This is a genomic window from Vibrio sp. Hal054, assembly GCF_037162405.1.
GTDB classification, from domain to species: Bacteria; Pseudomonadota; Gammaproteobacteria; order Enterobacterales; family Vibrionaceae; genus Vibrio; species Vibrio diazotrophicus.
Window position 1 is genome coordinate 1,211,101 of the sequence record NZ_JARLUT010000002.1, and the last position, 115,343, is coordinate 1,326,443.

Sequence of the window (115,343 nt, forward strand, 5' to 3'; positions counted from 1 at the left end):
GTAGCTAACTTAGACGGTCAGTATTCTTTTCTCAATGAAGTTCAGCGACGGAATGACCTACAAAAACTCAAGCAGCAATCAGAAACTGCTCAAAGACTTAGCCATATAGTGCCAACGATCTACGCTAACTACCGTCTGGGAATTATTTTGTCGCCGTGGATTGAAGGGAACCATATTCAGCAACTCACGCCTGATTTGATTCAACAGTTATTCACCACACTGCAGGCGTGTGAAGAACACGGTTTGATGGAATGGGATCTATGCAGCGGCAACTTGCTGGTGGATCATCATCAACAGCTTTGGCTGTTCGACTTCGGCTATATGTACTCGTTTGATCCGATAACCGACTTCAACAGCAACGGAACTGCCGATCCTTTATTTCATATGGTTGAACGTTTCGAAACGCGCTTCTTTTTTGGCTGGCTGCTGAAAAAGAAGAGCTCTTTGGCTGAGCAACTGGATCTGTATCGGACGCTGAAACAAATTGCTGTGGAGGTTTATCAGCAAAAAATTACGTGGCTTAAAGCGCAACAAGCAAAAGTTATGGTGATCAATCACTTTGAAAGTCTTATTGAATCTTGGCAGAGAGCGTTAGCCAGTGATGATGAACTTTTACATCTGTTTCAACTAGAGTCTTTCCGTTCCCATGTGCTTGATATTGATGATGACATCGACGGCCAATCCTGTACCGAATTAACTTTAAAACGCATATCTCTGGTGCTTGATGTTCTGGCGAGCGACTTTGATTATTTGAATAAAAGCGGTGGTTTGTTTTATGGCAACAAAGGCAAATCACAACAAGCGATCATTGAGCAATATGAGCAGAAACGAGAGTTGGCAGAGGAATATCAGTTGCGATAGCGGAAGGATAGAAAGAGCATTGAATTTTTGCCGAGAGTTGCTAGTCAATCGCTAACACTTGCGGCGAGCAATGACGAAAAAATTAAGCCTCCAAATTCCATAGGAGGAACTGGAGGCTTAAGAAACTCAATCTGCGTGCAGTTGGGTTGAAATCTTATTTAGTATAAGACTGAGCGATGTTGTCGATACGCTCATTTGCGCGTGCAGCTTCTTCTTGTGCTGCCATTGCAGAATCAGATGCTGCATTCACTTTTGAAGCTAGAGCAGAGTGCTCGCTCTTAAGTGCTGCAACTTCGTCGTTAAGCTGGCTAACTTGGCTGTTTAGCTCGTCCAATTTTGCTGTTGTTGCTTCGTCAGGACCTGATGCACAACCTGCTAGTAATAGTACAGATGACGCTGCTGCCGCGATTAACATCTTGTTCATATGAACTCCTTGATTTTATGTAAATATCAAAACGTCCTATACATTCTTTTCCATATAGTGACGAGTTATAGTGTAGACACTATTTTACGCTTCGCCTAATCAGTAAAAGTCAAAATAACCCAAAATAATGTCAATGAATCAAATGATTGTGTGAATTCTTACTGATAAGAATTACTTTAGCACCAAATTTGACTGTAGTGCATATACTATTTAAGTGTTATGAAGAGAATATTTTCTGTGATCTCTATCTATTAGCGCACTATTCGCGGTATCATACTGCGCTTTGATTTTGACCATTTAGCCACACGTGTTCGGCTACCCCACTGATTTGGAGAATCCTTTGCAGTTTAAAGATTTAGGCTTAGACAATCGCTTATTGAAAAACTTAGCACACTACGATTTCAAACAAGCGACCGAAATCCAGAAGATCGCTATTCCTGTTGCTATTGCAGGAAAAGATGTATTGGCGTCTTCGAAAACTGGTTCCGGTAAAACATTAGCCTTCTTACTTCCTACTCTGCATAAAGCTTTAAAAACAAAGGCTTTTTCAGCAAAAGATCCGCGCGCAGTGATTTTATTGCCAACGCGCGAATTGGCGAAGCAAGTGTATGGTGAATTACGCGTTATGTTGGGTGGTTTGAGCTACACAGGTACGCTTATCACTGGTGGTGAGAACTTTAACGACCAAGTGAAAGCGCTGAGCCGTTACCCTCGTTTTATCGTTGCGACTCCCGGCCGTCTTGCGGATCACCTTGAACACCGTTCGTTGTTTTTAGATGGTGTGGATACTCTGATTCTTGATGAAGCAGACCGCATGTTGGATCTGGGTTTCGCCCCTCAACTACGTCACATTCATAAAGCGGCGAAACATCGTCGTCGTCAGACGCTGATGTTCTCTGCAACATTGGATCACGCTGAAGTCAACGATATCGCAGCTGAGATGTTAAATGACCCGCGTCGTATTTCAGTGGGTGTCTCAAACGAGCAGCACAAAGACATTCGTCAACGCTTCTACCTGTGTGATCACCTAGACCACAAAGAAGCGTTACTAGACCGAGTTCTGCACGACGCAGAATATCGTCAGGTTATTATCTTCACGGCAACGCGCGCAGATACCGAACGTTTAACCGATAAGCTTAATGAGATGAAGCTGAAAGCGGTGGCGCTAAGTGGAAGTTTGAACCAAGCGCAACGTAATACCATTATGAGTCAGTTTGAGCGTGCAGTGTTTAAGATTCTGGTGACCACTGATGTTGCATCTCGCGGTCTGGATATTGCCAATGTGACTCACGTTATCAACTTTGATATGCCAAAACACACCGAAGAATACGTTCACCGTGTGGGTCGTACAGGTCGTGCTGGCAACAAAGGGGATGCGGTCTCTTTCGTTGGTCCTAAAGACTGGGATAGCTTCAAACGCGTAGAAGCGTTTTTGCAGCAAGATATTCAATTTGAAGAGTTGGAAGGGTTAACTGGCAAGTTTAAGGGCCTTAAACCTAGACAGCCAGTGCGCAAAGTAAGTGACCAAGCAAACAAGAATGTGAAGTCGCAAGCGAAGAAGGTAGCGAAGAAACCTGTTAAACGCGATAAGAGCTTCTATAAAAACGTCGCTGTGGGTGACAATGTCTTCATTCCGAAGAAGAAAGTTGCCCCTAAAGTAGATGAAGAATAATCCGAAAGATTATCTGCTAGATAAAACAATGCCGCTTAAACAGCGGCATTTTTGTCTGTGTCATATGGTGCCGTTACTACTTTCTATACCTACAAAATCTGCACCTAATAGATTGCGTTTAAATCTGGTGAGATAAAAAACTCCTATTCTTAATTTTCCTTAAGCTTTCCTTAAGTTTACTTATTTAAGCTCTCTCTATAGCTAGCAGAGAGGGCTTCTTGTATGGCAGATTTCTTTCCATCTCACCCATTTAAGCTTGAGATTATCGACCGCATTCATCCGCAACGTAGTGAGATTGAAAACTACATTGCCCAGCGTTATTCCTTAGCATTTGATGCACATTTAAGTTCCTTTATGCCCACATTTATGGCTTTGATGGAGGGTGAGGAAATTCGTTCGCTATGCGGTTTCCGTGTCGCCAGCAACGAATCACTATTTCTTGAACAGTATCTAGATGAACCGGCAGATCAGCTTTTGAACAAAGTTTTTCATCGCTCTTTATCTGATCAATCCGTCAATCATCCAGCAGAAAACAGTACTCAACCGCGTATCGAGCGCAGCAAGCTTATCGAATTCGGACAACTTGCTTCATTTTCGAAAGGCTTTTCTACGCTTCATTTTCTGCTAATGACGCAAAAGCTGGTGGAGAGTGGTTATGAATGGTGCATTTTTACCGCCACTGATCCGCTGTACGCCATGATGTCGCGACTCGGTTTGGAAACCACAGTGTTAGCTGAGGCTGACCCTTCAAGAATTCCCGATGCGACCTACACATGGGGCAACTACTACCAACATCAACCGCGTATTGTTGCGGGTAACCTGAAACAGGGGCTCGCGCATCTTGAGGCTTTGTTTGCTGAAAAGGTGTGTCGTGCGCGTGGAGGTGCACTGTGAATATGATTATTGAATCTCTCATCCGACACTCCATTGATACGCCAAACAAAATTGCATTTATTGGCGCTGATGAAGAGATTTCTTATCAAAACTTACTTATCAGAGTGCGTGATGTCGCTGAGTATTTGGTTGAGTATTCACCCAAGTGTATCGCTTTGCGTGCCGAAAATAGCCTCGACTGGGTTATCGCCGATCTTGCTGCGCTGTATGCCGAAATTCCTAATGTTCCTGTCCCGCTATTTTTTACGCCTGAACAAGTCGACCATATCTTGGCTGAGTCTGGCGCGGATTTATTGGTTGGCGATTGGGATGCCTGGGTGGAGAACACTGCCGATAATGCACATTCGCTTGATGCAATAATGGTGGGGCACGCTGGAAATCTGAGTATCTGGAAACGTTCAGTTAAGGACGTAAAACCGCTGCTATCACATACCGGAAAAATCACTTTTACCTCTGGTTCTACTGGTCACCCGAAAGGTGTCTGTTTGAGCCAGAATCAACTGTCAAAGGTCAGTCGTGCACTGGCTGATACCATTGCTACCGAAGTGAAATGTGAAAAACACTTGGTGCTTTTACCGCTATCTACGCTGCTGGAAAATATCACTGGTATCTATGTCCCAATCATTATTGGGGCGACGTCTGTCGTGTTGAACGGTGAGGAAGTGGGGTTGAGTGGTTCCAGCAACTTCAATCCTTCTCAGTTTGCTTTGGCGCTGGCGAAGTATCTGCCTAACAGCTTAGTGCTCACTCCAGCTCTGTTAATGGCTTTGATAGAAGTCGTAAAAGCAATGCCGGTGTTAGCGAAAAATCTAGAGTTCGTTGCAGTGGGTGGTGCTCGCGTTTCACCACAGCTTTTAGAAATGGCGCACAGCTTAGGTATTCCTGCCTTTGAAGGATACGGTCTTTCTGAAAATGCATCGGTCGTCAGTCTTAATACTCCATCCGCGTATAAAGCTGGCACCAGTGGAAAACCACTGCCACATATCGATGTAAAAGTTTCCAATGACGGTGAAATTTACGTTTCTGGTTGCGTTGCGTTGGGGTATATCGGCCAACCTTTTGAACAGGGTTGGTATGCCACGGGCGACTTAGGACATCTCGATGAAGACGGTTTCCTTGTAATCGATGGCCGTAAAAAGAACCAAATCATTACTGCATTCGGTCGCAATATTTCACCCGAGTGGGTGGAATCTGAGGCTCAGGCATTTAGGGCGCTGTACGGAATGGTTCTGGTTGGTGACGGCGAAAAATCACTGAGTGCCATCCTAGAAAATCCAAATGTTGAACAAGTGACAGCGGCGCTAAAACAGCTCAATCAACGTCTGCCAGATTACGCTCGTATCCGGACGTTAATCACAGCTCAAGGACTGAATTCGATGGCGGGATTTTATACCAGCAATGGTCGCCCGATTCGCTCCAAGTTTGAACAGTGGATGCTGAGTAAAACCGATGAAGATGATGGGCGAATCATTACGCCAATTAACGAATGAACGAAAGTCGCCAAATATTTTTGAAGAGAAGAATTACGGAGTAACTACCATGACTGCATTTTTTGAAACCCTGAAAAAAGAAACCCAAGTGGCTCAACAACAGATGTTACAAGCGCCGATTTTCGCGGCTTGCGCCCGTGGTGAAATTGAACTGGATACTTACGTGAACTTTCTTACTCAGGCGTTCCACCATGTAAAACACACCGTACCTCTATTGATGGCATGTGGTGGCCGCTTACCTGAAAAGTACGAGTGGCTACGTCAGGCTATTGGTGAATATATCGAGGAAGAAAAAGGCCATCACGAATGGATCTTAAATGACATCAAGGCTTGTGGTGCGGATGCCGAAGCAGTGCGAGCGAACTCGGGTAATGGTCGAGTGGGTTCTGCGATTGAGCTGATGGTGGCGTATCTGTATCACCAAATCGACCGTGGCAACCCTATCGCTTTCTTCGGCATGGTGTGGGTATTAGAAGGCACCAGTGTGGGTGTCGGTGGTCAAGTCGCAGCTCTGGTCAAACAGACCCTAAACCTGCCAGACAACGCAATGAGCTACTTAACGTCACACAGCGTACTGGACCAAGAGCATATCCAATTGTTTGAGAACTTGATGAACCAAATCACTGATGAGAAAGATCAACAAGCGATTATTGATTCATCCAATATGGTGTTCCAGCTATACGGTCAAATGCTGCAAGAGCTGACTCCAGCTGCAATGCAAAATGCGGCTTAAGGAACAGTTATGGAATTGCAAGACAAACGTGTATTACTAACAGGTGCTTCTGGCGGCATTGGCAAAGAGGTCGCGAAAGCGCTGGAAGCAAAAGGAGCAAAACTGCTTTTGGTTGCGCGTAATGGCAATAAGCTTGAAGCGCTGAAAAACAGCTTAGAGTTTCCCCATCATCATGAAGTTGTGGCGGCGGACTTGTCCACAGATGCAGGTTTCGAAAAGGTGAAACAAACCTGTTTGAACCTATCACAGAAAGGACAACGTATCGACGTATTGATTAATAATGCTGGCAGCAATCAGTTCAGCTTTCTTGCGCAGAGAAGCAGCCCATCGATTGAACTTGAGATGCGTCTGAACCTATTAGTGCCAATGTTGTTGAGTCAATCTGCGCTCTCTTGGATTAGTCGTCCGGGCATTATTCTGAATGTCGGGTCAACCTTTGGTTCCATCGGTTTTCCAGGCTATACCACTTATTGTGCGGCGAAGTCAGGGTTGCAGCGCTTTAGTGAGGCGTTGGACAGAGAGTTAGATGGTTCAGGCATTCGGGCGCTGTATCTTGCGCCACGAGCAACGGATACGACGTTAAACGACCGCTTTGTTAATCAAATGAACCAACAGCTAGGCAATAAGAGTGATTCGCCAGAAGTGGTCGCAGGGCATGTGGTCGACATCTTGGAAAAAGAGCAAGCGGCTCGTTGGATTGGCTGGCCGGAAAAACTGTTTGCTCGTATTAATCAGATCCTTCCAGGCGTTGTTTCTAAATCCATTCGCAAACAACAAGACATCATTCATCACTTTATTAACCAAGTCCATGGCAAGTAACTGAGGGACGAAATATGAAATTTTTACTATCAACTTTAGCTGCTACTATTTGTTTTGCTACTGCCACATCAGCTTTTGCTTCGGGAGCGGATCCGTTAGTCACGATTCAAAAAAAGTGGGCGGTCTGTCAGTATGATTCGAAAGATACGGATAATCAGGTTTACTGCTTAGAAAACTTAATCAAGCGCAACGAAGAAGCTTTGAAACAAGAACCAAACCGCCAAGAGTTGAAAGTATGGTTGGCAATCAACAAGTCGTCGCTTGCGGGGGCTGATGGAGGTTTAGGTGCTCTTTCGTTGGTGAAAGAAGCAAAAGCACTTTTAGAACAAGTGATTGATAAAGCGCCAGAAACGTTAAATGGTTCAGCGTTTACCAGTTTAGGCTCGTTATACTACAAGGTGCCGGGGTGGCCAATTGGATTCGGTGATGATGATATGGCTGAGAAAATGCTCCGTAAAGCATTAGAAATTAATCCGGATGGCATCGATCCAAACTATTTTTACGCGGACTTTTTAGCGCAGGACGGACGAAAAAAGAAGCCATCCAGTACCTAACCAAAGCACAGAAAGCGCCGCCACGTGCTGATCGACCTTTAGCCGATCAGGGGCGTAAGCAAGAAATAGCAAAATTATTAGGAGAACTTCAATAACCATGCGGTTACTTTTAGTTGAAGATGACACGTTACTCGGGCAATCCATGGTGACTTCACTCAGTCGCCATGGATATACCGTGGATTGGGTAGACAGAGGCGGTGGTGTTGAAGTTGCTATGAGAACCGAGCAATTCGCTGCCGTCATTTTGGATCTTACCTTGCCAGATATCGATGGGCTGGTTGTTTTGCGAAACCTGCGCCGAGCTGGCTATACCTTACCTGTGTTAATCCTTACTGCGCGTGATGATATTGAAGACAGAGTAAAAGGCTTAGATGGCGGAGCTGATGATTACTTAGTCAAGCCATTTGCCCTTGAAGAGTTGATGGCGCGGCTGCGGGTGCTCATTCGTCGTCAATCAGGATATTGTGATGAACGCATCGTTGTTGGACAACTTTCTCTCTCTTTAGCTGAACAAGCCGTTGATTATGATGGAAATAGGCTAAAGTTAACCAATAACGAATTCAAATTGCTCACCGCATTAATGACTCATGCGGGGAGAGTGCTCAGTAAAGACCAGCTACAACAGTCGTTGCACGGTTGGGATGAAGGGGCGAGTGACAATGCCATCGAAGTGCATATTCACAATTTGCGTAAAAAAGTTCCAAATAACCTGATTAAGAATATCCGTGGCGTGGGGTACATCATTGAAAAATAACGTAGAAGAAACTTTTTCTATTAAAAAGCGATTGACGATATCAGTGATCGCGCTTTCATCAGTTTTAATTCTGATTTGTTTGTATTTCAGCTTCTCTTATTCAAAACATGAAATTGAAGAGGTGTACGACGCTCGCCTTGGTCAGTCAGCCAAGATGCTGCTATTGAGTATGCCGATTTCAGAACAACCTATGCAGTCAGGTCAAACGCGTGATTTATTTGATAACTGGATGAAACGCATTGCTCTGCAAGCAAAAGGGGATGACAACCCGACACCATTTGGCCACCCTTATGAGCAACATATTTTAGTTCAGTTTTATATCGCAAATGAGCTCATTTGGAGCTCGATTCCTGAAATAGACAACCTCGACCATGACCCTAAGTACGCAGGGTTTGGTTATATGGATATTGAGAATGAACCTTGGAGATATTTCCAACTTCCATTGCCTAAAGCGATGAATACTAAGCATGAGTACATCTTTGTCGCTGAGAAAGAGTCGATTCGTGATGAAATGATGTATGAATTGGCGTTGTCTGCTGCTTTACCACAATTTGTTTTAATTCCGAGTCTGGCACTGCTGATGGTGCTTTTGATTGATAAACATTTTAAGCCTATCTCTGAACTTAAGCGGGCGATTGCTCAGCGCAGTGCGAATAAGCTAGACAGCATTTATGTCGCAAACCCCACGCAGGAATTGTCTCCCCTAGTTGCAGCTCTTAATACTTTGTTGAATGAGTTGGATCAAGCTTGGCAAAGGGAAAAACGTTTTACCCGCATGGCAGCACATGAGTTGAAAACACCGCTGACCATACTGCGCCTGAATGCAGAAAACGCTTTGATGAGCCAAAACGAGCAACAACTGAAATCAGATTTAAGCAATATTCTGCAAGGCATCGACAGAACAGACCGCATGATTCAGCAACTTTTGACACTGGCTAAAGTGGAAAGCATCCATGAAATGAAGTTCTTGGTTACGGATCTTTCTAAGCTTTGTCAGTCAGTTATCGCAGAACGCGTACCGCTTGCTCTTAAGCGTCAGCAAGAAGTCTCGTTTGAAGGTGATGGTATTCAAGTGTTAGGCGACGAAGCATTACTGAGAATGCTGCTAACAAACCTGCTCGATAACGCGATGCGCTATTCGGGGGATGGTTCTCAGATCAACATCAGACTGGAAGACAAAGAAGAGTCTGTGAACGTCTACGTCAGTGATACTGGGAAAAACATCACTACTGAAACGCGAGAGAAAATGTTCGATAACTTCTATCGAGCCAACACAGAAAAAGGCGACGGTGCAGGGCTTGGCATGTCGATTACCCGCGATATTGCCAGATTGCATCGAGGAAGCGTTGAGCTGCTTCCTCGCGCGGACAGCCGTAACACGTTTTTGGTTGTGCTACCTAAATAAATAGGTTGATGTTGCGGCCGTTAAGATTTAAGGCCGTAACATCGCATACCGCCATTGCTGGTCACTTCTGCGCGGCTACCTTGATGCCATGCTCCATCTTCACTGTTCCAAAATGCAAGATGATACTGTTCGCCATCATCATGCCAGAACCCGATAGGTTGATTGGGAAAACTATTTCTGCAAATTAATTCACCTTCAGCAAGAGAGACAGGCTTTCCGCTTTGGTCAATGACATCGATATCTAAGCCCAAAGCCACACCTTGGCATTCTCCGTTGTAGACAGGTGAGATAGGGTTGCCAATCACAAAGCTGCCAAGAATATCTGAGTCTGCGGACATAACTGACAAGTGCAAATCGGGTTTGACTTGGTCGTATATATAATCAAATTGTTTGGCTTTGAGCATTTGCCCCGTTGAACAGAGTGTCTTGAGAGAAGTTAAAGCGTAAAAATTGCCGGGTGAAAACTCTTTTTGCTCAAGAGCCTGTAAATAATCTGCCGGAGTCGCAAACAGAGTCACTTCCGCTTCCTGAATGAACTCCCATAATGCACTTGGTTGAGGATAGAGCGGATAGCCATCATAAATGACTAAGGTTGCCCCGCTTGCTAGTGCAGAAACATGCCAGTTCCACATCATCGAGTCACATTCTGTATTGATCAGGACGCGATCATCGGGCTGTATATCGCACTGAAGCTGATGCTCTTTTAAGTGATTAAGTACGGTTCCCCCAACACTGTGAGCGGTGCATCTAGGTGGAGCATTATCTATTTCTGAAAACAGCACAAACAGAGGGTCGTTAAAACCAATACGCTCGTAAGTTAAACCGCGAGGAAGATAGCTGGAAAGCAGTGATTGCCAGTCGGAAAACGTATCATTGAAATTCACGCTGTATTCGCGTTGCTGCAAATATTCTATCTGGCAGGTATTTTCTATACTTTCAATCGCTTGAACAATTTTAGAATTACTTTCTTCCATCAGATGATTGCTGCCGTTAAAGCTATAACCATTACAGCAGAACAAAATTTTGGGTTGAATTTGCTCAAAGCGAGCTATGGTGTCATCAATATCATCTGAAGGGGAAGTTGATGCCCAGATAGCTCCCAAGCTTGTGGTCGCCAGCATCGCTACAACGGTTTCAGGCATATGGGGCAAGCAAGCCGCAACCACATCACCTTTTATCACCCCATTCTGTATCAGCCATTGCTGAACAATCGATACCTGATCACAGAGCTGCTGCCATGTCAGTTTTTTGCTTTGTCCGTTCTCGTTTTTAAACCAGATAGCAACGCCTTCAGGTTTTTGGAAAGCGTAGGAAAGTAGGTTCTCTGCGTAATTGAGTTGCGCCTGAGGAAACCAAATCGTATCACGAGCAGGGAGGAATTTTTGCCAACGAGCGATGCCTTCACCGTAGATACAGTTACCGCAGAATCCAATCACATCACAGAATTGCCAGATCTCCAGCCAGAACTTTTTCTTATCCGCTACTGACCATTGGTGGAGCTGCTGATAGGTTTCAACCGCTTCACCCTGCATATTAATGTGTTGAATAAACTGCTGAAGATTCGATGCTTGAACTCGCTCTTCGCTGGGTATCCACAATGGGTTTTCGTTAGACATAACTCGCTCAGCCATTCAATTTACTCTGAATAGAGTTTTGACGCAGATCTAGACAAAGTCAAACAACAGCTCACTGATATTTAAGAAAAAAAGAGAATAACTATCGTGATGATTTGGCTTGAGTTGGCTAAGGAATAAAGTTGTTGGCGGATTTTAGTAGGAGACAGGTAAAAAAATAGCCAACTGTAACTAATACAATTGGCTGATATAACATGTGAACAAAATGTATTCACTAACAACGTCAGTTGGCTAGGTGACCCTCGGCTTAATAAGGGTCAACTAATATAAAGCATATTGCATGCCAACTTTTTTAGTGTGATTTTTGGTTATTAATTAATCTATATTGGCGATTTGTAAACGTTTCGTGGAAAAACTTTGCATAATGCAAATGCATAATGCAAAAGTTTGGTCAATTTGCTAGTGATAATCTTAATATTAAAACGCCATTTCATTAAAACCTTGTTAATTTAATTATAGTTAGAATACTAATTAATATTTATATGTCTTATAAATTTAATTAATCTCAATAACTCCTTTAAAAACAATATTATATGTTTATTTCTCCATCTCCTTTCAATATTTAGGGTTGAAATAATCTTTAGTCTTGTTAGTTTATATAAGGAATTTGTTTAGAGTTCTAAATGATTATGTGGCGAACAATGATTACAGCAGCACCTTGGGTCGCATACCCAGAAATTATGCAAAATCTTCAGGAAGATTGGGTTTTTAGAGTACCTACCGCAAGTGATGGCGCAAAAATACATGAGCTTATCTCTCAGTGTGCGCCGCTTGATGAAAACTCAGCTTATTGCAACTTTCTGCAATCAACGCACTTTCAAAGTACTTGTGTTGTCGCTGAGTGTGACGGTGAGATCGTTGGTTTCGTTTCAGCCTATCGCAAGCCGGATAACCCTAGTGAGTTATTCATTTGGCAAGTCGCTGTGCATGAAAGTGCGCGCGGTAAAGGTCTTGCTTTCCATATGCTGAAAGAGATTCTGACCAGAGATGATCTGCAAGACATCCAAGTATTGGAAACCACGATTACTAAAGACAACCTCGGGTCATGGAGCCTGTTTAAGAAATTAGACAGAGTGCATGGAGAGCGTGGTGAAGTATCCACTTTTCTCGATGAAACCCGTCATTTTGAAGGTAAACACGATACGGAATATTTGTATCGAATTCCTCTAAAGCAGCAGTAGCCAAAGGCTATCACTGTTATTCATTCAAGAATCAATAAAGAAGGTTAAAACGCTACGTTATGGATATCTTTAAGAAAAAAGAATCAAACGTTCAATCTTACGCAAAAAATTTCCCCGTTGTTTTCTCTACTGCTAAGGGTAGTTGGCTCTACACCAAAGATGGTGACGCTTACCTTGATTTCTTAGCGGGTGCCGGTTCACTGAACTATGGGCACAACAACGCCATTTTTAAGATGGCACTGCTTGAGTACATCGATAAAGATGGTATTACGCATGGTTTAGACATGCACTCAGAAGCGAAAGCTGAATTCTTAAGTGCATTGCAAACTTATATTTTTGAGCCTCGCTCTTTGAACTACAAAGTACAGTTTACTGGCCCTACAGGTACCAATGCCGTAGAAGCAGCCATGAAGCTTGCGCGTAAAGTGACGGGGCGTAGCAATATTATTGCGTTCACCAATGGCTTCCACGGTTGTTCGTATGGCGCACTTGCCGCAACAGGTAACCAACACCATCGTGGTGGCGCTGGCATGGGGCTATCGGGTGTGACTCGTCTACCTTATGAAGGTTATGCGGATATCGATGGCTTGGCCTTGTTCGAAACCATGTTGTGTGACAACTCATCTGGCTTAGATAAACCTGCGGCTGTTCTGGTTGAAACGGTTCAGGGTGAAGGTGGCTTGAACGCTGCGTCAAATGAGTGGTTACAACGTTTGGCGAAGATTTGTAAAGCACACGATGTGCTGTTGATCGTCGATGACATTCAGGCGGGTTGTGGTCGTACAGGCACGTTCTTTAGTTTTGAGCCTTCGGGCATCCAGCCAGATATTGTTACTTTATCGAAATCTATCGGTGGTTACGGTTTACCTATGGCGGTTGTGCTGTTTAAACCAGAACTAGACCAATGGAAACCGGGCGAACACAACGGCACATTCCGTGGTAATAACCATGCGTTTGTCACCGCTGCAAAAGCGTTAGAAACCTATTGGGCAGATGATGAATTTTCACAGCACATTCAGCAACGTGCTGAGCAGGTAACGCAAGCTATTCAAAAAGCGCTTCGTATGTATCCGACACTGTTTACCCGCTTGAAAGGTCGCGGTCTGATGCAAGGTATTGAGTGTCAGAGCGGTGAGATTTCAGACAAGATTGCCCGCGAATGTTTCCGCTTAGGTATGGTGATTGAAACCGCAGGTCCGGATGATGAAGTAGTGAAATTCTTCTGTCCTCTGACTATCAGTGAGTCTGAGCTTGAGCAAGGTTTAACTATTTTTGCTCAATCGGTTGAAAACATCGCATCTCAATACATTAAAAAAGCGTCATAAGGAAAAGTCATGATTGTAAGAACACTAGATGAATGTCGTCAGAGTGAACGTCGAGTCGTTGCGGAAACTTGGGAAAGTGTACGCATGCTGCTGAAAGATGATCAGATGGGCTTTTCGTTCCACATCACCAACATTTACAAGGGCACTGAAACCCATATTCACTACAAGAATCACCTTGAGTCTGTGTACTGCATGTCGGGTGAAGGTGAAATTGAAGTAGTCGGTGGCGAAACTTATCCGATCAAGCCAGGTACCTTATACATTCTCGATAAGCATGATGAACACTTCTTACGTGCTTATGAAGGCGCAGATATGGTGATGGCATGTGTGTTTAATCCGCCGTTAACTGGTGCGGAAACCCATGACAAAGACGGTGTTTACCCGATTGTTGAATAACGGAACGCACCTATTCTCCTTCCTCAATGCAGGAAGGAGAGAACTCGCAAAATAAGAAGTGACTTTTAACCCAACGAGAAGAGGAGACATCATGTATTACACCGTAGAGAAAATCGGTGGTACTTCTATGTCTGCGTTTGACGCAGTTCTTGATAATATTCTGCTAAAACCGAGCAATCCATACGGTCGAGTATTTGTTGTATCGGCTTATTCAGGGATGACTGACGCTTTACTGGAGTGCAAACGCACAGGTAAGTCAGGTATCTACAAAATGATCGCCAAACGAGACGACGCTTGGCGCGAGGCAATATACGAACTTGAGCAACGTATGTTGATGATCAATGAGAACTTGTTCGCCGACCCTATGAGTCGATTGCGCGCAGATAAGTTCATCCGCTCTCGAATTTCTGAAGCAGTAAACTGCATCAATAATATTTTGGAAACCTGCCAGTATGGTCAGTTTTCGTTGCGTCATTATTTGCCACAGGTAAGAGAGTTTCTTTCCTCGATTGGTGAGGCGCACAGTGCTTATAACACGGCGTTAAAGCTCAAAACATTAGGCGTGAATGCACGTTTTGTGGATTTGTCGGGTTGGAGCAACGGTGCTCAGGGATCGCTTGATGAGGTTATTCAGAAAGCGTTTGAAGAGATCGATGTGGAAACCGAGCTACCGATTGTGACTGGTTATGCTTACTGTGATGAAGGCTTAATGAAAACTTATGATCGCGGTTATAGCGAAATGACCTTCAGCCGTATTGCTGCACTAACAAATGCAGACCAAGCGATCATTCATAAAGAGTATCACCTAAGTTCAGCAGACCCTCGTGTGGTAGGTCCGGATAAAGTGCGCCCTATGGGGCTGACCAATTACGATGTTGCTGATCAGTTGGCTAACTTGGGAATGGAAGCCATTCACCCTAACGCCGCAGCGGGTCTTCGTAAGCAAGGTATTGAGCTGCGAGTTAAAAATACTTTCGAACCGGAACACGGTGGCACACTGATATCTAATGTTCATCAGCCTGAAGATAACAAGGTTGAGATCATTGCGGGTCGAAATAAAGTGTTTGCCCTGCACATGTTTGATCAAAGCATGGTCGGAAAAGTGGATAATGTAAGTTATGAGCTAATGGAAATCATCGCTGAAGCCAAAGTGCATTTGGTTGGAAAGGAGATGAACGCCAACTCAATGACTTATTTCCTCAGCGGCAGTTCTGAGAACCTCAATGAGGTGCTTTATAAGGCTGAAAAACGTTATCCGAACGCATCGATTTCTGGAAAAATGGTGGCACTGATCTCTGCAATTGGCGCATCAATCAATACCAATGCGGCATTGAGTTTAGGTATGCAGGCATTAGATAAAGCCGACGTGACACCTATGGCAGCGTATTCATCTATGCGTAACGTTAACGTGCAATTCGTGGTCGAAGATAGCGACTACAACAGTGCCATTTGTGCCTTGCACCAGAAGTTAATCGCTCAGAAAGAAGAGTCAAAAGAAAAGTCGAAACCTTCGGTAAAAGCGGCCTAACGTGTTTATATAACTAACTTGTTTAGGTAAAAAGACGTGCCAGTTTAAAAAGGCGTTGAGTGGTCACACTTAACGCCTTTTTAAACGCTTGCTATTGAGGCCGTTATTCGCTCTGGTACAGTTCCAGTGGTAGGCCGTCAGGGTCAGCGAAGAAGGTATACTGCTTGCCCGTAAACTCATCTACTCTTATCGGTTCAACTTCAACTCCTTGCTGTTCAAGCTTGTTTTTGGCGGCAGAGACATCATTAACACAGAAGGCAAGATGGCGTAAGCCTTGCGCTTCCGGATAGCTTGGCCTTTTTGGCGCCTCAGGAAATGAGAACAACTCGATTTGTGAACCATCTGGCAACGCTAAATCTAGCTTGTAAGAATCGCGCGCTTGCCGGTAATTTTCAGCAATGACTTCTAGTCCGAGAACATCCACATAGAAGGCTTTTGAGCGTGGATAGTCAGAGCAAATAATCGCAGCGTGATGAATTCGTTTTAACATGATGTCCTCGTAACGTTTCAGCGGTTGAGCTTTGGACGCAAATGTTCAAGTGCGTAATCAATAAAGACTCTCAATCGAGCAGGCATGTATTTGGTTTGCGCATACTGCATTGCAATCGCGCCATGGTAGTTACTCTTAATCGTCCACTCTTGTAACAGTTGCACCACTTCTCCGTTGGCAATCGCATCTTGAACCACAAAGTCATGGAAAATCCCGATACCCAAACCATTTTTTGCCCCGTTTAAACGGATCTGAGATTGGTTAACCGCGAAACGACCGGTTACCGCTACAGTGTGGAACTCATCGTCTTTAAGAAAGCTCCAGATATGGTCATGCTCGGTTTCTGCAAGATAAAGGCAATCGTGCTGCGAAAGATCCGTAGGATGCTTAGGTACACCTCTCTGTTTGAGGTAATCAGGGCTGGCACACAACACCAAGTTGGTTTTCGCCAATTCTTTGAGTACCAAGTTTTCGTCCGGTTTATCGGTCAGTTTGAATGCTACATCGACATTGTGTTTGAACAGATCGATTTCACCATCTGCGGCGCGAAGTCTGAGTTTGATCTCTGGATACTGTTTCAGAAACGGCACAACCAGTGGTTGCAACACGGAGTTAAGGAACGCCTCGGGTGCGGCAATGGTAAGAGTGCCTGCTGCCTCGGTATGATCCGAGTTTGAAAGCTCTACCGCTTGCTGCGCAGCATTCATCATCACCAAACATTGGTCATAAATTTTTTGACCTGCCTGAGTAATGATCAGTTTCCTTGTGGTGCGTTCAAACAGCTTCACCGACAAAGCTTGTTCTAAACGAGTAATAAGTTTACTTAACGCGGACGGAGTAACGCCTAACTTGTGAGCCGCAGCGGTAAAACTGCCTTCATTTACAATTAAGATAAATGTCGCTAAATCAGGAAGTAAGGTAATAAGCTTTGGGTTTAGCATGGTGTTTAGGCGTTCAATGATCGTACAAGTGCAGTGATGATGCGAACTGTATCATAAGAATCACAAGATCTGTTCGGCTAATTCTAACTTATGAGAAGTAGAAATCGTCTATCTTTACAAAATGTTGTGCTAGGGAAAGCTGGAATGAAGAAAACTGAAAAGCGGTGGTATTCGAGATTTGTAATGCCACTACATATCCATTTGTCTGTGATGTTTGTCACTGTGGTTGCGGGCTCATGCCTACTGCAAATCTGGGCTTCTTCCAAAAGTATCGACAACATTATTTTTGAAGCCAATCAAACCCTGTTTGAACAAATAGCCACCACCACGAAAGGCGATTTTGAAAAGGTTTTCCAGCCAGCGATGGATGCTATCAGTACCTTAGAGCTCACGCCTCTTAATGATCCAGCTCGTGAAGATGACCGAATTCCCTATCTCGCCATTTTGCAAAAATTGTTACATACCCAGCCCGGCGTCAATGCTTATTTCATTGGTTATAACAATGGGGATGTATTGGCAGCGTTCAAAAACACTCAGTCGAGTTGGATGACAGACATTCCAGTGCCTAAGAATGCGGAGTTGTTTGGTGTGATGTCTTCGTATGAAAAAGGTTATGCGACACTGTTCTTTTTTAGTGTTGACGGTAATGTCATTGGTTCGCAGATTATCTCGAATAGCAGCTTAGATGCTCGTAAGGAAACTTGGTACCAAGCGGCGCAAAAAAATGAGATGAGTCTGGCGAGGCCGAGATTTTTTAAAGTTCAACAGCAAATTGGCGTGACGGTGCAAAAGCGATCAGAAACAGGAACGGTTATTGCGGCTGAGATATTGCTATCCAGCGTTTCAAATGTGCTGGCAGGCAGCGCACAAGATCACCCTTCGACAAGACTGTTGTTTGAAAAAAATCAACGCTATATCTACGCCTTCAGTGAAGGCAGCAGCCACCGTCTGTCATTAAGTGAATTGGAGACCATTGACCAGTTACCTTTTCCAAATATCAGATCGTTTATTCTCGATGAAAGCAATGTCGCGAAAGGCTTAAAAACAGAAATGATTGATGATGAGAAGTGGTTTGGCGAAGTGTTTCCCGTTGCGAAAATTGGCGATAAAGATTTCTACTTACTGTTTGCCATAAAAGAAACAGAACTGTTAGATAAAGCCGCCGCCATAAGACATCATGCGATAGCAACCGCGTTTATTCTTGCTCTGCTCGTATTGCCAATTGTTTATATCATGGCGCAATTTATTAGCCGTCCCATTCGTTTAGCCACTCAAAATGCTCAAGACATCAGTCACTTCAAGTTTGATGCGCCAAACTATAAACCCAGCCGAATCCGAGAGATTGTTGATCTTAGTAAAGCGTTAAAAGGGATGAACATCACCATTCACAACTTTTTTGAACTGACCAGAACCATATCGAAACAGAAAGACTCTGTGAGAATTCAGTCGGTGATTAGTGAAGGTTTGGTCAAAGTAACCAAAGCTCAAGGTGCTTTCTTATCGATATGGGATGATAAGGAGGGGAGCTTAGAGGCTCATATCTATTGGGACAGTAAAACCAAAGATAAGAATGATGTCTCTCTTGCTTATTTGGATAGCAACGAAAAGGTTCTCAGCATTTACTCGCAAGTAAACGGTGAAGAGTATTTGATCTATGAAAACTCGCCTGAGTTTGCGAGAAAGCTTCGTCTGCCAGAAGAGATCTGGTGGCTCCTGGTGCCGCTTTATAACCGTGAGCAGGAATGCATTGGATGTTTGAACCTTGCTTATCTGAACGAGCACAAGCAAGCAATATTAGATGAAACACTTCCACTCACTTTGGTGCTAACTGGCTATACCTCGCTGGCGATTGAAACGAAAAAACACTTGAGAGAGCAAAAGGAACTTTTGGAAGCGTTCATTCGTGTCATTGCTGGTGCTATTGATACCAAGTCTCCCTACACGGGAAATCACTGTCAGCGGGTGCCGGTACTGACAGAACGTTTAGTCACGGCTGCGGCTGAATCGGATTTGCAGCCCTTTAAAGATTTTTCGCTCACAGCAGACGAGCAGGAAGCGTTGCACATCGCCTCATGGCTGCATGACTGCGGCAAAGTGACAACACCTGAGTATGTGGTGGATAAATCGACCAAATTGGAAACCATCTACAACCGCATCCATGAGATCAGAACCCGTTTTGAAGTGCTGAAAAGAGATGCACAAATTGACGCTTATCAGTCGGCATTTGGCACCTTACCAAACGAGCATCAAGCACCGCTGGATGAGAAATGGCGTCAGTTGGATGAAGATTTCGCGTTTATTGCACAAATGAATGAGGGTAATGAGTTTCTCAGCGAAGAGCACCAACAGCGCATTCATACAATCGCGGGTAAAACTTGGCAACGAACCTTGGATTCAAGATTGGGATTAGGGCTGGAAGAAGCGAAACGTTATCGTGATGAAGACAATGATCTGCCCGTTACCGAATCACTTTTGGCGGATAAGCCGTCACATCGTATTCCTTGGGAATCGAGCAAAATTCGAGATGCGCGCTTCCAGTTGCAGCCCAAGCAATACAAGAACGATCAGGGTGAGCTTTATAACCTTTGCATTCAACGTGGCACATTAAACGATGAAGAGCGCTTTATCATCAATGACCATATCATCGAAACCATGATGATGCTGGAATCATTGCCGTTTCCAAGCTCCATGAAAAACATCCCGCTGATTGCTGGTAGCCACCATGAAAAACTGGACGGTAAAGGTTATCCGCAAGGTATTGATGAAAGTGAAATCCCGCTTGCCGGGAAGGCGATGGCGATTGCCGATATCTTTGAAGCACTGACCAGCTCAGATCGACCTTATAAAAAAGCTAAGACCTTGTCAGAGTCGCTCAAAATTATGAGTTTTATGGTCAAAGACAATCACATTGATGCTGATCTGTTTGCCTTGTTCCTTAACTCGGGTATTTACATGGAATACGCCAAACAGTTTTTAGAACCTGAGCAGATAGATCAAGTCAACGTGGCGGATTATTTGGCATAGTCTAATCAGCCATCGATAAAGTTCTTTCGAACTTATTTCAAAATACCGATGGATTTAAGTTTGCGATAAAGGGTGTTACGACTGATGCCAAGCATCTTTGATGTTTGGCTGATGTTACCCTGATTCGCCTGATACGCTTTTAGCAATTTGTCTTCGACGGTGGTTTTTAAATCCACGGCGTCACCTTCAGATTCAATATCAACAACGCGATTGAGCAAAGATTTGCTGATATGACCCGGAACATGTTCCAGCCCTAGTTCAGGCTCATCACTGGCCAGCAGACAAGCCACTTTCATCATGTTGTCTAACTCACGAATATTGCCCGGCCAATGGTAGCTGGTGAGAAGCTCCATCAGATTGGGCGATAACGACTGAGCGCCAATACGATAAGTTTTGTGAATGCTCTCAATTAGCGCCGCTTTGTCTTGTCGCTCGCGTAGAGCGGGTAAATGCAAAATCAACCCATTGAGGCGGTAATAGAGATCTTGGCGGAAAGAGCCTTCCGCAACCGCTTTCTCTAAGTCTTTATGAGTGGCAGCAATGATCTGAATGTCTACCGGATAACTTTGGTTTGAACCAACAGGAATGACGACTTTATCCTGAATTACGTGTAGTAAACGAGACTGCGCTTCTAACGGCATATCTGCAATTTCATCCAAAAACAGAATGCCTTTATCGGCTTGTCGAATTTTTCCTTGGTAACCCTTGCTGTTCGCACCCGTAAAAGCGCCGGCCACATAGCCGAACAGTTCAGATTCAATCAGATCTTTCGGTAAAGCCCCGCAGTTTACGCTGACCAGCGCTTTGTTTTTTCGTGAATTTCGCTGGTGGAGTGCTTTTACAAATTCGCCTTTTCCTACGCCCGTTTCACCGAGGATCATTAATGTAATGTCTTTATCAATCAGCTTGTTGGCCTGCTGCCATGCTTGCTCTATGGTGGTGTCACCAAAATGCAGTTCACAAGAAGCTGTATAAGAGTAGTGGGATTGGCGAGGTTTGTCGGTTAACGGGTGTTTCTCAAACACAAACGGTTTTGGTCGCTGGTTAAACACTTCATCAATCGAGTGCCCAACCACAGAGCTTTGCGCCAACAGCTGAGCGGCAATGTGGTTGTGTGCCAGAATTTTTCCACCTTCATCCGCAATAACAATACCTTGCCAGCCACTGTTAAGCAGTGAGCGTTCACAAGCGAGATCAATTCGAGTCGAGCCTTGAGGGATTTCGCACAGCAGATGATTTTCAATCAGTTGAACCATGTTCTGCACCAGAACCTGCATTGATAAATCATGTTTTTGCTGTTCACTGGTGATATCAAGAATACCGAGCAACTCTCCCTGATGAGTGAAAATAGGACATGAAGAACAGCTGATAAAATGGTGCTGCCGAATGTAGTGTTGATTGCCAACAACCGTGACCGGGCGGGCTTCAACAATTGCAGTGCCTATCGCATTTGTCCCTTTGAGTTTTTCTTGCCAGCAAGCACCTGATTCCAGCGCAATTTCCGTTAAACGCTCCTTAAATCTGGGATGCCCCCAAGTGGAAAGAATCACCCCTTCTTTGTCGGTTAACACTAAGTGACTGTCACTGTGCCCACACATTTGATTGAAAAGTGGTACAGCATGCCTTTCTACCGCAGAAATTAATGACGTGGCTAACCATTTGCGCTCTTTGAGCTCGTAATTTGGCAAGCGAATATGCTCAGGACGACTTCTTTGAGTGAGTCCTGCTTCTTCACTTCGATGCCAAGATGTTGATAGCCAATCTTTAACTGTTTGAATTTGCATAACTGTTCCATGTTGTGACAGTAGCAGTGTGTCATTTTGGGACACTGGAACAATGGGGGGCAGTACCCAAACCGCGATTCCATCGCCACTTAATGCTTGTGATCATTTTGTTAATCATAGCTTTACAACTTATTAACAACAAGCCGAACAAGTTTGGCTTGTGATTTGCGTTAGCACTATCAGCAAGTGTGAATAGCAACACTGCAAACCCTAACAATAACGTGAAAGTAAAGTAACAAGGACTGAACTATGATTTATGCGCAACCAGGAACTGAAAATGCGATTTTTAATTTTAAAAATCAATACGATAACTTTATTGGTGGCGAATGGGTAAAACCGGTTCGAGAAGCATATTTTGCAAACACATCACCGGTTAACGGTAAAGAGTTCTGCCAAGTCCCGCGTTCTAGCGAAGAGGATATCAACCTCGCACTGGATGCTGCACACAACGTTCGCGCAACGTGGGCAAAAACCAGTGTGACCGAGCGTTCCAACATATTGCTGAAAATAGCAGATCGTATCGAAGAGAACATCGAAAAACTGGCTTACGTTGAGTCTTGGGAAAACGGAAAACCGATTCGTGAAACCTTGGCGGCAGATATTCCTTTGATGGTTGATCATTTCCGTTATTTTGCAGGTTGTATTCGTGCTCAAGAGGGCAGTGCTGCTGAACTTGATGCGAATACAGCGGCGTACCATTTTCCTGAGCCAATTGGTGTAGTAGGGCAGATTATTCCTTGGAACTTCCCAATGCTGATGGCTGCTTGGAAAATTGCGCCAGCAATGGCGGCTGGGTGTTGTGTGGTTCTAAAACCGGCAGAGCAGACCCCAACGTCGATTCTCGTGTTAATGGAAACCATTGGTGACTTGATTCCAGCGGGCGTTGTCAACGTGGTGAACGGCTTTGGTAATGAAGCGGGTCAAGCATTAGCGACCAGCAACCGTATCGCGAAACTGGCATTTACAGGTTCAACCGAAGTGGGTAACCATATTCTGAAATGTGCCGCAGATAACTTGATTCCTTCTACCGTTGAGCTTGGCGGTAAGTCACCAAACATCTACTTTGCTGATATTTTCGATCATGAAGATGCGTATCTAGAAAAATGTGTTGAAGGCACGCTGCTGGGCTTCTTCAACCAAGGTGAAGTGTGTACTTGTCCTTCTCGTGTGCTGGTTCACGAATCAATTTATGACCGCTTCGTGGCGAAACTGAGTGAGCGTGCAAAAACCATTAAACAAGGCAACCCGTTAGATACAGATACGCAAGTGGGCGCGCAAGCTTCGCAAGAGCAGTTCGACAAGATCTTGAGCTATTTGGAGATCGGTCGTCAGGAAGGGGCACAAGTGGTTTTCGGTGGCGATGTGGCAAGCCAGAATGGCGACATCAGTAACGGTTACTACATTCAGCCAACCATGCTGGCGGGCAACAACAAAATGCGTGTCTTCCAGGAAGAGATCTTCGGGCCAGTTATTGCAATCACAACCTTCAAAGATGAAGCTGAAGCGTTAGCTATTGCAAACGACACCGAATACGGCCTAGGCGCAGGTGTGTGGACTCGTGATGCTAACCTTGCATACCGTATGGGACGTAACATTGAAGCGGGTCGCGTATGGATTAACTGTTACCACGCTTACCCTGCACACGCAGCGTTCGGTGGTTACAAGAAATCAGGCATTGGTCGTGAGACACATAAAATGATGCTGAACCATTACCAAAACACCAAGAACCTATTGGTGAGTTACGACATCAATCCATTAGGCTTCTTCTAAAAATAAAACAACGTCAGTTGAAGCGTCCTTCGGGGCGCTTTTTTTATGGCAATCAGGCAACGTGGGTTTAATAGTTTCTATTTGTGCCTCATTTTCATGAATGCTTTTCCGCAAAGTAGGATAATCGCTTTTCAACGAGTGGATTACACTTAGGGGATAAATTGTAGCGAGTAACGTTTGGGAAAACGTGCACATTTTTTGTCGCTACTGGCAGTGATTTTTACAGTGTAAATAACCCCTTATTTATGCTCCGAAAAACGAAGAAGGAAAATGCAATGTCGACTGCTTTTTACCAGCAAATTCGTGACCAGCTTGATGAAGTAAAAGCTGAAGGTCTCTATAAATCAGAACGTATTATTACCTCTCAGCAAAGCGCTTCTGTACACATTTCTACTGGCGAAGATGTTTTAAACTTCTGCGCGAACAACTACCTAGGTCTTGCTAACCACCCTGCGCTAATTGAAGCGGCGAAAGAGGGTATGGACTCTCACGGTTTCGGTATGGCTTCAGTGCGCTTTATCTGTGGTACTCAAGATTCACACAAAGCCCTTGAAGAGAAACTATCCACATTCCTAGGCAAAGAAGACACGATTCTTTACACCTCATGTTTCGACGCAAACGCAGGTCTGTTTGAAACTCTGCTTGATAAAGAAGACGCGATCATTTCTGACGCACTGAACCACGCTTCAATCATTGACGGTGTTCGTCTATGTAAAGCGATGCGCTTCCGTTACTCGAACAACAACATGCAAGAGCTTGAAGAGCAGCTTATCGAAGCAGATAAAGCGGGCGCTCGTCATAAGCTTATCGTTACTGACGGCGTGTTCTCAATGGATGGCGTAGTCGCTAACTTGCCAGCGATCTGTGACCTTGCAGATAAATACAATGCATTAGTAATGGTTGATGACTCTCACGCTGTTGGCTTTATGGGTGAAAACGGCCGTGGTACACATGAATACCACAACGTTATCGACCGTATTGACATCATCACAGGTACGCTAGGCAAAGCAATGGGCGGCGCTTCAGGCGGTTACACTTCTGGTAAGAAAGAAGTGATTGACTGGTTACGTCAGCGTTCTCGTCCGTACTTATTCTCTAACTCTGTTGCACCTGCAATTGTTTCTGCATCACTACGTGTTCTTGATCTGCTTGCAGAAAGTGGTGAACTGCGTGACCGCCTATGGGACAACGCAGCGCACTTCCGCGCACGTATGACAGAAGCTGGCTTTACTATGGCTGGTGCTGACCACGCAATTATCCCAATTATGTTGGGCGATGCGAAAGTTGCGGCTGAGTTTGCTGAGCGTTCTCTGGCAAAAGGCATTTATGTTGTTGGCTTCTCATTCCCAGTAGTACCAAAAGGCCAAGCGCGTATTCGTACACAGATGTCAGCAGCACATACTCGTGAGCAATTAGACAAAGCTATCGACGCGTTTATCGAAGTCGGTAAAGAGATGAACATCATCTAAGGATTATTGTTTCCTCCAATCTCGGAGGATTCATTTGGTGAGCATTATGAAAATTAAAGCACTAGCTAAGCTTAAGCCTGAAGAAGGCATTTGGATGACAGAAGTTGATAAGCCTGAACTAGGTTACAACGACATTCTGATCAGAATTAAGAAAACCGCGATTTGTGGTACTGACGTTCACATTTATAACTGGGACGAATGGTCACAAAAAACCATTCCTGTACCTATGGTTGTTGGTCACGAATACGTGGGTGAAGTCGTAGGCATCGGCGAAGGCGTTCGTGGCTTTGAGCTGGGCGACCGCGTTTCTGGCGAAGGTCACATCACTTGTGGTCACTGTCGTAACTGTCGTGGCGGCCGTACTCACCTATGTCGTAACACCATTGGTGTTGGTGTTAACCGCACAGGTTCTTTCTCAGAATACCTTGTGATCCCAGCGTTTAACGCATTTAAGATCCCAGATGGTATTTCTGATGATTTAGCTTCGATCTTCGACCCGTTCGGTAACGCAGTACACACAGCACTCTCTTTCGACCTAGTTGGTGAAGATGTTCTGATCACTGGTGCTGGCCCAATCGGTATCATGGCTGCAGCAGTAGCAAAACACGTAGGCGCTCGCCACGTAGTCATTACTGACGTAAACGAATACCGCCTAGAACTTGCGCGCAAGATGGGTGTGACTCGTGCAGTCAACGTTGCTGAGCAGAAGCTAGAAGATGTTATGACTGAACTGGGCATGACTGAAGGTTTCGACGTAGGTCTTGAAATGTCTGGTGTACCAAGTGCTTTCAGATCAATGCTAGACACGATGAACCACGGTGGTCGTATTGCTCTGCTAGGTATTCCACCATCAGATATGGCAATTGACTGGACCAAAGTAATTTTCAAAGGTCTGGTTATTAAAGGTATCTACGGCCGTGAAATGTTCGAAACTTGGTACAAGATGGCAAGCCTAATCCAATCTGGTCTAGATTTGTCACCAATCATCACTCACCACTACAAGGTTGATGATTTCCAAAAAGGCTTCGACGCTATGCGTAGCGGGGCTTCCGGTAAAGTTATTCTTGATTGGGAATAATCGAATATTGATTATGAAGCGCTCCGGTTGGGGCGCTTTTTGTTAGTGCTTGAAATCAACGAAATGGAAGAAATAGCCCCACTTTCGCCCCAAACCAAGAATATCACTTTCAGTGAAATCCCCAAAAAACTCTTTCACTGCCCCATTCGGTGTTAACGTAATTACTCAGTAGCAAATCGTGCTACTGAAATCATCGCAATTTTGTTCATGGTTACCAGCATAGAGGCAGTGACAGAAAACTCCCAAAAGCGGTCAGCTTGTAACAATTCCTGTCTAGTTTCACGGCTACATATCTGTTCAATTTGATCATACGTTAGCCTGATCTGACGCAAGTTTAATTTTCAGTTTTATTGGTTGAGTAGAATTGACTTAACTTAAATACATCAGTAGTTTTTTGTTTGATATGAAAGCAATGTAATGGATTGAAATTAAATGGAAATAGTATTTGTTCGTCATGGAGAGCCAGACTATAGACTATCTGATGAACGTAAAATGACACAACTAGAAAAAGACTATGCACCTATTACACGCGAGTGTATCCCATTCATTAAGTCTCAATCTGAATTACCTATATTTTTAGGTGCCGATATCATAATTTCATCTCCCTACACTCGAGCACTTCAAACAGCAGAAATTATCAACAGACAGCATAGACTGGAGTTGTTTGTCGAACACGACTTACGGGAGTGGGTCGCAGACATGTCAGGTGGTTACATAGAATTAGAAGAAAGGGATCGGCGTTGGCAGGAATACCGTTCTTCGTTAAAAAGTGGGAGAGAGAACCATAATGCTGAATATGAAACAGCACATAACCTTAAATCTCGCGTGATCAGTGTGCTCGATAGATATCAAGATTTCAAAAAAGTAATAATAGTTGCTCATTTCAACGTACTTGAGAGTTTACTTGGCTATCAGGAAGAAGGCATTGGGTGTGGTGACCTTCGCACGTTTAAACGGAGTGATATTATTAGTTGACCACTACAAATATGTTTTTTCTAGGCTAACCGTTATTTAAAGACTCGCTTAATCGTATTTTTGCAAGTTCAACAAATGAACTCACTTTTGCGTTCGATTGACGCTTTTCTAAATACAAAATGTTGACCGGGAGAGGGGATGGCTCATACTCCTGAAGTACTCGAATTAACGAACCTTTCTTCAGTTGCTCTCCAACTTGATAGGACATTAAACGTGTAATTCCTAGTCCATTTTCTACTGTTGCTAGGGCAGTTCCATTTTGCGAACAGTATAAACGTGGCGTTACCTTTGTACTTTCTTCCCTTCCCGCTGAGTTAAAAATCCAAGTTGTAGATGCTTCCACCATTGATGCTTGAACTATTTCATGGTTTTTTAAATCTGAAGGGTGTTTGGGTTCACCATGTTTTTCAAGGTATGAGGGTGAAGCGCAGACAACTTTTTGCACGAGTCCAACTTGGGTTGCATATGAGCTAGAATCGCTGAGTTTTCCGATTCTAATGGCAACGTCTAATCCCTCTTCAAGCAGATTACTATTGCGATCAAAAAACTCTGCACGCACTGTCACTAGCCCGTTCTTCTGTAAATACTCAGTCAGTATTGGAGTGACATGTATTTGTCCGAATAACACTGGCGCAGTAATAGATAATACACCGCTTGGTTCACGATATTTACCTGCAACAGATGATATTGCTGAGTCTACATCTTCTAAGATTCGTTTAGCATCTTCAAAGAAACGCACGCCAGAATCCGTAAGGCGAACATTTCGAGTTGTACGGTTTAGTAAGCGCACGCCTAACGTAGTTTCAAGGTGGTTAATAGAACGAGTTACTGCCGGAGGAGAAATGTTAAGAGTTCGACTAGCTGCAACAAAACTACTTTCTTTAGCAACTTCCACGAATATTCGCATTGCTTCTAGTTTATCCATTTGGTCAGACCTTCTCTCTATTGTTGCAGATAATGTAATAGACAATTAATTCTTGGTCTAATTATTTCCCTGCACCCAAGTAGTAAGATTATTTCGACAATTTGGAAGCAAATAGGAGCTGAACATGTCACGTATTACTACCCCTGCATCAATTACTGCTGCACCTGAGGCATCACACGCATTATTGGATGCAGTAAACACCTTGTTGGGCAGTGTTCCAAACCTTTTCCGTATCGTAGCGACTAGTCCAGCGACACTGGAGGGCTATTTAGGATTAAATGGTTCGCTTGCTAAAGGTTCGCTAACAGCACAAACTCGCGAACGTATTGCGCTAGCTGTGGCTGAAGTTAATGGCTGTGGCTATTGTCTCGCCGCACATCAATACCTCGGTTCTAACTTAGCGAATCTAAGTGCAAGTGAAATTGAAGCAAACAGGAGAGGTACGTCCGAAGACGAAAAAGCAGCTGTCGCAGTTCAGTTTGCGACAAAAGTGACCATCAATCGAGGCAAGGTTACAGATAGTGACTTTGAGGCTGTTCGAGCTGCTGGTTACAGCGATGCTGAAATAGTCGAAATTGTTGGTCATGTTGCTTTGAATACTTTAACCAACTACATCAATGAAGTCCTTGGTACGGAAATCGATTTCCCTGCGGTTGGTACTTTGAGCTAAAAGTAGACTTCTGATAGGAATCTGTGTGTCTACAGTTTTCAGGTTAGCGGTCATTTTTGAATGACCGCTTTTACCTCTATTGCTCGGCTGATTTGAGGCTGAAGATGTCAGCGTAGGCGCTATTTTTGCCTCAGTAATTGGTAGCAGGAGCGCAAATTTACCTGAGATGATTCTACTTAAGCGTCTGTTCTATTGCCCTTTGTTGATAGGTTTTTTTGTCATTATCGGTCTAGCTAAAAGGGGGGGAATTTATCAAAGTCTCTATTTAGGCTCCGAATGATCAGCGCTATCTGATAATTGCTTGTTCTCTTCTTCAACCCACTGCATGAATACTTGATACCCCGCAGCTAAAAAGGCAGCGCCGACGAACATACCCAGTATGCCACCAGACATAACCCCACCCACAGCGCCAATGAGTATGATTGGCATAGGGACATCCAATCCTCGGCCAAGAATGATTGGCTTTAAGAAGTTATCTATTAAGCTTGCAGCTATCAGTAATATCGTGAAGAGAACATTGTGTGCTGTGCCACCATCTCCTGACCACAAGACAGCAACTGCGACCAATGCAACGACCGTAACCGGAAGCTGAACGATAGCGAATACTAAGGCTATGAGAGTAAACAAAGAGGCCGCAGGCACACCGGCCAAAGCAACAACAGCTCCAAATATCATTGCGGTTAAAAATGCGATACCGATAATTCCAATCGCAACCTGCCTGAGTGTTGCTGTGGTCAGTTTATGCAGTTTCGGGCCTTTGACTGGATCAGTAAAACTGATAAAAATTTTGGATATTGATGCCGATGCGGGTTCTGCCCAAGCTAACATTATCCCTGCAATGATCACTGCACCTATCAATAGAAATACGTTCTTAGCGGCGCTAGCCGCACTATCAACAACCCAACCAAAGAGGCTTTTTATTTGAGGCTGACGCTTCTCTATAAAATCAGGAAAATTATCTGCAGCCTCATCCCATGCTGCGTACAATTTCTCCCCGACTAAAGGCCATTCTTTCACGCTGTCCGTTGGCTTAGTGATGACTAGCGTACCGTTTTGATAGGAATCGATCGCCGCTAATGTTTTAGTTGCAAATGAGTTACCAACCATAGCAGTAGGGGTGCCAAGCACGAGCACTCCTATTATTGCGACTATAGTCGCTGCTCGACTGGATCTTAAACCCAGTTTACGTTCAATAATTAATTTAAGAGGGTAAAGTGCAATTGCTAATACCAAAGCCCAAAGCAAAATAGGTAAGAATGGTAAAAACGCCCACCAGCAAACAATAACAATAAGTGTAATTGCAGCGAATCGTATTAACGAAGTACTGAATGCTTTCACTAATACCTTTTCTAGGTTCTCATTTGAGTTGTTCACGTTTTTTATCCCTTGTTCATTGAGCCGTAGATAATGGCTCTTTAACTTTTGTTAACTGCACTAAAACTGATAGATAAGGCCAGTATTTTCTAAAGCTTTGTAGATAAAACGTTGTCGACCAGTAGTGCTTCCCTTTAAACCACCCATCTCACGCACTTTATGTCTCAAAGTTAACCACTCTTGGCTTCCCCAACGAGTAGACTGAGATTTCAACAATTCAAACTCTCTGTTCATATCGTCAATTACGTCACCCTTAAACAGGAAAAATCCCATTTCGTTGTTATAAATGAGCGAGCGGAAATCCAAATTTGTTGTGCCGACGAAAGCGTTATCGTCAGCAATCACAAATTTCGCATGCAGTTTTCCGTAGTGTTTATTGCCACCTAAAGAAACCGCATCATCCTTGCCCAACTGATAAAACATAATGCGTGGGTGGCTGACCAATTTTTCCCATGCTTCTGAATTTACAAATTCCATGTTTTCTTCGTTGTTAGTTAACTCACTATCGAGCCATTGTTCTCGTTGTTCAGGATCCATCAGCAAAAGAGGGGCGGTATGCATATCGATCACGGCCTGAGTAAAGAAATTATCGCTTGTAAGAACCGAGTTAGTGATAATTTCTATGGTTCTTTCGGGATCTTTATTTAACCACTCCATCGTGACATTGACGTTCTCATCGATAACCTCTTGATCTTTTAAAAGATCAGACTGAAGGAATAAATAGGGTGAGACAATACGAACCCTTTTCAGATCGTAATTCTCATAGCCGACACGCCCTAGAATGCCGCTAATAGAGTTTGCGTTTCTCAATTTATTTGTACTGTATTGAGACACCAAATCGCTGTTAACTAGGTTATCAAGTTCATGAGCCAAACGAGTTCGTGTCTGAGAAAAGCCTTTTTTAGTGTGGTCTTCCGCTCTCTGATAAGCAGTTTGAAAAGTGGGGCTTTGCTTTAATTTCGACAACATCTTTTGATGTCTTTCCGCGACGGTTTCGTAGTCAAAAACCGCCGTTAGAAATTTGTTTCCGGGCTTAGAAAACAGAACTGAAAAGTAATATTCAGCCAGCTGTGAGGGTGAAGTCGCGGATGATGAGTCCGCTAAAGGGCGGATAACAATTTCAATATCTTTAAATGTCGTAGGGTCAAAACTTCCGCTTTCATCCAAGCCATAATAGTGGGTTGAGATATTACGCCCGCCAGTGATAACAAACGCATCTTCCGGATACGCACCATCAACAACTAAAAGCTTGTCGTGTGAACGTCGATTGCCGTCTGAAGCAAACTCTGTCAGTGCATTGAAAACAACCGCTTGTACTCGAGCTCGGTTGTTTGTCATTTCACCTTTAGCATTTCTTACGTAGCCCGCTTTGTGTTCGCATTCTTTTAGACCTTTTAAATCACTATGGACAAAGCTAAAGGAGCCTAAGCTATCAACCATAATCCGTATATCTACACCTCTTTTAACCGCATTACACAAGGCGCCTAAAACGGCTTCTCCGACAATATCGGGAGAAAAAATGTAGTAGGTAAGGTCAACGGTATATTTGGCGTTTTCGATAAGATAAATTTTGTCAGCAATGCTTTGTACTGCGCTTGTGCTATCGGTTCCTATCACTTTGACCAGTGTATCCTGAGTGGGGAGAGAAGATTCAGAAGCCAGTTTGATATAGTCACGTTTAAGCTCATCTTCTGGACGCCAACGACGCTCCTCCATATGTTGCTGTGTTCGTGGATCAGTGATGGCACCTTCAGGGAAGTCTGGCGTAGAACTGCAACCAAACAATAAGGTCATGAGTAATCCAAAGCTAACGACTTTAGTTCTGTTCATTCCGAGTTCCCTTACTCTGATTAATCCTCGTTTTCTTAGGTCATACTTATCAAGGCGATTGGCTTAGTTATAGGTTTACTTAATTTTTAGACTCTACAATTTGTCGAGCTGGATTGATGAGTCTCAGTATCAGCGCTCCAATGAAAATGGCGATACTGATGGATACCAGTCGCATAAATCCCGATGTAAAGGAATCGATGCCAACATTTTGTACAACCTGATAAGTGATGACGACAAAGTTCATCACCAATAGCTGATAAATGGTTGAATGCGAATCACGGCGATATGCGTAACAAGCCAGTTGAATACCCAAAAATAACGATACTCCCAATACGACCCACTCCGGCGCACCAAAGCTGCATAAGAACATTGTTGGTAAGGTAAATAAGATCCCTGTAGCTGTCGTTATCAGTCTCTGATAAACGAAATCTTTGTGATGATTGATTAACGGTAGTTTAAGCATGCTGCTTATCGTTATTGCGATCAGCATGGTTTGTGAGCCACCAATACCAATAAGAGCGGCAAGAATCAAACACATGGCGGTAGCTTTAAACATGGCTACACTTAGAGGGCTTTCAGTTCCCTTCGCTGGCTCATCAGGCTTGATATCTTGTGCGTCCCCCGGAAAAAGAAAGTGGGCAAGGAATGTGACGATGAGCGCGACAACAAATGCTTGGATTAACACCGCAGGTACAGCATCGATCGGAAAATGCATCTGCTTGCTTACTACGGTTGCAATGATGAGCACAATCAGCGCCAGATTGGAGACAATATCCTGCGGATTATTGTGACTACGGTGATAGCTCCAAGTGAGAATTCCCCAAAGGAAAAGCGCGTACCCAGTTGGTGTCCCGGCAAACATTTGGGCAAAAAACACCACCATGACACTAATAAGTATTAACACCGTAACGAGTTGAAACACCAGACTCATAGGGGGCTTTGAAGGTATTGTCGTTAAAAGTATGACCACGAATACAGGGGCTAGAACCGGCATTGGGTGCCCTGTGTATTTCAAATAGAAAAGTAACAGAAGCGGTGTAAAGATTATCTTAACGACTGGATTAACGCTGCTATGAAACATAAGTCCACACACTGACCATTCTCATCCACAAACCTGCAAGAAACTCACCGAGTCCACTTTGCTCTGTATAGAAGGCTACGGTTGCTTGCGAGCCATAGCGAATGTTTTCGGGGATTTCGTCAAACACAATATTAACTGGGTAACGCTGTGCGTTGAGTGATTTGGCATCTGCTTTAATAAAACCCGTTGTACTATCAACATTATTACTGTCGCCAGTTCCCCATCCTAAGCTATAAACCTTGCCGTCCAGCACTCGACCGGGCATTGAATCAAGCACTATTTTGACTTGCTGACCGGGTTTTATGAACTCCAATGAGTTCTCTCTTACCTGAGCTGAGATCCAGATTTCTCTTGGGTCGATAAACGTTAACATCGGTGAGCCAATATTGGCTTGCTGACCAACCGTGAGTTGAACATTAGTGACGATGCCATCTGAAGGAGCGATAACCGCTGTTTTCTGTAAGTCGAGTTGTGCCTTCTCTAGCCCAACCATAGCCGCTAGGAGTTGAGGGTTGTTATTACCCTTAGGCCCTAGATTTTGCTTGGCTTGTTCTAAGGAAGCTTCAGCAGCATTGAGCGCTGCCTGTGCCTGTGCCCGTGAACGTGCTTCGATAGCATTATCAAGTTCGGATTTACTTAGAACACCTTTTGATGCAAGTTCAGAAATCCGAGCGGTTTGTTCTCTGGCATTATTTCGCGCGGCAATCGCATCCGTTACTTTTGCTTGTGCAACTTCAACCGCAGCAGTGCTGGCTCCTATATTCTGACCAGCTAGCTCCAAATTTGCCTGAGCAGAACGAACGGCTAACTCATAGTTTCTTGGGTCAATTCTAAACAGTACGTCGCCAGCTCTCACTACTTGGTTATCTTTAATTTTCACTTCAATGACATTTCCGGATACTTCCGGAGCAATGCGAACCAAATAGGAATGAACCCGAGCGATACTGGTCATCGGTGTGACCCTGTCGGACCACAAACTATACATCCAAGCTATAAGTACTATCGCTATTACATAGAAGCTCAACTTTCTTGATGACTGTTCCGTTTTTGACATGATATACCTTCTTTCAATTCTTCAATTTCATCACTTAAAAGAATGACCAACGCTTGGAAGTGGTGACTAAAAATGGTTAAAAAATAGGAAAGCGCATTGAATAAGAAGAGTATAGAGGTTTATTTGATGAGTATTTGCTTACTACCTCATATTATTCAACTGGATAACTCTGTTATATGAGATATGACTGGTTTAGCTTTAACGTTTGTAATGGCTCTTTGTTTATCTTTTTAAACACTTTTTGATTCAGTATTGATATTTAAAACTCATGCTTGAGAACTATTCGGTTTATTGGCATTTACTATTTTAGTAAGCTAGCGGCCAGCTATATCTACTTTAATTATTTCGTCATGTTGTACTTGAGGCTAACTGGGTTCAGGTCTGCTTTTGGTGTTAAATCAATCTTGGTAGATAGCATTTTGATTAATTTCTACCTATTGCAAAACGGAATGCAACATAGATGATACTCATGGCGAACGGATGACTATTCACATACCTACTATTTTTCTAATAATCATTGCAACTGCGGGTACGTTGACGTTATCTGTAGGCTCAGTCACACGGGCAAAAGAACATAAAGAACTATTATTGTGGACGATAGGTTTAGCACTTCACACTCTGGTTTATGTTCTGTTCTTCTTACGAGGACAAGCTCCTGAGTTTATCTCTGTTCTTGTTGCTAACACTGCTCTCTCAGCCAGCTATTCTTTTTTTACTGCCGCGATTGGGGAGTTTTTGCATCGCCAAATCTCCAAAGTTGTGTTGGTTGGCCCCCCTTTAGTTTTAGCGATTATTTTTTCCTTTCTCATGGATGATATTAGCGCTCGAATCATCGTTAGTGGCCTAATTTTCAGTAGTCAGTGTGCTTGGGTTTTGTCTTTCTTAATGAACCGTAAAAGGGTTGTTAGTGGGCGAGGCAAATATCTCGTGGTGGCTGGCCTTACTGTAATTATTGTTGTGTTATCGGCGCGTATTCTCAGCGTTATGATCAAGCCAAATGATATCTCTAGTATGTTGCATCAAACACCTATTCAGGTTGCTACATTCTTTGGGGCATTCATGTCATTAATCCTTATGTCTAACGGCTTTGTTTTGATGATTAAGGAACGTGCCGATGAGCATATCCTGCAGATGGCAATGAAAGACCGGCTGACAGGGGTATGGAATCGAGTTCGGCTAGAAGAAGAGGCTCCACAGGAGATAGCAAGGCTAGAACGCTATGGGCATCCTACGTCGCTTCTTATGGTAGATTTAGACCATTTTAAACAAGTCAATGACCAGTATGGGCATGCCACGGGAGACTTGGTGTTGAAAGAGTTTTGCGCTGTCGTTCAGTCTTGTATTCGAACAACGGATATTCTGGCTCGCTGGGGTGGGGAAGAGTTTGTTGTCCTGTTACCTAACAGCGGGTTTGTTAATGCAGCGCCATTGGCAGAACGAATTAGAGCGGCTGTTGAAAAGCATGAGTTTCCCTATGGTCTGCGTGTTACAGCGAGTATTGGGCTGGCGATTTGCCAGCCTTCGGATTCTTGGAGTTCATGGTTAGATCGCGCTGATCAAGCGTTATATCGCGCAAAATCGACCGGTCGAAATCGTGTTGAAGTAGAGAATGCTCCAACTGAATTCGATACATCCAAAACCAATATTGTGCAGTTAGTATGGCGACCCGCTTACGAATCAGGTAATGCAGTGATCGATACTCAGCACAGAGCGTTACTTGAACATTCGAATATTCTATTGCAGGCGATTTTGGACAATAGAGAAAAATCAGAGATATCCAAGCTAGTGGATTGCCTGATTTCTGATATTGAGCTGCATTTCAAGGATGAAGAAGCTATATTCCAAAAAGCAGGATATTCAGACTGTAAACATCACATTGAGCTTCATGAAAAGCTGATAGACAGAGCTAGAAGACTATCAAACCATTTTCTTAATGGCCAAGTCAGAGACAGTGAACTTCTTCACTTCATCATGTATGAAATGGTGACTCAGCACATCCTGATTGAGGATAGAAAGTACTTCTCCATGTTGTAACTTCGCACATCTACACCGCTACACCTTTACTTCCGAATGGCCCGAATGTTGGGCTATTTCATCTTGGTTTATCTTGGGATTAACGGGTATCGAGCTGCTGTAAGTGACCGATGAGATAACCTTCCTTCCAGCGCTTCTCGCCATCGATTTTTCTTAAAGCCCTACATCTTTTGTCAGAAGCCGCTTAAATAAACACGAAATGGTTTTGTCTGATCGCTTGGTGATTTATTGTTCAATGATTGGAGCGATGACACTAATAGGTATAACTATGTCCGTGTATTCAATTGGTTATGGAACAAAATCGACTGAACAAGCTAAAGCTATTATTGAAGAAGTATTGAATGGGTCTAAGGCGGTTAAACTCAACGAAGAGTGTTGGTTTTTAGACACCGCGCTTTCCAAAAATGAAGTGATAGATACTTTAAGCTATATCGCCGAACTTGATGAACCTTTTTGTACCGTTACTCGGTTATGTTTCGGTGATTGGCTGCAAAAAGCCTACACAACCGAAGTGATTACATGGCTGACTCATCCTGTAAGAAGTTGGTGGTGAACGTATATAACCAGCTTGTTTTTAACTTTTCAGGGTGCATGAAACCGTCACTCTTTCTCGAACGTTAAGCCGCTGAACAACAGGGAGACTTAACGCACTATCTCGCTGTTTTTATGTTGGTTGTTGTATGGAAAATGACATTCGAAAGTTGATAGAGGAGAGGCTGACTTCAAGTAATGTTGATCTTTCCGGTTTGTTTGATGGTAAAAGTTTTAACCATGAGCGATTGAAACGATTGTTTCCCATGCTGTCCAAGAAGCTTCTTCGCGAATCTGATAAATTTGTGAGTACAATGCTGGTGGAAGCACAAGCCAGCGCCTTCCAAAAAATATGTTGTTCAAAAGCGTATAAAGACTTGATCTCTACCACCTCTATATCAGACCGATATGCGCAAATGACGCTATCACTACAACGCTCAGAAATGACTCTGGAGCAGTGCCATAAAGTAGTAAAAGACATTCTTCCGTCTGAAGCTGAGCTTCATGAACAAATCGATCCCAGAGGAAATTTTTTTCTAAAGAGCATCACCATTTCCTATGTGCTTAATTCATTTCTTTATTTATTGCTCGAAAATGACCCTTATATAACGGTTACTTGGGGACCTTATATTGGCGTGGATGATTCAGAGATTAAGCATGAATGGTTTGGTAAATCGCTATTTTTGAAGCAAGCACAATCCGCTGGCTTTGATGTGGCTAATGGATATGAGTACGGAACATTTGAATGCTACACCAATCAAGTAAATCAAAAGCTAATTAATGAGTTAAAAAATGCGTTGGGTCGCTCCGTGTTTCAAAAGTTAAAGCGGCGACTGTTTTAACTCTTCTATCGAACAGGGGTGTTTTTACTAATTTTCAGTGAGTTAACTACATATAATAAAAGCTCAATAGAAGGTGAGTTTTTGACACACAACACACTGAATGCCCCAAATAGAACCTATTATTTTAGTAACAGTTTACTTTGTAGTGCCTTTGTTGAACTAAACATTGTTTAGCTTAATAGGGAGCTAAAAGGAGTGTACTCATGCTACCAAGACAAACTCGTTTTGGATTGTTACTCGCTACGCTGATGATTACTGGTTGTGACATGGCATTTAGTCATATGTATTCTGAGAGTGATAAATCTATTACTTATCCTACCAACGGTGAACAAATCTATTTCACCGGAAGAAACAAAGATGGCCGCTTACTAACCAATCTTGGTGGCAATATGCACGCGCGGATGCACATAGTCGCCTGTGCTGATTGTCATGGTTTGCAGCGCGAAGGTGGTCTAAGAATGTACCCAACATTTTGGGTTGTTGCTCCGTCTCTGACGAGTGAAAGCTTGTTTGGTGACCACCATGACGATCATGATGACCATCAGGCTTATACGCGAGAGAGTCTGAAAAAAGCCATAACTAGCGGGATTGAGCCGTCTGGCGAAGAATTGGATCCAAGGATGCCTCGTTGGGTGATGAGTGAAGTCGACTTGAACGACTTGGTCGATTATTTAGCTAACGATGAATCTCATCATGAATCCGAAACGGAGCAAGACCACTAAAGAGTATGGCTTATTACTAGTGTCGCTTTAAGTGTTCTTGCTGTGACAATCTTTAGATAATCGTGAGCAGTGTTTCACCACTTTTGATATTGGGCGAACTGGTGGCGATGAAATCTAAGTATTCATCACTATTGGTGATCAAAATTGGCGTGGTGCTATCGTAGCCCAGAGTGTGGAGTAACTGCAGATCGAACAGAATAAGCGGTTGTCCTAGCTTGATTTCTTCACCAACAGCGACCAGTAATTCAAATCCTTGCCCTTCTAACTTAACAGTATCCAGACCTATGTGTATTAGCATTTTAATCCCATCATCACTTTGCAATCCAATAGAATGAAGGGCTTTAAATACAGACACGACTTTACCGTTAAAGGGTGCACGCAGCTCACCCTCTTCAGGCTTGATCGCTATCCCTTGTCCCATGATTTCGCTGGCAAAGGTTGGGTCTTCAACTTCATTAAGAGGAAGCACTTTTCCTGTTAGAGGGCTGAAAATTTGGAAGTGCTCTTGGCTGATTTTATCGTGGCTCGAATGACTTGTTTGTTTAGGCTCAGATTCAGATGATTGCTTGTCTTGATTTTCTGCGGTTTCTGAATCCTCACTGGCTATAAGCATTGGGGTAAAAATATAGGTAAGAACGGCTGCACAAACCAAGGTAAAGATGGCGGCCAGAATGCTGACGATAACTGAGTCATCGATACCCGTTGGTGGAACAATCTGAACGATGAGAAATAATCCGGGCATTCCTAGGGAATACGCTTTGGCCTGAAAATAAGCCACGATGCTGGAGCCAATTGCCGCTGATAAACAGCCAAAAATAAATGGCCACTTGAGAGGGAGGTTAATGCCGTAAATGGCTGGTTCTGTCACACCAAACACAGCGGTTAACGCCGCTGTTCCTGCATAACTCGTCTTTTTCTTTCTTCGGTTTATTAGCAGAACGCCAAGGCACGCGCCAGCTTGTCCGAACGCGGCTGGAAGCATTAAAGGAGGAAGAACATCGTAGCCACTAACCGCTATGTTGTTCAAAATGATCGGTACAAAACTCCAATGAATACCAAAAACAACCAGAACCTGCCATAAAGCGCCTATGATGAAACCTGCTACTTCAGGGCTGAACTGATAGAGGAAAAATACGCCTGAAGAAAGAGCTTTCGCAACCGCTGTACTGAGTGGGCCAATAACGAGGAATGTAAGTGGTACAGTGATAATCAAGCACGATAAAGGCGTCAGCCACTTGTAAAAAGAGTCTGGAAATCTGTTAGCAATTGAACGTTCCAGCCAAACATTAAACCAGATGGCAAATAAGATGGGGATAACCGAATTGGAATAGTTGATGAACTCTACTGGCAACCCTAGGAAATATTCAGGTGTGATATCTATACCAGTGACCTTCTGTGAAAACAGCCAACTGACATGGTTGTTGATCTCTGGATGCACGAGCGCACTGGCGATAGCGATACCAAACAGTGGGTTTGTACCGAAATGCTTTGAGGCGGAATAGCTCAACAGTATAGGCAGAAAGAAAAATACGGCGTCTGAAGACGAAAATAGAATGCGATAAGTACCGCTATCAACGTTCATCCAACCAAGGTTTACCAGTAGAAAAATGCTCCCCTTGAGAATACCAGCCATACTGAGCAACCATAATATAGGGAAGAAAATATTGGTAATGGTATTAATAACGTTGGTCATATGGTTGGGAATGCCAGTACTTTCTGATGTTTCGAGCAAAGGCAGTAGAGACTGATACAGTTTTTCGACGTGGGAACCTACGATAACCTGAAACATTCCTCCAGAATGTGTCACAGAGATAACCTCTGGAAGCTTATTAATCTCCTTTACTGCATCTGCCGGAATATGCCTAAGTTGGAAACGTAAACGCGTCGTACAATGAGTAACTTGCTGAACATTTGACGCCCCTCCGACCCGTTCAATAATTTGCTCGGCCAGACGGTTGTGATAGTTATTTTGTGGGGCCATATGTGTTATTCGTTTAAAGATGCTGCACGGCGTACCCGTTCAACATGGATTGTCAGAAACATCATTTCTTCGGAAGTCATGGCATGGCTGAATTTTTTATCCACATAGCGGCTAATTTTCTCAACACAGGTGAAAGCGGCGGGGTATTTGTTACGCACCGTGTTGAAAAGCGAGTCGTCATCTTCAGAAATTGTGGTTTGATGAATAAGCCTATGAACGAAAAACTTGAGATGGGTAACGAGTCGTCGAAATTCGTCGCTGTCTTCATTCAGATCCAAGCCTAAATTGTACTTAATCATTTGCACAATATCGCGAATCAAGTTAGTGACACTGATAGTGTTGTTCATGTCTTCATTGAGTTGAGCGTTAACTAGATGCAATGCAATATAACCCGCTTCATCTTCAGAAAAATTCACGCCCGACGCTGCTTTAAGGAGTGTTAATGCTTCTAAGCCGACCTGGAACTCCATTGGGTAGAGCTGTTTAATTTCCCACAACATCCCATTTTTAACCACCTTGCCAGCGCGCAAACGTTCGATAGCAAAATGAATGTGATCGGCTAAAGAAATTCGAATGCTGGGGTGCAGTTCACCCGTTAGCGTATTTTGGGCTAGTTCTACAATTTGCTCTGTGGCTGCGAGCAGTTCAAGAGGTATATTTTCTAATAGCTCCCGATAGCGATTGTCGATGTTATCGTCGTCACTTTTGGCTAGGATGAAGATTTTTTCAATTTTGTCCTCAGGGATCTCGTCATTGGGCTTCATCTGAAATCCAATACCGCGACCCATGACTACAACCTCTCTCTGGTTAGAGTCAGTAGAGATAAGAACATTATTATTTAATACTTTTGATACACGCATAATATTTAAGTTACTGGACTATTTTGTATATAAAAAAACCTAAGTTGGTCAGACGATCTACGTTTTGTTCCAAGCTTAGGTTCTGCCTTTTATCGGTTCTAATAATGCTGTCATTTGGGCAAAGCATATGGTCATCATCTTTGCGTCTCTATTGATACAGGTGAATGCGTGAATGGCTACATACTGCCACCAAAATAGTTCGAAGTATGGTCATTTGTTATGGGTACATCATAATCTTAGAGAATTGAAATGGGTACAAACTCTCTATTGGTACCGGTTACAATTGTGATATCTATCGCTCTTTTGATACTTATTCATGGTATGAATCAGATCTGATTCACATTTGGTTGTTGAGTGAGTTGATCTGAATGAACAGTAGATTTAATGTCCATCGGAACAGAGCAGGCAAGGTTGTTAAATCGGCTCCTTGTTACTCCAAAACGGATTGTTATCGCAAATGCGAGCAAAACCTGACTTAGCTTATCCAAAGTTTACTTGGTAAGTGGTCAGGTTTTTTTATACATAAAATTCAGGCTAATTATCGTTTTTTCGGGATTGTTACCACTATAGGGCAAAACCCGAGGATACCCAGATGTAATGCATTTGGGTTCCTCGGGTTTTTTTATGCCTGTCAGTGAGCAATCACCCATCTAACAAAAGGGCATAGTTATGGCATATCAACAACTTGCGACCGACATCATTAAAACTGTCGGCGGCACCAGTAATGTAGCGAGTGTAATGCATTGTGCGACTCGGTTACGTTTCAAGCTCAATGACAGCGCGAAAGCGGACAAGGAACAAACAAAACTACTTGATGGTGTTATCACAGCAGTTGAAAGCGGTGGACAGTATCAGGTTGTGATAGGTAATCACGTCAATGAGGTCTTTAAAGCGATACAGGCCGAGATGGGTGGCGACACAGGTAATGAACAAGAAGATAAGACGGAGAACAAAGGTAAAGAGGGACTATTGAGTACCTTTATCGATTTGATTTCCGGAATATTTACCCCGTTGCTGGGCATTATGGCTGCGTCAGGTATCCTCAAAGGGGGATTAGCTTTGGCGATTGCGGCGGGCTGGACGACAACAGACAGCGGCATTTATCAGCTTTTGTTTGCTGGCAGTGATGCTTTGTTTTTCTTTTTCCCTGTCGTGCTGGGTTATACCGCTGGTGCAAAATTTGGCGGCAGTCCTTTTGTCACTATGGCGATTGGCGGTGCTCTAGTACACCCAAGTATGATCGCAGCGTTTAATGCATCCCAGTCTCCGGGCTATGAAGCATTGACGTTTTTAGGTATGCCGATCACCTTTATGAACTATGCCTCTTCGGTTATGCCTATCATTTTTGCCGCTTGGGTATCGTGCAAGTTAGAAACGGTTTTCAATAAATTGCTGCCGGGTGCAATAAAGAACTTCTTCACGCCTCTTTTATGTATTGTCGTTACCGTTCCTCTGACTTTCCTAGTAATTGGACCTGCGGCAACACATGCGAGCCAACTTTTAGCGCATGGTTATGAGCTTGTCTACGCTGCAAGTCCAGTTGTTGCGGGCTTAGTAATGGGCGCGTTCTGGCAGGTTTTCGTTATCTTCGGTCTTCATTGGGGCTTTGTTCCTGTTCTGCTTAACAACCTTGCTGTTTTGGGTTCTGACAGCATGATGCCATTGCTGGTTCCTGCTGTACTTGCACAAGCTGGTGCTGCATTTGGTGTTTTCTTGATGACTAAAGATGTGAAGCTGAAAGCCATTGCGGGTTCTGCAACCACTGCTGGCCTGTTCGGTATCACTGAACCTGCTATCTATGGCGTTAACCTGCCGAAAAAGCGCCCGTTTGTTATTGGTTGTATTTCGGGAGCCATCGGTGCCGCAATCATCGCCTACTTCAGTGTCCGCATCTATTCATTCGCGCTACCAAGTATCTTAGTTTTCCCACAAATCATTCCGCCAACTGGTGTCGATTTGACGCTTTGGGTAACGGTATTCGCTTCCATGCTCTCAATTGTTCTAGCCACTGTTTTGACTGTCCTGTTTGGCAAAGTCAACGATGCCAATAAAGAGATCGCACAAGCGGTTGTTGCGACCAGAGCGTAATTACAACCCAAGCCAAATTTTAAAGGAGATATATTCATGAGTTTTAGTTTTCCAGAATCATTCCTATGGGGTGGTGCAACTGCTGCAAACCAAATTGAAGGTTCACATAAGAAAGATGGCAAAGGTCTGTCAACATCAGATGTTCAGCCATTCGGTGCCTTTGGTGAGCTCGTATACCGCGAAGAAGGCGATTTTAATATCAAGGATGTAGCGATCGATTTCTACAATCGTTACGAAGAAGACATCGCTCTGTTTGCTGAAATGGGTTTTACCTGTTTGCGCGTGTCGATTGCTTGGAGCCGAATCTTCCCGAATGGTAACGATTCTGAGCCGAATGAAATGGGCTTGGCTTACTATGATCGCGTATTCGATGAGATGGCTAAGCACAACATTACTCCGGTGGTCACCATTTCTCATTACGAAATGCCACTGAACCTAGCGGATAAATATCAAGGTTGGGCTAGCAGAGAAGTGATTGGCTTCTTTGAAAACTATGCCAAGGTGTTGTTCAAACGCTACAAAGATAAAGTCAAACTGTGGCTAACCTTTAATGAAATCAACGTTACGCTGCATGAACCGTTTACGGGTTCTGGTCTTCCTCGTGATTGTAGTGAACAAACTCGATTCCAAGCGATTCATCACCAGTTGGTGGGTAGTGCAAAAGCGGTGAAAGCATGTCACGACATTATCCCAGATGCCAAGATCGGTAACATGATTTTGGGCGCGATTCAGTATCCACTGACCTGTAAGCCCGAAGATGTGATGCATACGCTGACTCAAAACCGTGAATGGCTGATGTTTGGTGACATTCAGGCGCGCGGTTACTACCCAAGCTACATGACACGCAAATTTAAAGAATTGGGTGTCGAACTTAACATCACTGAAGACGACACTGAATCTCTGAAAGAAACCATCGATTTTATCTCTTTCAGTTACTACATGTCTGGATGTGCGAGTACCGATCCAGGTGAAGCCGAGAAAGCAAGTGGCAACATGCTGAATATTATTGCTAACCCGTACCTAGAGGCTTCGGAATGGGGCTGGCAGATCGACCCAGTAGGACTTCGTTACTTACTCAACTTCCTCTATGACCGTTACCAACTACCTCTGTTCATCGTGGAGAACGGCTTAGGTGCCAAAGATCAGTTGGATGAGAACGGTGAAGTGATCGATGACTACCGTATTCAGTATTTGAATGATCATCTTTATCAAGTTGGTGAAGCGATTCAGGATGGTGTTCCTGTCATGGGTTACACCTCATGGGGACCGATTGATCTTGTCAGTGCTTCAACGGCACAAATGTCGAAACGTTACGGCTTTATCTATGTAGACCGAGACGACCAAGGCAATGGTTCACTAGAACGTAAACGCAAGAAAAGTTTCCACTGGTACAAGTCGGTGATTTCCTCTCGAGGACAAGCTCTGCAAGGTCCAAAACAATAACAAATATAGTCATTCCCCCCATTGGCTCACCTAAAGCTCCTGCTCTGGTGAGCCTCATCTAGCAGATTTAATGTGCAAAAACTCTAATAAAAAACCACCTTTTGGTAAGGTGGTTTTTTTTACAAAAATCTGAGAAGGTGGCTATTCATTTAAGAGTTTGATTGATTAGGAAGAGACAAACCAAACCTGTTGTTATTTGTGATTTTTAACCATCCATTTATACACGTCAGAGTTGCTATACGCAGTCTGCCACGATGAATCATGACCACCGTTTTCAATTTCTGTATAACGAATTGTGGCGGTCGAACCTCCTGCTCTGATGATGGCATCAACCATTTCTCGTGAGTATTCAACACTGGTCACTTCATCATTACTGCCGTGGAATACCCATGTTGGTATGTGTTTGATTTTATAAGCTTGTTTTGGATCTGCGCTCCCTGCGATAGGTAGAGCTGCCGCAAACAGTTCTGGTCTTTGAATCATTGCATTCCATACACCTTGCCCGCCACGAGATAACCCTGTCATATAAATTCGGTTTGCATCAATATCCGGATTGTTCTTTATCATCTCATCAATAAGATGTAGTAGCGCTGTCATAGATGGAGTTGATGGTGTCTGCGTATAGTCATAATGATCTAATGTAGTGCTAGCCCAGCGCATAGGTTTCGGTGTTTGTGGAGCAAGAACGTAAGCGGCTTGAATTGCCTGATTGATCTCGCTCGCGAAATATTGAGGTCCAAAGTTTGTGCCTTGATACATCTGTGCTTGGTTATCTGTTCCTGCTTCCCCACTACCGTGTAAATGGATGATTAAAGGTAGCTTTGTTCCTGTTTGTTTCGGTGAATAAATTTGGTACGGAAGGTCAAATGTTCCGTCGTTATAGACAGCCGAATTCCAGTCAGCCAGTGCCGGAGTTACTGCTAGGAAGGAAATGGTTAGAGTGAGTATAGGCTTTAGCATGATATATCCATTTTAGTTGATGAATGTAACCGGTATCATAGCAATCGGTTTGGCATGATTGTGTGATCTTACAGTCAACTCAAGCTGATACTATTTCACTGATGCAATAGACATTTTTCGAGATTCGCCCCTTATCTGGATAGAAATTGACATACCTACTTGGTCGAAATTTGAGCTCTTGCTGAATTTTTTGTGCATAACTTATAGTGATGATTCAAATATGAGACATAACTTCCATTAATATGCTGGCATAATGCGCGCTTTGATTATTTAAGTGTGACGGAAGTAACTTGGACATCTATGACGACCTAGAGCGTTTTAAGCAACAAATTCAGCAAAATACCCATTTTCAGCAGTTTGAATCGTCTCGTGGTCACGAGATGACTAAGGCTCATTACGCTATTTTTAATCAGTTAGACGAGCACTATTTTGCTCAAGCACAGGATTGTGCGCATCTGAATCATTTGAACAGTAATGATGCAGAACACTCAACTTCGTTTGATGCGAACTTTATTACCAATCGAGTGACTGAGAAAACGTCAGAAGCTTCGATTTTCGATTCAGTATCAAAAATTTCTTCTAAGCAGTCATTAGAACGTTTGTTGCATTCCGCAGGACTGTCTCAAGAGCGTGAAAGTACACTGGTCATGGCGGGGAACGAGTAATGCCTTTAATTGCTGTTTATTCTCCAAAAGGTGGCACAGGAAAAACAACATTGGCGGCAAACCTTTGTCATTCTTTGTCGACTATGGGGCTTAAAACTGTGGCAGTGGATTTTGATCCACAAAATGCTTTGCGCTTGCAGTTTGGTATTCCTCTTGCGGATACGTCCGGTTATGTTGCTTCCGCCAGTGAGTCTGCAATGTGGAGTAAGCATTTGCTTTCCACTCCGCATCATGTCTTTGTGCTGCCTTATGGCAAGACGACGATTCAACAACGTTCTGCGTTTGAGATGAGCTTAATTCGAGAGCCTTCTTTTGTTGCTCGTGGTTTGCAAGAGTTACTGGCTCAACCTGATCTTATTGTTGTCGCGGATTTACCTACGGCAAATATCTACGCTTTACAGTCATTGCTTCCAAAAGCGGATGTGGTTGTTACTCCGCTTCTGGCGGACACCGCCTCTTTGTCGTTGTTACCAGAAGTTGAAAATCTCTTTGCCGACATTGCAATGCAAGAAAATGCATCCGATACCTTTGTGGTTATCAATCAAGCCGATTATCGCCGTAAAGTCAGCAAAGACGTTGAAGGTTATATGGTTCAGCGATTAAACGACACGGTTATCGGTATTGTTCATCGCGATGAAAGTGTGGTTGAAGCAAATGCTGCGCAACAGTCGATTTCGTCAGTTAACCATGCTTCTGTAGCGGCTTTTGATATTGAAGTCATCAGTAAAAAACTGGCTGAAAAACTCGGATTGGTAACCAACGATGGTTCAATGTTCTCCGCTCCAGCCCCACATCACATTTAATTCTCGATCGGTAAACATTAAGAATGAATAAGCTAGCTTTATATTTGCTGATCATTGTCATGTCTCCATTGGCAGCAATGGTTGTTGTCACGCCAATGGACAGTGACAAGCAATTCGTGTTTGCGATTGTCAGCCTTGTAATACTGTATTTGCTGAATTTCAGTAAACGTCGTGATGTATCTGTGGTGATGGTGTTGTTTTCCATCTTAACCTCGACTCGTTACCTATATTTCCGCGCGGATCAGACGTTACATTTCAATTCGATGATTGAAGCGATTCTAGGAACTGGGCTGTTTATCGCTGAACTCTATTCTTGGGTAATGTTGCTGCTCGGCTACTTGCAAACGACGTTCCCTTTGAATCGTCAGATTGTTCCATTGCCAAAAGACAGCAGCAAATGGCCGACGGTGGACGTTTATATTCCTACTTATAACGAATCACTGGATGTTGTTCGCGATACGGTCTTGGCAGCGCAATGTCTTGAATACCCTAAAGATAAAATCAAGGTTTACATCCTTGATGACGGTAAGCGCAAAGAATTTGCAAGGTTTGCTCAGCAGGCAGGTGTTGGGTATATCACTCGCTCCGACAACTCGCACGCAAAGGCAGGTAACTTAAACAACGCATTGAAGCAAACTAACGGTGAGCTGATTTGTATTTTTGACTGTGACCACGTCGCTGTTCGGGTATTCTTGCAGGCAACGGTGGGTGCTTTCCTGAAAGATCCAAACTTAGCGTTAATGCAGACTCCGCACCACTTTTATTCTCCTGACCCTTTTGAGCGCAATCTGTACGGTAAACATGATATTCCTAACGAGGGCGAGCTTTTCTACGGTCCGATTCAGCAAGGAAATGACATGTGGAATGCAACTTTCTTCTGCGGTTCATGTGCTGTTTTACGCCGTACCGCATTAGAACAGATTGGTGGTGTTGCTGTTGAAACAGTAACGGAAGATGCACATACCGCACTTAAAATGCAGCGCTTAGGTTGGAATACCGCTTATCTGCCAATTCCGATGGCTGGTGGTTTAGCGACTGAGCGTCTTGGCTTGCATGTTATTCAGCGTAACCGTTGGGCGCGCGGTATGGTACAGATCTTCCGTGTTGACAACCCATTGTTAGGTCGTGGTCTGAAACTGCAACAACGTCTCTGCTATTTGAGTGCAATGTTGTACTTCTTATTCCCGCTGCCAAGAATTGTATTCTTGACGGCGCCGCTCGCGTTTTTGCTGTTCAACCTGAATATCATTCACTCGTCAGCAAGCCTGATTTTTTCTTACGCATTGCCGCATTTTATAATGTCGATGTTCGTCTCTTCCCGTTTGAATGGGCGTTCACGATACAGTTTCTGGGGTGATATTTACGATATGGCGTTGGCGTTCCACTTAGCGCTTCCAACCATTGTGACTATGATTTTCCCGAAGCGTGGCAAATTCAACGTAACCGACAAAGGCGCTTTGCTCGACAAAACCTATTTCGATGCTCACATTGTTAAGCCGCATATGATTACCGCCGCGATACTGGTTATTGGTATTGGTTGGGGCATCTATCGGGCTTTGGGTTATTCATTCTTTGTGGCTGATCCTATGGTTGTAGCACTCAATGTAGGATGGTCGGTTTATGGACTATTCTTCTTGCTCGCAGCCATTGCCGCAGGTCGTGAAACGAAACAGATTCGTGAAACCATCCGCTTAGATGTGAAAATTCCTGCTGTAATTCATTATGTTAGCGGTGTGCTCTCTCGCTCGCATACGGTGGACCTCTCTATGGGTGGCTGCTTGGTTGCATTACCTGCAGATCAACGAAGTGAAGCGGTTGAAGCGATTGAACTTCAACTTCGCTCAGGCAGTATCGCCATTCCTGTTGAGCAGATCGGTGTTAATGAGAAAGGCTATCGCTTGAAGTTCAGTGAAGTTTCTTTAAATCATCGTCGTGAACTCGTTCGTATTGTATTGGCTCGCTCTGATGCTTGGGTTCGTGCTCCACGCAAACAAGATAGACCGTTGCGCTCTCTAGTGACGATTGCTTCGTGTATTTGGGATGTAGCGTGCGATGCACTTACCACTTACCGAATGTCTCGAAAAAGAAATGCAGTCCCATCTAAACGCCTCAGTGGAGAGCAAGCGTAATGAAAAATATCTTGCTAACAATGCTGGTAGCTTGGTTCTCTTTACTGCTGCCAGTGAAAGCGTGGGCATCGGTAGAAGAAGATAGCAGCGTTCAGCAGTATCAAAACAAAATGACGTTAGCTGATATGGGCTACGTTAAGGGTATTGTGTTTCGCGGTGGTCAGAAAGACGCTGGTGTCATGTTCAGTTTGCCAATTGACCAACTGGTTAATCAGGCTCAAATGACATTAGACCTACGCTCGTCCACTTCATTGATGGATAGCGATGTCACCTTGCAGGTTCGTGTTAACGGCGAACCAGTTGGATCGATTCCACTCTCTTCAGTACAGCAGACGGCAAACAGTTATCAGTTAAATGTACCAGCACTGCTAGTCAGCTCTCGCAATACATTGAGCTTCAGTCTTATCAGTGAGCAGGATAACTTATGTGTTCAGAATGAGAATAATCGTGCCGAGCAGATTGAAATCCTACCGAGTTCAAAACTTGAGCTGAGTGCGCAGCAGCTAGGTATCGCTGCAGATTTAAACTTCTTCCCAAACCCATTTTGGGATGCTCAGGATATGTTGGATAGCTCAATTCAATTTGTCTTTCCTCAGTCATTGACCGCTGAACAAGTGAGCGCGGCAGCAGCTCTGTCATCATGGTTTGGCGTACAAGCCACTTACCGTGGTGTCTCATTTGAGGTTTCAAAAGGTCAATTACCTCTGAGTAATGCAATTGTATTTGGTGCGCCGGGTGACAAAATCGGTGATCTTACGTTGCCGAATGCAGAGCAACCTTTGTTGCAAGTTGTGGCAAACCCACGTAATTCGCTTTATAAGTTGCTGTTGGTTGTGGCGAAAGATCAGCATGGATTACGATCAGCAGTACATCGTTTAGCTCGCCTAGATTTTGAAAAACAAACCTCGCGATACGTGGTGGAATCTGAGGCGATTGCCAAAAGCAAACCTTACGATGCGCCGCGTTGGATTTCGACATCAGAACCTGTGCTACTGAGTGAGCTGAGTGCTCAAGGGCAAAACATGGTGGCGAAAGGTATCTGGCATAACTCGCTGGATTATTCATTCCGTGCAGCGCCCGATTTGTTCTTGTGGGACGGGGAAACCATTCCTCTGAACATTGATTACAGCTTCCCTCCCGACGCTTTGATTGATACTGAACACTCGTTTTTGAACGTGGTTTTCAACGGTAAGTTTTTAAATGATTTGCCAGTAAACCAACGCGGCATACTTGAGCAACTATGGCGTCGTTTGGGTGGTGATACTCGTCAGGAAACCGCGCTGTTACCGATTCAGCCATACATGATTTATGGCGATAACCAGTTATCGCTCTATTTTGATGTCAAACCACAAGCTGATTTACCTTGTGGTGCATCGATGGACAGCAATATTCAAAGCCGAATCAAAAACTCGTCGAGTATTGATTTGAGCCATACCCAGCATTTTTCGCTGTTACCTAACCTGTCATTTTTTGTTGGCGCGTCATTCCCGTTTTCACGCTTAGCGGATTATTCAGGAACCGTACTTTGGTTACCCGCCAATCCAAGCAACGAGCAATTAAAAACACTCTTTAGTTTGACGGCACGATCAGGTGCAGCAACAGGTACCGTGATTTTCCAAAACCACGTCATTCTTGGCTCACCTTCAAGCAGTTTGGAACTTGAGCACAAAGATATTCTGGCGGTGAGTTCGATGAAAGAAGCGCGCTTTAACCGAATGTTGTTAACCAACTCGCCTTTTGAAGAGCAGGACCACATGTTGCGTGTTAAGCCTCAATCGATGGGCGATAAGTTGATCAGTTGGTTACAAGGGAACTGGAATCTCACTGAGCAAGAAGCCGAAAGATACTTCTCGTCTAACGAATCATGGCGTGGCTTCATTAGTTTTGAGTCTCCTTGGAGCGAAAGCTACACAGTAGTTGTAGCCACCGCTTCATCAGATCAGCAACTGGTTAAGTTGGATAAAGACTTGAAGATCGCATCCATCAACGCGGCTATTCGCGGCGATGCCACAGTCATTACCGATGACAACGGAGCAACCAGTTTTCAGGTTGCACCTCAGTTTCCTTCTGGTCAGCTACCTTGGTACAAAATGGCCATCTGGTATGCCAACCAGCACAGCGCCATTTTCGCTTTGCTGACTCTGATTGTTTCGTCAATTTTGGGATTTGCTATTTATAGCCGCCTACAGCGCAAAGCCGAACTGCGCTTGAATGAAGAGTAGGGGCTCTGGATTCATCATTATGAAAAAGAATACGTTAAAACTTTTCTCCACATTATTTTTGGTTGAAGCGCTGCAAGTTGCGATGGTTACGCCTGCTTGGGCTAATGATCCAGCGCTAGCTTCCCTGCTTGATCAGGCTAAGTATTGGCACGAAAAATCCAATCCGACACTGGCACAAGAGTCGATACAGAAAGTTCTGATGGTTGACCCAAATCAGCCAGATGCTCTGTATCTGATGTCGCTTTGGGCGCAAGAGCGTGGTGATATTACTGAGAGTGCTCAGTGGAAAAGCCGACTAGAAAAAGCGCACCCAAATGCACCACAGCTTCAGCAGTTAACGCGTTCGCAAGCTCTAGGGCAATTACCACAAAGTGGAATTGAACAAGCGCGTCGTCAGGCTCAGTCTGGTGATATCAAAGGTTCGATTGCGACTTGGGATGAACTGTTTAAAGGCAGCGAGCCACCGATTGAACTGGCACCGGAATATTATCTGACCATGTCTGGCGATAAAGACCTGTACAACAAAGCGGTTTCTGAGCTGGGCAAACTCACTAAGCAGAACCCGAACAACAGTGCAGTGGGTATTGCTTATGGTCAGGTGTTAACTTATCGCAAACCAACTCGCCGTCAGGGACTTAAGCAGCTGGAACCTTATGCGCAGCAGAGTAAATCGGCATCTGACTCTTTACGTCAGGCACTATTGTGGTTAGAACCAAAAGAATCGGATGAGCGTTATTACCAACGTTGGGCGTTAGCACATCCACAGGATAAAGCGGTTTTAGATCATTACAAAGCGGCCATCGGTGGAGACATCAAACGCAGTGGTTACAACGAGCTGAATCAAGGCAATCTGGAGCAAGCGGAAGTTGAATTTCAACGTGCGTTGGCAAAATCGCCGAACGATGCAGACGCTTTGGCCGGCATCGGCTATGTGGCACTGAACAAAGGCGAGTACTCAAAAGCTGCAGATTACCTTAAACGTTCAGCTGCTCAGGGCGGAAATCAGGCAAGCAAGAGACGTGAACAAGCCGACGAAGCACAATTTCTTGCTCAGTTAGAACAGGCAAAATCTGCCTATCAAGCGGGCAACACTGCACAAGCGTTAGAATTAAGCGCACCGTTGGCCAAGCGCAAAGGTGAAGCAGGACGCGGAGCAAAACTGTTCCGAGCGGATGTGTTACGTCATAACGGCGACTACGCGCAAGCTGAAGCACTGCTGCTTAAGGTTTTGGATGAAGAACCGAACAATCAGGCTGCGAAAGAAGCTCTGTACTATGTTTATGCTGAGCAGAACCAGACTGATAAAGCGAAGAACTTGCTGAGTTCTCTCCCGCAGCAAGTCCAGAGCCGCATCCGCAAAGCAGACAGTTATAGCAATATTCGTGATCTGGCCAAAATGGCGGTGGATGCGGGCAACATCGAAACCGCGATTGTGATTTTGGATAACGGCCTTCAGCGTTTACCGAACAATCCTTGGCTTCGATTGGAGTTGGCTCGTCTTTATTTACAACAAGGTGATGCAGTTGCAGCACAAGGAGTTATTGCCTCGTTAGAAAGTGAGCAAGCGAGTGGCGAAGATTTGTATGTGGCAGGGCTTTATTATTCTGGTCAGGAAAAGTGGAAGCAGACCAATCTTTTGCTATCTCGTATTCCAGAATCCGAGCGTAACGCCCAAGCCAACGCTTTGTACAAAGAGTCAAAGTTCTATCTCGATTTGGAGTTGGCGAGCTCTCATATTGCCCACGGGCAAATTGCTCAAGCTCGACAATCGCTAAAAGCGATGCAGCCGCAAGCCATCGAAAAGCCTATTTGGGCTGGTAAACTTGCTCAACTACTGATGAAAACAAGAGATGTTGATCTTGCCATTGATGTGGTTGATGCGAGCCAAGCACGAGGTATTGAAGGTAACGCGGGCGACTATGCAGACCAAGTGTCTGTGCTATATCAAGCGGGGCTGAAACAGCAAGCACAAGATCTGCTGAATCATCCACAAATTATTGCCAACAGTACTCCGTTGCAACTTGCACGAGCTCGCAATGTGTATGTGATTAACCAAGCGGACACATTACGTGAGCAAGGCCAATATGCACCAGCTTATGACATGCTGACTGCCGCGCTGCAAACTGACCCAACAAGCAAGGATCTGATGTTAGCCATGGGACGTTTGTATCAAAGCGGTAAGCTGAATGATCAAGCAGAAGTGGTCTATCAATATTTGTTGGACAATCAGCAAGACACACCGGAACAAGATGCACTGGTTGGCGCAATTAATATCGCTTTGGTAAAAGGTGAAGCGAGCAAAGCGCGCGAATTGTCAGAACAGTTGCAGCAGGTGAAATCTCCATCGCGTCTGCTGTTAATTGCACGTATTGACGAAGCGCAAGGCAAGCACGCTCAGGCAATGGCTAATTTGCGTCAAGCTCGAGCACAGTTACTGGGTTTGCAGTCTACTCACGAGAGCACTTCGCCTATGGTTGGCGGGTTGGTGATGGCAGATAACCCATTTGCTACTTCACAAAGTGCTGCAAATTCTAATGTCGCTCCATCTGTATATGGTACGACTATGCCTTGGCAGGTGAGCGCGCAAACATCGGCTAACGGGGCGTATATTAATCAACGTGCGGATCTCCCTCAGCCAACTGCAGAGCAGCAGACTCTAGCGGATGTGAACCGTTTAATGATGCAAATATCTGATCGCACATCAAGCTGGGTTCAAGGTGGCATTGAAATTCGCGGACGTGACGGAGAAAACGGTCTGAGTCGACTGACTGAAGCTCGCGCTCCTATGGAATGGTCGACAGTACCTTTTGGTGATGCTCGATTTGCGATAAACGTTGCGCCGGTAACTCTGGATGCAGGTACCTCTTCTGGTGATGCAAACCGTCGCTTTGGTACAGGGGCATTAATTCAGGGGCAGGTAGCTGAAACAGAAGGTGTTTCTTCGTTAAATGGAGACACATTGCCTGATGTTGATTCTCAAGGTGGACAACGTCAAAGTGGCGTTGAACTGGCGATGTCATTGCGAGATCAGTATTACCAGTTAGATATCGGCACCACACCGCTTGGGACAGAGTTGAGCACATTAGTCGGCGGTGCAAAAGCGATTGCCCCGTTAGGTGATTACACTAAACTGTCCTTCTCTCTAGAACGCAGAGCAGTAAAAGACAGCATGCTTTCGTATGTAGGCATGAAAGACAGTTTCTCAGGTCAATACTGGGGGCAAGTGACGCAAAACGGCATCAATATTCAATTGAATTACGATGATGGTGATGTAGGTTACTATGCTGGCGGTGGCGTGTGGCGCTATGCTGGTCGCAATGTCGAAGATAACGATGCAGTAAAAGTAGAAGCAGGCATGTACTTGCGTCCTCTTAAAGCGGATGACAGAGAGCTGCAGATCGGCTCACACATCAGTTATCAGAATTTCGAAGAAAACCTCAGCTACTACAGTTTTGGGCATGGTGGTTACTTTAGCCCGCAGAACTATGTCAGCGTCTCTTTCCCTGTGGAATATACGCAGGAGTTTTCGAAGGTGAGTTTGGGTATTGGCGGCGCATTGGGTTACCAGTCTTATAGTCAGGATGAGGCCAACTACTTCCCCGGACAATCTGCGATGCAATCAACTCTGGAGTCCTACGTTCGTTCAGGTTGGGTAAAAGAGGCGCGATACAGCGGCGAAAGTACTGATGGTATTGGGTACAGTTTCCAAGCGAGACTGGGCTACAAAATTAAGCGTGATTTAACGCTAGAAGCTAAAGTCGCTTATGACACATTCGGTGATTACAACGAGTCAAAAGCGCAGCTCTCATTACGTCAGTCTTTCCAAGACTATTAATCTAGCATGATGATAAGCAGAGTATCTTCCACAGTGCTCTGCTTATTTTGTATCAAAGGGATGAATGAATTGATGTTCAAGCTCTACAAACAGATGCTCAAAGTTTGGCTGTTGATACTTTGTGGTATTAGCTCTGCCAGTGCATCTTCACTTGACTGGACCACGTTTAAACAACGCTTTATGGCGCCTGACGGCCGAATTTTGGACAGTGGTAATCGCAATATCAGTCATACCGAAGGTCAGGGCTTTTCTATGTTGTTTGCCGTTGGAGCGAATGACAAAACATCGTTTGACAAGATTTGGAGATGGACTCATTCCCATCTTAAAGATCAAAAATCCGGCCTGTTTTACTGGCGTTATAACCCAGTGATTGCTGACCCTATCGAAGATAAAAACAACGCCTCCGATGGCGATGTGTTGATCGCATGGGCGCTACTAAAAGCTGGACAACGCTGGAACCATAAACCTTATTTAACTGAGTCGGATCGCATTGTTCGCGCGGTGCTCAATCATACAGTTATAGACTTTGCAGGTCGTAAAGTTATGCTTCCTGGGCGCAGCGGTTTTACCGCGCAAGACTCGATAACTTTAAACCCTTCCTATTTCATCTTCCCCGCTTGGCGCGACTTCGCCGAACGTAGCTATCTAGCTAACTTGTGGACCTTGATTGAAGATTCTAAGCAGTTGATGACCGACATTGATTGGGGACAACACCGCATACCGACAGACTGGATAACGCTTTATGTGGACGGAAAGACAGCTCCAGCGACAAAATGGCCAGCGCGAGTCAGCTATGATGCGATTCGCGTTCCTCTTTATATGAAGTGGGATCGTGCGGATAACCCACTGTTAGGCCGTTGGCAATCTTGGTTTTCTGGTTACTCACGTTTGAAAACGCCAGCATGGGAAAATATGGCCAACCATGAAGTAGCAAATTATCCAATGCGAGGCGGACTGTTGGCGGTGCGAGATTACACTATGAATCAACTCAGCAGCGACGCAACCAAGGTACGAGCGAGTGATGACTACTATTCAGCGAGCTTGAAATTGCTGGCGGCACTAGCCAACGACGGTTTTTGAGTTTGGATTAATGTCTCTACACCCAAAACTGGTTTCGAGCTCTATGTTTAAGAACTCGTAAACTAGAATCAAACGATTGTTAGTGGCAGTGATTGCTAATGTTAGCTGGTATCGCTGTCATTTGGGGCATCAGACCGAGACGAGTGATGTAGTCGAGATATGTTTGTGGGTCTTCAACAATTCTGCAGGTTTAAGTCGTTGCTTCTTTTCTGAGATATGTGATACGCCGACGCCAAAAGTATAAAACTTGAACAAAGTTACTATTGTTTTGTTTTACATTTCACTAATCTAAGTAGCCTATAGTGAATCCGGCCATCTAAAAATTTACGGTGTAAATCTCTGCTATGAAAAAGCCAACAGCAACCGATGTCGCGAAACTTGCTAACGTCTCAGTAAGTACAGTGTCGAGATATTTCAACAGAAGTGCTTATCTTGCTGAAGATAAAATTATTGCTATTGAAGAAGCCATTGAGAGTTTAGGCTTTGTCTCAAAAGCTTCTAAGAACGTTCAAAAGCATAAAGAAAAATTGATTGGATTAGTGATTCCCACTTTCGATAGTTCTTTCATCAGTATGGTTCTAGCGGGTATGGATTCAGCAATACAGAACAGCGCATATCGGCTTTTGATAGAGACGACTCATTGGCAAAAGGAACAGGAAAAGCGAGTCATCCAAAAAGTACTTAGCCAAGGTGTAGATGGCCTTATCATGATGGTGAGCAGCTTAATGGAAGAAGAGGTTCGTAGCTTAGTCGGCGATCTACCTGTTTTGATTTTAGCTGGTGCAGAGGATAGCAGTTATCCTTGTCTGAAGGTGGATAACGTCTCGGGCGGAAAAATGGCGACTGATTACCTTATTCATCTTGGACATCAAAAAATAGTACACCTTTATAGCAACGAGATTGGTAACAGAGACTCGCTAGGACGGATGGAAGGTTATAAAGCGAGTTTGAAGTCAGCGGATATCGATGTTGATGACAATCTGATTTTGAATGGAGGGTATAGAGCGTCTCTCTCTTCTCAAGCCATACAAAGCTTAATTAATCGAAAAGTGCCATTTACGGCAGTATTTGCTGCTAATGACCTTAGTGCTTTAGGTGCAATTCAAACACTGCTCAGAAACGGGATTAAAGTTCCGGAACAAGTATCAGTAATAGGGTTTGATGATTGTCCAATCTCCTCAACATTCTATCCCAAGCTCACAACGGTAAGTCAGCCTTTACACGATATGGGAAAATCGGCCATTACATCGATGTTAGACCTGATTGCTGGTCGTTATATTGATTTTGGGCCGTTGGAATTAAAACTCGTCACCAGAGACAGCACATCTAAAGCTCCGCCTCACCCTTGGGTGTGAAGTTTGTTGTTAACTCACGGGTAAGTGAGGTCTTACTTTTGATGGTGCCGTTATTTCGCATCACTCGATGGAAGACATGTGGGATTGTTGTGGTGAATCTTAGCTCTTAACTGGTCCTGTACTCTCCCTTTTTATGAGTTCAACAGGAGGAACGTGAGGAGTAGAAGCATTCATACTGGTCAAATCAACAATATATTGCATCGCTAGTTCTCCCATCTCATATAAAGGCTGTTTAATGGTTGTAAGTGATGGAATAGATATCGCGGAGGTATATAAGTCATCGAACCCAATCACAGACACATCGTTTGGTACATCCAATTTATGTTCTTTCAAAGCCTGAATAACACCATATGCACTTAGGTCATTTGCAGCAAAAACCGCAGTGAACTCGATCCCTTTATCTATCAGATCATTTATCGCTTTATAGGAGTATTCGAAGTAATAACCACCGTTAATGATGAGATTCTCGTCTATGTTTAATCCTGCCTCAAGTAAGCTTTTCTTGTAACCTTTTAAGCGGTCACCAGCATCAGGCCCCTCATCCAAACGACCATGAGCATGAACAATTTTTGTATGCCCGAGTTGAATCAAATGGTTGGTGGCAATGCTACCCGCAATAATATTGTCGAATTTTAAACTTGGGAGAGAACCTAAATTATTACCAGCAACAACGAGGACTGGTACATCTCCAACCTGCTGTTTGATCTCCTGTTCTGAAGATAAGTTGACGATGAGAACCAAAGCGTCAACGCCGATGTCCATCATCTGTTTAATTATTTTTTGCTCGCGGACTTTAGAAAAGTTGGAGCTTTCAACTCTCAAACTATAAGCGCTATTTTGTGCCCAGTGATTCATGCCGTTTAAGATGCACGAAAAATACGAGTTATCGAATGTTGGGATAACGACGCCTATTTTCATACTCCTAATTTTTTCAGTGCTTAATTTTGTGTTTTTAGGTTTAAAGTTGAGCTCGAACATAGCTTGTTCGATGGCTCGTACCTTGTCTTTACAAATATATTTTTTGCGATTGCTATAGCGAGAAACTGTACTCACTGAAACTCCTGCTAGTTGAGCAATGTCATATATTGTTGGTTTCTTCATTAATGTTCACTTAGTCAAAATAGCCATGATGAGTATGTCGTTTTTTGTTTTCCCTAAATAAGGAAGGGTAATTATGATTTCAAAAAAATAAAAACTCAAATTTAACGAATTGCATAGTTCACTTACGCCAGAGAAAATTTAAATATTGGATGGTTTTAAAACTGATATTTACAAAAAGCATCAGTTTTAAAATAGAGCTTGATCACTAATTCGATGTTTAATACTGAAGTTCTCTTACGTTCAAGACGAGGTTTTTCTTGAGTAAGAAGATTTAATGTATTTTTATAACAATGACTTATTGGTTTAATTCTGCTTAAGATTCAGATTTGTTGCACGTGTTAGATGGCCTGTGTGAGTTTTGTCTCTATCAACAAATCAGCCAAAGATCAAGAATAGAGACAACGAGATTTCTATCGGGCAGGGAGTATTAAACCCACTTCTGTATTTTCATTTTATATGAAAGATTAATGGGTTAAATATTCGAAGTAATGTCGATACTTTGATATTTGGATTTATTGGTTAGGCATGGATTGGCTAGTTTAAGTAATTGCATTTCTAGCTTTTATTAGTAATGCAAGTATATCTCTATGAGTTTTCACAAAAGGAAGTTCTTTTACCTATTCGTGGTTAAGAGTTTTTATTGTGGAAGTGTTTTTTATTAATCCATAAATAGTCATCGACCGTATTTTTAATTAATAAATTTTATAAATAAAAATTAACGAGTAATTACAATGCTTATCAAAAGTATTGATTACTCATTGTTTCATTTGATAACAATATGAGCGTGAAGATGAGTAACCTAAATAAAAAACTGATTGCTATAGCAATACTTCCATTTTTACTCGCTGGGTGTGGTGAAGAACAGAACACGTCCTCAGGTACTAGTTCGTCAGATTCGACCGGAAAAGTGTTTAACTTATTTGGCGTTAAGGCTGTGGATAGTGCCTATAAGGCATTGATTTTATCTGCAACTGACGGTTATGCCAGCACGGTTGTTACCGATGCATACGTAAGTTCATCGGATATCAATGCAGGTCTGATTAATAATAATGGCACTAACGATACGATAGATGTTGAGATTAAAGGCGTTGCATCGGGTTCGCTGATGTTGCAGGCAGGAGAGCAAAAAGAAGACTTTTCTAGTTTTGAGTCTGGTTACTTGGAATTTAACATTCGTTCTAAAAGTGCCGTTCCTGATGATCTAACCGTTGCTATTGATAATGGTTGGCCTAATCGTAAGGTGTTCTCACTGAATGGGTATGTCAACTTTACTAATGATTGGGAAGGTATCTCGATACCTATCAAATGTATGAAGCCTGGCTCCGGTATGAGTGACTTTTCATTAGATAGTGTTGCGACACCGTTCTTTATGGAATCAAGCAAAGCTTACAGCTATGAAATTACCGATATTGCTTACAAAGAAAAATCAGAATTCACTCCAGTTGTTGATGCAACTTCGTGCAAAAAAAGTGTCAACGACCCAGCGCCACTAGTCGCTGGTGACCTTAGTATCTACTACACAGGTGATGATTCTTTAGCGACGGATATCAGCAGTAAATATCCTCTCGCAGATTTTGGGGGAACTCGAACAGAAAGTGGAGGAGTCGTGCATTTTTCGTTGCCGGCTAATGGGGGTGTATTTTTCCAAGCGGCCAGTGGAGATGAACTGAATCTTTCGAGTTTCTATGCGGCTGGTTTTTTAACTATTGATATTAAAATTGATAACTATGGTACTTCACCTAATCTAGAAATAAAGCTAGAAGATGTCGACCCAGGCACTAGCAATGACACAAAGTATTTAATAAATAACGGTCTTATACCTGCAAACAGTAGTTGGTATCGCTGTAATCTGCCTGTAAGTAGCCTAGCATTAGATGGCAGTTATTTAAGTTCTACTTCAAAAGCGGCCTATTTATCTGGTGAGTGGGACAAAATGGTAGGACTAGACTTTTCATTTACTAACGTAGCATTAATAAACTCAAGGAATATATCAGGCGCATCTGACTGTGTTCAGTTGTAATCTAAGAGGGAGCCAATATTTAATTGGCTCCTATTATTCAGTATTTATTTGTTCAAATTTAAATCGTTATCTTTCTATTCTTATTTCGGAATATCTATGAATGTTTTATTGAAGTTCCTCGTGGCTGCCTGTATATCTTTTATTGTCACTGCATGTAATAGTGGCGATGGTGGAAACTTTGCTACTGATGCTAAAACCTCAGTAAATACACCCGCGCGCTCTGTATTCGGTGCTGAGGTCTATGGGTTCGACAGTGATAAAGTACTATACGGAAAGTTTATTATTCGGATGAAAATGGTCTCGAAACCTGGGGTGATTTCTTCTTTTTTCTATACGATAATGATTCTTGGGCTGGTGGTATACCTTGGCGCGAAATCGATATTGAATCTATCGGAAAGTCGAAAGACTTTTTACAAACCAACATTATTACAGGTACTTCTGATTCGCAAATTCAATCTGAAAATACCTTTAAAATTAATGATATAGAAAGCTTTCATGAGTACACCTTAATTTGGACGCCAAATGAGGTGACCTGGCTAGTGGATGGCGTTCAAATTCATCAGGAACTCGCCGCTAATTCTCAGCAAGTTAGGGACCTCATCAATACCCCTCAGACTTATAGAATGAATATTTGGGTTTCTAAGTCGGTCGCTTGGGCTGGAGAATTTAACTTAAACAGCCTACCACTACAGCAAGAGGTCGACTGGATTGAATATCATCAATATGACCAATCGACTCAGAACTTCGCGTTGTCGTGGCGTGATGATTTTGATAGTAATTTTCTAGATACAAACCGCTGGGGAACGGCGAACTGGACTTTTGAACAAAATGCTTCGACTTTTAGGTCATCTAACGTTTCTGTTGAAGACGGTAAATTGATATTACGTTTGACTGAGTGAAATCCCTTTTCTGATGAGCAAAGGGAGCTCTCAAATTTATTCACTGTTGGAACGATTCTAGTCATGAATAAAGCGCACAAAAGAAACCAATATCCTATTGTGCGCTTTGGCTTTCGGGGTTAGATCTTAAAGCGTCCTATTTGTTTTTCTAGCTGAACAACCAAGTCACGAAGCGTATGGGCTTCGTTTTCACCTTCTGCTGCGTCTTGTGCTAGTCCGTTACTGAGCTCACGAACAGACTCTGTGTTTGTGTTGATTTCAGAGGTAACGAGCGATTGCTCTTCTGCGGCAGAAGCGATTTGTGTCGCCATATCGCTGATTATGCTTATTGCTTGGCTAATTTGTTGGAGCTGATCACCCATATGCTGAACATCATCAACGCTGGTTGTCACTAACGAGTGGCTATGAGTCATTGCGGATACCGCTTCGCCTGTCACTTTCTGTAATCCTTCAATTTTTGATTGGATTTCTTCTGTTGACTGATGCGTTCTTTGCGACAAGACGCGTACTTCATCAGCAACCACAGCAAAGCCTCGTCCATGTTCTCCAGCTCGTGCAGCTTCTATCGCCGCATTAAGAGCAAGCAGGTTAGTTTGTTCTGCGATGGAGCGGATGGTGGAGAGAATCGTTGAGATTTCTTGAGTGTGATTTTCTAGTTCACCAATGATTTTGGTGGAACTGTTGAGCTCTGACGCCAACTGGTTAATTGAATCAATGCTTTTTTGCATTTGCTCATAACCCGCTTGTCCAAGTGTTACCGACTCATTGGCGCTTTTCGCGGTATTCTCTGCGTTATTGGCAATTTCAGCGGTTGCCGCAGCCATCTCTGTTACTGCCGTTGCAACCATAGTGATTTCGTCTTGCTGCATACTGACTCGTGAACTACGAGTTGATGCAGATTTTGCAGATAGATCAGCATTTTGGTTGATGGATAAGGTGATATCGCGAACATTCAGCATGATGGTATGCAAGCTACCGACAAACTGGTTAAATTTCTCTGCTAAGGTTCCGACTTCATCATTGCTCTTCACTTCAAGTCTTTGAGTGAGGTCGCCGTTACCTTCTGCGATGTCAGTTAGCGCTAAAGTGATATGAGAGAGTCCTTGAAGCTGTTTGGACACAACCGTAGAAGCCACTATACCTAGAACAATAAGAATACCTGCGGCAATCATTAGCTGATTGAGCAAGGTAGCAAGAATGGGTTCTTCTAGGGTTTTCTTGTCTAAAACCATAACCAACATCCAATCGGTATTCTCTATTGCCTTGCTGGCAATGACTTTTGCGCGGTCGTCTAATTGAATTTCGAATTGCGAGCGGTTATCTGAAGAGCTCTTTAGTTGTTGCCATGTCAGTTCAGGGTGAATATCTGCAATCGGTTTTAAAACCAGATCAGCGTTGTTGTGTGCAACAATGTTTCCTTTCGAGTTCACTAAGAAAGCATAGCCATTTCCTGGAACCGAAATAGATAAAACATCCTCCGCTAGCTTGTCTAGTGCTAAGTTAGAACCCACTACACCAATAATTTTGCCATTCACAGTAACAGGGGAGGCGAGTGTTACCACTAAAGCTTTCATTGTGACGCTGACGTATGGGTCTGTGGTAACAGGTTTTTTCTCCTGCATGGCCAATTTGTACCAACCTCTAACTCGAGGATCGTAACCCGCTTTATTGAGCGAAGGATCTTGCCTGAACATTTCGCCTTGCTCGTTGCCGTAATAGCTGAGGCCAAATCCACCGGAAGTCATCAATTGTCGCAGATGAGGAACCAAATCTACGTCTGGGTTAGCTTCAATTTCTTTTTTCATTCCTTCAACAGCGAGTTGTTTGTCATGAAACCAAACACCAATGCCACTGCTGTATGCCTTTAGTGTGTTGTGACTTTCACTGTAAATGTTTTTCCAACTTTCTTCTTTGCTGGATTGATAACTCACGATAACCAAAGCGATAGCAGTAATGGCTATAGCAATCAGTGTTGATACCAAAACCTTTGTTTTTAACGTCAGACTCATAGGTTTCATCCCTTCCAATGCTTTGTCTAATAATCATTTGTTCTAATGATTGTTTACACTATAACAACTGCGTGAAAGATATATGTTGAGTGTGTCTAAATATTAGTTGTTCTTGTTGTGGTTTTTATGCGTTTTTGTGCGCCCTGACTCGGTACCGTTCGACTAACAATGTGACGAATAGCATATGATTTTATGGTTCCTCGAAAGGGTTTGAACATAGAGAGATGGCAAGCTAATCGTTCATATGACGAATGATACTGTTAGATAACGTTGTCAATGCCTCTGCTCTTTGCTGGTCAAGTTCAAACGATGCATTTAGTCGAATACAATGATTGTACTGCTCTGTTACATCAAACATTTTACCAGGAGCTATGCTGACATTTGCTTTTAACATGTCTTGATATATCTCCATGGCATCAATATTTTTAGGCAGTTCTAACCAGAGAAAATATCCGCCTTTTTGGTTTAATACTGTCACACTCTTAGGTAGTAGTGTGCTAAGAAAATCCGCCATTTTGCTTTTACGTTCATAGAGTTTTTTACGTAGTTGCTTGAGATGCGATTCATAATTACGACTGGTTAAATAGTGAACCAGAGCCATTTGTATTGGGGCACTGGTTGCTAAGGTACTCATGAGTTGTAATTTCTGAATGTCGAAAGATCTTTTTCCTGCAACAACCCAGCCAATACGCAGACCAGCTACCAGAGATTTTGAAAACGAAGAACACAACATAATGTTTCCAGATTGGTCATACATTTTCATTGAGCTAACAGGCTCATTTCCTTCATATAATTCGCTGTACACATCATCTTCAATTAACGCGACGTTGTAGCGTTGCAACAGCTCTACAATTTGCTTTTTCTTTGCATCTGACAATGTAAAACCGAGCGGATTCTGATGATTGGACATCAGCCAGCACGCTTTAACATCATGAGTTTGTAAGGCTCGTTCCAACGAATCGATATCAATACCAGTTGTGGGGTCTGTGCGCACGGAAAGTGCTTTTAGGCCAAGACGTTGTAATGATTGTAAGGCGCCATAAAATGTCGGCGACTCTACCACTACGCAATCGCCCGGTTTGGTACAGGCCTGTAAACTCAAGTTTAAGGCTTCCAATGCACCAGCCGTAATGACGATTTCATCCGGTGATATTTCAATTCCCCTCGTGGTGTAGCGCTTGGCAATGATTGAGCGCAATTGCTCATTACCGGGTGGGAGGTTGTTGAATGCACTCGAAATAGGCATGTTGCGAGCCGCCGCCGCTAGCGCCCGATTGATGTGATAGCGTGGATATAAATCTGGACTAGGGTAAGCAAAACCGAAATTAACCATCAATGGGTTTTTTCCGGCCTGAAGAATCTCGAATATAAACTCGTTCACATCGACATTCTCAGTTCTGGAGACTGCCACCTGAACCTGTTGTTGCTTTTTAAAACGAGGCGCGACTTTATACCCAGAGCGAGCTTGAGACGTAATCCAGCCTTGTGACTCCAACAGTTGGTATGCGTGTAAAACGGTCATTAAACTCATTCCTGAGTGCTCAGACTGTTTTCTTAGTGAAGGCAGTTTATCGCCGGGGTTCCAGATCCCAGACTGAATCTGTCGTTTGAGTTGAACTACTAAATTCTGATACTTAGCCAAATTAGCCCCCGATTGAACGATTAACAACGGCTAAACAATAACACTTATTAAATAAATCTGTTATACAATAGTCGTTGTTTTTTGTATCTACTGCCTCTTGGCTTGAGCCTTTATTATCACTTCCATAAATACTTATTAAGCTCAAAGGAAGTTTATGTTTGGTCTCGACGCCTTTATGCTGGCAAGGATACAGTTTGCCTTTACTGTATCCTTCCACATTATTTTCCCCGCCATCACTATAGGTTTAGCCACCTATCTGGCTGTGCTTGAAGGATTATGGCTCAAAACTCGCAATCCTGATTACAAAACGCTTTACCATTTTTGGTCCAAAATTTTTGCAGTCAACTTTGGTATGGGTGTTGTGTCTGGCTTGGTAATGGCATACCAGTTTGGGACTAACTGGAGTGGCTTCTCTGACTTCGCTGGAAGCATCACTGGGCCGTTGTTGACTTATGAAGTTTTAACCGCTTTCTTCCTTGAAGCAGGCTTTCTTGGCGTGATGCTTTTTGGTTGGAATCGTGTTGGAGAAAAACTGCACTTCTTTGCAACATCCATGGTGGCGTTGGGGACAATCATATCTACGTTCTGGATCCTTGCTTCAAATAGTTGGATGCAAACACCTCAAGGCTATGAAATCGTGGACGGACGCATTGTCCCTGTCGATTGGTTTGCGGTCATATTCAACCCTTCATTCCCTTACCGACTTGTGCATATGGGAATCGCGGCATTTCTGAGCACGGCTTTGTTCGTTGGTTCATCAGCAGCTTGGCACTTACTGAAAGGTAATCGCAGTTCTGCAGTGAAAAAAATGTTCTCCATGGCGCTGTGGATGCTGTTGATTGTTGCTCCTATTCAAGCGGTTGTCGGCGATGCGCACGGTTTAAATACCTTAGAGTATCAACCCGCTAAAATCGCAGCGATTGAAGGGCATTGGTCAAACGAAGATGGTGAACCGACACCATTAATTCTGTTTGGCTTGCCAAATATGGAAGAAGAGAGAACAGATTACGCATTAGAGATCCCAGTCTTGGGCAGCTTGATTCTTCGCCATAGTCTGACAGAGCCGATTCCTGCACTGAAAGATTTCCCCAAAGATGAACGCCCCAATTCTCTGGTGGTTTTCTGGTCGTTCAGAATTATGGTAGCCCTTGGCATGCTTATGATTCTTCAGGGTTTCTATGGTCTATGGCTACGTCGTAAAAATTCACTGTATACCCAAAGTTGGTACCTTAAATTTTCAATATTAATGGGACCTACCGGACTTATTGCCATTCTTGCCGGATGGTTCACCACAGAAGTGGGACGTCAGCCTTGGGTGGTATACGGATTACAGCGAACTCGTGATGCCGTCTCTGCACATGGAGATCTGCAAATGAGCATCAGCTTAATTTGTTTCTTTGTGGTTTACAGCTCGGTGTTTGGTTTCGGTTACTACTACATGATCAGACAAATCAAGCAAGGCCCTGATGCCGTCGGTCATGAAGCGCACGAAATGAACACTATTTCTGGCCGTATTTAACGTCACAAGATTACAATGAAGGTAATAGATATGCATTTTGACTTATCCGTGATTTGGTTTGCGATCATCGTGTTTGCTACGCTGATGTACATTGTGATGGATGGCTTTGATTTAGGCATTGGTATCCTGATGCCGTTCATCAAAAATGAAAAACATAAAGATGTAATGGTCAATACCGTTGCGCCAGTGTGGGATGGTAACGAAACGTGGATTGTTCTTGGTGGCGCTGCGCTTTTTGGCGCATTCCCACTGGCTTACTCGGTGATCATCGAAGCGTTAACCGTTCCACTGACACTCATGCTCGTTGCTTTGATCTTCCGTGGCGTTGCATTTGAGTTTCGTTTTAAAGCTTTGGAGAACCATCTTAAGTTTTGGGACCGTTCATTTATGCTCGGCTCTATCTTTACAACGTTTTTCCAAGGGATTGTTGTGGGAGCTGTCATTCAAGGTTTTAACGTCGAAAACCGAACGTTTGTTGGCGGGCAATTAGATTGGATAGCACCGTTCCCACTGTTTTGTGGCTTCGCACTCATCGCGACATACGCCTTGTTGGGTAGCACTTGGTTGATTATGAAAACCGAGGGTGAGCTGCAACAAAGCATGTTTCGCTTTGCCAATAAGACACTGCTTATCATGGTCGCTGCACTGATCATTATTAGCGCATGGACGCCACTTGCATTCCCATTTGTAGCTGAACGTTGGTTTTCGATTCCTAACTTGTACTACTTACTTCCTGTACCTGTGATTACCGCTCTGGCATGTTTGAAAATTACTAATTCGTTGAAAAAACGCAGAGAGCGCAGCCCGTTTATTATGGCGTTAATCATCGTGATTCTTGGGTTTGCAGGGCTTGGGATCAGTATCTGGCCAAATATTGTTCCTCCTAGCATTTCTATTTGGGATGCGGCATCTCCTGAAATCAGCCAGAGCTTTATGTTGTTTGGTGCCGTGCTGATTTTGCCTGTGATTCTTGCCTACACATTCTGGAGCTACTACGTATTTTCTGGAAAGGTAAAAGAAGGTGAATCCTACCACTAAGTGAATATTTGAGGGCAACTTATGAATATTAAACGAGGAATAGAACAATGGGTCTGGATGATCGGGATCTGGGCAGCGAGTGTTATTGCACTTGGTATTGTTTCTATTGGGTTCCGCTTCCTGATGACAATGGCGGGATTTAAATCTTAAACGGTTTGTGTTGAGTTTAGATGTCTTTATCTAACCCTAGGCCAATTTGGACGCTAGGGTTTTTTTGGGCTTCAACTTTCTAGACCGATACTCAATTCACGACTTATTTAACAGCGTATAAAACCCTGAATAAACACGGGTGAAAGTGGTAAACCAGCATGCCGCACCAAACGCGTAGGCGATGATGGCGAAATGTTGAGGGAGTAGGCAAAAAGCGACAAAGCAGAAGATGGTTTCTGTGCCTTCGGTTAGCCCGCTCATGTAGTAAAGTGACTTGTTCTTATATACCGGATTGTCGATTCCCTGTTTGCTTGCCATGATGGCATATGCTAAGAAGCTAGAGCCTGTTCCGACAAAAGAGAAGATCAAAAATGCACCAGCAATGGCATTTTGTTCTGGGTTAGCAAGTACAAAACCAAACGGAATCAGAGAGTAGAACAGAAAGTCCAAACAGATATCGAGAAAACCACCAGCATCGCTAATGCCCTGAATACGCGCTAACGCGCCATCTAATCCGTCGCATATACGATTTAAACAGATAAGCACCAGTGCTAGGTAATACTGCTCTAAAGCCAGTGCAGGCAGAGCAAGAAAGCCAAGAGCAAAACCAAACAGAGTCGTTTGGTTCGCCGTAATCCCTATGCTGTCTAACAGTTTTGCGCTTTGCGCTAATGGCCAGCGAATGGCTTTGATACTGAATCTATCGAGCATAACTGTCCTCCCAAGGCCATGTGATGCAGCGACTGCCCTGCGGAACATCTTCTTCATCATGAGTCACCATGAGTGCTGGAATGTTCGCGTCCTTGAGTTGGTCTTCTACCTGCGTTCTAAATTGCTGGCGCAGGTCTTTATCCAGCTTGCTGTAGGGTTCATCGAGCAGAGCAACTTTTGGTTTGGCAAGCAACATGCGTGTGAGCGCTATCCGTGCACGCTGACCACCGGATATTTGGTCTGGAAAAGAGTCCGCCAGTGATGTCAGAGAGATCTCTTTTAATGCAGTTATCGCTTGCTCTTTTCGTTGTGTTCCTTTGATGGAATCCGGCAGAGCAAAGGCTAAGTTTTCCCAAACGGTTAAGTGAGGAAAAAGCAGGTCGTCTTGAAACAAGATGCCAACCTGACGCTTATGTGCAGGTTGTCCATCCAACTGTGTACCATCAAGCTTGATGCTGCCTGTGTACTGGAACTCTTGTGATAAATGACCGGCAATAGCATCAAGCAGAGTGGATTTACCGCATCCGCTTGGACCCATAAGGGTAACAATTTCACCTTTCTCAACGGTCAGGTTAAATGCAGTAAACAAAGCGTCACCATCTTTTTTACGGATGGCGAGGTTTTCGAGACAAAGACTCATGGGTCAGTAAACCTTTAATAGACAACCTACGATACTTGCCGTGTGTGCGGCTAAGTAAAATGGAAAATGAGAAAAACAATAACGGCAGCAATGCTTGGCAAATGGCATAGATGGCTGAAACGCGGCGGTCCAACCCACTAGAAAGCGCAACCGCTTCTGTGGTTACCGTGCTGATTCGCCCAGCCCCGAGGATTAGAGTCGGTAAATACTGAGCCAAGCTGACACTCACTCCAACGGCCCAAGCGAAGGTTACTGCAGGCAACAGAAGTGGAAGTTTAACGCCAAGCCAAGCCTGAACTGGCGTTTTCCCTAAGCTCAGTGCAATTCTCGTTAAGCCATTATCAAAGCTGCGCCATGGCCCATCAAGCGATAAATAAACGTAGGGGAAAGCAAAGAAAATATGCGCCCAGCAAACCCAAAACAGATATAGCTCGCTATTGATGTACAGCGTGGCGATTTGAATGCCAAACAGAATAGATAACTGAGGAATCAACATCGGAATTGCGATGATGTAGCTGGGTAGCTGAATTCGATAACGCAAACGGTACTCATGGGCGATGAGCGCAAGAATGAGAGCAATGGTGGCGCTTACGATTGCGATGATAATGCTTTGAGTCAGTGTGTCCGCAATACCTTGTGATTCATGTTGCCAGAAACGAGCCGTGTACTGGCTTGGCAGGAGATCAGGAAAACGCCAGCGTTGCGCGAAGCTCCAGATGATCATCAATGGAATCATCACAATCGCCAGTGTTGTGGTGACATAAAACAGCGCTTTGCCGGGTAAAGGTAATCCTGTTCTTCCCGAAAATTGCCAATGTTTATATCCTTTGGTTGCAACCCATTCCACTAAGCGTGTAAATCCAAGCAGCAAACTGGCAACAAGGAACAAAATCACCGCGCCAGCGGCTGCTCGGGGAAGTAAGGACAGAGCAGGGTCGCTAAACCATTGCCATACTAAGACGGAGAAGGTTGGCGGGTTGGTTGGGCCAATAATCAACGCGACATCCACCACGGATACGCTGTAGGCGATAACGGCAAACATTGGGAAGCGAAGCTTTGCTAGCCATTGAGGAAGTATTGCTTTCCACCAACATTGAGTTGAACTGTAACCGAGCGAATGGCTGATTTTTTCGATTTGATCGACTTTTAACTGTTGAAGAATAGGAATGCTCATCAGCAGCAAAAAAGGCACTTCTTTCAATGTCAGCATTAAGGTTAAACCTAACGCATACGGGTCTTTGACCAGCAGAGCTAAGCTATCGACATCCGTATTATTGACGTCGTAACCGAACATCTCATACACAACGCGAGCTCCCATGCCTGTGGGAGCGAAAAGGAAAGCAAAACCAATGGCAAATGCCACATGGGGCATTGCCAATAGAGGTGAGAGTGAAACTTCAATTTTGCGCCAAAGTTTCGTATTCCAGCACGATTGAAGAATGGCAAAGGTTATCAGGCAGGCTAAGTAACTACTCACCACGGCCGAACCAAGAGTTAACCCCAGCGATAGCCAGACGCCATGCCAGTCAAACACCTCAGCAAAGCCAGCGATGGAAAAAGCAGACAACCCAATCGCTGGAATATAGCCAAACGCCGACACGACCACGCCGAGTAATCCCGGAATGGTCGGTAAGACACAGACAGCGATAATGACTAAATATAAAACGCGTAACATGGGTGAGTTTTAGTTTCCGTAACGTTTAAGCCACTCTTTCTCAAGTGCCACTTGCCAGCTTGGGTGAGGCTCGGCGATCGATTTGAACTGCTTAGTATTTTTTGCACTACCTGTTAAGTATTGGCTACTTAATACAGATGGATCGCCCCATATGGTTAATTCTCCTTTACGAGACTGTGCTTCAGGACTTAACAGAAAGTTAATTGCCACTTTTGCGCCAGCATTTGCATTCGCATTCCAAGGGATGGCTAGGAAGTGAATATTAGAAAGTGCACCTGAATCTAAGGCATACACATTGGTGCTTTCAGCTAATTTTCCGCTGGCTTGAGCAGAGTAGACGGCATTTGGGTTGAAAGTGATCGCTAGGTCAATCTGTCCGTCGTCCAGCAGTTGAAGCATTTCGCTGCTGCCAGAAGGGAACTGTTGACCACCACGCCACGCCACCGGATGAAATTCATCCAAATAGTTCCATAAAGGCTGAGTCACCATAGCAAAGCTGGCTTCATCAACGGGTTTCATCAAAGAAGGATCGTTGTTGGTCAGTTCAATCAAGAGCGATTTTAAAAAGCTGGTACCGTGAAATTCAGGTGGGCGAGGGTAGCTCAAACGATTTGGGAACGCTTTCGCATAGCTCAGCATCTCCTGAAAAGATTTTGGAGGATTGTTGAGCTTAGCTTTATCGTAAATATAGACCAGTTGCCCCACACCCCAAGGCGCTTCAAGTCCTTCGGTTGGTACTGAAAAATCCTTATCGACTGGAAGGGATGTATCGACATACTGCCAGCTCGGTAAATCTTGCACAAATGGACCATACAACAACCCACCATCTTTCATCGATTTGAAGTTTTCGCCGTTGATCCAAACCATATCGACACTGCCACCCGTGTTTTTGTTGGCGGCTTTTTCCGCCAGCAGGCGAGTCGTTGTTTCTGAAATGTCGGTCACTTTTACGTGTTTAAGCGTGACGTTGTAGCGGGCTTTGAGTTCATTGGCTGCCCATTGAATGTAACGGTTGATCTCTTGGCTTCCGCCCCAAGCATGGAAGTAAACCGTTTCGCCATTCGCTTCTTGCTCTACTGTTTTCCAGTCTTCTGCGAGTGCAGATGTGGTAAAGAGAGATGCGAAAATACCTAAAGTAGTGAGTAGCTTTTTCATAAATGATCCGTGTTTATTGAAACGAGTCGGCGCAATCTTCACTGCGACGTCTTTCCTTTAGAGTGGTTATCCCAAAAGCTGATTAACTTTGAAATCTATAATAATTTCAGAGTATTAAATGTTATCCGTGTAAACAATTATAGGTGCCAACAGAAATTTGTCGCACCTAAATGTGTGGTGAGTTGATATAGACCGAGCAAGTTGACATTTTCTTCCACGACAAGTCGCTAAAAAATATCAGTAGACTGCTAAACATGGAGAAGCGGTGGGGGAGAATAATGTCAGTAGCTGTCCATTTGTGCTGTCAGCTTCAGCAAATAATCTTCTGCAGGGAGTGGCTTTGAATAATAGAAGCCTTGGATATAGCGTACCCCAAGCCCTCGTAAGTGTTCGACTTGTTCATGAGTCTCTACTCCTTCGGCTATTACTCGCATTTTGAGCTGCTTTGCCAGCTTGATCATCGAAGTGATGACGGAATCGATGGCAGAGTTTTGAGAAAGACCCTTAATGAACACCTGATCAATTTTGATGATATCGAAGGCGTGTTGATGAATGAAGTTTAAGCCTGAGTAACCTGTGCCAAAATCGTCCATGGCGATCTTGAATCCAAGCTGTTTGAGACGACCAAGGTTGTTTCTTACGACCTCTAATTCTTCAGGTGAAAAATCGTTATCCTCGGTGATTTCGAGTAGCAACAAAGGAAGAATATCTGGATTTCTCTTGGCATATCTTTCGAGGTAATCAACAAATTTGGCTTTGATGATCAGTGTGCGACTGACATTGATACTGATGTATTGGTTCTGAACCAGATGAGGGTTCAAGTTGACGAATTCCGTGACAAGTTTGAACACCTGATGGGTGATCTGCTCGATGACCTGAATCCTTTCTGCCAGCGGTATGAAAATGGTTGGTGAAATAGCGCCATGATCGGGATTGTTCCAACGGATCAGCGCTTCACTACCTACAATTTTCGGTTCGTGGATATCGATGATGGGCTGAAAATTCAGCTCTAACTCGTGGTTGTTAATCGCCTCTTTAAGCGAGAAGGCGAGGCTGTTTCGCGTCAGTTTATAGTTACGAATAGCCTGATACAGAACCGCAATGGCACTCGCAAGCAATATGACTCGCCATATGTGTTGCCCGAAATTCGTGAAGTAAGAGTGTGGTGTGAGATGGAGAGTCAGTGAAATAGGGTAGCGTTCAGATTTAAAGTTGTAAGAGCGGTATGCTTGATCCTCTAAGCCGTTTTTGTGCTCAAGCGAGTGTTGCAGAATGTTGACTTGATAGTCGTAATACTGCTGTTCAAATTTCGGTGTAATCAGTTCTAAAAAAGGTTCGGTGGCAATAACGCGTTGATTCCGCTTAGATCTTCATTCGCTGAATAAATGAAAATCGCCTTATCATGATTGCGAGATTCAGACAGTGCGATAGTCGTAAGGGTTGGCGTTTGGTTGATCTGTTTTATTGCGACTTCCCCAACGTCAAAGTGAGTTTTTCCCTCATTACTTGAACAATACACCTGACCTTCTGCATCAAATAAAGACACTTCTTTTGCCTTGGGAGACTGAAAAACATACTGACGTAATCGCTGCGTATCCTCGACGCTGCAAGTGTGACTGACATGGCGATTCAATTCAGCCAGTTCGCTGGTGGTGTTATCTATATAGTTTTCCAAAGTAGCAATCGCGTTAGAGCCTAACGACATCGCATGCGCGCTGGTGTCATAGATGTTTTTGATCGCAGACAAAGTAAAAACGATCGCGAAAATAATAAGTACAGGTGTAAAGACACTTAACCGGTCTAATAGATGTTGCCGAGAAGGTATTGGTGACGTTTCACTCAGAGCGGTATTGTCCATGACGAAATTAGGTAACTGCTAGCTAGATTCGATATTGATTGAGTTATCACTATATGTGAATAAAGGCGAGGAGTTAACGGTCTTTTGGAATAAAGTTGTTTCAAAGATGAGACAAATGAAAAGCTGTAGCTAAAAGCGGCAAAGGCTTAATCAATAAGGGCTTGAAGCGTGTAAATAAAAAGGCATGAGTTTGACCCCATGCCTTTGATTACGCATTTTATATCGTTTAACCGATAATCATTTTGCCCAGTACATAGCCCAAACAGCTTGCACTGATAACACCTATTAAACCAACTGACATGAATGAGTGGTTGAAATACCACTTACCGATTTTCGTTGTACCTGTACTATCGAAGTTCACTGTTGCGATGTCTGATGGATAGTTCGGAATAAAGAAGTAACCGTATAATGCTGGCATCAAACCAATCAGTAGTGCAGGCTCTAATCCCAGACCTAAACCTACAGGTAGCATCATACGTGCAACCGCTGCTTGAGAGTTCACCACTACGGACACGATGAATAGCGCTAGCGCAAATGTCCATGGATAGTTGGTTACCATCTCCACAATACCGGACTTAAATTGAGGCATTGCGTATTGGAAATAAGTGTCAGACATCCATGCAATACCAAAGATTGCGATTGCCGCAACCATACCGGATTTAAACACCACGCCATTAGGCACGCCACGAGGGTCCGTTTTGGTTGCCAGTAGAATGATACCGCCGAAGCAGAGCATCATCATTTGAATCACAACCGCCATGCTGATCGGTTTTGCACCTTCGGTAATGGTTCTGATTTCTGGAACCATCGCAATCAACACAATCACCAACAGTGAAAGGATAAACAGCAATACAGAGTTACGAGCAGCGGTTGGTAGCGTTTCATCTAGAGAGGTTGCGGTTGTGTTGAGAATCTTGTCGCGCCATACCGGATCAGCTAAGCGTTCTTGATAATCAGGGTCGTTCTCAAGCTCTTTACCACGTTTTAGGCTGTACAGAGACATCAGAAGCGTGCCGAATAATGTAGCAGGCACAGTGACCATTAGAACCGAAACGAGGGTGATGCTGTGGTTAATGTCCGAAAGTTGTGCAAGGTAATACACCACTGCCGCTGAAATTGGCGATGCCGTAATCGCAATTTGAGAAGCAACAGATGCCGCTGCCATAGGGCGTTCAGGACGGATACCATTTTTTAGTGCCACATCGCCGATAATTGGCATGATGGAATACACCGCATGACCCGTACCTAACATGAAGGTCATTGTGTAAGTCACAAACGGTGCAATCAAGGTGACACGTTTAGGGTTTTTACGCAGTAGACGTTCGGCCACTTGGAGCATGTATTTGAGACCGCCTGCTGCTTCAAGAATCGAAGCACAGGTAACCACAGCCAAAATGATAAGCATAACGGTGATGGGTGGTGAAGTCGGTGGCATTTTGAAGACGAAGACTTCAATAACCAGACCGATACCGGATACAACCCCTAATCCTATACCGCCATAACGTGAACCGATGTATAACATCAGCAACAGGAACATAAATTCGACATATAACATATCGGCGCTCTCTAAATTTGACTTATGAATGCCTACATTGTGTAACTAAATGTAATTAAAGTATGGAGTGCCGTTCACAGAAAAGTGTGCTCAAGTATTTGAATTATATGAATCTGATTTGGAGCACATTATTAGCCATAGAAGTGATGAATAGATAAATGAAGTGTTATTGGAATGTATTGTAATCTCTCTGCGGATGTAAAAAAGCCAAGCGGTCTGCTTGGCTTTTTGCACAATTATTGAGCAAGCTGTTAGTCGTAAATCGTTGGGATAGGCTGACGCTTATGTTGAGTCGCTTTATAAATGGCCACCAAACGCTCAGAAGCTTCTTTAGAAACGGGTTTGCCTTCCAAGAAATCATCGATTTGGTCGTAAGTCAGATTCAGTGCATCTTCATCCGCTTTTTGTGGCGCAAGCTCTTCCAGATCCGCGGTAGGTGTTTTGTGAACCAGTAAATCAGGTGCACCAAGAGCCGCTGCCACTTGACGAACTTGGCGTTTACTCAAACCAAACAGAGGTGCTAGGTCGCATGCACCGTCACCAAACTTGGTGTAGAAACCAGTGATGTTTTCTGCGGAATGATCCGTCCCCAAAACTAAAGCGCCGACATAGCCTGCGATTTCATATTGAGCCACCATGCGAGCACGTGCTTTTACGTTACCTTTTACAAAATCAAGCTTCTCTGCGTTAGCCGGAAGCAGACCTGTATGTGCTAAAGCTTCATGAGAAGCTGCATGCAAGCCGTCTACGCCAGCTTTAATGTTCACTGAAACAGAGTGCGTTGGTTTGATAAAAGATAAAGCCAATTGTGCTTCGTCTTCGTCTTTTTGTACGCCGTATGGCAAACGCACAGCGATAAACTGGTAATCATTCGAGTTGCTTTCTTTATTCAGCGCTTCAACAGCAAGCTGAGCCAAACGTCCGCAAGTTGTAGAGTCGATACCACCACTGATACCAAGTACCAGAGATTTGCAGCCAGACTCTAGTAGTTTACGTTTTAGAAAAGCGACACGACGTTCGATTTCGAACTCTGGATCGATGCTAGGAAGTACTCGCATCTCATCTCGAATCATTTGTTCCATTGGGTTTCCTTTTCCTGCAAGCATTAACAAACTTTAGTAGTATCATACCTCAATCATGCAATTAGAAAACCGAGAATAGAGATTTCATTCTTAGTAGAGGTGAAGATGGAAAAAATTGCTGTGTTTGGCAGTGCATTTAATCCACCGAGTTTGGGACACAAGAGTGTCATTGATTCTTTGGATCACTTTGACCGCATTTTACTGGTACCAAGTATTTCCCATGCCTGGGGCAAGGAAATGTTGGATTACGATATCCGTTGCCAACTGATAGAAGCCTTCATCAAGGATATTGGTTCAAGCAAAGTGACGCTGTGTAACATTGAACAGGAGTTGCTTACGCCGGGTAACAGCGTAACAACTTATGCAGTTTTAACAAAAGTTGAAGAAATTTTTCCGCAAGCTGACATCACGTTTGTGATTGGTCCTGATAATTTGCTCAACTTCGACAAATTCTATAAATCCTCCGAGATTTTGCAGCGTTGGTCGATCATGGTTTGTCCGGAAAGAATACCTGTTCGTAGTACTGAGATAAGACGTCGGCTGTCAGATAACGCTGAAATTAGCGGTTTAACGACCCCAAGTGTTGAAGGGTTATTGAAGCGCTTAAAAGTCTATTAGAAAATCAGCGCTCCAAGAGGTCGGAGCAGCTGTTTAATGAAATCCTTTGCTACATGTATTTTGTTGCTATTGGTTTCAAATTTGGCAAGTGCATGCGAATCCTTTGTGTATAAAGATCCATCGCACGAGCCTTTTGAAACGATAGAGCTATCAGACAGTCGTGTACTTTGTATCTCGTTCATGAACGGGTTGGAGTATGCTTCTGACAAACTCTTTGAATTAGATTTCTTTAACGATAAAGAAATCATTAGTGACTACTGGGGACAGTGGGGATTCGAGCGAGAAGATGAACCGTTGTTTACCCATAAGATTGCCCACAGTTACATCGGTGTCGGTGTATGGATGCCTCCAAAGCTCTTAGAAGAGCAGGCCGAGATGTCTACGGAAGAGTGGTTAAAAAGCCATGGTTTATTGTTGAGCTTAGGTTTCGGCAGTAAGAAAAAAGGCGAACCGCGTATGCGAATGGATTATCGTTGGCATGAAGACTACGAAGTCGACCTAATGATGCATATAGAAGTGCCATTTTAATTTGAAGTTTACGAAAAAGAGTCATCCTAGGATGACTCTTTTTTATATCCGGTTAAGCTAAATCCGTTTAAACCAAATGTTGCTATGTGAGTTTGAACTCGGCGAGTTGCTGTTTCACGGAGTCTGCTTCTTTGTTGTAGCTGCTTACTATGTCGTTTAACTGCGTCGCAAGTGCACCCGTGTTTTGCGCAATTTCTGCCAACACATCGACATCTCGGTCAACATCTTCACTTGCCTTCGACTGCTCAACTGTCGAATTGGCAATACTCGTGATGTGAGTGTTCACTTCCTCAATTACGCTTTCTAATTCAGCAACACTGGTGTTCACTGTCGACACTGATTCGAAAGTCGAATGAGTCGCCTGACGGCTCTTCTCCATAAAGCTCACTGCTGTGTTGGTGTTGCTCGACATGTTACTCAACAATTGACTAATGTGTTCGGTGGCTTCTTTGCTGCGTTGCGCCAAATCTCGAACTTCTGAAGAAACAACTGCAAAACCTCGGCCATGTTCTCCAGCTCTTGCTGCTTCGATAGCGGCGTTAAGCGCGAGCAGGTTTGTTTGCTCAGAAATACTGCTGATGGTGTCGACGATCTTACTCACACTCATCGCGTCTTTTTCTAGGCTTTGCATACAGATCTGAGTTTGTTCAATTTGCTCAACCAAAGCTTCTACCGCCTTAAACGAAGACTGGCTTTGGTTTTGGCAAGTGATGACTTTCTGAGTCATCGTATTGGTTTCATCAAGTGCACGCTCTGACGATTGTGCAATTTCAACGCTCGATTGAGACAACTCAGTCATAGCCGCTGCAATGTTGTCACATTTGGCTGTGGTTGCCTGACTGCTTTGAGAAAGATCTTGAGAGCTCTGAATGATAAGTTTCAGGCGTTCAGCACTATGATCGTTGGCATCGGTAACGTCGCTTAATAGATTACGAATGCTGGTGGTTAAGCCATTCACACTTTGAGATATATGCGAAATTTCATCTTGTCCGTCTGATGCCAGCGATACACTCAAGTCTCTGTTGCTAGACATAAGCGCCAGTTTTTTAGTCAAGCTTCCCACACGACTTCTTAGAGTGTGTACCGAAGTATAGAGTCCGAATACCAAAATAAACCCAATGATAATGCTCAAGGCAATAATAATGGTTTCGTTGGTTTTGGCCTGTGTTGATTGCTGACTTGATATGGTCATCATTTGACCTTGGATGGTGTTTCTTAATTGGTTTATCAAACCAATTCGCTCTGTCGCAGCACCAAACCACTCCGTTGGCTTAGGCCCTTGTAAGCTATCCAGTTGACTAGCCTGATTCAGATAGCTTTGTTGAATTTGCTCTACATTTTTCCAAATGGGTGAGTTCTTGGCATCGCTGAGTTGTTGAATAAACTCAGAAGGCATTGTCAGTAAAGCTGAGCGTTCAGCGTATTTACCCGAAGAGATGTAGTCACTAATTGCAGTGTATTGAGCTGCATTTGATTTTTGACTGGCAAACGCTCCGTTCAGCGCTCCGCGAACTTGTCCTGCTCGTTCTTTCATTATGACTACCGAAATCAGTGAGCTACCGAGCTCTGATACGTTGGCATCATCAATCGTTCCCAGTAGCACTCGTGCATTATCAATTGCGAGCTGGTTAAGATTCGAATAATAAGCAAAAGGAGAGATTTTAGGCTGAAGCGCATCCACCTGCTTTCGAACTTCGGCCAAAGATTGAAGCTGGGTGTTTATGTCGGATTTAATTTTGTCAGCGAAGGCTTTTGCAATGTAAGTCGGGGTGAAGCTTTGCAGGGCTTTAACGTGAGTATCAGATTGAATGCGTTGCTTATTTAACGCTTCAACTTGGGCACCCTGGCCTTTTGAGCCTAAAACGCCCGCGGTTAATCCACGTTCGACTGCCAAATTGTGAGCGAGATTATCGTATAAGAGTATGAGTTGGACAGTCTCTTGATCATGCTCAGCAATATTTACGCGTTTATTTAAATCGAGAATATTTGACACGGCTAATGTCAACGCTATGAGTATTGGGACACCGGCTATGACGGTTACAACTAAGTACAAAGGAAAGAGTTTTAACAGTTTCTTCATTGTATTCCCTTACAAATGGAGTGGTTCAACTGACTGAATTTATTATTTTAGATGACAGTAAAATATTTGCTGTGCATTCACATGCATTTCTACAGTTGTACGGTAAAAAGTAGAGGCTAAAGCTGAATAATGTTCAGCAAAAAAAGTGCCATAGGTAACATTGCGACTATATGGAATGTGCTACGCTAAAGTTGCATTTAGAGATAACTATAATGAGGCTGTAAATGGATTTATTTGCTGACATGCGTGGCAGCTCGGTGTCTGAGATAAAAGAACCCCAACTGGTTGTTAAAACGTGGAAAGTTTTATTGGTGGATGATGACCAAGAAATGCATCAAGTCACCAAGTTGGCACTTAGCGGTTTCTTATTTCAGGATCGCCCACTTGAATTGATTTCAGCTTTATCTGGCGACGAAGCGCGTAAAGTCATGGAAGACCGTGACGATGTGGCTTTAGCTTTGATCGACGTGGTGATGGAAAGTGAACACGCAGGCCTCGAATTAGTTCGTTACATCCGCGAACATCTCAACAATAAAATGACTCGTCTGGTATTAAGGACGGGGCAGGCTGGGCAGGCACCGGAAGATAAAGTCATTCAAGAATATGAGATTGATGACTACAAAGAGAAAACCGAACTGACTACGCAGAAGCTACGTACGCTGCTTTACTCTATGCTCAGATCTTATCGAGACTTGTGTCTGATTGAAGAACAAAAGCAAGGGCTTAGCCGCGTGATTGAAGCATCGGCCAAGGTACAAAACACCACAACCCTTAAAACCTACGCATCCTCTGTTTTGAGTCAAATGACCTCTTTGTTGAAGCTTAATGCCTCGGCTTTCTACTGCATTGTCAAACCTCGTAGCGAAGGGGAAGAAGCCCGCCCGTTTACGCTAGCGGCGACAGGTGAGTATGTTGACTGCTATCAGGATTGTGCGTTTGAAGTGTTACCTGAAGATGTCGTTAAACGTTGTCGAAAAGTGCTTGAAACCAAGCAGTCTGAAGATTTCGGTAAAGCTTATATTTGTTATCTTCACGATGAGCGGGGCGCCGATAACCTCCTCTATGTGAACCTGAATGAAGAACTGTCAGAACTGGATAAACAGCTGCTGCAAATTTATATGTACAACATAGGGTTAACCTTCGAAAAAATTAACCTTATGGAAGATCTCAAAGAGACATCTAAAGAGTTGGTATACAACTTGGCAAACGCAGTAGAAGCACGCAGCAAAGAAACAGGAGCACATGTACAAAGGGTCTCTCTGTTCTGTGAAAAACTCGCGCTTTTGTATGGTTTATCCGAGTCAGAAGCTACGCTTATCCGCAGTGCTTCTCCTTTACATGATGTCGGCAAAGTGGCTATTCCTGATAGCATCTTGCATAAGCCCGGAAAACTGAATGCTGAAGAATGGGCTGAAATGCAAAAGCATGTCGAATACGGTGTTGATATTCTGAGTAAATCGAAACGGCCATTGATGGTTGTGGCGAAGGAAATTGCCGCAACTCACCATGAGAAATGGAATGGTGAAGGGTACCCTAACAAGCTTAAAGGCGAAAACATTCCGATTTGTGGCCGCATTACCGCGTTGGCGGATGTGTTTGACGCGCTAGGTGCTAAGCGTGTTTACAAAGAAGCGTGGTCAGATGAAGAGATTAAGCGTGAATTGCTGGCGCAAAGAGGCCAGCATTTTGAACCTAAGTTGGTCGATCTTCTCCTTGATAACTGGGATGCATTCGTAGAAATAAGATCGACCTGGCCAGATTAATCTTTCGCTTCCTGAATCAGGACTTTGGGCATGGTAAAGGTATAGTGCACACCTTGCCCAATGTCAGATTCAAACTGAAGATCGCCCTTAAGTTTCTTCTTCAACAGGTTAAAGACCAAGTTTAACCCCAGTCCCGAGCCGCCCACGCCCCGTTTAGTTGTGAAGAAAGGTTCGAAAATCTTCTGATGCAGTGCAGGAGCAACGCCACAACCGTTGTCCCGATATTCCAAAACGATATTGTCATCTTGTTCGTAGAAATGAATAACAATGCTTGGTTGCGAAACGTCTTTAAAAGCGTGGTTCAGGCTATTCATAATCAAATTAGTTAGAATCTGCGTCATCACGCCGGGTAGGCTGGTCATCATCAACTGTTCATTACCTTGAATTTGAGGCTCAACCGGTATTTTCCTCGTTTCTGAATGCAGACTAGCTATCAAAGCTTCAATAACCTGATGGATTCGGAACTGGCTGCGTTGCTCAGATACTTGATCCACGGCGGTTTGTTTGAAGTCTCTGACCAATTTGGCTGCTCGATTCAGGTTACTCTCTAACAGGGTACTGCTGTCTGCGAGGCGCTGCATCAATTCACTAAATTGAGTGCTGGTAAGGGTTTGCGAGGCGAATGCCGAGTTTAATTCATTTTTCACTTCCTGAATCACAGAGGTGGCAGTCACTGCAATCCCTAGCGGCGTATTAACCTCATGTGCTACGCCTGCGACAAGACCACCCAAAGCCGCCAGTTTTTCAGATTCGATCAATTGATCTTGTGTGCGTTGAAGGTGTTCCATGCTTTGTTTCAAGTCGCTAGTTCGTTCGTCTACGGTTTTCTCCAAGTTAAAGTTGAGCGTCTGTAACTCTAACTGAGTTGATTTGAGCTGAGTAATGTTGATGGTGGTACCACGATAACCGATAAACTTGTCATTCTCGTAACGAGCTATGCCCTGAAACATCATGTAGATGTCATAGCCGTCAATCTTTAGGTGTTGTTCACACTTGGAAAAATCTTGCTTGGTTTCTAAAGCGCGAAGCAGCTCTGTGACATCAACAAACCAAGGGATTTGAGCGAAGGTTGGGCGGGTAAACTCATCAATTTCGAGCATCTCACGCATAGGTTCAGAGATATAAGTCAGATACCCTTCCATATTGGTTTCCCACAACCAGTCTGAAGACACCTGGGTAAAATCAGCAAAGCGTTCTTGCTCGAACTTAATATTGCGATAAAGGGTCGTGACATTACTGGTGATGGCGTTGGTCTCTTCGGCCAGCCAATCCAGCTCATCGTCTTTTTCCATGATCCATTTTTTGTGTTCCAGTGAGAGCTTTTCTGCTGGATGACGAGGGTTATATTTACGCAAATAATGGGCAACAGCAAAAATTCGGCGGTTGATGCTTTCATGGAAGACCATAAGTATCACAGCACAGACAAACAAGGTTTTAGCCGCATTCACTAGCAGCGTGATGATGAACTGCTTGATGAGGTCGTTATAAATTTCTTGCGCACTAGACTCGATGTAAACTGTGCCCAGTTGCTGCATTTGACCACTATCAGGATTGATGTGCTTCAAAGGGTAGGTGCTGGTTACCACACTATCGACAACGGGTGTTCCCGCTTCAAATTTGTATTTGCCTGATTCTATTCTCAGGTAATTCAATTTAGGCAGCTCAACTAGGCTATCCAGGCGATGTTGCAGCAGCACCAAATCGTAATCCCATAGGGAAGCGGAAAGCAGTTCGGAGTGGATAACTTCAATCTCATGATGGCGTTGGTCGACATCATTAAATTCGCTTTTGTAGTCAAAGTAGGTTTGCGCCAAAGTCGCAACCAGTGTTACGGCACCGCTGAGCAAAACTAAAATAATGATAATTCTTCGGCCAATACGGCTATAAAACGGGTTGTTGTCACTTTCGATGAACTGCCGGCTCTTATTCATTAAGCATTCCCTTTCTACTTGAAGTCCGATCTACCTAAAGTTGCAGTAGTTTTATTTTGAGTTTTTAACTAAAGGATGATCCCAGTATAGAAGGTCTGACTCTGGTAATTGGCGAAGTTCGTCTAAACTTAAAAAATAATAAGATATGAAGGTGTTAACTATGTTTCGAATTGCACTGTTTATCTGCTTGTTATCGTCGCCAGTAATGGCTGCCAACATTTTGGTTATAGAAAGCTATCATGCGGGATTTGGCTGGGATGCTGGATACAGGCAGGGGCTGAATGAAAGCTTAGCTTCTGATCATCAACTGACTTTTTTTGAAATGGATACCAAACGTATTCCAAGTCGGGAATATGAACAGAGAGCGGAGTTGGCTCATCAAGCTTATCTAGAATTGAAACCGGACTTGGTGGTTATCGGTGATGATAATGCATTGAGTTATATGTTGCCGAAGTTGTATCAGGAACCCATTCCTATTGTGTTTTTAGGCATTAACTCCAATCCCAGAGAACTACTGACCAAGTATTCGGGGAAAGCTGGCGTTACGGGTATTCTGGAGCGTCCTTTTTATACAAAAACCATGGCCGGTGTCGGTGAAGTATTAGACAGCCCTAAGACGAATCCTAAGGTGCTGGTGATGTTTGATTCAGGGAATACTTCAAAAATTGCTGTACGAACCATAGAGAATCAAACGGCGCTGATTAAGCAGAATTTGAGCATTGATACACAGGTACAAACCTTTTCGACAGAAAGCGAATGGCGTGATGCAGTATTGAACGCTAAACGCAATGAAGTAAGCGCGATTGTGGTTGGGCTATTTCAAACTCTTGTTGATAGTAATGGCGAGAGTGTCCCGTCCGAAGCGCTACTAGATTGGACATCCAAAAACAGCGAAGTGCCTTTATTCGGTTTCTGGGATTTCTCGATAGGTAAAGGCAAAGCAGCGGGTGGTGTGATATTGGATGGTCGATCTCAAGGCATACAAGCGGGCAATATAGCGCGTGAGATCTTAGAGAAAGGTTTAGACGCCAGCACTTTCCCAATTCAAGCCGGTCATCAAGGCATGGAAATTTACAGCGCAGAAGAATTTAAGCGCTGGGGGCTTACGCCTCCTAATGGGTGGGAAGCGGTAGACTGGTAGTGTTTAAACAGCCGTTATGGATTAAGCGGGTTTGCATCAAGGCAGTTTTTCATTAGACTGCCTTTTTGTTTTTACTAGACAGAACTTTAACTAGATACCACTTTTAACTGGATAGAACGATACATATGGAAATTGCAGCCCTAATTGAAAAGTTAACCCTACAGCCAGAGCAAGTAGAGTTTCAGGAAGTCATCGCGACCATCGATGAGAATTTTGAATTCACGCCAACCGCATTCGTTAATGGCGAAACAGTCAATGCTGAGAATCAAAATAACGGTTCGTGCAAAATTTTTGCTTTTGCGCAGTTGCAACAGCTGTCAGTGGAACAAACACTGGCGTGCTTTGGTGATTTCTATCGTAAAGATGTACTAGAAAATCCAGATAACGATGACCATCAAAATATCCGTAATTTCATCCGTTTTGGCTGGGCTGGTGTGAAGTTTTCAGGTCAGGCATTGTCAGCGAAATAACCGATACGGACAGTGAAGCTTTAGCAAAAGCAAAGTTTTAAATACGAGTTTGAAACATTAAGAGCAGCGACAAATCGCTGCTCTTTTTGATCGCGCTTTCTTTTTGAACGAACTTGCTATCGATTTTTTTACCGCTCTTTTCAGTCACTCAAACCAAACAAGTAAAACCCATTTTGCTGCTTGATTTACCGCAAGACTCAATATATTATTTAAATCTAAATGATAATCATTATTAGTTGAGGTTTTCATGATGTTCTCTTTTTTGGCGACGTTTTTCTTTATGCTTCTTTTAGGTAAAAAGGTACTTGTGCCTTACCTGTCCATACTGAGCCTTGCGCTGCTTTTGGTGATAATTCACTTTGTGATTGATGTTGATACCATTCCAGTGTTGATCACTCTTTTTGTTGCAGCCCCATTGCTGATTCATTTCCGTTATTCTGCTTTAACCCATCCCGCGTTTGTGGTTTGCGTGCTTGCGCCGTCACTTTTGACGTATTCGTTGGGGGCATAAACTAAGCGATGAGGCCATTTTCAGTCAAAATACCGGATATCATACGTAAATTGTACAAACACTAACCAAACGCTCCTCAAGTTTTATTTGTGAATACCGTTAACCTTTAATTAACGTTATAGTCTCAAAAAAGTTGTACAGGAGCTCAAGGATGAAGCTGACGATTTCAGGGAAGTTGCAGTTAAGTTTTTTACTTTTAGCCGTATTATTTACGGTTTCTGCGGTTGTTACTTACCGAAATGTCTCAGTATTAGAGACTCATACCAATTCACTTCTTCAGTCTGATTTGCCAACCGTCGATACCTCGCGAGCGATTCAGCAATCTATTCAGGCAACACTTTCTACTGTTCGCGCCTATATGCTATTGGGCAGTGATGAGCAGACGGGTGAAAACCTCAAGACCAAAATCAGTACGATAATTACTCAGACAGATGAATCCCTGCCAGTTTTAGAAACACTCATTCAACAGCAGGACTACCAGAATGTAGTTGCGCATTGGAATGAAGTGAAAGCTTCGGTAAACAAAATCGTCGAGATGACTCATACACCTGAGAACTTGCCTGCGCATAACCTGTTCACCAGTGAAGCGGCGCCAATTGCTGAAGTGGCATTGGATCAGATTCAAGGGCTGCTGAATGCGGAATCTTCAAACAAAGAGGGTGAAGAGCGCAAGCGTCTGTTTAAAGTCTATGCCGACAGCTATAACTCGCTGGCAAATGCGCTGTCTGCAATGCGTGATTTTCTTTTGTACGGTGACCCTGATTATCTGACAAAGTATCAAGATTTTATCAAAGCCCATAAGCAGTCTGTGAGTGAGATAGAGAGTAAGATCGATTTGTTGAACGAAGATGACAAGTCACTATGGGAACTGTTTAAAGAGATGCAGCAGTTGTATTTTCCGCTTGCCGACCAAACCATTGCGCTTCGTCAGTCGCCAGATTGGAACCTAGTTAATCAAGAGATGGCGAATGTTCTGGTGCCTGCCGCTGAACAGTTGGATATCAGTTTGGAAGCGGTGGTCGCGGCTCAGCAAAGCAAAGCGGATAAGAGCGGTGAAGGTATTAATCAATCGGTTCACCAAGTTCTGACGATTCTGGTGGTGGCGCTGATCTTGGTGGTGATTGCATCTCTGGTGGTTTCGACCTACATGGGACGCAGCATTGGCCGCCGTGTGGCGCAAATTTCAAAACGAGCACAGCTGATTGCTTCTGGCGATGTTTCTCAACAACCATTGGAAGTGAAGGGAAGCGATGAGTTGTCAGCATTAACCGTTTCAATCAACAGCATGAATCGCGCTCTATCCGATATCGTCAAAGGTGTGACAGATAAAGCGGGGCAGGTGAATGATAGTATGCAGGCGTTACTTACATCCAGCCAGCAAACGCTTAGCCAAGTGAAAAATCAGGAACAGAGTATCGAGCAAATGGAGACGGAGCTGGAAGATGTCGCTCAGTCAACGCAACATACGCTTGATCAGGCGCAGCGCTCGGTAGAAACCCTGTCGGACAGTCAACACGAGTTAACTTTAGGTCGTGAGTCCCTTGAGCAAAACAAAGCGACCATGGCTTCTTTACATAAAACGATTGAAGTGACCAGCGAGCTGGTTGCGAAGCTGAATCTGGAAAGCCAAGCGATTGGTAAAGTCACCGAAGTGATTGAAGGACTGGCAGAGCAGACCAACTTACTGGCGCTCAATGCAGCGATTGAAGCGGCGAGAGCCGGTGATGCTGGCAGAGGTTTCGCTGTGGTTGCTGATGAGGTTCGCATGCTGGCGTCTCGCACGACTAAGTCAACCACCGAAATTAATAGTATTGTTAATGCAATTCAGAGTGCGACTGGGTCCGTGGTGAAAGAAATTCAACGCAGTCAGGAGATGGCTGAACAAGGTTCAGAACACATTGAAGAAGCGGTGATTAAATTGGTGAATTCTACCGATCAAATTTCTGCTCTGAATGAACAAATGCTACAGCTAGCGGCTGCGGCTAATCAGCAATCTGAAGCAACGCGTTTGATTACCGAACATATGCAGAACGTGTCGACTTCGATGAAAGATGTGGATTCCATCAGCCAGAATGCGAATAAAACATCGCTGCAAATTCGGGATCGTGTAACCGAATTAAATAGCGAAATGGCTCAATTCAAACTGCACTAATATTGTGGTTTTTATATTCTGCGCTCAAAACTTCTGTAGAGCGCAGAATGCAAACTTAAAACCTCTCACAAGCTATATACAGCAAGCACTTTTGTCCTATATGTGATCATTGCAGCCTTACAAAATTCGTGGTTAATTATCGTTTTTGTCGTTATAGGATTGCGTGTTTTATGTGCCGTTGGCTCGCGTATCAGGGAAGCCCTATCTATTTAGATGAGCTTATTTTCCACCCTGAACACTCTCTTGTTCATCAAAGTATCGAAGCTCGAAAAACGGTTACCCGAGTCAATGCTGACGGGTTTGGATTAGGCTGGTATACCGAGCGTTCTACACCGGGACAGTTTCATGAAGTGCTACCTGCATGGGGCGACGAGAACTTGCGCTCTCTAGCGCATCACATTCGTTCACATCGATTTATGGCCCATGTGCGTTCGTCTACGGGGAGTCGCGTTTCACGTAGCAATTGCCACCCATTTATCATCGATAATTGGATGTTTTTGCATAACGGACAGATTGGCGAATTTGCCAAAGTGAAATACTCGTTAGAGCACATGTTGCCGGAAGAGATCTATATCAAGCAGCACGGCAGCACTGACAGTGAGTTAATCTTTTTGCTGATGATTATGAATGGCTTGTTTGAACAACCTGTGGCAGCCATTCGTAAAACCATTTACGACATTGAGCAAACGATGGCCAAAAAAGGGGTAACCGAACCTTTTAAAGCTTCTATTTGTGTCTCAGATGGCGAGCAATTCTGGTTGGTTCGCTATAGTTCGGATCAGCAACCACCAACGGTATTCGTAAAGAAACAAGGTGAAGACATCATTCTAGCGTCAGAGCCTCTGGCAAATGAACCCGGTTGGGAGAGCGTAGCGCCTCAAACCATTACCCATGTTTTGGGTAATCATTGTCAAACCTACCAAATTTAATTCCTCATTTTCAAAGGGTTCTGATAAGGCAAGCCTTCACGGAACCCTATCCATAGCTACTTATTTGAAGCTTTTCTAAAGCTCAATTCACGCCCTTTTTGCCCTTGTGATTACAGTTGCCAATCAATCTTTTGGACGTTATAGTTCGATGCAAACAAAAATGATTATCAATAATCTTCGCAATTAAAAAGGAATTAGAATGAAAAAGCGTATCAGTTTGGCTACTGTTGGCATTCTCCTATCTATGACGGCACACGCCGAATCCGTAACTGTTGAACACAGTATGGGTAAAACCACGCTAGAGCAGAACCCTCAACGTGTGGTCGTCATTGGACTAGGCGTATTGGATGCCGTAGACACGTTTGGTATTGAGCCGATTGCGATCTCTAAAGTGCCGCAAATTCCCAACTACTTGGAAAAATACAAAGCTGAAAAATATGGCGCAGCAGGTTCACTATTCGAACCGGATTTTGAAAAAATCTACACACTTAAACCAGATCTGATTCTGATTGGTCCTCGCGCAGCAAAGAGTTATGGCGAGCTAACTAAAATTGCACCAACGATTGTCTTTGCTGTGGATGCTAACAAAGGTTACTGGCAAAGCACTCAGGAGCAATGGAAAAACCTAGGTAAAGTGTTCAACATCGAAAACAAAGTCGATGAAAAAATTGACCAACTTGATAAGAAGTTCCAAGCGGTACGTGCCTACAACCAAAACCACAATTTGGATGCGATGACTGTAATGACTAACGGTGGCAACATTACGGCGTTTGGCGTTGATTCGCGTTTTTCTTCTATTTATCAGGATTTTGGCTTTGCTGAGACGGTACCGACCAAAAAGAATAGCAGCCACGGCGACTTGGTTTCATTCGAGTTTATCCGTGAAAATGACCCGAAAGTGTTGCTGGTTATCGACCGTAACAAGCTGACCAATCCAAATGATGATACGGGCAGTAAAGAGTTTTACAACGACCTAATCAAAACGACTCAAGCGTACAAAAACAACAGCATTGCATTTCTTGATTTGAATGCATGGTATCTGTCTATTGCTGGTGTGAAAGCCACAGAGCAGATGATCTCTGATATGGAAAAATCTGTTGGTCTTTAGTCTGACTCAGCGTCATTTTTAAACTATAAGAGAGGCGGCTTCTTTACCTTAATATGGTTATGGGAGCATGCCTCATAGCTGAGGTTAACTTTGAAAAGGTTATTGCTTGCTTTAATGTTGGTTAGCGTTGCATCACTGTTTGTGGGCGTCGGCAACCTCTCTCTCACTTCTCTTCTCAATCATGATCCTATGTCATGGCAGTTACTATGGACGAGCCGCTTACCTCGTTTACTCGCTATTCTATTGGCGGGCGCGGGTCTGAGTATCGCTGGTTTGATCATGCAACAGGTGAGTCAAAACCGTTTTGCTGCTCCTTCCACATCGGGAACTATCGAGTGCGCCATGCTGGGGTATGTGTTGAGCTTGGTCTTTTTTGGCGATGGTTCACAACTGTGGCTCATTTTCTCTGTGGCTATGTTCGGTACGTTAGTTTTCGTCTGGTTTATCCAGAGCATTCAGTTCAAGAACGCCATTTTTGTTCCCTTAATCGGTATCGTATTTGGCAATGTCGTGGATTCAACTGCCACCTTTGTCGCCTACAAATACGATGCAATCCAAAACCTCTCTGCATGGAAAGTGGCGAACTTTGCCAACATTCTGCAAGGAGACTTTGAACTGCTTTACATCGCTATTCCGATTGCGGTGTTTAGTTATTTATATGCGGCGCGTATTTCGGCGGTCGGTATGGGCAAAGACTTCGCTGTAAACCTTGGTTTGAATTACAACCAAGTGCTGGTGATCGGGGTTTGTCTGGTGTCGGTGTTGTCTGCCAGTGTTGTCATGATTGTGGGAGAGCTTCCGTTTCTTGGGCTAATTGTGCCGAACGTGGTGAGCCATTTCTATGGCGATAATCTTCGGGCAAACATTCCGCGTACCGCCGCTTTCGGCGCGCTTCTGGTGTTGCTGTGCGATTTAGCTGGCCGAGTGATTATTTTCCCCTATGAAGTTCCGATTTCTATGATCATCAGTATGTTAGGTGGCATCGCGTTTATTCTGCTGATTACAAAAGGTATGCGTCATGCAGGATAGAATTAAATTAGCCTTATTGATTTTAGTGTCGATGGTATTTATTGGATTGTTTATTGGTTTGGGTTTAACCGCTGACAATTACCAGTATTTTCTTTCGCGCCGAGTACCCAAAGTGTTGGCGATAGTGATAGCTGGTATTGCAATTGCCCAGTCCTCACTGGCTTTCCAGACCATTACCCACAACCGGATATTAACGCCAAGCATTATGGGTTTTGATTCCCTCTATTTGCTGACTCAAACCTGCATTGTGGTTGCATTTGGCGGCTTAAGTAGCTTTATCTTGAATGCGTATTTGAATTTTTCATTGTCTGTGTCAGTGATGCTGCTTTTTTCCAGTTTGCTGTTTGCTTTCTATTTCCGTAAAGAGAATCAGAGCCTGATGATGTTGCTGCTATTGGGCGTCATTTTTGGACAGCTTTTTTCTAACATCGCTTCATTTTTCATTATGTTGATGGACCCGAACGATTTTGCCTCTTTGCAAGCCACTATGTTCGCCAGTTTCAACAATGTGAATGTTGATCTGGTGTACTTTGCAACACCGTTACTTCTGCTGGCATCGGTCGCGCTGTTTAGAATGAACCGGACTTTGGATGTGTTTTGGCTCGATAAAGACAACGCCATCAGCCTTGGTGTAGATGTGCGTAAAATGACGCGCAATGTTCTCTTGTTAAGTGCTTTCTTGATTTCGATCTCTACAGCTCTGGTTGGCCCCATCATGTTTTTTGGTTTGCTGGTAACCAACCTGACTCGTGAGTGGTTTAAATCTTATCAGCACCGAGTTCTGCTTCTGGCCTGTTCTGCAATGTCGGTTGCTGCGCTGTTAGCGGGGCAATGGATGGTCGAGAAAGTGTTCCATTTCAGTACCACCTTAAGTGTCATCATTAACTTTATTGGCGGTATCTATTTCCTTTCACTCTTAATTCGTAACAAAGTGGTTTAGCAATGATCAAATTGAAAAATCTGACCAAAATGTTTGGTCAACAAACGGTAGTCAACGCTGCGAGTACTCAATTTGAGAAAGGGAAAGTAACCTCAATCATTGGCCCTAATGGTGCAGGGAAAAGTACGCTGCTATCGATGGCAAGCCGGTTAATCAATCGTGATGCTGGTGAAGTCTGGATAGATAACCGAGAGCTGGTGGATTGGGATACCAAAGCATTAGCTAAAAAGCTTTCTGTATTGCGTCAAGCGAACAGCTTAACCATGCGTTTCACTGTTCGGGAACTGGTTTCGTTTGGACGTTTTCCTTATTCAAAAGGCAAACTGACTCAAGACGACCAGCAAGTGATTGATCAGTCTATTGAGTATCTGGACTTGTCTGATATTGAACACAAATATCTTGATGAACTCAGCGGTGGTCAGCGTCAACTTGCGTTTATTGCCATGGTAATTGCTCAGGATACAGACTATGTCTTCTTGGATGAGCCGCTCAACAACCTTGATATCAAACACTCACTGCAAATCATGTCGACTATTCAGCGTCTCGCGCATGAGTTGGACAAAGCGGTTGTTGTGGTTATCCATGACATCAACTTTGCTTCCTGCTATTCCGACCGGATTATCGCGATGAAAAAAGGTGAGATGGTGGCATCAGGCAGTGTTGAAGAAGTCATCCAAGCGCAGGTGTTGAGTAATATCTACGAAACACCATTTAGGGTAGTAGAAATGGAAGGCAAACTGATGTGCCTGTATCACACTTAACAACGTCACTCTTCTATTCTGTCTTATTTTGCATAAAAGCCTGCGGTGATTCACCAAAGGCTTTCTTAAATGCCGCTGAAAAGTTTGACGGATGATGATAACCCGCCTCATATGCGGCTTCGGTAATGCTGCAATACCCTTTTTCCAAGTGCTTTCGAGCGATATGCAAACGGCGGTCACGAGTATAGCTCGCCACTGTCATGCCAAGTTGCTGTTTAAACTTGCTTTGCAAGCTCGAAACACTCATTGCCATCTGTTGAGCCAGCTTTTCTAACCGGATATCTTCTGATAGGTGTTGTTCAATGTAATGTATCGCTTTGCCGATGGAATCATTATAGGTGGAGCAGCAAGCAGGGGATTCAGAAGTGGGTTTGTCAGCGAGCTGTTCAATACACATCTGAATCAATGCAAAACTGCTGGCTTCGAGCTGAATATAGTCGTTGAGTGTTTTAGGTGCAGACAGGGAAAGTACCTTCTTTGTTGCCTCAAGCATCTCGCCGGTAAAATTTACCATTGCTGCTGCTTTATGGGTGGAGACAAACTGGCTTGCAGGGCATGCCTCTTTGATTCGGTTTGCTATCCATTGCGGCGATATGACTAAGTTGAGTTTTACGATGTGGCTTCCTTTGACTAAGCGTCGATGGAAGTTACAAGGTTGCGCCAAATTGACGATAAGAGCTTGAGGCTCAGCACTGGCATCTAAGGTGAACTCTAAATCGTCGTAACCAAATTGCAGGTTTCCTTCGATGAGCAAGGTGATGATAGTCGAAGCTTCACTGGTACAAACAACCTGCGAGTCTTGTAACTCATAGCTGGCTCCGCCGTGAAGGGAAAATATGCCTTCACAGGTATGGCTGATAAATTCTCCTCGCGCTAGTGAGAGTGGAGAATTCTTACGCTGTGTCACTATGGTTTGTTGTTCGCTATCTCGAATCTTCTGAGTCAGAACGACTTTTGTTCCGGGCTGGCTTTTTGCGGTTACATTCGTTTCCATCATCAAATCTCATAACTGTTATGCGATTTTGCATAAGCTATTCAGGTTCCTACTTTACGGTATACATATTAACATTATTGATAACGATTATCATTTGTATTTTATGCATAAGTGAAAGGAACTAAAGGATATGTATCCGAATAAGAAGTCAGTGGTATGTTTGGCGATTACTTCTGTGTTGAGCGGAGGAGTATTCGCCCAGCAGGAAGAGACTCAGCAAGAACAGGTTGTTGTCTGGGGAACAAAAGTATCGAGTAATTCGGAATCTCTAACGACCGATGATCTTTCGGTTAAACAAGCGGATCATATGTCCGACTTGTTACGTGATATTCCCGGTGTCGATGTTGGCGGAACGCACTCGGTAAACCAACGTATCAATATTCGTGGTTTAGGTGAAAGTGACCTAGATATCCGTTTAGACGGTGCTTCGCAACATGCGAACATGTTCCATCATATCGGCAGCCTGACTTTAAACCCTGATATTCTCAAATCAGCAGATATCCAAGTGGGTAACAACTCAGTGGTCTCTGGTGGGCTAGGTGGTGCTGTTTATTTCGAAACCAAAAACGCCAAAGATCTGCTTCGCTATGACGAGTCATTTGGTGCGCGAGTATTCGCAGGTTATGCGTCTAACGCAAACCAGCAGGGTTCTGTCACCGTATATGGTCAATTAAGCGATAAGGTTGATGCCATGATCTATGGGCAGCAAATATCGCGTGACAACTTTGAAGATGGCAAAGGTGATGAAACCATCGGAGCGGATGGAGATACATACAACATGCTGGGTAAAATTGGTTTTGAACCTGCATTGGGGCATCGATTCCAGCTTTCCTATGATGTGTACCGTGACAAAGGTGATTACAGCCCTCGTCCAGATATGGCTGGTAGCGCCAACCTTACATTAACGGGTGATGAGCTCGTGCCGACTAAGTACGATCGCGACACTATCACTGGCTCTTATGAACTGGACACCGAACATCACAAAGGAAAAATCACGCTGTATAGCAGTGAAACAGAAATTGATCGTGATGAATCTGTGATTACCAGCCGCTGGGCTACTGTTCGTCATTCAAGAAATACCGCAACCAACAGAAATATTGGCGCAAACATAAAGTTCCAATCTGATTACCAAGTCGCAAGCCTAAATAACCAAGTGACCTACGGCGCAGATTATATCGATCAGACCAGCGAAAGTGCTTACGGTGGCTCCAAATTTATGGAAGAGTCGGCAATTTCAACGGCTCTGTTTGCGGAAAATAAACTCTATGTGACAGATGCTTGGTCTGTCACTGCAGGCTTGCGTTTTGACGATTTTGAGCGCAAAGCGGTGACTTCTGACAACAGCTTTGATGATGTGACTTGGTCTTTAGGAACCGAGTGGGATGTAACCAAAGACTGGACTTTATTTGCCAACGCTCGTTCTTTGTTCAAAGGACCTGAGTTATTAGAAACCTTTGTGAGATATCAGGATGTCGCGTACTTAGCGGATGATATAAAAGCGGAAACGGGCTTGAATACTCAAGCCGGTGTAAGGTTCGACAAGAAATTGAACGATCACTTCTTGGGCATGAACATTACGCTATTTAAGACGCAGATTGATGATTACATCTCAACAGATTGGGATAACGCTACCAGTACTTATAGCATCCGCAATGCAGGTGATATGGAAATCAAAGGTCTGGAGGTCAGCGCGACATACGCTTACGACATGTTTAGCTCCAAGCTATCTTATGCGCGCTCTGAAGCGAATGATGTCACGAATGGTGGCCCAATGCCTGATTCATATGGTTCAAGCGCTGACATGGGCGATAGCTTTGCTCTTACTTTAGGTTATCAAGCGGATTCTATTGATACGATGTTCGGTTGGACGTCGATCGTTGTTCTTGATGAAGATAACGTAATGGCTGGTGCGGACATCAAACAAGGTTATGACGTTCACAACATGCACGCACAGTGGATCCCTCATCAAATCCCCGATTTGATCGTAACTGTGGGTATTGAAAACATCTTTGATGAGCTTTACGTCTCTCACGCATCACGTCTGGGAACAGCGCGTGGCGCGACCACGGATGATTATGAACCGGGAAGAAGCTATAAGATTTCGGCGGCTTATCAGTTCTAACGACGTCCTACCACTTAAGTACTAAATGTAACTAATAGCATATCGACTTAAGTGCACTAACAAAATAATAGGCTAGGTAATTCAACCGCTTACAAGCAATTGTAGGCGGTTTTTCCGTTTTGTAGTTGATAGCTGGTGTAAAGCGCAGAATAAATATTTCATAACTCGAAAGAAATGAATTTTTGCTAGAGATCAATAAAAAACGCGAGAGTTGCATTAAAAAATTAAAACAAAGTTGAAAGATTCAAAAATTATTGAATAATGGGTGTAAGCAAACACACGAAGCATTAGCTTCATACTCATTGTCGGATACAGGAAAGAGCCCCATGTCGAACTCGTATGTGTTGGTTATCAACTCTGGTAGCTCCTCACTAAAATTTGCAGTCATTGATTCAAGTAGCGGTGAAGCTTTAGTTACAGGTTTAGGGGAATGCTTTGGCCTTCCTGAAGCAGTTCTTGGTTGGAAATATCAGGGAGAGAAAACTGAAGAGGCGATTACTGCTCCGGACAATCATCACCAACACGCCATTAATCGTATTGTAGGTTTGATGGAAAGCTTGGGATTTACGAAAGACTTGGTTGCAGTAGGTCATCGTATCGTTCATGGAGGTGAGAAATTCACTTCAACGGTTCGCATCGATGATGAAGTACTGACTGAAATTGAAAACTTGTCGGATCTAGCACCGCTCCACAACCCGGCAGGCGCAAAAGGCATTCGTGCTGCAATTCAAGCTTTCCCAAGCCTTCCTCAATTTGCTGTATTCGACACCGCTTTCCACCAAACAATGCCGCAAAAAGCATTCACTGGTGCAATTTCTCATGAACTGTATGAGAAATACGGTATTCGTCGATACGGCTTCCACGGCACTAGCCATTACTTTGTAAGCCGTGAAGCAGCAAAAATGCTGGATAAATCGATTGATGAATCAAACTTCATCACGGTTCACCTTGGTAACGGTGCATCTGTGTGTGCGATTCGTAACGGTAAATCAGTCGATACATCAATGGGCTTCACCCCACTGGCTGGCCTAATGATGGGTACGCGCTCAGGCGACCTTGACCCAGGCATTATCGAGTTCCTGTTGAAGAAAGGCTGGACTCAAGAAGAAGTCTTCAACACGCTGAACAAGAAATCAGGTTTCTTAGGTGTGTCGGGTTTAACTTCTGACGCTCGTGGCATTTTAGAAGCAATGGCGAAGGGCCATGAAGGTGCGAAACTCGCATTTGAAGTGTTCACTTACCGCGTAGCTAAGTACATCGGTTCATACTTGATCCCATTAGACAGCTTAGATGCAATCATCTTCACTGGTGGTATCGGTGAGAACTCACTGGATATTCGTCGCGAGATCTTAAGCAATCTTAAACTACTAGGCTTTGTCGAAGACGAGAAAGGCAATGAAGCGGCTCGTTTTGGTAACGCAGGTATTATCGGTAAATCTGAACTGCTAAATGCGGTAGCGATGGTGGTTCCGACCAACGAAGAATTTGTTATTGCTCAACAGTCGGTTGAATTGCTGTAGTAACAATCAAACCATATTGTTAAAAGCGAGCTCAGTGCTCGCTTTTTTATTCTTTATGTTGGATAGACCCTCGCTAAGCCGCGTATGGCGACACACCAATTACCAACTTCACTGACTTCTGCAATGCCCCTAAGTTAGCAATGTTAAATGTTTTAGAGTTAAACTTATTGACGCTAAAAGAGCGAGCTTCCTCCTACTAGAAATTATCGATAGATTTTTAAATTGCTCAAATCCATAGACCATCAAATTTTTCCTAATCTTAATTTATCTTGCAAGGAGGCCTAGAGAGTGTTAGAAATTTTCTCTATGAACAGATTTTACCTAAACTCAAAAACCACCACTACGACCATGAGGTTTCTCAGGGGGTAGTTATTTGCGTCGATAAAAAACCTCTGAGTGAGTCATCGCCAGAGGTTTTTTTGTATCTAGGCTTTGTATTTCACTCAGAATAAACTGGAGTAAAATATGAAAACACATCGCAAAATCGCAGAGCAACGAGACTTATTCCATTCAGAGCAGATGATGTTCAGAATAGATCATCTTATGGTTGAAGTGGATGACCCGTTTGAGGTTGCTAATGACGTATCTGAGAAATTAGGCTTGCCATTTGCGTGGCCTTTGACTGAGAAAGAAGAATACACAAGTGTTGGCGTAAACTTTGGCTCCATAAATATTGAGTTTATCAATTTTAGAGTTAGATTTGGTATTGATGATACGACCTTCAAAGGTTTTAGCGGTATCGCGTTTAAAACTACCAAGTCTTTAGATGAATCCATAGATATACTAACTTCTGGAAAGCTCTGCTACAGGATAGGGGAACAATGCGGTGCGCATACTACTATTACTGTTGAAGAAAAGCAGGTTTTCCCCACTGTATTTATAGTCAAGTATCACTTTGACACCTGCGGTTGGGAACAGCGTTTAAGCGAAGAGTTTGCAAAGTGCTTGGGCGGCAAGTTCAATATCGGAAAGTTCAAATCTATATCAATTGCCAACAGTATAGGCGCTAACTTGAAAGACATGTTTGGTATAGCTGTAGGCAATAAGAACCAAATATTCTTTGAATCAACAACTAGCGAACGTACCATTATCTCTGACTTAATCCCAAATTTAGAAATAGTAATAGCCTAACAAAAGTCTAAGCCTTCAACATACTTTTCCTAGTCCGACAGAAGCGCCTTAGAGCCTGAGGTCTAAGGCGCTTCTGTCCAGATGTATCAGACCGATCATGGCAAACACACGTTTTCTCCATCCCAAGCTAGACAGTGAGCATTGACGACTTTCTATCGCTAGTTCTTGACCTACTTTTTTTAATAGCAGATTATGAATCTAGTTGTACATTTGGAGTTATACAGACATGAACTGCAATTTTTCGGATTCAGAATGAAAGAAATCTGTGAGGGCAGTGTGTTACATGGCAGGCGTCTGTATTTTCAGAAAATATTATAAAGACAACGTCTGCAGAATAGACACTGTTAAACAGTAAAAAGGAGCTACGGTGGAAAATAGCAGGGAAATCCAAATTCTCGAAGCTGAAGAATTATTGTGTAAAGCAATGCTTGAATCCGACACAGTTGCCTTGGACAAGTTGTTGTCATCTAATTTAATTTTTACTAATCATTTAGGTCAGGTTCTCGGCAAAAAAGACGATTTAGATGCGCATAAATCAGGTTTACTGCACATATCTGATATTTCGGTCGATGAGCAGCAGATCAAATTACAAACGGATACGGCAGTTGTGTTTGCTAAGGTAACAATCTGCGGCAATTATGATGGTAATCCTGCAAACGGGACATTTCGGTTCACTCGAGTTTGGCAAAATATCGAAGGTAATCACTGGGAAGTAATAGCGGCCCATTCGAGTGTAATTACTGTTTAACAATGCGCAGCAGCAGACACAGTTTAGTTGGGCGAGCGCTGTTTAGAGTCAAATACTCGCTGGTGCAATGGCTAGGTGCTGCTGTGCTAGGCCTTTGAGCTTCAAAGAATTAAAAGGTAAATATGGCAGTTTTAGAAATTATCACAGTTCCAGATCCGAGGCTGAAGGTGAAAGCGGAAAAGGTGCAGGATACTTCATTGGTACAAACGTTGATCGACGATATGTTGGAAACATTGTATGCAACGGACAATGGTATCGGTTTGGCTGCAACTCAGGTTGGCCGCAAGGAAGCCGTTGTTATTATCGACCTGTCAGAAAGTCGAGACGAACCATTAATTTTGGTTAATCCCGAAGTGGTCTCTGGTTCAGACAAAGCCCTAGGTCAAGAAGGCTGCCTGTCAGTGCCCGATTATTATGCAGATGTGGAGCGTTTTACATCAGTTGTGGTATCTGCGTTAGATCGTGAGGGTAAGCCCTTTACAATTGAAAGTGATGATTTTTTAGCTATCGTAATGCAGCACGAAATTGATCATTTGTCGGGTAACTTGTTTATTGACTATCTTTCGCCACTTAAGCGTCAGATAGCGATGAAAAAGGTCAAGAAATACATTAGATCTCATTCTTAACCACGCTCACAACAAGGCGTTCAAGTCAGACAGTAAACCTGTGGCGGTTTTGGTTCAACTTGGCTAGTGTGTTTTAGGTGGTTATTTGGGATTTATTGTGGTTTCAGCCACTTAGCTAGTCGTTATATTTTTAGGGAAAAATGGATGAACATAAAAACTATCAGTTTGTTATCTGTATGTTTGATAAATGGTTCTTTGGCTTTTGCTAATGAGAACATAGTTGAAACTTTAGTTCCTGCATGCGATTACACTAGTTTGACCATTAACGTCCCTTCAACAGTTAAACTGGTTGCTAGTGGTGACTCGTCTGGCCGCGTGAAAGGTATCAATAAAGAACTGGATGCATTGAAATACACCTGTTCTAACGGCAAGTTTGAAATTAACACTAAAGATGCTGTTGTAATAGAAGAAGGCTTAATCTTTGAGTTAGCCAACGGTTCAGTGTCTAGTCTAACTTTAAATGGTGCGCAAACGGTCGACATTACAAATTTGGCGGCTAAAAGTTTTACTCTTGTAGTAAATGGAGCTGGTACAGCAAATTTGTTTGGAAGAGTTGACGATTTCGATGTTGCCCTAAATGGTGCAGCTCAAGTGGAAGCTACATTGCTAGAGTCTCAAACGGGCAAAATCAAAGTTAATGGTTCAGGCTTAGTTCGACTAAATGTTTCTTCCGAACTAATGGGGAAAGTAAATGGTTCAGGTCGTATTGAGTATTTAGGGATTCCACAAACCATTGATAAAAAAATAAATGGCAGTGGATCGATATCAACAATACGGGAGTAACCAAAAATATAACAAGGCGTTCAAGTGGGATTTATGCCGCGTGGCATTTTTGGTATGCGGTGATTTTGGTGGTGAAAGTGATTTGCGGAAGCTTGGTTTATGCGGCGTTCACCCCACAACTCGGCGTTAGCTATCTAAGTCATGAGGTATAAGTAAGTTTGGAAACGGAATTCAATATAAGAGAAGCAACATTAAAAGATGTTTCAGCAATATCGGTTTTAGGTCGTAACACATATAGAGAACACTTTGCCGATATTTGGCATGACATTGATAGTTTTTTAAATGCTGATTTTTCAAATGATGCAATTAAATCGTGTATCAATTCACCATTAAGTCACCGCTATCTGCTAGCCCTTAGAAACAATACACTGATCGGTTTCGCCAAATTAAATATAAATTCCGAGCTGAATGGTATGGGCAAACCATGCATTGAATTGCAAAAAATCTATCTAAAAAAGGATAGTGTTGGCAATAATCTAGGTTCAGGGCTAATCGAGCGTGTAATGGAACTTGCATCAGAACTCGATAGCAAATACGTGTGGCTGGATGTGTTAAAAAACAACGTGCAAGCCCAAAAATTCTATCAACGACATCAATTTAGAATAGTTGATGAAATACCTTATAAAACTGACAGGTACGAGATAGGAATGTTTGTTATGGTCAAGAGATTAAAAGATAGCTAACAAGTCGCTTCAGTTGACAAAATAATTGTCCCGCATTGTGCAACTTAGCTCAGCGTTATGTGCTTGGAGGAAAAATAGCAATGTTGAAATTTGTACCGGCCCACAATACTGATTCGAAACTGATCTTGAAATACATTAGAGATTTGGCTATTAGCGAAAACTTTCCTTTTCCAATTTCTGTTTCTCTATCGGATATTGAGACTAACTTACTAGGTAAAGATGCTGCAGCAAAAGCCGTTATTTTTTATCTAGATGAAAAGCCATGTGGATTTGCTGTTTATTACTTTACATTTTCAACTACAACCGGAAAGCGAGGCCTGCATCTGGATGATTTATATGTTGAACCGAAGTGTCAAGGAAGGGGAATTGGCAAGAAAGCACTCGCGTATCTGGCTCAAATAGCTAGAGAACAAGATTGTGCCCGGTTTGAGTGGTGGGCACTTAAAACAAATGACTCTGCAATTAAGTTTTATTTGAATGTAGGAGCTCAAAAATTGGATGAAATCTCAGTATTTCGGTTAAATCAACCTCAAATTGAGAAGTTACTAGAAGATAACAAACCAACGCGCGCGACACACGCGTGATTGAAGCGTTATGTTTTTAAGATGAAAAGGGAAATCCGTTGAAGATTGCATTAGTTTACTTTACTCATACAGATGTCACTGGAAAATTAGCAAAATCAATTAGTAAGGGTATAAAAGAAGAAGCCGAAGACATAGAAATACTTGAGCATAAAATCAGTGGTAAGGAAATAATAGAAGGGAGGTTTGTAAATCCTTTGCTGTTTGACAGTCTTCTTACATGTGATGCCATTATAATGGGTTCCCCGACTTATATGGGCGGTGTTGCAGCCCAGTTCAAGGCATTCGCAGATGCAAGTAGTGAGTATTGGAGCGAGCAATTGTGGGCAAATAAAGTAGCAGCAGGCTTTACTAGTGGTAGTGCTTTAAATGGCGACCAGTCTAGTACTCTAAACTACTTAATCACCTTAGCTAACCAACACGGGATGTATTGGGTTGGCTTGGATCTCGCACATGGCTACAAAGATCTCGGATTAAATCGGCTTGGTTGCCAACTTGGGGTTGTCTCTCAGTCTTCGGATGGTAACGTGCACAGCATTGATGATCTCTCCGCACAGTATTTAGGTAAACGCGTTGCTAGTGTCGTTGCTAAACTGACATCCAAAACATAGCAACGCCTTAAGGCGGATTCGTAAAGTTTGGCGTTGAACTAGAAGATGCTTTAAGGCTTCCCGAGCAAACTGACTGCTAAAACATTGATACAAAATTTTCTTATTGTTGAAAAGCCTGTGCCTAAATTCAAGCTGTCAGCGTTCCAGATCTCGAGGTCTCATAGCGTCAAGTTGACCAAATTTTAGTAATGTTTCACTGTGTCTATCTTATTGTTGGTAACTGATCAGATATTCAATCTAATTGACCATTAGTTTCACTAACAAATTGCTTATCCGTTGAAATTACGATGGAAAGAGAACATTATTAGGGTATAAAAAATAATCAAAACTCGTTCGAATAGAGTTATTTTCTCATCATGGAGAGAAGAGTATATGTCAATACATATCTGGTTAACATTTGTACTTACAGCAAGCCTTATTCTTATTATTCCAGGACCTACAATTATTTATGTTGTAGGACAGTCGTTGAAATATGGTCATAAAGCTAGTGTACCTTTATCTATTGGCGTTATATTAGGTGATGCTATGTGCATAATCTTGTCATTACTTGGATTGAGTACATTTTTATCCATTTTTTCTACAGCATTTATTGTAATAAAGTACTTAGGTGCTACATATTTGATATATCTTGGAATAAAAATGTTTATGGCAAGTCCAAATATGAGTGTTCAGACAGTTGATTCTTCTGCCTATAATTCAAAAAAATTGTTCAAAGATGTCTTTTTGGTAAATGCGTTAAATCCGAAAGGAATTATATTTTATTCTGCATTTATGCCTCAATTTGTAATCACACCAAATAATATTGCCTATCAGTTTTCCATTTTAGCAATAACTTTTTTATGTCTCGCTTTGATAAATGTTACTTTTTACTCATTATTAGCATCTAAAGCCAGCAAACTATTTAGATCTGAGAAATTCACTAAAGCTTTTAATTTTACAGGTGGTTTATGCTTAATATTTGCTGGCTTATACACCGCAACAGTTAAGAAAAACTGATGATAGATTCGGAGAGCTATAAGGTTTCAAGATGCTTTTTCTAATATGTAGCGCCTGAAAAAATTTGGCCACTCAGATGTGATCAAGCAATCTAGGTGTAATATTAGGAAATTAAGAATCTCCTATGGCTTGTAAGTCACAAATGTCCAAATCCCTGTTAGTAGGTGCGATATTAATAGAAATCCAACCAACGAAGAATTTGTTATTGCTCAACAGTCGGTTGGATTGCTGTAGGAACAATTAAAGCAATATTGCTAAAAGCGAGCTTAGTGCTCGCTTTTTTCGTTTTGGGTTTGGTTAAATTATTGCACCCTAGAATAGAGTTACGAGAACTTGGGCATTTTCTCGGCAATGACTATTGTGAGCAGTAGGGCGTTGACGTTGGCCTAGCCAATTAAAGTAGAAAGGTAACAAAGATGAATATGAAAAAGTTTTCGGACCTAGTTGGGCTTTCGTCTTACACGCTTCGATATTATGAAAAAATTGGTTTACTCAAACATGTGCAAAGAAATAGTAGTGGTCACCGTGTCTACTCAAATCGGGATATTGATTGGATCAACTTTATTAAACGACTGAAAGACACGGGAATGCCATTAGAAGAAATTCAAAAATATGCGTCATTGAGAGATATAGGTGCTCAAACCAGAGCAGATCGCCAAGCACTGTTAGAGAAACACCGAGAAAAACTGAAACAACATATCCAGCAACAGGTCGAGCATCTGGACGCATTAGAAGTAAAAATTGATTTATATAAAAGTGGGAAAGTGAGTTGACTTAGAGTGAACTCTAACTAGTAAGGTGTGCTGGTAGTCATTTATAGGAGCACACAAAATGGAAAATCAGCGATTTAATTCTGGGTTAGAACAGTTATCAAAAATTGATGGTGAGGCTGGTCAAAAAGTTATAGAAAGCCTGCGTGACATATGCCCTGATTTAGCCAAATTCACCATTGAATACCCGTTTGGTGATATTTATACCCGTCAGGGCTTAGACCTAAAATCAAGAGAGATCGCGACTGTTTCTGCATTGACAGCTATGGGGAATTGTACGCCACAGCTAAAAGTACATTTGCACGCTGCCCTTAACGTTGGTTGTACAGAGGATGAGCTGAAAGAAGTAATAATACAAATGTCAGTCTATGCTGGGTTCCCAGCAGCATTAAATGGAATGTTTGCTTTTAAAGAAGTGCTATCTGAACGAAACAATTAGCAATTTAGGTCGATAGGGCAGCGTAAATTAAAGCTGCCCCTATTCTTCTATAGTTATATCTCAATCACTAAAGATCACTACTTTGATGTTCTGACTGCAAATGTACATTTAAGCGGTCATCCGTCACCATGTTGTTTTCCAATTCATGGATGGTGGCGATTCGAAAACGCTTCTCTAAAGCCAATTTTTCATATTCAGTCAGGTAAATGTCACTGTGAATGTGCTCAGCCATCATCTTGATGATTAAGCGGTTGTTTGAGAACAAGCCTTGAGTTTCCTCACGGTGGGAGAACATCATCGCTTGTTTCATGTCTACCACAAGCATAAAACGGTGAGAAGGATAGCGCTGTTCAGGATTTTCTGAGCGAGAATAGTGTTCAACTTTTGGGTGTGGCAAATCTAAGCGATTAAAAGAGAACACAATCACCCGTACTCCGCGTTCTATGGCTTGGCAGATCTCGTCTGCAATCAATTCGAGATGAAAATCCGTATTAAGATAAACTTCCATTTGCGCCAAATTCAGCAGTTCCCGAGCTTTCTGAATCAGATTTTCAAACCCTGTAACGTTATAGATAAATTCTTTCTCTTCCTGAAGCATCATGCGTGACAGCTCTTTCTTCAGGATGTGAATGTTCTCTATCGTTTTTTTCTCAATTTGACTGAATATCAGATCCGGAGATTTGGCTTCATATTCTTTGGTATCTCCGTCGGACATAAAGATACAACCGTTCTTGTACAGGTTGTCAATCGACGAATAAACAGATGAACGAGAGAGGGAAATCTCTTTGGCTATTTTATAACCGCTGGATCGGCCATTTTTAAGCAAGTTGATATAAACCAAAGCATCAGTTTTCGTAAAGCCAAAGTCCATCAGTTTTGTTACCAGCTCGGTCACGGGAGTTCCTCGGTAATTGTTCACGCAAAATTTCCTGTCAAGGTTACCATTCCTTATGCAATGAATGTAGATGATTGTGCACAATTTACGGTACACATTGAGATAGCGCCCTGAGCAAAACCATACTCGTTGTTATGCAGACAAATAATCTCCGGCAGAGACTCATACTGGCAGTAGCGGCTTAGGGTGCTTTTTAGTGTCAGGGCTAAGTCTGGATGAGAAGTTAGGCTGCCGCTCAGTACCAGAAGTTTGGGTTTGAAGCGAATGATAGCGTCAGAGAGCGCTCTCGCGAGTTGATCAATCCAGATGCGATAGACTCGAGTTGACCAATTGTGGTTCTCTTCAATACCGTGGATGATGTCGTTGGCATCTCGATGCTGCAATGAGAGCTGATGATATTGACGCTCTATTCCTTCCCGTGAAAGATATTGACGAACACATTCATCACTTCCACAACTGCACAATGGCGTCAAACCATCGACTAAGCTTTGATAGCCTTTCAGTGGCTTATGCGCCCAGCCCAAGTCGAGTACATTTAGGTATGGCTTAGTTGGGCAAATTTGATCAGTGACGCACAGCTCACAACCGTCATCGAGTATCGCACTTAGCACGTTCCCTTTCGGCAGAGAAGGCATGAGTGACAGCGCAATCACTGCTGGATCGAACAACTGGTAAGGGATGGAAAGCTGTATCGCTAACCAATCAGACAGAGCTTCTTTAGCATTGGATGTTTGCTCTTGTCCCTGCCAACAGTCTGGCATCAGGTTAATACCGACTAGTGTTAGTGGGCCGAACATACGTTGCATGCTCAGCGCCATGCTAGATATGAGCGCAGCAGTTTGCTGCGCACTGACGGGAGTCTTTAGTTGATTACGATAGTGGGACTTCTCATTATCATCAATGACAACGCCCCATATCCATTTTGAGTCAACAGAAAGACCAAGCTTCATAACTGTTCCTGAGTGACGATATCGCGTATCTCATAGCCAAACGGTGACAAAGTGAGTTGAAGTCCGTTGGCACAGCATTGCACTTCTTCATCACTGTTATTGAGTACGACTTGCAAAGCCCCCTTACGGAAAGCGACCACATATGGGTGATCAATATCTAACCACTCAAGGTAAGGTTGGTTGCACTCTGGGTAAGTCTGGCGAAGCTTAATCAGCTTTTGTACAAAAGTTCTGAAATCGATATCCTGCTTGTCTTCATCCCAAATCATGCATTTGCGATTAAGCTCAAGTCCCATCCCTTTTTGTCCATCCATGCCAATTTCACCGCCATAGTAGATGCACGGTGAACCGACTTGGGTAAACATGAATAAATACGCAAGTTTCGCTTTGCGCTTATCGTTGCCACACAGGCTCATTAAGCGGGTAGTATCGTGGCTTTCCAACAGGTTAAACATCGCCTCGTTGACATTCCTCGGGTAGGAAAGATAAGAGCGAGTTACCGCATTGATAAAGCTTGTTTTATCATCGAGACCAAGAGCGAAAAAGTCGGTAATGGCTTGAGTTAATGGGTAATTCATCAGCGAGTCATATTGATCACCCCGTAGCCACGGTATTCCCTCATGCCAGATTTCGCCAAGGATATAGCAATCTGGCTTGATGCCTTTTACTAAACGTCGAAAATCGCGCCAGAATTCGTGATCGACTTCGTTGGCGACATCCAAGCGCCAGCCGTCAATATCGAACTCCTGTACCCAGTGTCGCGCGACGTCCAATAGATATGCACGGCATTCTGGATTCTCGGTATTGAGTTTAGGCATCTCTGATACGTTGGCGAATGTTTCGTAGTTAAGGTTGTCAAAATCCCACTCAGATTTGGGCTTATCCGGATAAACGGGGAACTGCTTGATCCAGAACCAATCGGCGTAGCGAGATTGTTCGCCTCTCTCAATCACGTCCAGCCAAAGTGGAGATTGATGACCGATATGATTGAATACCGCATCCAACATCACTCTCATCCCACGGCGATGGGCTTCTTGTACTAAGGCACGAAAAGCCTCGTTACCACCAAAATGTGGGTCAACATTGTAGTAATCGACGGTGTCGTATTTGTGGTTGGCATTAGCGGTGAAAATTGGGCAGAAGTATAGCCCGTTGATACCGAGTTCCTGCAAATAATCCAATTTCTCAATTACGCCCCACAAGTCGCCACCCATAAAATTGTCACTGGTGGGCGTACTTCCCCAAGGTTGTACATTGGCTGGGGAAATGTCCGGACGACCATTATAGAAACGCTCTGGAAAGATTTGATACCAGATGGTGTTGCGAACCCATTCAGGTGTTTTCAGTACATCCTTCGGGTTGATGTAAGGGAAGCAGAAAAAGTTGCTCAAGTTGCTCAACTCAACTTCTGCGCGTTGCTCGTCTTGAATATCCACACAACGCCTTTCGCCAAACAGCAATTTTTCACCATCTTTTCCATACAGAATAAAGCCATAGCGTGTGCGCTTTTTCGGTGGTACGAAAGTAGCAAACCAATGGTCATGGTGTTCGCTTTGTCCTTCCAGCAGCATTGGGACTTCTGTTCCCCCTGTCCAGCCGTGGGCATCGCTTCCGCCCAAGTTTCCTCCGTCCAAGCCGCCTTCTGCCCAAGTATAAGGGTCACCTATCCACAGAGTTACATGGTCAACTTCGCCTTTTGCACTACGAAAACGAATGTGGAGGGTGTCGTTGTCGTAAGCGTAACTGTCCGCACTCTTCGCCAAATGAGTTAATGAGCTTCTTGTAATCATAACGGTTCCTAATAATTATTCTTTTACTGCGCCACTGACTAAGCCAGTTGTAATGTGTTTTTGTGTGGCGACAAACAGCAAGGTGATCGGTATGGCGACTAACAGAGAGCCAGCGGCAAATAGGGTGAAGTTCTCCGCTGAGTTAGATGTGATCCAACTGAAGATACCGATCGCTAAGGTCATTTTCTCTTCACTGCGTAAAATCAGCGTCGGAAGGATGAAATCCATCCACGGCCCAGTGAATGAGACCAAGGCAACAAACACTAAAATGGGTCTGGCCAGTGGCAAGATGATCTCTAGGAAGATGGTCATGTGGCCAGCGCCGTCAATTTTCGCGGCTTCATCCAGCGATGTAGGAATGGCGTCAAAGTAGCCTTTCACCAGCCAAGTCATAAACGGTAGCGAGCCGGTAACATAGACAAACAACAAGCCGATATAGGTATCAATTAAGCCCATTTTCGACAGCAAGATATAAATAGCTGTCATCGATAAAAAGGCTGGAAACATCTGAAGTACCAAGATGCTCATCAATACATTGCGTTTTCCCTGAAAACGGTAACGGGAAAAGACAAATGCCGTCATGGTGACCACCACAAGTGAGATCAACATATTCGCAGTGGCGAGTAGAAAAGTGTTTTTGTACCACTGCAAATAAGGCGTGTCATTAAACAGTGCTTTGTAGTGATCCAGCGTAAATGCGAACTCGCCAAATGAGGAGCTAAACAGGTTGTTACCGGGTTTAAAAGAGGCGAGCACCGTCCAGATTACAGGTCCAAGCACTATAATTGCGTTGGCTGCTAGGAACAGATAGACGATGACGGTTGCCAGTTTGCTGAGTAGTTTATCCATGATTACATTCCTACATCGTCTTTAAAGGATTTCATACGGCGGAACTGCCAGATAGCAATGCCAGACAAGAACAAGAAAATAACAATCGAAATCACCGAAGCGATTTGGTATTGCTGGAAGTCCAGCGTCAGTTTGTAAATCCAAGTGATTAGAATGTCGGTATGACCTGCGAAACGATATTCCGGATTGATTGGTCCACCACCAGTGAGTAAGAAAATTGCACCGAAGTTGTTGAAGTTGTGTGCAAACGTCATCACCAGAGAAGGTGCGACTTGATGCAAAACCATCGGTAGCGTGATCTCTCGAAACTGCTGGAATTTGCTCGCGCCATCCACTTCACTTGCTTCGTACAGATCGCGTGGAATATTGGTTAATGCACCGGAAATCAGCAACATAAAGTAAGGTGCACCGACCCAAACGCTCACGGCAATGACTGCCAGTTTTGCGATATGTGGATCAGACAGAAAAGCGACAGATTCGAACCCCCAAGCATTAAGTGTGGCATTGACCGGACCGATGCCGTTGAGTAGCAAGCGAAACATCAGCAAGGTAACAAACGCCGGAATGGCATAAGGCAAGATAAAGACAAAACGCCACAACTTCTTCGCTTTGATATTGCGATTTTCCAGTGCCAAAGCGAGAACAAAACCAAAGCCGCAGGTACAAACAGTTGCTGCAATTGCCCAAGTGACAGTCCAAGTCGCCACGCCAATAAAGGTGCTCGACCATATTTTCAACTCAAACAGAGTCAGGAAGTTTTTAAATCCTACCCAGTCGACCAGATTTTTCGGTGGAATATGGTGCGGTGCCGAGTAGTTGGTGAAAGAGACCAACACAGTGATCGCAATCGGCATGATGATGAAAGCGATACTGGCAATAAATGCTGGCGACAAAACGATAAAGGCGAATTTCTCGTCGTAGATTGCTTTGAACTGCTGACGCAGCGTTAATCTGCAAAGCTCGCAATGTTGCGCCTCTCGAACATTGGTTACGTACGCGATAATTGCCAGGAAAAGGAACAAAACGGCTATGACCCCTTCCACCAGCAAAAAGATAGAGTTGTCCCCTTGAATTACTTTAAACCCTTGGCGAGTTTGTGCCACGTCGCCAAGTGACACTAACCCTTTGATCGCGGTAGCCAAATCAGGCAAGAAGATAATAAAAAGGCATTGGATGGCGAGGAAAACCCCGCCTGTTACCCAATGTTTATGCGCCAGTTGTGTTGCCCCCATGATAAACAAGGAGGCTGGCACTTTCGGCGCTTTGACAGTTTGCGACAACAACATAACTACTCCTGAAACGCGATCTGCTCTTCAATGATCGCTTTGGCGTGATCAAGTACCTGTTTTGGCGATTGATCATTGACCCACATTGCTGTGATGGCGCTGGCCATTGGAGACCATAAGTAACCCATCTCAGGAATTGATGGCATAGCGTCTGAATGGAAGCCTTGAGCAATAATTGCGTAGGTTGCTTCATCCGCATCGACGATGATTTTTTCCATCAAGTCCTGTACTGGTGGAATGGATTTGGTCATCTCATAGCGTTTCATCAACATCTTTTCTGAAGAGAGGTAGTCAGCAAACAGCTGCGCTGCTTTGGGGTACTCGCTATATGTTGATACAACAGCCAGACGTACGGTTGAGAATGTTCGCGGTTGTTTACCTTCGAAAGTCGGAATAGGCACTACGCCAAAATTTACCCCGCTGTTGTCATAACCCTGAATAGCCCAAGGACCATCAATGATAGCGGCAACTTTACCTTCACCAAACAAGCCACGGCGCACCTGAGGGTTACGCATATCGACCGGATTGGAGTTGTTCGCCGCTTTCAGCGTTTTCATCGCCGACATGCCTTGCTGAGCAAGTGGTGAATTAATGCCAAGATCTTTGGCGTCAGTACCACCTTTACCAAATTCATACGCGCCGTACAGCGTCAAGAACATGCGTGATTCGTAGTAATTCTGAATATCCCAAAGCAGTGCGTATTTGTTCTCTTTGGCATTATTAAAGCTTTTGCCAAAATCGATGATTTCTTCAAAGGTTTTGGGCGCGTTTGGCAGCAGATCTTTATTGTAGAACAGCGCTAAAGTCGCGTAGCTGACCGGAAAACCATAGCTGGTTTCAGCGTACTTGGCCGCAGAGGTGGCGTTCGGCAAGAACGTCGATTGAATGCGCTCTGCTGACACGAGGTTTTCCATCGCGCCGCCCGCAACGACCAAACGACCGAGTAAATCGTGTTCAATTTCAGCGATGTCAGCGACTCGAGCGGAACCACCATCTTGAATCATGCGTGATGCTGAATCGATCGGAGCTAAACCACGGAATGAGAACTTCACCTTGTAACCGAAATCTTGGTTGAACGACTCTGCTGCATATTTCATGTAATCCAGCGTAGTGGTATCCGTCCAGATCAACAGGTCTGAGCCGGGCTCCGGCTGAATATCTTCAGCGAAAGTAACAGCTGGCAGACTAACGAACGTAGCGATTATCGCTGCTTTTATCCATGTCTTTTTCATCGTGATAGCTCTGTAGTAGTTCATAATATACTACTAGGTTAAATCTACCTCTTTTTAAGTCAACTACTATCCAGTTAATTTTGATATTAAGTGTGATAACAATCAACAAATGTAGGTGTAGTAAGTGTTTTTGGTAATGCGTGTAGATGTATTCGGGGAGGTTTTTATCTAGAGCAAAAAGCGTACACAATTAGAATGAGCCTTCGCCTGTTAAATGTATAAATGTGATTGATATCACTTAAATGAGCTGGTGAGAGTGATGGGAGTCTCATTTGAATAAAAGTGATGAGGAAAAACAAATCAACATGCAGAAGAATAAGTAGGCGTTCACAGTGAACTACTAAATATTCATTTTAATTATATCTACGATTTACAACCAAGAGGTTGATAAGGACCTATCGTGAAAAGAACGTTAATTTCCGTCTCCGTAGCGGCGGCGCTTGCAATATCTTTCCCTACACTAGCAGCTAGTGAGCGTGGCATGGATGCCGATGTTGGTTTCCTTGACGAAGCGATGCAGTTTGGCGGCCATGTTGGCACTTCACTCGAATACGAGGACAAAGTGACCGATGGTTTCAACGGCACCAAGAAAAAGGAGCGTACAACAACCCATGAAGTGTTTGGCGTGTACTACAACAATGCCCGTTGGAATCTTAGTGCACTGTATGGTCTTAAACTGGAAAACCGTGAGCAAAAAGAGCCAAGCTACTTCGAAAATGAAGACGGCATTAAGCAACTCTTCTCACTCAACAAAGGCTTTGATTTAGGCAATGGTTGGGCAACCGGTGCCATTTACGAGCTGGAATATACGCGTAGTAAAGTCTTTTCACCTTATGTTAGCGGCCTGCGTAAATCGCTTGCAGAGCACAGCTTCCGTCCTTATCTGACTTACTATAGCAACGAGAACAACTGGGGTTTCTATTCAAACCTAGAGTATCTCTATAGTGCAGAAGACAAAAGCGAATGGGGTGAGCGTACTGAAGAAGGTTATAGCTTACTCTTCAAGCCTTATAAGCGCTTTGGCAGCTGGGAGTTGGGTGTCGAGTTGTACTACCAAATCAAAGACAATGAAGATCACCAAGCCAACGGTGGTATCAATGAAATCAGTGATTTCACTGAGAAATATATCGAACCTATTGTGCAATATAGCTTTGATGATGCCGGTGTGCTTTATGCGCGTATTCGTGTTGGTGAAAACGAAACTCGCAATGCTTCTAACAGTGGCGGTGGAAATGCTGACATCGATTACTTCAAAGACATTCGTAAAGCAACCTTGGGTTATGAACAAGCAGTTGGTGATAGCTGGTTGCTAAAAGGCGAGTATGAGTACGCGAATGAAGTAGAAGAAAAAAGTAAACTGGCTGGATGGGAAGCGAAGAATGAGAGTGAGCTAAAACAGCACACGGTTTATCTTCAAGCTTTATACCGTTTCTAACCCGAGTTAAGAGGTCAACATGCTGAGTGTTTCAGAAATTGCGCAAAGTTTATCAGGTCGAATTGAGGGGGATGGCTCACTAGTGGTGGACACCATACGTCCTGTTGTCAGTGATGTAGAGGGTGGACTCGCTGTTGTGTTTGCACGATCTGATCTTAAACAGCTTTCTGAAACCTCAGCGGAAGTGCTGGTGGGGCCTGCGGCGATTTTGCAAAGCCCCGCCAAAGCACACATTGTGATTGATCATTTAGATGTAGAGAAAATCAACCAGCTATTGCGCTATTACAAAGTGCATAAATACCAACTGTTTGACCAAGGAAACACCTCGACCGTTGATGGGGTTTACATTGGTAAACATTGTCAGATAGGGCAGAACTGCCATTTTATGCCCGGAGTACGCATCATGAATGGCGTGACGATTGGCAACAATGTAGCAATTCATGCCAATACTGTGATCAAAGAAGGAACTGTGATCGGCAATAACGTCATTATCGATTCCAATAACTCGATTGGTAACTACAGCTTTGAATATATGTCTGGCAAAGATGGCAGCTATCAACGTGTGGAAAGTATTGGTCGAGTCATTATTGAGGATGATGTCGAGATTGGCTGTAACAACACCATTGACCGAGGCACTCTAGGTGACACTGTAATTGGTAAAGGCAGCAAAATAGACAATCAAGTGCAAATTGGTCACGACTGCCGCATTGGTAAACATTGTTTGATCATCTCTCAATGTGGCTTCGCCGGACACACCGTGCTGGGCGATCACGTAGTGGTACATGGACAAGTTGGCACTGCTGGACACATTAATATCGGTAGCCATTCGGTGATTAAGGCTAAGTCAGGCGTGAGCCACTCTTGCCCTCCAGGCAGCGATCTGTTTGGTTACCCAGCTAAAGAGTCCAAAGCGTATTACCGTAATCTTGCGGTGCTGAACAAACTGACTCAGCACTATGAGCAATTGAAAACGTCGCAACCAGAGCAAAAGCGCTGGCTTGCGCGACTGTTTGAAAAGAGATCGGCCTAACAAGCGAATTAACCGACACGCGGAGCAGGCAAGCCGGTCTCCGCTGGATGAAACGAGAACGAAATAATCAAGGATTTGTTATGAAACATACACTTTTGATTGCTGCGACCGCAACAGCTTTACTGGCAGGTTGTGCCAGCACCACTGAACAATCTCAGCCAGCTGCGACCAATGCCGATGCACGTTTTTCTGACTGTAATTTACCGACGCTAGAAGACGACCGTGGTCCAATCAAGCCGTCACTGTTTGTTGTAGGCACCTTCCCTGAAGGTCAGTGGATTCACCTAGATACTCACAAAATGGGTTACAAAGGCGATGGAATTTATCAAGTGGTCTCGGACGAACAAGCGGGCAATGTCAGTTTGCAATTTGCCACGATGAGCTGGACGCCTCAGTTTACAGCAGCAGGTATGTCTATGACTGTGGGACAAGTGAATGAGTTAAAACGTGGTGGATTTGCGAAAAACACCGTAGTGAGTTTGCCTAAAGATGGCAAGTATGTGTGGACCATTCAGCTTGCACCGGACAAAGCACCACTATTTGCCATGGTTAGTGAATGTAAGTAGTTAAGAACACATACAGTTGGCAGCCGTAACCGTATTCGGCTGCCTGATTTACCCAGACAGATTGCCAACCAGTCTGCCTCGGTAAATTGAGGATCATTTTTATACCCTTTTGGTAAGTGGAGAGATTCATGGCGACGGTTAGTTTGCGTAAAGTAGAAAAAAAATATGACAACGGTTTTAAAGCTGTCCATGGCATCGATTTGGATATTCGCGAAGGCGAATTTATGGTGTTTGTCGGGCCGTCGGGTTGCGCGAAATCAACCACCTTGCGCATGATTGCTGGTCTGGAAAGTATCACTGGTGGCGAGATTCGCATTGGCAACAGAGTTGTGAATGACTTACCGCCGAAAGATCGCGGCATTGCGATGGTGTTTCAGAACTATGCGCTCTACCCACACAAAACCGTGTTCGATAACATGGCGTTTGGCCTGAAAATGCAAAAGCGGCCGAAAGATGAGATTAAGCGTCGTGTCGAAGAAGCGGCGGAAAAACTTGAGATCAAGGAATTGCTGCATCGTAAGCCGAAGGAAATGTCCGGAGGCCAGCGTCAGCGTGTTGCGGTTGGACGTGCAATTGTGCGTAAGCCTGAAGTGTTCCTGTTTGATG

The 115,343-nt window shown here is 43.7% G+C and carries 97 protein-coding genes and 2 pseudogenes (2 of these 99 only partly in view); 66 read left to right on the forward strand and 33 right to left on the reverse strand.

What is annotated here, in order from left to right:
* On the forward strand, positions 1-861 hold the 3' portion of the coding sequence (locus P4S58_RS21485; protein WP_337165862.1) for an AarF/UbiB family protein. The gene continues 225 nt to the left of window position 1, outside the view; 861 of the gene's 1,086 nt are visible here — the last part of the coding sequence; the start codon falls outside the window, past its left edge; it ends in the stop codon at positions 859-861.
* A gap of 154 nt (positions 862-1,015) precedes the next feature.
* Here the strand turns inward: P4S58_RS21485 and P4S58_RS21490 are convergent, their stop codons facing one another.
* Entirely contained in the window at positions 1,016-1,285 is a 270-nt protein-coding gene (locus P4S58_RS21490; protein ID WP_042479712.1) for an Lpp/OprI family alanine-zipper lipoprotein, read from the reverse strand.
* A gap of 340 nt (positions 1,286-1,625) precedes the next feature.
* Between P4S58_RS21490 and P4S58_RS21495 the strand changes: the two genes are divergently transcribed.
* The 8 genes and pseudogenes from P4S58_RS21495 to P4S58_RS21530 all read left to right on the forward strand — a co-directional run bounded on the left by P4S58_RS21495 (position 1,626) and on the right by P4S58_RS21530 (position 9,606).
* A complete protein-coding gene (locus tag P4S58_RS21495; protein WP_102953353.1) occupies positions 1,626-2,957 on the forward strand; it encodes a DEAD/DEAH box helicase in 1,332 nt (443 codons plus the stop codon).
* 222 nt (positions 2,958-3,179) lie between these two features.
* Entirely contained in the window at positions 3,180-3,851 is a 672-nt protein-coding gene (locus P4S58_RS21500) for a thermostable hemolysin (protein ID WP_337165662.1), read from the forward strand.
* Positions 3,852-3,853: 2 nt separating this feature from the next.
* Positions 3,854-5,341: an AMP-binding protein gene (locus P4S58_RS21505; RefSeq protein WP_337165863.1), complete on the forward strand. Its 1,488-nt coding sequence runs from the start codon at positions 3,854-3,856 to the stop codon at positions 5,339-5,341.
* Between the two features lie 49 nt (positions 5,342-5,390).
* Positions 5,391-6,074: a TenA family transcriptional regulator gene (locus P4S58_RS21510; protein ID WP_042479718.1), complete on the forward strand. Its 684-nt coding sequence runs from the start codon at positions 5,391-5,393 to the stop codon at positions 6,072-6,074.
* Between the two features lie 9 nt (positions 6,075-6,083).
* Complete coding sequence (locus tag P4S58_RS21515; RefSeq protein ID WP_102953357.1) at positions 6,084-6,893, forward strand: SDR family oxidoreductase; 810 nt, start codon at positions 6,084-6,086, stop codon at positions 6,891-6,893.
* Between the two features lie 14 nt (positions 6,894-6,907).
* A pseudogene (locus P4S58_RS21520) lies at positions 6,908-7,542 on the forward strand (tetratricopeptide repeat protein).
* Positions 7,543-7,544: 2 nt separating this feature from the next.
* Positions 7,545-8,201, forward strand: coding sequence for a response regulator (locus tag P4S58_RS21525; protein WP_102939759.1), 657 nt, complete (start codon positions 7,545-7,547; stop codon positions 8,199-8,201).
* Positions 8,191-9,606: an ATP-binding protein gene (locus P4S58_RS21530; protein ID WP_337165663.1), complete on the forward strand. Its 1,416-nt coding sequence runs from the start codon at positions 8,191-8,193 to the stop codon at positions 9,604-9,606. The genes P4S58_RS21525 and P4S58_RS21530 overlap by 11 nt, the downstream gene beginning before the upstream one ends.
* A 32-nt stretch (positions 9,607-9,638) precedes the next feature.
* Here P4S58_RS21530 and P4S58_RS21535 read toward each other — a convergent pair.
* Positions 9,639-11,222, reverse strand: a pseudogene (locus tag P4S58_RS21535) (AMP-binding protein); the annotation flags it as partial.
* A 647-nt stretch (positions 11,223-11,869) separates the two neighbouring features.
* Here P4S58_RS21535 and ectA point away from each other — a divergent pair.
* From ectA to P4S58_RS21555, 4 genes are all read left to right on the forward strand, one after another.
* Positions 11,870-12,421: a diaminobutyrate acetyltransferase gene (gene ectA, locus P4S58_RS21540; protein WP_042479932.1), complete on the forward strand. Its 552-nt coding sequence runs from the start codon at positions 11,870-11,872 to the stop codon at positions 12,419-12,421.
* A gap of 59 nt (positions 12,422-12,480) precedes the next feature.
* A complete protein-coding gene (gene ectB / locus P4S58_RS21545; protein ID WP_337165664.1) occupies positions 12,481-13,746 on the forward strand; it encodes a diaminobutyrate--2-oxoglutarate transaminase in 1,266 nt (421 codons plus the stop codon).
* 9 nt (positions 13,747-13,755) lie between these two features.
* Positions 13,756-14,142 (forward strand): ectoine synthase, encoded by a 387-nt coding sequence (locus P4S58_RS21550; RefSeq protein ID WP_042479723.1) that lies wholly within the window; start codon positions 13,756-13,758, stop codon positions 14,140-14,142.
* Positions 14,143-14,233: 91 nt separating this feature from the next.
* Positions 14,234-15,670, forward strand: coding sequence for an aspartate kinase (locus P4S58_RS21555; protein WP_337165666.1), 1,437 nt, complete (start codon positions 14,234-14,236; stop codon positions 15,668-15,670).
* Between the two features lie 103 nt (positions 15,671-15,773).
* Here the strand turns inward: P4S58_RS21555 and gloA2 are convergent, their stop codons facing one another.
* Both gloA2 and P4S58_RS21565 read right to left on the reverse strand, forming a co-directional pair.
* A complete protein-coding gene (gene gloA2, locus P4S58_RS21560) occupies positions 15,774-16,160 on the reverse strand; it encodes an SMU1112c/YaeR family gloxylase I-like metalloprotein (RefSeq protein WP_337165668.1) in 387 nt (128 codons plus the stop codon).
* A 17-nt stretch (positions 16,161-16,177) separates the two neighbouring features.
* Positions 16,178-17,101 (reverse strand): LysR family transcriptional regulator, encoded by a 924-nt coding sequence (locus P4S58_RS21565; RefSeq protein WP_337165669.1) that lies wholly within the window; start codon positions 17,099-17,101, stop codon positions 16,178-16,180.
* A gap of 144 nt (positions 17,102-17,245) precedes the next feature.
* Between P4S58_RS21565 and P4S58_RS21570 the strand changes: the two genes are divergently transcribed.
* Complete coding sequence (locus tag P4S58_RS21570) at positions 17,246-20,125, forward strand: HD-GYP domain-containing protein (protein ID WP_337165670.1); 2,880 nt, start codon at positions 17,246-17,248, stop codon at positions 20,123-20,125.
* Positions 20,126-20,157: 32 nt separating this feature from the next.
* Here the strand turns inward: P4S58_RS21570 and P4S58_RS21575 are convergent, their stop codons facing one another.
* Positions 20,158-21,909, reverse strand: a complete 1,752-nt coding sequence (locus tag P4S58_RS21575; protein ID WP_337165672.1) for a sigma-54-dependent Fis family transcriptional regulator — start codon at positions 21,907-21,909, stop codon at positions 20,158-20,160.
* 249 nt (positions 21,910-22,158) lie between these two features.
* Between P4S58_RS21575 and exaC the strand changes: the two genes are divergently transcribed.
* The 4 genes from exaC (at position 22,159) to P4S58_RS21595 (ending at position 27,201) form a co-directional block, all read left to right on the forward strand.
* Positions 22,159-23,679, forward strand: a complete 1,521-nt coding sequence (exaC, locus tag P4S58_RS21580) for an acetaldehyde dehydrogenase ExaC (protein ID WP_042479733.1) — start codon at positions 22,159-22,161, stop codon at positions 23,677-23,679.
* Between the two features lie 275 nt (positions 23,680-23,954).
* Positions 23,955-25,148: a glycine C-acetyltransferase gene (locus P4S58_RS21585; RefSeq protein ID WP_102962213.1), complete on the forward strand. Its 1,194-nt coding sequence runs from the start codon at positions 23,955-23,957 to the stop codon at positions 25,146-25,148.
* A gap of 46 nt (positions 25,149-25,194) precedes the next feature.
* Entirely contained in the window at positions 25,195-26,226 is a 1,032-nt protein-coding gene (tdh, locus tag P4S58_RS21590; RefSeq protein ID WP_337165676.1) for an L-threonine 3-dehydrogenase, read from the forward strand.
* Positions 26,227-26,658: 432 nt separating this feature from the next.
* Positions 26,659-27,201 carry a histidine phosphatase family protein gene (locus tag P4S58_RS21595; RefSeq protein WP_337165677.1) on the forward strand — a complete coding sequence of 181 codons (543 nt, stop codon included), beginning with the start codon at positions 26,659-26,661 and terminating at the stop codon, positions 27,199-27,201.
* Positions 27,202-27,226: 25 nt separating this feature from the next.
* Here the strand turns inward: P4S58_RS21595 and P4S58_RS21600 are convergent, their stop codons facing one another.
* Positions 27,227-28,126: a LysR family transcriptional regulator gene (locus tag P4S58_RS21600; protein WP_337165678.1), complete on the reverse strand. Its 900-nt coding sequence runs from the start codon at positions 28,124-28,126 to the stop codon at positions 27,227-27,229.
* Positions 28,127-28,250: 124 nt separating this feature from the next.
* On the opposite strand from P4S58_RS21600, the gene P4S58_RS21605 reads away from it, so the two are divergent.
* Positions 28,251-28,796 carry a carboxymuconolactone decarboxylase family protein gene (locus P4S58_RS21605; protein ID WP_102953422.1) on the forward strand — a complete coding sequence of 182 codons (546 nt, stop codon included), beginning with the start codon at positions 28,251-28,253 and terminating at the stop codon, positions 28,794-28,796.
* A 261-nt stretch (positions 28,797-29,057) separates the two neighbouring features.
* On the opposite strand, the gene P4S58_RS21610 is transcribed toward P4S58_RS21605, so the two are convergent.
* From P4S58_RS21610 to P4S58_RS21625, 4 genes are all read right to left on the reverse strand, one after another.
* The gene (locus tag P4S58_RS21610; protein ID WP_337165679.1) at positions 29,058-30,170 is read right to left on the reverse strand and encodes an AI-2E family transporter; all 1,113 of its coding nucleotides are present in this window, start codon (positions 30,168-30,170) and stop codon (positions 29,058-29,060) included.
* Between the two features lie 60 nt (positions 30,171-30,230).
* Positions 30,231-32,000 (reverse strand): phospholipase D-like domain-containing protein, encoded by a 1,770-nt coding sequence (locus P4S58_RS21615; protein WP_337165680.1) that lies wholly within the window; start codon positions 31,998-32,000, stop codon positions 30,231-30,233.
* A gap of 79 nt (positions 32,001-32,079) precedes the next feature.
* The gene (locus P4S58_RS21620; protein WP_337165684.1) at positions 32,080-33,081 is read right to left on the reverse strand and encodes a DUF2955 domain-containing protein; all 1,002 of its coding nucleotides are present in this window, start codon (positions 33,079-33,081) and stop codon (positions 32,080-32,082) included.
* Positions 33,071-34,135: an HlyD family secretion protein gene (locus P4S58_RS21625; RefSeq protein ID WP_337165686.1), complete on the reverse strand. Its 1,065-nt coding sequence runs from the start codon at positions 34,133-34,135 to the stop codon at positions 33,071-33,073. The genes P4S58_RS21620 and P4S58_RS21625 overlap by 11 nt, the downstream gene beginning before the upstream one ends.
* A gap of 480 nt (positions 34,136-34,615) precedes the next feature.
* On the opposite strand from P4S58_RS21625, the gene P4S58_RS21630 reads away from it, so the two are divergent.
* The 4 genes from P4S58_RS21630 to P4S58_RS21645 all read left to right on the forward strand — a co-directional run bounded on the left by P4S58_RS21630 (position 34,616) and on the right by P4S58_RS21645 (position 38,264).
* Positions 34,616-36,169 carry a diguanylate cyclase gene (locus tag P4S58_RS21630; protein ID WP_337165688.1) on the forward strand — a complete coding sequence of 518 codons (1,554 nt, stop codon included), beginning with the start codon at positions 34,616-34,618 and terminating at the stop codon, positions 36,167-36,169.
* 268 nt (positions 36,170-36,437) lie between these two features.
* The gene (locus P4S58_RS21635; protein ID WP_042479753.1) at positions 36,438-36,722 is read left to right on the forward strand and encodes a hypothetical protein; all 285 of its coding nucleotides are present in this window, start codon (positions 36,438-36,440) and stop codon (positions 36,720-36,722) included.
* 127 nt (positions 36,723-36,849) lie between these two features.
* Entirely contained in the window at positions 36,850-37,542 is a 693-nt protein-coding gene (locus P4S58_RS21640; protein WP_337165689.1) for a hypothetical protein, read from the forward strand.
* Positions 37,543-37,745: 203 nt separating this feature from the next.
* Positions 37,746-38,264, forward strand: a complete 519-nt coding sequence (locus P4S58_RS21645) for a c-type cytochrome (protein WP_052404531.1) — start codon at positions 37,746-37,748, stop codon at positions 38,262-38,264.
* 52 nt (positions 38,265-38,316) lie between these two features.
* Here the strand turns inward: P4S58_RS21645 and P4S58_RS21650 are convergent, their stop codons facing one another.
* Positions 38,317-40,245 carry a beta-glucoside-specific PTS transporter subunit IIABC gene (locus tag P4S58_RS21650; RefSeq protein ID WP_337165691.1) on the reverse strand — a complete coding sequence of 643 codons (1,929 nt, stop codon included), beginning with the start codon at positions 40,243-40,245 and terminating at the stop codon, positions 38,317-38,319.
* A gap of 5 nt (positions 40,246-40,250) precedes the next feature.
* Positions 40,251-41,105 (reverse strand): BglG family transcription antiterminator LicT, encoded by an 855-nt coding sequence (gene licT, locus P4S58_RS21655; protein ID WP_337165693.1) that lies wholly within the window; start codon positions 41,103-41,105, stop codon positions 40,251-40,253.
* A 669-nt stretch (positions 41,106-41,774) separates the two neighbouring features.
* Between licT and P4S58_RS21660 the strand changes: the two genes are divergently transcribed.
* Together P4S58_RS21660 and P4S58_RS21665 are read left to right on the forward strand one after the other, a co-directional pair.
* Positions 41,775-43,193 (forward strand): PTS transporter subunit EIIC, encoded by a 1,419-nt coding sequence (locus P4S58_RS21660; protein ID WP_052404533.1) that lies wholly within the window; start codon positions 41,775-41,777, stop codon positions 43,191-43,193.
* A gap of 36 nt (positions 43,194-43,229) precedes the next feature.
* Positions 43,230-44,636 carry a glycoside hydrolase family 1 protein gene (locus P4S58_RS21665; protein WP_337165695.1) on the forward strand — a complete coding sequence of 469 codons (1,407 nt, stop codon included), beginning with the start codon at positions 43,230-43,232 and terminating at the stop codon, positions 44,634-44,636.
* Between the two features lie 192 nt (positions 44,637-44,828).
* Here P4S58_RS21665 and P4S58_RS21670 read toward each other — a convergent pair whose 3' ends face one another.
* Complete coding sequence (locus P4S58_RS21670) at positions 44,829-45,596, reverse strand: prolyl oligopeptidase family serine peptidase (protein ID WP_337165697.1); 768 nt, start codon at positions 45,594-45,596, stop codon at positions 44,829-44,831.
* A gap of 290 nt (positions 45,597-45,886) precedes the next feature.
* On the opposite strand from P4S58_RS21670, the gene P4S58_RS21675 reads away from it, so the two are divergent.
* From P4S58_RS21675 to P4S58_RS21705, 7 genes are all read left to right on the forward strand, one after another.
* Positions 45,887-46,261, forward strand: a complete 375-nt coding sequence (locus P4S58_RS21675; protein WP_337165698.1) for a hypothetical protein — start codon at positions 45,887-45,889, stop codon at positions 46,259-46,261.
* Positions 46,261-47,064 carry a cellulose biosynthesis protein BcsQ gene (gene bcsQ, locus P4S58_RS21680; protein ID WP_337165700.1) on the forward strand — a complete coding sequence of 268 codons (804 nt, stop codon included), beginning with the start codon at positions 46,261-46,263 and terminating at the stop codon, positions 47,062-47,064. The genes P4S58_RS21675 and bcsQ overlap by 1 nt, the downstream gene beginning before the upstream one ends.
* Before the next feature lie 23 nt (positions 47,065-47,087).
* Positions 47,088-49,193 (forward strand): UDP-forming cellulose synthase catalytic subunit, encoded by a 2,106-nt coding sequence (gene bcsA / locus P4S58_RS21685; RefSeq protein ID WP_337165702.1) that lies wholly within the window; start codon positions 47,088-47,090, stop codon positions 49,191-49,193.
* Entirely contained in the window at positions 49,193-51,415 is a 2,223-nt protein-coding gene (bcsB, locus tag P4S58_RS21690) for a cellulose biosynthesis cyclic di-GMP-binding regulatory protein BcsB (protein WP_337165703.1), read from the forward strand. Before bcsA ends, bcsB begins: the two co-directional genes overlap by 1 nt.
* A 19-nt stretch (positions 51,416-51,434) precedes the next feature.
* A complete protein-coding gene (locus P4S58_RS21695; protein ID WP_337165705.1) occupies positions 51,435-55,250 on the forward strand; it encodes a cellulose biosynthesis protein BcsC in 3,816 nt (1,271 codons plus the stop codon).
* Between the two features lie 72 nt (positions 55,251-55,322).
* A complete protein-coding gene (locus P4S58_RS21700; RefSeq protein WP_337165706.1) occupies positions 55,323-56,330 on the forward strand; it encodes a glycosyl hydrolase family 8 in 1,008 nt (335 codons plus the stop codon).
* Between the two features lie 344 nt (positions 56,331-56,674).
* Positions 56,675-57,685 (forward strand): LacI family DNA-binding transcriptional regulator, encoded by a 1,011-nt coding sequence (locus P4S58_RS21705; protein ID WP_337165708.1) that lies wholly within the window; start codon positions 56,675-56,677, stop codon positions 57,683-57,685.
* Between the two features lie 99 nt (positions 57,686-57,784).
* Here the strand turns inward: P4S58_RS21705 and P4S58_RS21710 are convergent, their stop codons facing one another.
* On the reverse strand, positions 57,785-58,786 hold the full coding sequence (locus P4S58_RS21710) for a substrate-binding domain-containing protein (RefSeq protein WP_337165709.1): 1,002 nt from the start codon (positions 58,784-58,786) through the stop codon (positions 57,785-57,787).
* A gap of 790 nt (positions 58,787-59,576) precedes the next feature.
* Here P4S58_RS21710 and P4S58_RS21715 point away from each other — a divergent pair.
* The 3 genes from P4S58_RS21715 to P4S58_RS21725 all read left to right on the forward strand — a co-directional run bounded on the left by P4S58_RS21715 (position 59,577) and on the right by P4S58_RS21725 (position 61,705).
* Positions 59,577-60,806, forward strand: a complete 1,230-nt coding sequence (locus P4S58_RS21715) for a putative glycoside hydrolase (protein ID WP_337165710.1) — start codon at positions 59,577-59,579, stop codon at positions 60,804-60,806.
* Between the two features lie 96 nt (positions 60,807-60,902).
* Positions 60,903-61,292 carry a hypothetical protein gene (locus P4S58_RS21720; RefSeq protein ID WP_337165712.1) on the forward strand — a complete coding sequence of 130 codons (390 nt, stop codon included), beginning with the start codon at positions 60,903-60,905 and terminating at the stop codon, positions 61,290-61,292.
* A complete protein-coding gene (locus P4S58_RS21725) occupies positions 61,196-61,705 on the forward strand; it encodes a family 16 glycosylhydrolase (protein WP_443089033.1) in 510 nt (169 codons plus the stop codon). The genes P4S58_RS21720 and P4S58_RS21725 overlap by 97 nt, the downstream gene beginning before the upstream one ends.
* 119 nt (positions 61,706-61,824) lie before the next feature.
* On the opposite strand, the gene P4S58_RS21730 is transcribed toward P4S58_RS21725, so the two are convergent.
* On the reverse strand, positions 61,825-63,714 hold the full coding sequence (locus P4S58_RS21730; RefSeq protein ID WP_337165713.1) for a methyl-accepting chemotaxis protein: 1,890 nt from the start codon (positions 63,712-63,714) through the stop codon (positions 61,825-61,827).
* 232 nt (positions 63,715-63,946) lie between these two features.
* Positions 63,947-65,356, reverse strand: coding sequence for an aminotransferase-like domain-containing protein (locus tag P4S58_RS21735; RefSeq protein WP_337165714.1), 1,410 nt, complete (start codon positions 65,354-65,356; stop codon positions 63,947-63,949).
* Between the two features lie 154 nt (positions 65,357-65,510).
* Between P4S58_RS21735 and P4S58_RS21740 the strand changes: the two genes are divergently transcribed.
* From P4S58_RS21740 to P4S58_RS21750, 3 genes are read left to right on the forward strand one after another with little or no spacing between them, the layout of a single operon-like run.
* A complete protein-coding gene (locus tag P4S58_RS21740; RefSeq protein WP_337165715.1) occupies positions 65,511-66,875 on the forward strand; it encodes a cytochrome ubiquinol oxidase subunit I in 1,365 nt (454 codons plus the stop codon).
* Positions 66,876-66,905: 30 nt separating this feature from the next.
* A complete protein-coding gene (gene cydB, locus P4S58_RS21745) occupies positions 66,906-67,913 on the forward strand; it encodes a cytochrome d ubiquinol oxidase subunit II (protein WP_102953445.1) in 1,008 nt (335 codons plus the stop codon).
* A gap of 57 nt (positions 67,914-67,970) precedes the next feature.
* Positions 67,971-68,063 carry a DUF2474 family protein gene (locus tag P4S58_RS21750; RefSeq protein ID WP_443089034.1) on the forward strand — a complete coding sequence of 31 codons (93 nt, stop codon included), beginning with the start codon at positions 67,971-67,973 and terminating at the stop codon, positions 68,061-68,063.
* 96 nt (positions 68,064-68,159) lie between these two features.
* Here P4S58_RS21750 and P4S58_RS21755 read toward each other — a convergent pair whose 3' ends face one another.
* From P4S58_RS21755 to nadE, 8 genes are all read right to left on the reverse strand, one after another.
* Positions 68,160-68,774, reverse strand: coding sequence for a CDP-alcohol phosphatidyltransferase family protein (locus tag P4S58_RS21755; protein ID WP_337165716.1), 615 nt, complete (start codon positions 68,772-68,774; stop codon positions 68,160-68,162).
* Positions 68,764-69,414: an ATP-binding cassette domain-containing protein gene (locus P4S58_RS21760; RefSeq protein WP_337165717.1), complete on the reverse strand. Its 651-nt coding sequence runs from the start codon at positions 69,412-69,414 to the stop codon at positions 68,764-68,766. Before P4S58_RS21760 ends, P4S58_RS21755 begins: the two co-directional genes overlap by 11 nt.
* Complete coding sequence (locus tag P4S58_RS21765) at positions 69,380-71,089, reverse strand: ABC transporter permease (protein WP_337165718.1); 1,710 nt, start codon at positions 71,087-71,089, stop codon at positions 69,380-69,382. Before P4S58_RS21765 ends, P4S58_RS21760 begins: the two co-directional genes overlap by 35 nt.
* A gap of 9 nt (positions 71,090-71,098) precedes the next feature.
* Entirely contained in the window at positions 71,099-72,244 is a 1,146-nt protein-coding gene (locus tag P4S58_RS21770) for an ABC transporter substrate-binding protein (RefSeq protein WP_337165719.1), read from the reverse strand.
* A 281-nt stretch (positions 72,245-72,525) separates the two neighbouring features.
* A complete protein-coding gene (locus P4S58_RS21775) occupies positions 72,526-73,362 on the reverse strand; it encodes an EAL domain-containing protein (protein WP_337165720.1) in 837 nt (278 codons plus the stop codon).
* 206 nt (positions 73,363-73,568) lie between these two features.
* Positions 73,569-74,102 carry a CSS-motif domain-containing protein gene (locus P4S58_RS21780; RefSeq protein ID WP_337165721.1) on the reverse strand — a complete coding sequence of 178 codons (534 nt, stop codon included), beginning with the start codon at positions 74,100-74,102 and terminating at the stop codon, positions 73,569-73,571.
* 226 nt (positions 74,103-74,328) lie between these two features.
* The gene (locus P4S58_RS21785) at positions 74,329-75,657 is read right to left on the reverse strand and encodes an anaerobic C4-dicarboxylate transporter (protein WP_042479802.1); all 1,329 of its coding nucleotides are present in this window, start codon (positions 75,655-75,657) and stop codon (positions 74,329-74,331) included.
* Positions 75,658-75,908: 251 nt separating this feature from the next.
* The gene (gene nadE / locus P4S58_RS21790; RefSeq protein ID WP_337165724.1) at positions 75,909-76,739 is read right to left on the reverse strand and encodes an ammonia-dependent NAD(+) synthetase; all 831 of its coding nucleotides are present in this window, start codon (positions 76,737-76,739) and stop codon (positions 75,909-75,911) included.
* 105 nt (positions 76,740-76,844) lie between these two features.
* Here nadE and P4S58_RS21795 point away from each other — a divergent pair, with 105 nt between their 5' ends.
* Both P4S58_RS21795 and P4S58_RS21800 read left to right on the forward strand, forming a co-directional pair.
* Positions 76,845-77,357 carry a nicotinate-nicotinamide nucleotide adenylyltransferase gene (locus tag P4S58_RS21795; RefSeq protein ID WP_102953453.1) on the forward strand — a complete coding sequence of 171 codons (513 nt, stop codon included), beginning with the start codon at positions 76,845-76,847 and terminating at the stop codon, positions 77,355-77,357.
* A gap of 105 nt (positions 77,358-77,462) precedes the next feature.
* Positions 77,463-77,885 carry a hypothetical protein gene (locus P4S58_RS21800; RefSeq protein WP_146029327.1) on the forward strand — a complete coding sequence of 141 codons (423 nt, stop codon included), beginning with the start codon at positions 77,463-77,465 and terminating at the stop codon, positions 77,883-77,885.
* 82 nt (positions 77,886-77,967) lie between these two features.
* Here P4S58_RS21800 and P4S58_RS21805 read toward each other — a convergent pair whose 3' ends face one another.
* Entirely contained in the window at positions 77,968-79,965 is a 1,998-nt protein-coding gene (locus tag P4S58_RS21805) for a methyl-accepting chemotaxis protein (protein ID WP_042479813.1), read from the reverse strand.
* A gap of 224 nt (positions 79,966-80,189) precedes the next feature.
* Between P4S58_RS21805 and P4S58_RS21810 the strand changes: the two genes are divergently transcribed.
* On the forward strand, positions 80,190-81,728 hold the full coding sequence (locus P4S58_RS21810; RefSeq protein WP_042479814.1) for a DUF3369 domain-containing protein: 1,539 nt from the start codon (positions 80,190-80,192) through the stop codon (positions 81,726-81,728).
* Here the strand turns inward: P4S58_RS21810 and P4S58_RS21815 are convergent.
* A complete protein-coding gene (locus P4S58_RS21815) occupies positions 81,725-83,659 on the reverse strand; it encodes a PAS domain-containing sensor histidine kinase (protein ID WP_112404425.1) in 1,935 nt (644 codons plus the stop codon). The two genes, P4S58_RS21810 and P4S58_RS21815, sit on opposite strands and share 4 nt — an antisense overlap.
* Before the next feature lie 160 nt (positions 83,660-83,819).
* Between P4S58_RS21815 and P4S58_RS21820 the strand changes: the two genes are divergently transcribed.
* The 9 genes from P4S58_RS21820 (at position 83,820) to vctC (ending at position 92,700) form a co-directional block, all read left to right on the forward strand.
* Positions 83,820-84,800: an ABC transporter substrate-binding protein gene (locus tag P4S58_RS21820; protein ID WP_102965699.1), complete on the forward strand. Its 981-nt coding sequence runs from the start codon at positions 83,820-83,822 to the stop codon at positions 84,798-84,800.
* Positions 84,801-84,925: 125 nt separating this feature from the next.
* The gene (locus tag P4S58_RS21825; protein ID WP_042479821.1) at positions 84,926-85,270 is read left to right on the forward strand and encodes a HopJ type III effector protein; all 345 of its coding nucleotides are present in this window, start codon (positions 84,926-84,928) and stop codon (positions 85,268-85,270) included.
* Positions 85,271-85,517: 247 nt separating this feature from the next.
* Positions 85,518-85,781: a hypothetical protein gene (locus P4S58_RS21830; protein WP_102965700.1), complete on the forward strand. Its 264-nt coding sequence runs from the start codon at positions 85,518-85,520 to the stop codon at positions 85,779-85,781.
* Positions 85,782-85,932: 151 nt separating this feature from the next.
* Positions 85,933-87,933: a HAMP domain-containing methyl-accepting chemotaxis protein gene (locus P4S58_RS21835; RefSeq protein ID WP_337165728.1), complete on the forward strand. Its 2,001-nt coding sequence runs from the start codon at positions 85,933-85,935 to the stop codon at positions 87,931-87,933.
* Between the two features lie 170 nt (positions 87,934-88,103).
* Positions 88,104-88,862 carry a class II glutamine amidotransferase gene (locus P4S58_RS21840; protein ID WP_102939670.1) on the forward strand — a complete coding sequence of 253 codons (759 nt, stop codon included), beginning with the start codon at positions 88,104-88,106 and terminating at the stop codon, positions 88,860-88,862.
* 199 nt (positions 88,863-89,061) lie between these two features.
* A complete protein-coding gene (locus P4S58_RS21845) occupies positions 89,062-89,970 on the forward strand; it encodes a siderophore ABC transporter substrate-binding protein (RefSeq protein ID WP_102965702.1) in 909 nt (302 codons plus the stop codon).
* Between the two features lie 90 nt (positions 89,971-90,060).
* Positions 90,061-90,999: an iron chelate uptake ABC transporter permease subunit VctD gene (gene vctD, locus P4S58_RS21850; RefSeq protein WP_237292121.1), complete on the forward strand. Its 939-nt coding sequence runs from the start codon at positions 90,061-90,063 to the stop codon at positions 90,997-90,999.
* Entirely contained in the window at positions 90,989-91,939 is a 951-nt protein-coding gene (vctG, locus tag P4S58_RS21855) for an iron chelate uptake ABC transporter permease subunit VctG (protein WP_102965704.1), read from the forward strand. The genes vctD and vctG overlap by 11 nt, the downstream gene beginning before the upstream one ends.
* A 2-nt stretch (positions 91,940-91,941) precedes the next feature.
* Entirely contained in the window at positions 91,942-92,700 is a 759-nt protein-coding gene (vctC, locus tag P4S58_RS21860) for an iron chelate ABC transporter ATP-binding protein VctC (protein WP_042479834.1), read from the forward strand.
* A gap of 13 nt (positions 92,701-92,713) precedes the next feature.
* On the opposite strand, the gene P4S58_RS21865 is transcribed toward vctC, so the two are convergent.
* On the reverse strand, positions 92,714-93,697 hold the full coding sequence (locus P4S58_RS21865) for an AraC family transcriptional regulator (RefSeq protein WP_337165729.1): 984 nt from the start codon (positions 93,695-93,697) through the stop codon (positions 92,714-92,716).
* Positions 93,698-93,824: 127 nt separating this feature from the next.
* On the opposite strand from P4S58_RS21865, the gene P4S58_RS21870 reads away from it, so the two are divergent.
* The 12 genes from P4S58_RS21870 (at position 93,825) to P4S58_RS21930 (ending at position 104,704) form a co-directional block, all read left to right on the forward strand.
* On the forward strand, positions 93,825-95,816 hold the full coding sequence (locus P4S58_RS21870) for a TonB-dependent siderophore receptor (RefSeq protein WP_337165731.1): 1,992 nt from the start codon (positions 93,825-93,827) through the stop codon (positions 95,814-95,816).
* Between the two features lie 326 nt (positions 95,817-96,142).
* Positions 96,143-97,336, forward strand: coding sequence for an acetate/propionate family kinase (locus P4S58_RS21875; protein ID WP_102965707.1), 1,194 nt, complete (start codon positions 96,143-96,145; stop codon positions 97,334-97,336).
* 465 nt (positions 97,337-97,801) lie between these two features.
* The gene (locus P4S58_RS21880) at positions 97,802-98,467 is read left to right on the forward strand and encodes a hypothetical protein (protein ID WP_219725626.1); all 666 of its coding nucleotides are present in this window, start codon (positions 97,802-97,804) and stop codon (positions 98,465-98,467) included.
* Positions 98,468-98,834: 367 nt separating this feature from the next.
* The gene (locus tag P4S58_RS21885) at positions 98,835-99,215 is read left to right on the forward strand and encodes a nuclear transport factor 2 family protein (protein WP_102954178.1); all 381 of its coding nucleotides are present in this window, start codon (positions 98,835-98,837) and stop codon (positions 99,213-99,215) included.
* 122 nt (positions 99,216-99,337) lie between these two features.
* Entirely contained in the window at positions 99,338-99,841 is a 504-nt protein-coding gene (gene def / locus P4S58_RS21890; RefSeq protein ID WP_102965709.1) for a peptide deformylase, read from the forward strand.
* A 144-nt stretch (positions 99,842-99,985) separates the two neighbouring features.
* On the forward strand, positions 99,986-100,624 hold the full coding sequence (locus P4S58_RS21895; protein ID WP_337165734.1) for a GIN domain-containing protein: 639 nt from the start codon (positions 99,986-99,988) through the stop codon (positions 100,622-100,624).
* Between the two features lie 158 nt (positions 100,625-100,782).
* Positions 100,783-101,307 carry a GNAT family N-acetyltransferase gene (locus P4S58_RS21905; protein WP_267134743.1) on the forward strand — a complete coding sequence of 175 codons (525 nt, stop codon included), beginning with the start codon at positions 100,783-100,785 and terminating at the stop codon, positions 101,305-101,307.
* Between the two features lie 80 nt (positions 101,308-101,387).
* Positions 101,388-101,891 carry a GNAT family N-acetyltransferase gene (locus P4S58_RS21910; RefSeq protein ID WP_102954181.1) on the forward strand — a complete coding sequence of 168 codons (504 nt, stop codon included), beginning with the start codon at positions 101,388-101,390 and terminating at the stop codon, positions 101,889-101,891.
* Positions 101,892-101,929: 38 nt separating this feature from the next.
* On the forward strand, positions 101,930-102,499 hold the full coding sequence (locus P4S58_RS21915; RefSeq protein WP_337165737.1) for a flavodoxin family protein: 570 nt from the start codon (positions 101,930-101,932) through the stop codon (positions 102,497-102,499).
* Between the two features lie 372 nt (positions 102,500-102,871).
* Entirely contained in the window at positions 102,872-103,495 is a 624-nt protein-coding gene (locus P4S58_RS21920) for a LysE family translocator (protein WP_337165738.1), read from the forward strand.
* A 416-nt stretch (positions 103,496-103,911) separates the two neighbouring features.
* Positions 103,912-104,268 carry a MerR family transcriptional regulator gene (locus tag P4S58_RS21925; protein ID WP_042490410.1) on the forward strand — a complete coding sequence of 119 codons (357 nt, stop codon included), beginning with the start codon at positions 103,912-103,914 and terminating at the stop codon, positions 104,266-104,268.
* A 58-nt stretch (positions 104,269-104,326) separates the two neighbouring features.
* Positions 104,327-104,704 (forward strand): carboxymuconolactone decarboxylase family protein, encoded by a 378-nt coding sequence (locus P4S58_RS21930; RefSeq protein WP_102962170.1) that lies wholly within the window; start codon positions 104,327-104,329, stop codon positions 104,702-104,704.
* Between the two features lie 67 nt (positions 104,705-104,771).
* Here the strand turns inward: P4S58_RS21930 and P4S58_RS21935 are convergent, their stop codons facing one another.
* From P4S58_RS21935 to P4S58_RS21960, 6 genes are read right to left on the reverse strand one after another with little or no spacing between them, the layout of a single operon-like run.
* Positions 104,772-105,599 carry a TrmB family transcriptional regulator gene (locus P4S58_RS21935; RefSeq protein ID WP_337165741.1) on the reverse strand — a complete coding sequence of 276 codons (828 nt, stop codon included), beginning with the start codon at positions 105,597-105,599 and terminating at the stop codon, positions 104,772-104,774.
* Positions 105,600-105,652: 53 nt separating this feature from the next.
* Positions 105,653-106,549 (reverse strand): ROK family protein, encoded by an 897-nt coding sequence (locus P4S58_RS21940; protein ID WP_102954186.1) that lies wholly within the window; start codon positions 106,547-106,549, stop codon positions 105,653-105,655.
* A complete protein-coding gene (locus tag P4S58_RS21945; RefSeq protein WP_112403417.1) occupies positions 106,546-108,339 on the reverse strand; it encodes a glycoside hydrolase family 13 protein in 1,794 nt (597 codons plus the stop codon). Before P4S58_RS21945 ends, P4S58_RS21940 begins: the two co-directional genes overlap by 4 nt.
* A gap of 15 nt (positions 108,340-108,354) precedes the next feature.
* On the reverse strand, positions 108,355-109,188 hold the full coding sequence (locus P4S58_RS21950) for a sugar ABC transporter permease (protein ID WP_102965717.1): 834 nt from the start codon (positions 109,186-109,188) through the stop codon (positions 108,355-108,357).
* A 2-nt stretch (positions 109,189-109,190) separates the two neighbouring features.
* A complete protein-coding gene (locus tag P4S58_RS21955; protein ID WP_337165744.1) occupies positions 109,191-110,474 on the reverse strand; it encodes a carbohydrate ABC transporter permease in 1,284 nt (427 codons plus the stop codon).
* 2 nt (positions 110,475-110,476) lie between these two features.
* Positions 110,477-111,706 carry a sugar ABC transporter substrate-binding protein gene (locus tag P4S58_RS21960; protein WP_337165866.1) on the reverse strand — a complete coding sequence of 410 codons (1,230 nt, stop codon included), beginning with the start codon at positions 111,704-111,706 and terminating at the stop codon, positions 110,477-110,479.
* A 400-nt stretch (positions 111,707-112,106) separates the two neighbouring features.
* Between P4S58_RS21960 and P4S58_RS21965 the strand changes: the two genes are divergently transcribed.
* The 4 genes from P4S58_RS21965 to P4S58_RS21980 form a co-directional block, all read left to right on the forward strand.
* A complete protein-coding gene (locus tag P4S58_RS21965; RefSeq protein ID WP_042481535.1) occupies positions 112,107-113,141 on the forward strand; it encodes a hypothetical protein in 1,035 nt (344 codons plus the stop codon).
* A gap of 19 nt (positions 113,142-113,160) precedes the next feature.
* Complete coding sequence (gene lpxD, locus P4S58_RS21970) at positions 113,161-114,171, forward strand: UDP-3-O-(3-hydroxymyristoyl)glucosamine N-acyltransferase (RefSeq protein WP_102965720.1); 1,011 nt, start codon at positions 113,161-113,163, stop codon at positions 114,169-114,171.
* Between the two features lie 80 nt (positions 114,172-114,251).
* Complete coding sequence (locus P4S58_RS21975; protein ID WP_102939655.1) at positions 114,252-114,737, forward strand: glycosidase; 486 nt, start codon at positions 114,252-114,254, stop codon at positions 114,735-114,737.
* A gap of 128 nt (positions 114,738-114,865) precedes the next feature.
* A protein-coding gene (locus P4S58_RS21980; RefSeq protein ID WP_042481527.1) for an ABC transporter ATP-binding protein crosses the window boundary here: on the forward strand, positions 114,866-115,343 show its start. 653 nt of this gene lie beyond the right edge of the window; 478 of the gene's 1,131 nt are visible here — the first part of the coding sequence; its start codon is at positions 114,866-114,868; its stop codon lies beyond the right edge, outside the window.

Coding starts and splice junctions, on each gene's coding strand:
- P4S58_RS21490 (WP_042479712.1), bottom strand. CDS start 1,285: ATGAACAAGATGTTAATCGCGGCAGCAGCGTCATCTGTACTATTACTA.
- P4S58_RS21500 (WP_337165662.1), top strand. CDS start 3,180: ATGGCAGATTTCTTTCCATCTCACCCATTTAAGCTTGAGATTATCGAC.
- P4S58_RS21505 (WP_337165863.1), top strand. CDS start 3,854: ATGATTATTGAATCTCTCATCCGACACTCCATTGATACGCCAAACAAA.
- P4S58_RS21510 (WP_042479718.1), top strand. CDS start 5,391: ATGACTGCATTTTTTGAAACCCTGAAAAAAGAAACCCAAGTGGCTCAA.
- P4S58_RS21515 (WP_102953357.1), top strand. CDS start 6,084: ATGGAATTGCAAGACAAACGTGTATTACTAACAGGTGCTTCTGGCGGC.
- P4S58_RS21525 (WP_102939759.1), top strand. CDS start 7,545: ATGCGGTTACTTTTAGTTGAAGATGACACGTTACTCGGGCAATCCATG.
- ectA (WP_042479932.1), top strand. CDS start 11,870: ATGTGGCGAACAATGATTACAGCAGCACCTTGGGTCGCATACCCAGAA.
- ectB (WP_337165664.1), top strand. CDS start 12,481: ATGGATATCTTTAAGAAAAAAGAATCAAACGTTCAATCTTACGCAAAA.
- P4S58_RS21550 (WP_042479723.1), top strand. CDS start 13,756: ATGATTGTAAGAACACTAGATGAATGTCGTCAGAGTGAACGTCGAGTC.
- P4S58_RS21555 (WP_337165666.1), top strand. CDS start 14,234: ATGTATTACACCGTAGAGAAAATCGGTGGTACTTCTATGTCTGCGTTT.
- gloA2 (WP_337165668.1), bottom strand. CDS start 16,160: ATGTTAAAACGAATTCATCACGCTGCGATTATTTGCTCTGACTATCCA.
- P4S58_RS21565 (WP_337165669.1), bottom strand. CDS start 17,101: ATGCTAAACCCAAAGCTTATTACCTTACTTCCTGATTTAGCGACATTT.
- P4S58_RS21570 (WP_337165670.1), top strand. CDS start 17,246: ATGAAGAAAACTGAAAAGCGGTGGTATTCGAGATTTGTAATGCCACTA.
- P4S58_RS21575 (WP_337165672.1), bottom strand. CDS start 21,909: ATGCAAATTCAAACAGTTAAAGATTGGCTATCAACATCTTGGCATCGA.
- exaC (WP_042479733.1), top strand. CDS start 22,159: ATGATTTATGCGCAACCAGGAACTGAAAATGCGATTTTTAATTTTAAA.
- P4S58_RS21585 (WP_102962213.1), top strand. CDS start 23,955: ATGTCGACTGCTTTTTACCAGCAAATTCGTGACCAGCTTGATGAAGTA.
- tdh (WP_337165676.1), top strand. CDS start 25,195: ATGAAAATTAAAGCACTAGCTAAGCTTAAGCCTGAAGAAGGCATTTGG.
- P4S58_RS21595 (WP_337165677.1), top strand. CDS start 26,659: ATGGAAATAGTATTTGTTCGTCATGGAGAGCCAGACTATAGACTATCT.
- P4S58_RS21600 (WP_337165678.1), bottom strand. CDS start 28,126: ATGGATAAACTAGAAGCAATGCGAATATTCGTGGAAGTTGCTAAAGAA.
- P4S58_RS21605 (WP_102953422.1), top strand. CDS start 28,251: ATGTCACGTATTACTACCCCTGCATCAATTACTGCTGCACCTGAGGCA.
- P4S58_RS21615 (WP_337165680.1), bottom strand. CDS start 32,000: ATGAACAGAACTAAAGTCGTTAGCTTTGGATTACTCATGACCTTATTG.
- P4S58_RS21620 (WP_337165684.1), bottom strand. CDS start 33,081: ATGTTTCATAGCAGCGTTAATCCAGTCGTTAAGATAATCTTTACACCG.
- P4S58_RS21625 (WP_337165686.1), bottom strand. CDS start 34,135: ATGTCAAAAACGGAACAGTCATCAAGAAAGTTGAGCTTCTATGTAATA.
- P4S58_RS21630 (WP_337165688.1), top strand. CDS start 34,616: ATGACTATTCACATACCTACTATTTTTCTAATAATCATTGCAACTGCG.
- P4S58_RS21635 (WP_042479753.1), top strand. CDS start 36,438: ATGTCCGTGTATTCAATTGGTTATGGAACAAAATCGACTGAACAAGCT.
- P4S58_RS21640 (WP_337165689.1), top strand. CDS start 36,850: ATGGAAAATGACATTCGAAAGTTGATAGAGGAGAGGCTGACTTCAAGT.
- P4S58_RS21645 (WP_052404531.1), top strand. CDS start 37,746: ATGCTACCAAGACAAACTCGTTTTGGATTGTTACTCGCTACGCTGATG.
- P4S58_RS21650 (WP_337165691.1), bottom strand. CDS start 40,245: ATGGCCCCACAAAATAACTATCACAACCGTCTGGCCGAGCAAATTATT.
- licT (WP_337165693.1), bottom strand. CDS start 41,105: ATGCGTGTATCAAAAGTATTAAATAATAATGTTCTTATCTCTACTGAC.
- P4S58_RS21660 (WP_052404533.1), top strand. CDS start 41,775: ATGGCATATCAACAACTTGCGACCGACATCATTAAAACTGTCGGCGGC.
- P4S58_RS21665 (WP_337165695.1), top strand. CDS start 43,230: ATGAGTTTTAGTTTTCCAGAATCATTCCTATGGGGTGGTGCAACTGCT.
- P4S58_RS21670 (WP_337165697.1), bottom strand. CDS start 45,596: ATGCTAAAGCCTATACTCACTCTAACCATTTCCTTCCTAGCAGTAACT.
- bcsQ (WP_337165700.1), top strand. CDS start 46,261: ATGCCTTTAATTGCTGTTTATTCTCCAAAAGGTGGCACAGGAAAAACA.
- bcsA (WP_337165702.1), top strand. CDS start 47,088: ATGAATAAGCTAGCTTTATATTTGCTGATCATTGTCATGTCTCCATTG.
- bcsB (WP_337165703.1), top strand. CDS start 49,193: ATGAAAAATATCTTGCTAACAATGCTGGTAGCTTGGTTCTCTTTACTG.
- P4S58_RS21695 (WP_337165705.1), top strand. CDS start 51,435: ATGAAAAAGAATACGTTAAAACTTTTCTCCACATTATTTTTGGTTGAA.
- P4S58_RS21700 (WP_337165706.1), top strand. CDS start 55,323: ATGTTCAAGCTCTACAAACAGATGCTCAAAGTTTGGCTGTTGATACTT.
- P4S58_RS21705 (WP_337165708.1), top strand. CDS start 56,675: ATGAAAAAGCCAACAGCAACCGATGTCGCGAAACTTGCTAACGTCTCA.
- P4S58_RS21710 (WP_337165709.1), bottom strand. CDS start 58,786: ATGAAGAAACCAACAATATATGACATTGCTCAACTAGCAGGAGTTTCA.
- P4S58_RS21715 (WP_337165710.1), top strand. CDS start 59,577: ATGAGTAACCTAAATAAAAAACTGATTGCTATAGCAATACTTCCATTT.
- P4S58_RS21720 (WP_337165712.1), top strand. CDS start 60,903: ATGAATGTTTTATTGAAGTTCCTCGTGGCTGCCTGTATATCTTTTATT.
- P4S58_RS21730 (WP_337165713.1), bottom strand. CDS start 63,714: ATGAGTCTGACGTTAAAAACAAAGGTTTTGGTATCAACACTGATTGCT.
- P4S58_RS21740 (WP_337165715.1), top strand. CDS start 65,511: ATGTTTGGTCTCGACGCCTTTATGCTGGCAAGGATACAGTTTGCCTTT.
- cydB (WP_102953445.1), top strand. CDS start 66,906: ATGCATTTTGACTTATCCGTGATTTGGTTTGCGATCATCGTGTTTGCT.
- P4S58_RS21750 (WP_443089034.1), top strand. CDS start 67,971: ATGATCGGGATCTGGGCAGCGAGTGTTATTGCACTTGGTATTGTTTCT.
- P4S58_RS21755 (WP_337165716.1), bottom strand. CDS start 68,774: ATGCTCGATAGATTCAGTATCAAAGCCATTCGCTGGCCATTAGCGCAA.
- P4S58_RS21760 (WP_337165717.1), bottom strand. CDS start 69,414: ATGAGTCTTTGTCTCGAAAACCTCGCCATCCGTAAAAAAGATGGTGAC.
- P4S58_RS21765 (WP_337165718.1), bottom strand. CDS start 71,089: ATGTTACGCGTTTTATATTTAGTCATTATCGCTGTCTGTGTCTTACCG.
- P4S58_RS21770 (WP_337165719.1), bottom strand. CDS start 72,244: ATGAAAAAGCTACTCACTACTTTAGGTATTTTCGCATCTCTCTTTACC.
- P4S58_RS21780 (WP_337165721.1), bottom strand. CDS start 74,102: ATGGACAATACCGCTCTGAGTGAAACGTCACCAATACCTTCTCGGCAA.
- P4S58_RS21785 (WP_042479802.1), bottom strand. CDS start 75,657: ATGTTATATGTCGAATTTATGTTCCTGTTGCTGATGTTATACATCGGT.
- nadE (WP_337165724.1), bottom strand. CDS start 76,739: ATGGAACAAATGATTCGAGATGAGATGCGAGTACTTCCTAGCATCGAT.
- P4S58_RS21795 (WP_102953453.1), top strand. CDS start 76,845: ATGGAAAAAATTGCTGTGTTTGGCAGTGCATTTAATCCACCGAGTTTG.
- P4S58_RS21805 (WP_042479813.1), bottom strand. CDS start 79,965: ATGAAGAAACTGTTAAAACTCTTTCCTTTGTACTTAGTTGTAACCGTC.
- P4S58_RS21810 (WP_042479814.1), top strand. CDS start 80,190: ATGGATTTATTTGCTGACATGCGTGGCAGCTCGGTGTCTGAGATAAAA.
- P4S58_RS21815 (WP_112404425.1), bottom strand. CDS start 83,659: ATGAATAAGAGCCGGCAGTTCATCGAAAGTGACAACAACCCGTTTTAT.
- P4S58_RS21820 (WP_102965699.1), top strand. CDS start 83,820: ATGTTTCGAATTGCACTGTTTATCTGCTTGTTATCGTCGCCAGTAATG.
- P4S58_RS21825 (WP_042479821.1), top strand. CDS start 84,926: ATGGAAATTGCAGCCCTAATTGAAAAGTTAACCCTACAGCCAGAGCAA.
- P4S58_RS21830 (WP_102965700.1), top strand. CDS start 85,518: ATGATGTTCTCTTTTTTGGCGACGTTTTTCTTTATGCTTCTTTTAGGT.
- P4S58_RS21835 (WP_337165728.1), top strand. CDS start 85,933: ATGAAGCTGACGATTTCAGGGAAGTTGCAGTTAAGTTTTTTACTTTTA.
- P4S58_RS21840 (WP_102939670.1), top strand. CDS start 88,104: ATGTGCCGTTGGCTCGCGTATCAGGGAAGCCCTATCTATTTAGATGAG.
- P4S58_RS21845 (WP_102965702.1), top strand. CDS start 89,062: ATGAAAAAGCGTATCAGTTTGGCTACTGTTGGCATTCTCCTATCTATG.
- vctG (WP_102965704.1), top strand. CDS start 90,989: ATGCAGGATAGAATTAAATTAGCCTTATTGATTTTAGTGTCGATGGTA.
- vctC (WP_042479834.1), top strand. CDS start 91,942: ATGATCAAATTGAAAAATCTGACCAAAATGTTTGGTCAACAAACGGTA.
- P4S58_RS21865 (WP_337165729.1), bottom strand. CDS start 93,697: ATGATGGAAACGAATGTAACCGCAAAAAGCCAGCCCGGAACAAAAGTC.
- P4S58_RS21870 (WP_337165731.1), top strand. CDS start 93,825: ATGTATCCGAATAAGAAGTCAGTGGTATGTTTGGCGATTACTTCTGTG.
- P4S58_RS21875 (WP_102965707.1), top strand. CDS start 96,143: ATGTCGAACTCGTATGTGTTGGTTATCAACTCTGGTAGCTCCTCACTA.
- P4S58_RS21880 (WP_219725626.1), top strand. CDS start 97,802: ATGAAAACACATCGCAAAATCGCAGAGCAACGAGACTTATTCCATTCA.
- def (WP_102965709.1), top strand. CDS start 99,338: ATGGCAGTTTTAGAAATTATCACAGTTCCAGATCCGAGGCTGAAGGTG.
- P4S58_RS21895 (WP_337165734.1), top strand. CDS start 99,986: ATGAACATAAAAACTATCAGTTTGTTATCTGTATGTTTGATAAATGGT.
- P4S58_RS21910 (WP_102954181.1), top strand. CDS start 101,388: ATGTTGAAATTTGTACCGGCCCACAATACTGATTCGAAACTGATCTTG.
- P4S58_RS21920 (WP_337165738.1), top strand. CDS start 102,872: ATGTCAATACATATCTGGTTAACATTTGTACTTACAGCAAGCCTTATT.
- P4S58_RS21925 (WP_042490410.1), top strand. CDS start 103,912: ATGAATATGAAAAAGTTTTCGGACCTAGTTGGGCTTTCGTCTTACACG.
- P4S58_RS21930 (WP_102962170.1), top strand. CDS start 104,327: ATGGAAAATCAGCGATTTAATTCTGGGTTAGAACAGTTATCAAAAATT.
- P4S58_RS21940 (WP_102954186.1), bottom strand. CDS start 106,549: ATGAAGCTTGGTCTTTCTGTTGACTCAAAATGGATATGGGGCGTTGTC.
- P4S58_RS21945 (WP_112403417.1), bottom strand. CDS start 108,339: ATGATTACAAGAAGCTCATTAACTCATTTGGCGAAGAGTGCGGACAGT.
- P4S58_RS21950 (WP_102965717.1), bottom strand. CDS start 109,188: ATGGATAAACTACTCAGCAAACTGGCAACCGTCATCGTCTATCTGTTC.
- P4S58_RS21955 (WP_337165744.1), bottom strand. CDS start 110,474: ATGTTGTTGTCGCAAACTGTCAAAGCGCCGAAAGTGCCAGCCTCCTTG.
- P4S58_RS21960 (WP_337165866.1), bottom strand. CDS start 111,706: ATGAAAAAGACATGGATAAAAGCAGCGATAATCGCTACGTTCGTTAGT.
- lpxD (WP_102965720.1), top strand. CDS start 113,161: ATGCTGAGTGTTTCAGAAATTGCGCAAAGTTTATCAGGTCGAATTGAG.
- P4S58_RS21975 (WP_102939655.1), top strand. CDS start 114,252: ATGAAACATACACTTTTGATTGCTGCGACCGCAACAGCTTTACTGGCA.